At 65.8% G+C, this 111,617-nt stretch carries 109 protein-coding genes and 1 riboswitch (2 of these 110 cut by a window edge); of the genes, 35 read left to right on the top strand and 74 right to left on the bottom strand.

Annotated elements, in window-relative coordinates:
* On the top strand, nt 1–206 hold the final stretch of the coding sequence (locus tag KVT32_RS14310) for a tripartite tricarboxylate transporter substrate-binding protein (protein WP_175156933.1). 793 nt of this gene lie to the left of the window's left edge; 206 of the gene's 999 nt are visible here — the last part of the coding sequence; the start codon falls outside the window, past its left edge; the stop codon is at nt 204–206.
* A gap of 214 nt (nt 207–420) precedes the next feature.
* Here the strand turns inward: KVT32_RS14310 and KVT32_RS14305 are convergent, their stop codons facing one another.
* The 12 genes from KVT32_RS14305 to KVT32_RS14250 form a co-directional block, all read right to left on the bottom strand.
* Nucleotides 421–1,188: a DUF6708 domain-containing protein gene (locus tag KVT32_RS14305; protein WP_152382927.1), complete on the bottom strand. Its 768-nt coding sequence runs from the start codon at nt 1,186–1,188 to the stop codon at nt 421–423.
* A gap of 176 nt (nt 1,189–1,364) precedes the next feature.
* Nucleotides 1,365–4,202, bottom strand: a complete 2,838-nt coding sequence (locus KVT32_RS14300) for a toxin VasX (protein ID WP_217618399.1) — start codon at nt 4,200–4,202, stop codon at nt 1,365–1,367.
* A 14-nt stretch (nt 4,203–4,216) separates the two neighbouring features.
* Nucleotides 4,217–5,131: a DUF4123 domain-containing protein gene (locus KVT32_RS14295; RefSeq protein WP_217618398.1), complete on the bottom strand. Its 915-nt coding sequence runs from the start codon at nt 5,129–5,131 to the stop codon at nt 4,217–4,219.
* A gap of 260 nt (nt 5,132–5,391) precedes the next feature.
* A complete protein-coding gene (metF, locus tag KVT32_RS14290) occupies nt 5,392–6,234 on the bottom strand; it encodes a methylenetetrahydrofolate reductase [NAD(P)H] (protein ID WP_062838890.1) in 843 nt (280 codons plus the stop codon).
* Nucleotides 6,235–6,365: 131 nt separating this feature from the next.
* Nucleotides 6,366–6,701, bottom strand: coding sequence for a phage holin family protein (locus tag KVT32_RS14285; protein WP_056327402.1), 336 nt, complete (start codon nt 6,699–6,701; stop codon nt 6,366–6,368).
* A 123-nt stretch (nt 6,702–6,824) separates the two neighbouring features.
* The gene (gene ahcY, locus KVT32_RS14280) at nt 6,825–8,243 is read right to left on the bottom strand and encodes an adenosylhomocysteinase (protein ID WP_062838889.1); all 1,419 of its coding nucleotides are present in this window, start codon (nt 8,241–8,243) and stop codon (nt 6,825–6,827) included.
* Between the two features lie 100 nt (nt 8,244–8,343).
* Nucleotides 8,344–8,491, bottom strand: a riboswitch (S-adenosyl-L-homocysteine riboswitch).
* A gap of 61 nt (nt 8,492–8,552) precedes the next feature.
* Entirely contained in the window at nt 8,553–9,599 is a 1,047-nt protein-coding gene (locus KVT32_RS14275; RefSeq protein WP_152382931.1) for a glycosyltransferase family 1 protein, read from the bottom strand.
* 120 nt (nt 9,600–9,719) lie between these two features.
* A complete protein-coding gene (locus KVT32_RS14270) occupies nt 9,720–9,956 on the bottom strand; it encodes a DUF1289 domain-containing protein (RefSeq protein ID WP_217618397.1) in 237 nt (78 codons plus the stop codon).
* Nucleotides 9,957–10,048: 92 nt separating this feature from the next.
* Complete coding sequence (locus KVT32_RS14265; protein ID WP_063953738.1) at nt 10,049–10,936, bottom strand: alpha/beta fold hydrolase; 888 nt, start codon at nt 10,934–10,936, stop codon at nt 10,049–10,051.
* Between the two features lie 37 nt (nt 10,937–10,973).
* The gene (gene leuD / locus KVT32_RS14260; protein ID WP_217618396.1) at nt 10,974–11,624 is read right to left on the bottom strand and encodes a 3-isopropylmalate dehydratase small subunit; all 651 of its coding nucleotides are present in this window, start codon (nt 11,622–11,624) and stop codon (nt 10,974–10,976) included.
* Nucleotides 11,621–13,042 carry a 3-isopropylmalate dehydratase large subunit gene (leuC, locus tag KVT32_RS14255; protein WP_175211921.1) on the bottom strand — a complete coding sequence of 474 codons (1,422 nt, stop codon included), beginning with the start codon at nt 13,040–13,042 and terminating at the stop codon, nt 11,621–11,623. The genes leuD and leuC overlap by 4 nt, the downstream gene beginning before the upstream one ends.
* 76 nt (nt 13,043–13,118) lie before the next feature.
* Nucleotides 13,119–14,099, bottom strand: a complete 981-nt coding sequence (locus tag KVT32_RS14250) for a tripartite tricarboxylate transporter substrate binding protein (protein WP_056327290.1) — start codon at nt 14,097–14,099, stop codon at nt 13,119–13,121.
* Nucleotides 14,100–14,226: 127 nt separating this feature from the next.
* On the opposite strand from KVT32_RS14250, the gene KVT32_RS14245 reads away from it, so the two are divergent.
* Nucleotides 14,227–15,150 carry a LysR family transcriptional regulator gene (locus KVT32_RS14245; protein ID WP_056327288.1) on the top strand — a complete coding sequence of 308 codons (924 nt, stop codon included), beginning with the start codon at nt 14,227–14,229 and terminating at the stop codon, nt 15,148–15,150.
* Between the two features lie 4 nt (nt 15,151–15,154).
* Here the strand turns inward: KVT32_RS14245 and KVT32_RS14240 are convergent, their stop codons facing one another.
* Genes KVT32_RS14240 through KVT32_RS14230 form a run of 3 tightly spaced genes read right to left on the bottom strand, consistent with a single transcriptional unit; the run spans nt 15,155 to nt 17,562 of the window.
* Entirely contained in the window at nt 15,155–15,796 is a 642-nt protein-coding gene (locus KVT32_RS14240) for a flavin reductase family protein (RefSeq protein ID WP_056327286.1), read from the bottom strand.
* 1 nt (nt 15,797) lies between these two features.
* A complete protein-coding gene (locus tag KVT32_RS14235; RefSeq protein ID WP_152382937.1) occupies nt 15,798–16,556 on the bottom strand; it encodes a GntR family transcriptional regulator in 759 nt (252 codons plus the stop codon).
* Nucleotides 16,557–16,605: 49 nt separating this feature from the next.
* Entirely contained in the window at nt 16,606–17,562 is a 957-nt protein-coding gene (locus KVT32_RS14230) for a polysaccharide deacetylase family protein (protein ID WP_175156927.1), read from the bottom strand.
* A 230-nt stretch (nt 17,563–17,792) separates the two neighbouring features.
* Here KVT32_RS14230 and KVT32_RS14225 point away from each other — a divergent pair, with 230 nt between their 5' ends.
* Genes KVT32_RS14225 through KVT32_RS14215 form a run of 3 tightly spaced genes read left to right on the top strand, consistent with a single transcriptional unit; the run spans nt 17,793 to nt 22,378 of the window.
* A complete protein-coding gene (locus KVT32_RS14225) occupies nt 17,793–18,983 on the top strand; it encodes an ABC transporter substrate-binding protein (RefSeq protein ID WP_152382938.1) in 1,191 nt (396 codons plus the stop codon).
* A 27-nt stretch (nt 18,984–19,010) separates the two neighbouring features.
* Nucleotides 19,011–19,889, top strand: coding sequence for a branched-chain amino acid ABC transporter permease (locus tag KVT32_RS14220; protein ID WP_056327280.1), 879 nt, complete (start codon nt 19,011–19,013; stop codon nt 19,887–19,889).
* On the top strand, nt 19,889–22,378 hold the full coding sequence (locus KVT32_RS14215; RefSeq protein WP_152382939.1) for a branched-chain amino acid ABC transporter ATP-binding protein/permease: 2,490 nt from the start codon (nt 19,889–19,891) through the stop codon (nt 22,376–22,378). Before KVT32_RS14220 ends, KVT32_RS14215 begins: the two co-directional genes overlap by 1 nt.
* Before the next feature lie 49 nt (nt 22,379–22,427).
* On the opposite strand, the gene KVT32_RS14210 is transcribed toward KVT32_RS14215, so the two are convergent.
* A complete protein-coding gene (locus KVT32_RS14210) occupies nt 22,428–23,432 on the bottom strand; it encodes an Lrp/AsnC family transcriptional regulator (RefSeq protein WP_152382940.1) in 1,005 nt (334 codons plus the stop codon).
* 82 nt (nt 23,433–23,514) lie between these two features.
* On the opposite strand from KVT32_RS14210, the gene KVT32_RS14205 reads away from it, so the two are divergent.
* Nucleotides 23,515–24,819, top strand: coding sequence for an MFS transporter (locus tag KVT32_RS14205; RefSeq protein ID WP_142052337.1), 1,305 nt, complete (start codon nt 23,515–23,517; stop codon nt 24,817–24,819).
* A gap of 84 nt (nt 24,820–24,903) precedes the next feature.
* Entirely contained in the window at nt 24,904–26,331 is a 1,428-nt protein-coding gene (locus tag KVT32_RS14200; RefSeq protein WP_217618395.1) for an amidase, read from the top strand.
* 58 nt (nt 26,332–26,389) lie between these two features.
* On the opposite strand, the gene metK is transcribed toward KVT32_RS14200, so the two are convergent.
* Nucleotides 26,390–27,553, bottom strand: coding sequence for a methionine adenosyltransferase (gene metK, locus KVT32_RS14195; protein WP_056327270.1), 1,164 nt, complete (start codon nt 27,551–27,553; stop codon nt 26,390–26,392).
* Between the two features lie 275 nt (nt 27,554–27,828).
* On the opposite strand from metK, the gene KVT32_RS14190 reads away from it, so the two are divergent.
* Genes KVT32_RS14190 through xerC form a run of 5 tightly spaced genes read left to right on the top strand, consistent with a single transcriptional unit; the run spans nt 27,829 to nt 32,260 of the window.
* Nucleotides 27,829–28,695, top strand: coding sequence for a lysophospholipid acyltransferase family protein (locus tag KVT32_RS14190; RefSeq protein WP_152382942.1), 867 nt, complete (start codon nt 27,829–27,831; stop codon nt 28,693–28,695).
* A 41-nt stretch (nt 28,696–28,736) separates the two neighbouring features.
* Complete coding sequence (locus KVT32_RS14185) at nt 28,737–29,627, top strand: lysophospholipid acyltransferase family protein (protein ID WP_175156922.1); 891 nt, start codon at nt 28,737–28,739, stop codon at nt 29,625–29,627.
* A 26-nt stretch (nt 29,628–29,653) separates the two neighbouring features.
* Nucleotides 29,654–30,565 carry a diaminopimelate epimerase gene (gene dapF / locus KVT32_RS14180; RefSeq protein ID WP_056327263.1) on the top strand — a complete coding sequence of 304 codons (912 nt, stop codon included), beginning with the start codon at nt 29,654–29,656 and terminating at the stop codon, nt 30,563–30,565.
* Nucleotides 30,566–30,570: 5 nt separating this feature from the next.
* A complete protein-coding gene (locus KVT32_RS14175; RefSeq protein ID WP_152382944.1) occupies nt 30,571–31,248 on the top strand; it encodes a DUF484 family protein in 678 nt (225 codons plus the stop codon).
* 28 nt (nt 31,249–31,276) lie between these two features.
* Complete coding sequence (gene xerC, locus KVT32_RS14170; RefSeq protein ID WP_152382945.1) at nt 31,277–32,260, top strand: tyrosine recombinase XerC; 984 nt, start codon at nt 31,277–31,279, stop codon at nt 32,258–32,260.
* A gap of 39 nt (nt 32,261–32,299) precedes the next feature.
* Here the strand turns inward: xerC and KVT32_RS14165 are convergent, their stop codons facing one another.
* From KVT32_RS14165 to KVT32_RS14145, 5 genes are read right to left on the bottom strand one after another with little or no spacing between them, the layout of a single operon-like run.
* A complete protein-coding gene (locus KVT32_RS14165) occupies nt 32,300–33,385 on the bottom strand; it encodes a nickel/cobalt transporter (RefSeq protein WP_217618394.1) in 1,086 nt (361 codons plus the stop codon).
* Entirely contained in the window at nt 33,376–34,059 is a 684-nt protein-coding gene (locus KVT32_RS14160) for a DUF1007 family protein (RefSeq protein ID WP_128829606.1), read from the bottom strand. The genes KVT32_RS14165 and KVT32_RS14160 overlap by 10 nt, the downstream gene beginning before the upstream one ends.
* A complete protein-coding gene (locus tag KVT32_RS14155; RefSeq protein ID WP_217618393.1) occupies nt 34,020–35,018 on the bottom strand; it encodes a metal ABC transporter solute-binding protein, Zn/Mn family in 999 nt (332 codons plus the stop codon). The genes KVT32_RS14160 and KVT32_RS14155 overlap by 40 nt, the downstream gene beginning before the upstream one ends.
* 21 nt (nt 35,019–35,039) lie before the next feature.
* Entirely contained in the window at nt 35,040–35,906 is an 867-nt protein-coding gene (locus KVT32_RS14150; protein WP_142052320.1) for a metal ABC transporter permease, read from the bottom strand.
* Nucleotides 35,903–36,625, bottom strand: a complete 723-nt coding sequence (locus KVT32_RS14145) for a metal ABC transporter ATP-binding protein (RefSeq protein ID WP_152382949.1) — start codon at nt 36,623–36,625, stop codon at nt 35,903–35,905. Before KVT32_RS14145 ends, KVT32_RS14150 begins: the two co-directional genes overlap by 4 nt.
* 357 nt (nt 36,626–36,982) lie before the next feature.
* Between KVT32_RS14145 and KVT32_RS14140 the strand changes: the two genes are divergently transcribed.
* From KVT32_RS14140 to hslU, 5 genes are all read left to right on the top strand, one after another.
* A complete protein-coding gene (locus KVT32_RS14140) occupies nt 36,983–37,486 on the top strand; it encodes a Fur family transcriptional regulator (RefSeq protein WP_056327248.1) in 504 nt (167 codons plus the stop codon).
* Between the two features lie 338 nt (nt 37,487–37,824).
* Nucleotides 37,825–38,952, top strand: coding sequence for a GTP-binding protein (locus KVT32_RS14135; RefSeq protein WP_062838868.1), 1,128 nt, complete (start codon nt 37,825–37,827; stop codon nt 38,950–38,952).
* A 124-nt stretch (nt 38,953–39,076) separates the two neighbouring features.
* Nucleotides 39,077–39,541 carry an RNA polymerase-binding protein DksA gene (gene dksA / locus KVT32_RS14130; protein WP_152382951.1) on the top strand — a complete coding sequence of 155 codons (465 nt, stop codon included), beginning with the start codon at nt 39,077–39,079 and terminating at the stop codon, nt 39,539–39,541.
* 144 nt (nt 39,542–39,685) lie between these two features.
* Nucleotides 39,686–40,225 carry an ATP-dependent protease subunit HslV gene (hslV, locus tag KVT32_RS14125; RefSeq protein ID WP_056327243.1) on the top strand — a complete coding sequence of 180 codons (540 nt, stop codon included), beginning with the start codon at nt 39,686–39,688 and terminating at the stop codon, nt 40,223–40,225.
* Between the two features lie 70 nt (nt 40,226–40,295).
* Nucleotides 40,296–41,630, top strand: coding sequence for an ATP-dependent protease ATPase subunit HslU (gene hslU / locus KVT32_RS14120; RefSeq protein ID WP_056327241.1), 1,335 nt, complete (start codon nt 40,296–40,298; stop codon nt 41,628–41,630).
* Nucleotides 41,631–41,706: 76 nt separating this feature from the next.
* Here the strand turns inward: hslU and KVT32_RS14115 are convergent, their stop codons facing one another.
* Entirely contained in the window at nt 41,707–42,012 is a 306-nt protein-coding gene (locus KVT32_RS14115; protein WP_056327239.1) for a copper-binding protein, read from the bottom strand.
* 224 nt (nt 42,013–42,236) lie between these two features.
* Here KVT32_RS14115 and KVT32_RS14110 point away from each other — a divergent pair, with 224 nt between their 5' ends.
* Nucleotides 42,237–42,791: a cob(I)yrinic acid a,c-diamide adenosyltransferase gene (locus tag KVT32_RS14110; protein WP_217618392.1), complete on the top strand. Its 555-nt coding sequence runs from the start codon at nt 42,237–42,239 to the stop codon at nt 42,789–42,791.
* A gap of 31 nt (nt 42,792–42,822) precedes the next feature.
* Nucleotides 42,823–43,737, top strand: a complete 915-nt coding sequence (gene rfbD / locus KVT32_RS14105) for a dTDP-4-dehydrorhamnose reductase (RefSeq protein ID WP_217618391.1) — start codon at nt 42,823–42,825, stop codon at nt 43,735–43,737.
* 42 nt (nt 43,738–43,779) lie between these two features.
* On the opposite strand, the gene lipA is transcribed toward rfbD, so the two are convergent.
* Nucleotides 43,780–44,784 carry a lipoyl synthase gene (gene lipA / locus KVT32_RS14100; protein WP_056327233.1) on the bottom strand — a complete coding sequence of 335 codons (1,005 nt, stop codon included), beginning with the start codon at nt 44,782–44,784 and terminating at the stop codon, nt 43,780–43,782.
* Between the two features lie 157 nt (nt 44,785–44,941).
* On the opposite strand from lipA, the gene KVT32_RS14095 reads away from it, so the two are divergent.
* Complete coding sequence (locus tag KVT32_RS14095) at nt 44,942–45,754, top strand: LacI family DNA-binding transcriptional regulator (RefSeq protein ID WP_217618390.1); 813 nt, start codon at nt 44,942–44,944, stop codon at nt 45,752–45,754.
* A 6-nt stretch (nt 45,755–45,760) separates the two neighbouring features.
* Here KVT32_RS14095 and KVT32_RS14090 read toward each other — a convergent pair whose 3' ends face one another.
* The 10 genes from KVT32_RS14090 to KVT32_RS14045 all read right to left on the bottom strand — a co-directional run bounded on the left by KVT32_RS14090 (nt 45,761) and on the right by KVT32_RS14045 (nt 54,224).
* Nucleotides 45,761–46,489, bottom strand: coding sequence for a tetratricopeptide repeat protein (locus KVT32_RS14090; protein ID WP_152382954.1), 729 nt, complete (start codon nt 46,487–46,489; stop codon nt 45,761–45,763).
* Nucleotides 46,486–47,124, bottom strand: coding sequence for a lipoyl(octanoyl) transferase LipB (lipB, locus tag KVT32_RS14085; protein WP_152382955.1), 639 nt, complete (start codon nt 47,122–47,124; stop codon nt 46,486–46,488). Before lipB ends, KVT32_RS14090 begins: the two co-directional genes overlap by 4 nt.
* 12 nt (nt 47,125–47,136) lie before the next feature.
* Complete coding sequence (locus tag KVT32_RS14080) at nt 47,137–47,409, bottom strand: YbeD family protein (protein WP_056327226.1); 273 nt, start codon at nt 47,407–47,409, stop codon at nt 47,137–47,139.
* A 132-nt stretch (nt 47,410–47,541) separates the two neighbouring features.
* The gene (locus KVT32_RS14075) at nt 47,542–48,408 is read right to left on the bottom strand and encodes a D-amino acid aminotransferase (RefSeq protein ID WP_056327224.1); all 867 of its coding nucleotides are present in this window, start codon (nt 48,406–48,408) and stop codon (nt 47,542–47,544) included.
* 133 nt (nt 48,409–48,541) lie between these two features.
* A complete protein-coding gene (locus tag KVT32_RS14070; RefSeq protein ID WP_217618389.1) occupies nt 48,542–49,804 on the bottom strand; it encodes a D-alanyl-D-alanine carboxypeptidase family protein in 1,263 nt (420 codons plus the stop codon).
* Between the two features lie 152 nt (nt 49,805–49,956).
* Complete coding sequence (locus KVT32_RS14065; protein WP_152382956.1) at nt 49,957–50,610, bottom strand: alpha/beta hydrolase; 654 nt, start codon at nt 50,608–50,610, stop codon at nt 49,957–49,959.
* 102 nt (nt 50,611–50,712) lie between these two features.
* Nucleotides 50,713–51,315: an ABC-type transport auxiliary lipoprotein family protein gene (locus tag KVT32_RS14060; RefSeq protein ID WP_175156911.1), complete on the bottom strand. Its 603-nt coding sequence runs from the start codon at nt 51,313–51,315 to the stop codon at nt 50,713–50,715.
* A 5-nt stretch (nt 51,316–51,320) separates the two neighbouring features.
* Nucleotides 51,321–52,268 (bottom strand): MlaD family protein, encoded by a 948-nt coding sequence (locus KVT32_RS14055; protein WP_056327214.1) that lies wholly within the window; start codon nt 52,266–52,268, stop codon nt 51,321–51,323.
* The gene (locus KVT32_RS14050; RefSeq protein WP_056327212.1) at nt 52,255–53,094 is read right to left on the bottom strand and encodes an ABC transporter ATP-binding protein; all 840 of its coding nucleotides are present in this window, start codon (nt 53,092–53,094) and stop codon (nt 52,255–52,257) included. Before KVT32_RS14050 ends, KVT32_RS14055 begins: the two co-directional genes overlap by 14 nt.
* Nucleotides 53,094–54,224: an ABC transporter permease gene (locus KVT32_RS14045; RefSeq protein ID WP_217618388.1), complete on the bottom strand. Its 1,131-nt coding sequence runs from the start codon at nt 54,222–54,224 to the stop codon at nt 53,094–53,096. Before KVT32_RS14045 ends, KVT32_RS14050 begins: the two co-directional genes overlap by 1 nt.
* 93 nt (nt 54,225–54,317) lie before the next feature.
* On the opposite strand from KVT32_RS14045, the gene KVT32_RS14040 reads away from it, so the two are divergent.
* From KVT32_RS14040 to KVT32_RS14030, 3 genes are read left to right on the top strand one after another with little or no spacing between them, the layout of a single operon-like run.
* Complete coding sequence (locus tag KVT32_RS14040) at nt 54,318–55,169, top strand: biotin--[acetyl-CoA-carboxylase] ligase (RefSeq protein ID WP_217618387.1); 852 nt, start codon at nt 54,318–54,320, stop codon at nt 55,167–55,169.
* Complete coding sequence (locus KVT32_RS14035) at nt 55,166–55,972, top strand: type III pantothenate kinase (RefSeq protein WP_217618386.1); 807 nt, start codon at nt 55,166–55,168, stop codon at nt 55,970–55,972. The genes KVT32_RS14040 and KVT32_RS14035 overlap by 4 nt, the downstream gene beginning before the upstream one ends.
* 12 nt (nt 55,973–55,984) lie before the next feature.
* Entirely contained in the window at nt 55,985–56,149 is a 165-nt protein-coding gene (locus tag KVT32_RS14030; RefSeq protein WP_174245407.1) for a hypothetical protein, read from the top strand.
* Nucleotides 56,150–56,169: 20 nt separating this feature from the next.
* Here the strand turns inward: KVT32_RS14030 and KVT32_RS14025 are convergent, their stop codons facing one another.
* The 17 genes from KVT32_RS14025 to KVT32_RS13945 form a co-directional block, all read right to left on the bottom strand.
* On the bottom strand, nt 56,170–57,459 hold the full coding sequence (locus KVT32_RS14025; RefSeq protein ID WP_217618385.1) for a 3-deoxy-D-manno-octulosonic acid transferase: 1,290 nt from the start codon (nt 57,457–57,459) through the stop codon (nt 56,170–56,172).
* A gap of 1 nt (nt 57,460) precedes the next feature.
* Complete coding sequence (waaC, locus tag KVT32_RS14020; RefSeq protein WP_062838855.1) at nt 57,461–58,498, bottom strand: lipopolysaccharide heptosyltransferase I; 1,038 nt, start codon at nt 58,496–58,498, stop codon at nt 57,461–57,463.
* 137 nt (nt 58,499–58,635) lie between these two features.
* Nucleotides 58,636–59,508, bottom strand: a complete 873-nt coding sequence (locus KVT32_RS14015; protein ID WP_217618384.1) for an NAD-dependent epimerase/dehydratase family protein — start codon at nt 59,506–59,508, stop codon at nt 58,636–58,638.
* Nucleotides 59,505–61,364 (bottom strand): nucleoside-diphosphate sugar epimerase/dehydratase, encoded by a 1,860-nt coding sequence (locus KVT32_RS14010; RefSeq protein WP_217618412.1) that lies wholly within the window; start codon nt 61,362–61,364, stop codon nt 59,505–59,507. The genes KVT32_RS14015 and KVT32_RS14010 overlap by 4 nt, the downstream gene beginning before the upstream one ends.
* An 87-nt stretch (nt 61,365–61,451) precedes the next feature.
* On the bottom strand, nt 61,452–62,036 hold the full coding sequence (locus tag KVT32_RS14005; RefSeq protein WP_217618383.1) for an acetyltransferase: 585 nt from the start codon (nt 62,034–62,036) through the stop codon (nt 61,452–61,454).
* 185 nt (nt 62,037–62,221) lie between these two features.
* Nucleotides 62,222–63,271: a glycosyltransferase family 4 protein gene (locus KVT32_RS14000; protein ID WP_056327195.1), complete on the bottom strand. Its 1,050-nt coding sequence runs from the start codon at nt 63,269–63,271 to the stop codon at nt 62,222–62,224.
* Between the two features lie 22 nt (nt 63,272–63,293).
* Nucleotides 63,294–64,421: a non-hydrolyzing UDP-N-acetylglucosamine 2-epimerase gene (gene wecB, locus KVT32_RS13995; protein WP_056327194.1), complete on the bottom strand. Its 1,128-nt coding sequence runs from the start codon at nt 64,419–64,421 to the stop codon at nt 63,294–63,296.
* Nucleotides 64,414–65,424 carry a polysaccharide biosynthesis protein gene (locus KVT32_RS13990; RefSeq protein ID WP_056327192.1) on the bottom strand — a complete coding sequence of 337 codons (1,011 nt, stop codon included), beginning with the start codon at nt 65,422–65,424 and terminating at the stop codon, nt 64,414–64,416. The genes wecB and KVT32_RS13990 overlap by 8 nt, the downstream gene beginning before the upstream one ends.
* Nucleotides 65,425–65,443: 19 nt before the next feature.
* Nucleotides 65,444–66,310 carry an SDR family oxidoreductase gene (locus tag KVT32_RS13985; RefSeq protein WP_062838849.1) on the bottom strand — a complete coding sequence of 289 codons (867 nt, stop codon included), beginning with the start codon at nt 66,308–66,310 and terminating at the stop codon, nt 65,444–65,446.
* A 1-nt stretch (nt 66,311) separates the two neighbouring features.
* On the bottom strand, nt 66,312–67,553 hold the full coding sequence (locus KVT32_RS13980; protein WP_217618382.1) for a glycosyltransferase family 4 protein: 1,242 nt from the start codon (nt 67,551–67,553) through the stop codon (nt 66,312–66,314).
* On the bottom strand, nt 67,550–68,611 hold the full coding sequence (locus tag KVT32_RS13975) for a glycosyltransferase (protein WP_217618381.1): 1,062 nt from the start codon (nt 68,609–68,611) through the stop codon (nt 67,550–67,552). The genes KVT32_RS13980 and KVT32_RS13975 overlap by 4 nt, the downstream gene beginning before the upstream one ends.
* A gap of 63 nt (nt 68,612–68,674) precedes the next feature.
* Nucleotides 68,675–69,937, bottom strand: a complete 1,263-nt coding sequence (locus KVT32_RS13970) for a hypothetical protein (protein WP_217618380.1) — start codon at nt 69,935–69,937, stop codon at nt 68,675–68,677.
* Nucleotides 69,924–70,982 carry an acyltransferase gene (locus KVT32_RS13965; protein WP_175235771.1) on the bottom strand — a complete coding sequence of 353 codons (1,059 nt, stop codon included), beginning with the start codon at nt 70,980–70,982 and terminating at the stop codon, nt 69,924–69,926. The genes KVT32_RS13970 and KVT32_RS13965 overlap by 14 nt, the downstream gene beginning before the upstream one ends.
* A 14-nt stretch (nt 70,983–70,996) precedes the next feature.
* Nucleotides 70,997–71,641, bottom strand: a complete 645-nt coding sequence (locus tag KVT32_RS32615; RefSeq protein WP_371825586.1) for a glycosyltransferase — start codon at nt 71,639–71,641, stop codon at nt 70,997–70,999.
* 754 nt (nt 71,642–72,395) lie between these two features.
* The gene (locus tag KVT32_RS13955; protein ID WP_142052280.1) at nt 72,396–74,282 is read right to left on the bottom strand and encodes a bifunctional 2-polyprenyl-6-hydroxyphenol methylase/3-demethylubiquinol 3-O-methyltransferase UbiG; all 1,887 of its coding nucleotides are present in this window, start codon (nt 74,280–74,282) and stop codon (nt 72,396–72,398) included.
* A gap of 31 nt (nt 74,283–74,313) precedes the next feature.
* Entirely contained in the window at nt 74,314–75,702 is a 1,389-nt protein-coding gene (locus KVT32_RS13950) for an ABC transporter ATP-binding protein (protein WP_217618378.1), read from the bottom strand.
* Complete coding sequence (locus tag KVT32_RS13945) at nt 75,692–76,483, bottom strand: ABC transporter permease (protein WP_056327174.1); 792 nt, start codon at nt 76,481–76,483, stop codon at nt 75,692–75,694. Before KVT32_RS13945 ends, KVT32_RS13950 begins: the two co-directional genes overlap by 11 nt.
* Nucleotides 76,484–76,990: 507 nt before the next feature.
* On the opposite strand from KVT32_RS13945, the gene KVT32_RS13940 reads away from it, so the two are divergent.
* The 3 genes from KVT32_RS13940 to KVT32_RS13930 all read left to right on the top strand — a co-directional run bounded on the left by KVT32_RS13940 (nt 76,991) and on the right by KVT32_RS13930 (nt 79,907).
* Nucleotides 76,991–77,560 (top strand): carbon monoxide dehydrogenase subunit G, encoded by a 570-nt coding sequence (locus KVT32_RS13940; protein ID WP_152382967.1) that lies wholly within the window; start codon nt 76,991–76,993, stop codon nt 77,558–77,560.
* 99 nt (nt 77,561–77,659) lie between these two features.
* A complete protein-coding gene (locus KVT32_RS13935) occupies nt 77,660–79,018 on the top strand; it encodes an MFS transporter (RefSeq protein WP_193725339.1) in 1,359 nt (452 codons plus the stop codon).
* 13 nt (nt 79,019–79,031) lie between these two features.
* Entirely contained in the window at nt 79,032–79,907 is an 876-nt protein-coding gene (locus KVT32_RS13930) for a DMT family transporter (RefSeq protein ID WP_056327168.1), read from the top strand.
* Nucleotides 79,908–79,915: 8 nt separating this feature from the next.
* On the opposite strand, the gene rfbC is transcribed toward KVT32_RS13930, so the two are convergent.
* From rfbC to KVT32_RS13855, 15 genes are all read right to left on the bottom strand, one after another.
* Nucleotides 79,916–80,461, bottom strand: coding sequence for a dTDP-4-dehydrorhamnose 3,5-epimerase (rfbC, locus tag KVT32_RS13925; protein ID WP_338077656.1), 546 nt, complete (start codon nt 80,459–80,461; stop codon nt 79,916–79,918).
* 5 nt (nt 80,462–80,466) lie between these two features.
* On the bottom strand, nt 80,467–81,360 hold the full coding sequence (rfbA, locus tag KVT32_RS13920) for a glucose-1-phosphate thymidylyltransferase RfbA (protein ID WP_142052271.1): 894 nt from the start codon (nt 81,358–81,360) through the stop codon (nt 80,467–80,469).
* The gene (gene rfbB, locus KVT32_RS13915) at nt 81,357–82,409 is read right to left on the bottom strand and encodes a dTDP-glucose 4,6-dehydratase (RefSeq protein ID WP_152382971.1); all 1,053 of its coding nucleotides are present in this window, start codon (nt 82,407–82,409) and stop codon (nt 81,357–81,359) included. Before rfbB ends, rfbA begins: the two co-directional genes overlap by 4 nt.
* 71 nt (nt 82,410–82,480) lie before the next feature.
* The gene (gene clsB / locus KVT32_RS13910) at nt 82,481–83,743 is read right to left on the bottom strand and encodes a cardiolipin synthase ClsB (protein ID WP_254636879.1); all 1,263 of its coding nucleotides are present in this window, start codon (nt 83,741–83,743) and stop codon (nt 82,481–82,483) included.
* A complete protein-coding gene (locus KVT32_RS13905; protein ID WP_056327159.1) occupies nt 83,689–84,552 on the bottom strand; it encodes an endonuclease/exonuclease/phosphatase family protein in 864 nt (287 codons plus the stop codon). The genes clsB and KVT32_RS13905 overlap by 55 nt, the downstream gene beginning before the upstream one ends.
* Nucleotides 84,553–84,798: 246 nt before the next feature.
* Nucleotides 84,799–86,586, bottom strand: coding sequence for an aspartate--tRNA ligase (gene aspS / locus KVT32_RS13900; RefSeq protein ID WP_056327158.1), 1,788 nt, complete (start codon nt 86,584–86,586; stop codon nt 84,799–84,801).
* Nucleotides 86,587–86,622: 36 nt separating this feature from the next.
* Nucleotides 86,623–87,288 carry a DUF502 domain-containing protein gene (locus tag KVT32_RS13895; protein WP_370638990.1) on the bottom strand — a complete coding sequence of 222 codons (666 nt, stop codon included), beginning with the start codon at nt 87,286–87,288 and terminating at the stop codon, nt 86,623–86,625.
* A 16-nt stretch (nt 87,289–87,304) separates the two neighbouring features.
* Nucleotides 87,305–87,628, bottom strand: coding sequence for an FmdB family zinc ribbon protein (locus KVT32_RS13890; protein ID WP_056327154.1), 324 nt, complete (start codon nt 87,626–87,628; stop codon nt 87,305–87,307).
* 205 nt (nt 87,629–87,833) lie between these two features.
* Nucleotides 87,834–89,117 carry a putative Na+/H+ antiporter gene (locus KVT32_RS13885; protein ID WP_217618377.1) on the bottom strand — a complete coding sequence of 428 codons (1,284 nt, stop codon included), beginning with the start codon at nt 89,115–89,117 and terminating at the stop codon, nt 87,834–87,836.
* Between the two features lie 124 nt (nt 89,118–89,241).
* Complete coding sequence (locus KVT32_RS13880; RefSeq protein ID WP_056327150.1) at nt 89,242–90,138, bottom strand: hypothetical protein; 897 nt, start codon at nt 90,136–90,138, stop codon at nt 89,242–89,244.
* Nucleotides 90,135–92,060, bottom strand: coding sequence for an iron-containing redox enzyme family protein (locus KVT32_RS13875; RefSeq protein WP_217618376.1), 1,926 nt, complete (start codon nt 92,058–92,060; stop codon nt 90,135–90,137). The genes KVT32_RS13880 and KVT32_RS13875 overlap by 4 nt, the downstream gene beginning before the upstream one ends.
* 35 nt (nt 92,061–92,095) lie before the next feature.
* Nucleotides 92,096–93,004 carry a fatty acid desaturase gene (locus KVT32_RS13870; protein WP_152382976.1) on the bottom strand — a complete coding sequence of 303 codons (909 nt, stop codon included), beginning with the start codon at nt 93,002–93,004 and terminating at the stop codon, nt 92,096–92,098.
* Nucleotides 93,004–93,789: a sterol desaturase family protein gene (locus KVT32_RS13865; protein ID WP_056327145.1), complete on the bottom strand. Its 786-nt coding sequence runs from the start codon at nt 93,787–93,789 to the stop codon at nt 93,004–93,006. The genes KVT32_RS13870 and KVT32_RS13865 overlap by 1 nt, the downstream gene beginning before the upstream one ends.
* Before the next feature lie 101 nt (nt 93,790–93,890).
* Nucleotides 93,891–94,805, bottom strand: coding sequence for a 4-hydroxy-tetrahydrodipicolinate synthase (dapA, locus tag KVT32_RS13860; RefSeq protein ID WP_217618375.1), 915 nt, complete (start codon nt 94,803–94,805; stop codon nt 93,891–93,893).
* A gap of 344 nt (nt 94,806–95,149) precedes the next feature.
* Nucleotides 95,150–95,635 (bottom strand): GAF domain-containing protein, encoded by a 486-nt coding sequence (locus tag KVT32_RS13855; protein WP_142052253.1) that lies wholly within the window; start codon nt 95,633–95,635, stop codon nt 95,150–95,152.
* Between the two features lie 143 nt (nt 95,636–95,778).
* Between KVT32_RS13855 and KVT32_RS13850 the strand changes: the two genes are divergently transcribed.
* The 5 genes from KVT32_RS13850 (at nt 95,779) to KVT32_RS13830 (ending at nt 100,621) form a co-directional block, all read left to right on the top strand.
* Nucleotides 95,779–96,975 carry a PLP-dependent aminotransferase family protein gene (locus tag KVT32_RS13850; protein ID WP_152382979.1) on the top strand — a complete coding sequence of 399 codons (1,197 nt, stop codon included), beginning with the start codon at nt 95,779–95,781 and terminating at the stop codon, nt 96,973–96,975.
* A 119-nt stretch (nt 96,976–97,094) separates the two neighbouring features.
* Nucleotides 97,095–98,021, top strand: a complete 927-nt coding sequence (gene ubiA / locus KVT32_RS13845) for a 4-hydroxybenzoate octaprenyltransferase (RefSeq protein WP_152382980.1) — start codon at nt 97,095–97,097, stop codon at nt 98,019–98,021.
* Between the two features lie 116 nt (nt 98,022–98,137).
* Nucleotides 98,138–98,542: a DUF1090 domain-containing protein gene (locus tag KVT32_RS13840; RefSeq protein ID WP_152382981.1), complete on the top strand. Its 405-nt coding sequence runs from the start codon at nt 98,138–98,140 to the stop codon at nt 98,540–98,542.
* 360 nt (nt 98,543–98,902) lie between these two features.
* Nucleotides 98,903–99,298, top strand: coding sequence for a DUF4148 domain-containing protein (locus KVT32_RS13835; RefSeq protein WP_082586414.1), 396 nt, complete (start codon nt 98,903–98,905; stop codon nt 99,296–99,298).
* Between the two features lie 204 nt (nt 99,299–99,502).
* A complete protein-coding gene (locus tag KVT32_RS13830) occupies nt 99,503–100,621 on the top strand; it encodes a saccharopine dehydrogenase family protein (RefSeq protein ID WP_152382982.1) in 1,119 nt (372 codons plus the stop codon).
* A 46-nt stretch (nt 100,622–100,667) separates the two neighbouring features.
* On the opposite strand, the gene glcC is transcribed toward KVT32_RS13830, so the two are convergent.
* A complete protein-coding gene (gene glcC / locus KVT32_RS13825; RefSeq protein WP_056327127.1) occupies nt 100,668–101,432 on the bottom strand; it encodes a transcriptional regulator GlcC in 765 nt (254 codons plus the stop codon).
* Nucleotides 101,433–101,669: 237 nt separating this feature from the next.
* On the opposite strand from glcC, the gene KVT32_RS13820 reads away from it, so the two are divergent.
* From KVT32_RS13820 to KVT32_RS13810, 3 genes are all read left to right on the top strand, one after another.
* Complete coding sequence (locus tag KVT32_RS13820) at nt 101,670–103,844, top strand: malate synthase G (RefSeq protein WP_152382983.1); 2,175 nt, start codon at nt 101,670–101,672, stop codon at nt 103,842–103,844.
* Between the two features lie 163 nt (nt 103,845–104,007).
* Complete coding sequence (locus tag KVT32_RS13815; protein WP_056327123.1) at nt 104,008–104,625, top strand: TetR/AcrR family transcriptional regulator; 618 nt, start codon at nt 104,008–104,010, stop codon at nt 104,623–104,625.
* Nucleotides 104,626–104,867: 242 nt separating this feature from the next.
* The gene (locus tag KVT32_RS13810; RefSeq protein WP_108696302.1) at nt 104,868–105,722 is read left to right on the top strand and encodes a cysteine hydrolase; all 855 of its coding nucleotides are present in this window, start codon (nt 104,868–104,870) and stop codon (nt 105,720–105,722) included.
* A gap of 108 nt (nt 105,723–105,830) precedes the next feature.
* On the opposite strand, the gene KVT32_RS13805 is transcribed toward KVT32_RS13810, so the two are convergent.
* From KVT32_RS13805 to KVT32_RS13785, 5 genes are all read right to left on the bottom strand, one after another.
* Nucleotides 105,831–106,430 (bottom strand): TetR/AcrR family transcriptional regulator, encoded by a 600-nt coding sequence (locus KVT32_RS13805; protein WP_152382984.1) that lies wholly within the window; start codon nt 106,428–106,430, stop codon nt 105,831–105,833.
* Nucleotides 106,431–106,580: 150 nt separating this feature from the next.
* Nucleotides 106,581–106,886 (bottom strand): DUF4148 domain-containing protein, encoded by a 306-nt coding sequence (locus KVT32_RS13800; RefSeq protein WP_152382985.1) that lies wholly within the window; start codon nt 106,884–106,886, stop codon nt 106,581–106,583.
* A gap of 84 nt (nt 106,887–106,970) precedes the next feature.
* The gene (locus KVT32_RS13795; protein ID WP_152382986.1) at nt 106,971–107,276 is read right to left on the bottom strand and encodes a DUF4148 domain-containing protein; all 306 of its coding nucleotides are present in this window, start codon (nt 107,274–107,276) and stop codon (nt 106,971–106,973) included.
* Nucleotides 107,277–107,360: 84 nt separating this feature from the next.
* On the bottom strand, nt 107,361–107,666 hold the full coding sequence (locus KVT32_RS13790; RefSeq protein ID WP_056327114.1) for a DUF4148 domain-containing protein: 306 nt from the start codon (nt 107,664–107,666) through the stop codon (nt 107,361–107,363).
* Nucleotides 107,667–107,969: 303 nt separating this feature from the next.
* Nucleotides 107,970–109,136, bottom strand: a complete 1,167-nt coding sequence (locus KVT32_RS13785; protein ID WP_152382987.1) for a mandelate racemase/muconate lactonizing enzyme family protein — start codon at nt 109,134–109,136, stop codon at nt 107,970–107,972.
* Between the two features lie 95 nt (nt 109,137–109,231).
* Here KVT32_RS13785 and KVT32_RS13780 point away from each other — a divergent pair, with 95 nt between their 5' ends.
* Nucleotides 109,232–110,161, top strand: a complete 930-nt coding sequence (locus tag KVT32_RS13780) for a LysR substrate-binding domain-containing protein (protein ID WP_152382988.1) — start codon at nt 109,232–109,234, stop codon at nt 110,159–110,161.
* 27 nt (nt 110,162–110,188) lie between these two features.
* On the opposite strand, the gene KVT32_RS13775 is transcribed toward KVT32_RS13780, so the two are convergent.
* Together KVT32_RS13775 and KVT32_RS13770 are read right to left on the bottom strand one after the other, a co-directional pair.
* Nucleotides 110,189–111,370: a glycosyltransferase gene (locus tag KVT32_RS13775; RefSeq protein WP_193725340.1), complete on the bottom strand. Its 1,182-nt coding sequence runs from the start codon at nt 111,368–111,370 to the stop codon at nt 110,189–110,191.
* Nucleotides 111,276–111,617, bottom strand: partial view of an O-antigen ligase family protein gene (locus KVT32_RS13770; protein ID WP_217618374.1) — the 3' end only. The gene runs 981 nt beyond the window's last position; only the last 342 of its 1,323 coding nucleotides appear in the window; the start codon falls outside the window, past its right edge — the gene reads right to left on this strand; the stop codon is at nt 111,276–111,278. The genes KVT32_RS13775 and KVT32_RS13770 overlap by 95 nt, the downstream gene beginning before the upstream one ends.

Genomic DNA, 111,617 nt, shown 5'->3' with positions numbered 1-111,617 from the left:
GCACGCCGCCCGAGGCCATCAACAAGTTCAACGCCGCGCTGCGCGCCGCACTGAAGGACCCGGCTTTCACACAGAAGATGGCCGAGCTGGGCGCCGAAATCGTGCCCGAAGCCAAGCAGACGCCTGAGGGCCTGCAGACGTGGCTGAACTCTGAAGTCGACAAGTGGGGCGGGGTGATTCGCAAGGCGGGCGTGTACGCGGATTGAGCCATGTTGCGGCGCCCGCCTGGGCGCCGCGGCGGAACAGAACAAGGCCATCTCGGCTGCGCCCGTGTGAAAAGGTGCGCCTCCAAAGCGGTGGCCTTGTCGAAAACACTTGATGCAACAAGGGACGTTGGCATTCGGACGGCTTCGTTCTAGGCGGTAGACCCGCGCTGGTTCACGATGACGCAGGCTTATGACGTCATCGCTCGAGCCTGTTCTACGGGGGAATGCGGTCGCCGCTGATGCCGATGGCCCCCGGCTGGACATCATCGAATCCGCACAGCTGATCAATTTCCTTGGGAAACCGAGCGTAAGGCACGTTGTACTGAATGAAGGCCTCCACGCTGTCCGGAAAGGCATTGATCAAAAGCCACCCCAGCCACAGGGGAACTGTGAGCGGCGCTTTCCACATGCCATAGGGCTTGGCCAATCTTCGGCGCAAGCCGGCATACCAATCTCGATAGGGTTGAAGGGTTTCTTGTTTTCGGCTTAGTCGAACAGGCAGCGGTGCGGGTTCAGGTAAGCCTTCGGGACCGTGGGCCATAAAGGCCTGAAGGTAAGCCCACAGCGACTTGGCTGATCGGTCTCCGTCAAACAAACCGAGGTTGCCGCACGCAGCACAGATTTCGGTCGGTGGGCTCATCGCGTGGTCGATTCCGATCAAATAAAGCGGGTGCCTGCTGGCGTAGCCGCTTGCCGAAACAGTTGGGATGTAGCCGGCTAACGCCTCAAGTCGATCCCAGTCCAAGACGTGAAGACGCTTTTCCCTTGGATAAATGAAATAGAGTTTCCGAGTGGTGCGATGGATGCGAATGTACGCGCCGCGACTTTTGTGCGCACCCCCAGCCAAGTAAAAAATGAAGGCCAGAACGGTCAGGGCGGGAAGCCATGCAAATATGGCCACCAACGTTTCCCTGTCTAAGTTTTCAAAGCCGATTCCGAGCACTGCAGCAATGGAAGTGGTGACGCTGATTGTGATGGACATGCCTATAGCGCCTGCCGCACCGCGCTGGACATAATTTGCGTATGTTTCGAGCTCAACGCACGAGTTGCTGACGCGTCGAACTCCATCTGGCTCTGGCGTGTCGGTTGTCGAGAAACCTCTGCAGAGGGGGGTTCCACCGATCCGAACGCTCTTTGGGAGGAGCTTGATTGCGCGACTCATTTTGGCGCTCGCACAGGTTCGAGCTTGGCTGAGTCAATAGATTCAGTGAACCACCCGCTTGACGAAAAAATCATCGGCATTGGCGCGTCTGGCTGCTGCAACGCTGTTCCGGGTTGCCCGTCAGGATCAGGAAAGTACAGATATTCAAATAAAACTCGCGCGTCCTTATGCATCAGGATTGACCAACCGCATTCTCTTCCAGTGCTGCCCAAAGGCGTAACCAGGCATTCGCGTTGATAGTCGACAGGGTTCGTGCCAATGGAATGAATAACGGGTCCGACGATCTGAGACAGCTGTTTTCCACGCAACATGAAAGTCATCTTCGTTTGAAAGCTGTCCGTAGGAATGTCAGTTATTCCGGGTAATTCGCAACTAATGCGAAGGTTGCCAACGGGAAAGCTGGAGGCTCCATGCCACTCCGGGGTCAGGCGCGGGCGATAGTAAAAGCTGTGAACAGCGTCTAATTCCTCGCGATTGTCGTAATGTCGGCCACTGACGCCCCAGGCGCTGTGTTTTAGCCAAATCTCAGCCGGCTCGTGCTTACTCAAGTCGGCGCCTAAGGTAAATCCGACAATGAGCAATGCGGCAACACCTGCGACGATCACCCACCCGACTGGACTAAGCCCGAGCATGGCAACGGCAGCCCCGCTATTAAGCGTGGCCGCCGTTGCCGTTCCCCCTGCCCAAGTCGCGACTGTTAGAGCTCCGCCGGCTAGCGCGGAACCTACCAGCATCCGTCCTTGCTCAGGGTTATTGTCGTTAAAGGCGCTGAATGCTCTTACCGAATCAGTTGCAGCCACAAGTCCTGTGCCTAACGCGCCGAAGACTGCGACCCCTCGCTTCGCTGAAAGTGTTTTTAATCTAAGCGCCAATGCGGCATTACCTTGCCGTCCAGCCCGGACCGCAGTGATTGACATAGAGATTTCTATACCTGCGCCAATTACTGCGCTCGCAGCGCCCAGCAACCTGCCAATGGTCACAGCACGATCGTTGGCTCCTTGCAATTCGCTCCAAGCGTCTGCAAGACTCCTCAACGCGAGAAACCCACCCAGCCCGGAGAACAGATGTCCACCGGGACCGCGCAGGCGATTCAACATATTGATGAATGGATTGCCTTTCACATGAATAGGCCTGGGCGGCGGCAGTGCTGGCTTGTCCGTTGGCGCACCATCCAGTTCGCGGTACGTGGTTTCACCTACCTTCACCCAGTCATAGACTGATGTCCTCTTGCCCGAATCTGCCTGACTGATCTTCGGGGACGGCATCTTCCACCCACGCAACCCGTCTTCGCCAAGCGTTTGATACCCTTGGAATTCATAAGCGGCTCGCTGCAGGTCGTCGATGCCGACGTCGTATCGGACGATGGTGAAGCCCGCTCTAATCTCCATCACATGCCGCAGACGTGGAACCAGCACTTCCGCCACCTTGGTTTCCGGCAGCGCCTGCAACAACCCGATTAGCGCGTTGGACGCTGTGGTCAGCTGGTGCTGTTCCAACACCTTGTCCATGACGTTGAAAAGATTCTTGGCAATCTCGCCTGAGGTCGCCTTCAAACGAGCAAGAAGCAGTTCACTGCCATTGGCCAGTGCGAGCCAATAAGGGCTTTTGTCGACGGGCAGATTGATCAGGTCATTCAACACCTGTATGCCATCCTTCGCGTGCACTAGACCGCCAATGCACTGCAGAACGGCGTCCTCATAGTCATGGGCGTTGTGGATCACGCCGCGATCAAAGCAACGCAGCGCCTTGCCCAGCAACCGCGAGGGGTCGATAAGGCGAACCCACGCAACGGAATCCGCTACCGCAGCTGCGATAGTGCGGTCAAACGCCTCGATTTCCTTGGCGTAGACGCTGGGGAATGACATGGCGCCGCTGTAGTTCACCAAGTTTTGCTGCCGCGGGATCGTGTTGGCGACGTCTGGGTTTTTACCCGCCTCTTTCTTCATCGCCTCGAAGTAATTGCGGATGAGCGTTGCGCTCTGCAATTTGTGCGCATTGCGCCCGGCATATTCCGTCTTGCGTGTCACGGCACAGGTAATCCGGTAATGAAGCTCGCTGGCAATCCCGATCGGATCCTGCACCGCAACCACCAGGGGCGTGAAGTCCTTGCGTGGCAGCAACGCGAGGTACATGTTGGCCAGAACGTTGTGGTGGTTGGGCGCCATTTCCGAGAACTGGATTTCGCTCCATCCAAAAGGCCGGGGCGCGCCATGTCCGGATGGCGAGACGAGTTCCGGTGCGGCCTGGCCCAGCAGCGTCGCGTCGAAGATGTGTTCTTGATACGCATTGCCCGCCGGCCTGCATTGCGTGCTCAACGCATCGCGAAGGCTGCCATCATTGGTCTCGATGGCCCACAACGTGCGGTGGGACAGCAGCGTGTCGCTCACCAGGATGTGAACGGTTTCAGCAGTCTTTGCGTCCGGCGCGAAGAGATACGTCTGAGCACCCACCGTATCGGGCCGGCTGAGCCGGCCCGGCGTTGCATCGTCGTCGTCCGCATCACTCCACCAGATACGGGCGAATCGGACGTCTTCGGTGACTTGGTAATGCTGTGTCCACATACGCCCGTGCTCGAAGTAGAAGAGGTAGACGTAGGTGCCCGGTCGCAATGTGCGCAATCCGTACGCTTTGCCGGCCTTGAGCGTGGGATAGCCCTCAACGTTCAGGCGGGGAAACACCTCCCTGTCCCACGCGTAATCGGCAATGCCATAGCGCAGCGGATACAGGGGCACACCGCGTTCGCAGGGCGGTGGGGAGATGGCTTTGCCCAGGCGCTTTTCATTCGGGCGAATGGAGCCCAGTGCCTTTTTGTAGTTCACCGCTTTGTCGTCCACCTGATGAGGCCCCTTTACCGCGCCACAAGGGTCGAGAGCCGCGCTTCGGCGTCGACCAACCGCTGTTTTCCCGGAATGTGCCGGCTGGTCAGCATTTCGCGAAGCACGTTGTCTGTGGAGAAAGCCGCTTGCGGGTAGCGAAAGCGCAGATCGACGTAGCGGCGAACGTCGCGTTCCAGGGTGAATGCAAGTTGATCCGCCGCCTCGCGAACGAACAGGTCCGCGTGCCGCCACAAGGCCGGATCATTCTTGGGGTCGTTATACGCAGAGGTTTGTTGGCGGACACTACGCACGCAGTCGCGCATGAACCACGCGAGGCTGGCCTGGTCGAGTGAGATCTCGTCGGCTTTCGTCAAGGCGAGGGGCTCGTCCAGCGCAGGCATGGCTTGCCCCGATACCGGAGAGTCCGCAACCAGCCATTCGCCCTGATGCGGGTTGCCCGCATACCAGATGAAGCGTTGGAGGGGGCCGAACAGCCTGGCCAGGGCGTGCGCGTTCAAGCCTTCACAGAACTCTTCAAGCGCCCGCGCGCCGTTAAGGCTGAAGCTGATCGGAAGTCCGTCTGAACCCGTCAGTTGATGCAACTGTTGCAGATGGGCGACCAGGGTGTCGTGATCGTCAGAGGCGAGCAGGATGATCCCGGTTTGCTGACGGAACCAATGGTCAAGGGCGTGAGTGAACAAGGCCTCGTCCAGGGGCACGAGCAGGGGACCATGGCGATAGCCTGGGTTGCGGTACTCCCGAGGCGTGTCGCGCCAGACCCACCGGTGCTCGAATGCCCTTGTGATTCGCAGAACGTCGCTTTCGAGTGTGTCGCTGCGGGCGCCGTCCAGAAAAATCCAGGGGCTGATACCGTGTTCCAGCGAGGTCCAATCCGGACATGGCAATGTACTTACCACCCGACGCGTCCATCTGGACGCATCGGCCATCAAATCAGTCGCCGCTCCCGCCATGTGAGTTTCACTCGTTGATTGAACAAAAAGTCGTTCAATCTAAGGCGGAGCCGCGCCCTTGCACATATGAATACTTCGAAACTGCTGAGGCGCGGGTCTGAGTTACCAGAAAGAAAAATCCCCACGCAGCGTAACGCTTCGTGGGGATCGATCTGACCAACTTATTAAGACCGGGGAAGACGCCGGCCTTTCACGACGGCAGCCAGCGGTATGTCCGCCGCCGCGCCGCCGACCGCTTACACCGTCAGTTCCTTCCAGATCGCCAGCGGCGCTTCGGAATGGTTCAGCGTGTAGAAATGCAGGCCGGGCGCGCCGTTGTCCAGCAGCGTCTGGCACAGCTCGGTCACGACGTCCACGCCGAAGGCGCGGATGGAGGCCTTGTCGTCGCCGAATTCGGCCAGGCGCAGGCGGATCCAGCGCGGGACTTCCGCGCCGCACATCTCGGAGAACCGCAGCAGCTGCGTGTGGTTCGTGATGGGCATGATGCCCGGCACGATCGGCACGTTCACGCCCTTGGCGCGGGCCCGGTCGACGAAATCGAAATAGGCGTCGGCATTGAAGAAGTACTGCGTGATGGCGGCATCGGCGCCCGCCTTCACCTTGGTCACGAAATGATCCAGGTCGGCCGACGGATTGGCGGCCTGGGGGTGCATTTCGGGATAGGCGGCCACTTCGATGTGGAACCAGTCGCCGGTTTCCTCGCGGATGAACGACACCAGCTCGTTGGCGTAGCGCAGCTCGCCCGCGTCGCCGCCCATGCCCGACGGCAGGTCGCCGCGCAGGGCCACCACGCGCCGCACGCCTTCGCGCTTGTAGGCCTGCAGGATGTCCCGCAGGTCCTGGCGCGATGCGCCCACGCACGACAGGTGCGGCGCGGCGTCACAACCCAGGTTGCGCAGCGTGCGCACGGCGTCGGCCGTGCCGGCGCGCGTGGAGCCGCCCGCGCCGAACGTCACGCTGACGTACTTGGGCTGAATGGCCAGCATCTGCTTGGCCGCGCGCACCAGCCGCTCCTGGCCAGCCAGGTCGCGGGGAGGAAAGAATTCCAGACTGAAAGCAGGAGAAATCGATTCGGACATATCAATCTTTTTATGGCGCCATGCGCCGCTTAGGGCAGGTGCCCCCCTCGCGGGGTGCCGCGGATCCGGCTTCGCCGGTCCGCAGGCACGCCCCTGGGGGAAGCGCGCAGCGCTCGGGGGGGATTTCTACCCTACGGGATCAGCTTGGTCAGGAGACCGGAAATGATGCTGTACAGGATCGCGCCACCCACAGCCCACCAGAACCCGTTGACCTGGAATCCCTTGAGCACGGAGCCCACGAACCAGAACAGCAAGGCGTTGATGACGATGAGGAAAAGCCCGAGAGTAACGATCGTGATGGGCAGCGTCAGCAGCACCAGGACCGGCTTGACCAGCATGTTCACCAGGCCCAGCACCAGCGCGGCGATGAGCGCCGAACCGAAACTGGCCACGGTGATGCCGGGCAGCAGGTAGGCAACGGCCAGCAAGGCCACCGCGTTCAGGATCCAGACGAGTATCAGTGTCACCATGTTCGAACTCCTGTATTGACGCTCCGCGGACCCGTCGACGCCGGGCGAAGACGGGCGTGACCCGCAGATCGGAAAATCCGCGCCGACATGGCGCGGCATTTTCCTATTGTGCTACATCCATCAATAGCGGTAGTGATTGGGCTTGTAGGGGCCCTCGACCGGCACACTGATGTAGTCGGCCTGATCCTGGCGCAGCGTCGTGAGCTTGACGCCCAGCTTCTTCAGGTGCAGGCGGGCGACCTTCTCGTCCAGGTGCTTGGGCAGCACGTAGACTTCGCCGGACTTGTAGGCTTCGTTGCGCGTGAACAGTTCGATCTGGGCGATCGTCTGGTTGGCGAACGAGGACGACATCACGAACGAGGGGTGGCCGGTGGCGCAGCCCAGGTTCACGAGACGGCCCTGCGCCAGCAGGATGATGCGCTTGCCGTCCGGGAAGATGACGTGGTCGACTTGGGGCTTGATTTCTTCCCACTTGCAGTCGGCCAGGGCAGCGACGTCGATTTCGTTGTCGAAGTGGCCGATGTTGCAGACGATGGCCTGGTCCTTCATGGCGTTCATGTGCTCGCGCGTGATCACATGGTAGTTGCCGGTGGCGGTGACAAAGATGTCGCCGTGGGCGGCAGCTTCTTCCATCGTCACGACCTTGAAGCCTTCCATGGCGGCCTGCAGGGCGCAGATCGGGTCGATTTCGGTGACCCACACTTGCGCGCGCAGCGCGACCAGCGCCTGGGCGCAGCCCTTGCCCACGTCGCCGTAGCCGGCCACAACCGCGATCTTGCCGGCGACCATCACGTCGGTGGCGCGCTTGATGCCGTCAACCAGCGATTCGCGGCAGCCGTACAGGTTGTCGAACTTGGACTTGGTGACCGAGTCGTTGACGTTGATGGCAGCAAACGCCAGCTCGCCCTTTTGCGACATCTGGTACAGGCGATGCACGCCGGTGGTGGTTTCTTCGGTCACGCCCTTGATCAGCGCCAGGCGGGTCGAGTACCACTTCGGATCGCGCTTGAGCGTTTCCTTGATGGCGGCGAACAGGATGCGCTCTTCATCGCTGCCCGGGTTGGCCAGGACCGAGAGGTCCTTTTCGGCCTTGGTGCCCAGGTGCAGCATCAACGTGGCGTCGCCGCCGTCGTCCAGGATCATGTTGGCGTTCTGGCCGTTGGGCCATTCGAAGATCTTGTGCGTGTACTGCCAGTACTCTTCCAGCGTCTCGCCCTTGACGGCGAAGACCGGCGTGCCGGACGCGGCGATGGCGGCGGCGGCGTGGTCCTGCGTGGAGAAGATGTTGCACGAGGCCCAGCGCACTTCGGCGCCCAGCGCCACCAGCGTTTCGATCAGCACGCCGGTCTGGATGGTCATGTGCAGGCTGCCGGCGATGCGCGCGCCCTTGAGCGGCTGCGACGCGGCGAATTCCTCGCGGATGGCCATCAGGCCGGGCATTTCGGTTTCGGCGATGGCGAGTTCGCGGCGGCCCCAGCCGGCCAGCGACATGTCGGCGACGAGGTAGTCGGTAAAGGATTTATCAGTCACAGCGTTCATGGTGTGTAGGCTCCACGTAAATTACGAACGGCGCACGAGATGGCCGGACAACGCGAATACACCACGACAGTCGAGTGCTCGCCTTTCCCGCCATACGCGACAAAGGTGAGCGCCGTTGCTGTAGCGACGCGCAGGGCGCGGCGCTTGAACAAGGATTCCTGAGCCTGGCGAGCCGGGGTCCGCATGGGGTGGCCGCGCAAGGGGGCCACCTGGGGGACCGCAGGGTCGTCGCAACGCTCCTCAGGATTGCCGGGCATTGTACAAGGTTGGCGCCCGGAACGGCCAGCACATCCGGGCCGCGCGTCTGTATCAGGTTGTGGTGGCCCAGGCGTTGGCCGCCCCGCGCGAATCCCCCTGCGTCAGCGGCACCAGTGCATCCAGCAGATCCGCGGCGACCGAATCCCAGCTGCGGGTCAGCGCCTGCGCCCGCACGGCGTCGCGGTCCAGCGGCAGCGCGGCCAGGCAGGCGCGCTTCAGGTCGTCGTCCAGCCGGCCCGTGACGCCCTCCTGCACCACGGCAATGGGCGCCTCGCTGCGGAAGGCGGCAACCGGCGTGCCGCAGGCCATCGCCTCCAGCATGACGAGCCCGAAGGTATCGGTCAGGCTGGGAAACACGAAGACGTCGGCCGCCGCGTAATACCCCGGCAGCGCGCCGTCCTGCTGCATGCCCAGGAAGACGGCGTCCGGAAAGCGCTTTTTCAGGCGCGCCTCGTCGGGCCCCGCGCCCACCACCACCTTCGTGCCCGGCAGATCCAGGGACAGGAAGGCATCCAGGTTCTTTTCCTTGGCGACGCGGCCCACGCTCAGCCAGACGGGCCGGGGCAGATCCCGGAACGCCTGGCTGGACGCGGGCTGGAACTTGCGCGGATCCACCCCGCGCGACCAGACCCGCAGATTCGCCAGACCGCGCCGCACGAGGATGTCGCGCACCGTGGGCGTGGGCACCAGCACGCATTGCGACGGCCGGTGAAACCAGCGCAGGTAGCGCCACGGCAGCGCGGCGGGGATGCCCATGCGCGCCTCTAGGTAGTCCGGAAACATGGTGTGAAAGGACGTGGTGAAGCGCCAGCCGCGCCGCAGCGCCATGCGGCGGGCCGCCAGCCCCAGCGGGCCTTCCGTGGCGATGTGCAGCGCATCGGGAATGGTGTCGCCCAGCACGCGGCGCAATTGCCGGCCGGGCGTGAGGCATAGGCGCAGATCGGGTTCGGAAGGCGCGGGGATGGTTCGGCTGCCCTCGGGGCTCACCACGATCAGCTCGTGGCCCCATTCGCTGAGGATCTGCCGCATGGTCGTCCAGGTGCGGACGACGCCGTTGACTTGCGGATGCCAGGCATCCGTGACGAGAACGATGCGCATGATGGAGCCGGAAGTGGGCAATGGCGCTATTGAGCCTACGCCATATGACAAGCCCAAGACGGGGACAGGGTTCCCGCCCTCAACGCCACGAAAGCGGTGTGGCGCTCCCGGCGCGGCGCGTCAGTTGTTGCGCCGCGGATACCCTTGCGAGCGGATGCGGATCCAGACTTCGCGCTTTTCGGCTTCCGACATGAACACCCAGTTGGCGACTTCCATGGCGGTGCGGCCGCAGCCGCGGCAGACGTCGTCAAACAGCGTGGAGCAGACGGCCACGCAGGGCGAATCCGAGGCCTTGAAGGCGCGTTGCGCGTCCTCGGCGTCGGGCAATTCGGAAAGATCGGCGAAGTAACGATTCATGGGGCGAAGGTTAACACCAGGGGTGCGTCCCTTTTTGGATATCCCTATCGCCCGCCAAGGCTTGGTCGACACGCGGACCCGCCCCGCCTGCCTCAGCGCCAACCGAAGAAATCGCCTGCCTCGGCCAGCACCGCGTCCGGCGATTCCTCCGCGAGGTAATGCGCGCCCGGCAGCGGCCCGCCCGTCACGTCGTCGGCCACCGCGCGCCACAGCGCCAGCACATCGAAGTTGCGGCCGACGGCCCCGCGCTCGCCCCACATCGCGCGCACCGGCATGCGCAGGCGCTCGCCGGCCGCGCGGCCCGCTTCGTCTTGCGCAAGATCGATCGTGGCCGAGGCGCGGTAGTCCTCGCAGATGCCCGTGGCCCACCCGGGCTGACGCGCGGCGCGCTCGTATTCCGCCATGGCCTCGTTGGAAAAGTGCGCCAGCCCGCCCGGCCGGCCGCCCATCACGGACCGCAGGTAGAAGACCGGGTCGTGTTCGATCATCGTTTCGGGCACGGGGGCCGGCTGGATCAGCCAGAACCAATGGAAGTAGGCCTGCGCAAAGGCGCGCGTCGTGCCTTCGTACATATCCAGCGTGGGCGCGATGTCCAGCAGCATCATGCGGGCGACGGCCTCGGGATGGTCCAGCGCCAGCCGGTGCGCGACCCGCGCGCCGCGGTCATGGGCCAGGATCTCGAAGCGGTCGTGACCCAGCCCGCGCATCAGCGCCACCATGTCCGCCGCCATGACCCGCTTGGAATGCTTGGCGTGATCGGCGCTGGCGGCGGGCTTGTCACTGTCGCCATAGCCGCGCAGGTCCGCGGCCACGCAGGTGCGATGACGCGTCAGCTCGGGCCAGACGCGGTGCCAGATGGCGTGGGTCTGCGGATGCCCGTGCAAGAGCAGCAGCGGCGGACCCGAACCGTCGATGCGGGCGGCGATCTCCACACCGTTGGCGGCAAAGCGCCGCACCGGCAGGTCGAAAAAGGCGGTCATCTGCGTCATCTCCTATCGTCGTGGCGCGGCTGCCGCGTCAGGCGGCGTCCAGCCGGTCGCGCACCTGGCGCGCCACGTCCTTCATCCACGGAAAGCGCGCCCAATGGCGGGCTTCGAAACGCGCGACCTCTGGCAACTGCTGCAGCGTCGCGCCCACCATGTCCTGCCCCTGCGCGAACATGCTGCGATGCCGCACCGGCAGGTCAAAGCGGGCCTGCCAGCCATCGGCGGCGCGCACCTGGCCGGCCATCACGTCGATGCCGACGCGGTTGGATCCGGCCGCCGGGGTATTGGACACCTTCGAGAGCAGCGCGTCGACCTCGGCGGGCGGCAGCGTCACCAAGAGCAAGCCGTTGTTGAGCGCGTTGAAATAGAAGATCTCGCCAAAGCTGGACGCGATCACCGCCCGGATGCCGAACTGCTGCAGGCCCCAGACGGCGTGTTCACGGCTGGAGCCGCAGCCGAAGTTGGGGCCCGCCACAAGAATGCTGGCGCCCGCATAGGCCGGCTGATTCAGCACGCAGTCCGGCCGCGGCGCGCCCTGTTCGTCAAAGCGCAGGTCGTACAGCAGGCCCTTGTCCAGCCCGGCCTTGTCGATGATGCGCAGAAACTGCTTGGGCATGATCTGGTCGGTGTCCAGATTGGAATACGGCAGCGGCGCGGCCACGCCTTCGATCATTGCAGTCATTTGGCGTCTCCCCATGCGCGCACGTCGACGATACGGCCGGCCAGCGCGGCGGCGGCGGCCATGGCGGGACTCATCAGGTGCGTGCGCCCTGCCCGCCCCTGACGTCCCTCGAAATTCCGGTTGGTGGTGGATGCGCAGCGCTCACCCGGGCGCAGCACGTCGTCGTTCATCGCCAGGCACATCGAACAGCCGGGCTGGCGCCATTCGAAACCCGCCGCGATCAGGTCGGCCGCCAGCCCCTCGGCTTCGGCCTGGGCGCGCACGGCGCCGGACCCCGGCACCACCATCGCGCGCACCCCCGCGGCCACCTTCCTGCCGCGCGCCAGACCCGCCACGACGCGCAGGTCCTCGATTCGGCCATTGGTACAGGAGCCGATGAACACCCGGTCGATCGGCACGCCGGCGATCGGCTCGCCGGCGGCAAGCCCGATGTAGTCCATCGCCTTCTCCAGCGCCAGCCGGGCCAGCGTGTCCGGCTCGTCGCGCGGATCCGGCACCGCGCCGTCGACGGCAATCGCCTGGTCCGGGCTCGTGCCCCACGTCACGAAGGGCGCAATGCGGCTCGCGTCGAACACGTGTTCCACATCGAAGTGCGCGCCGTCGTCCGAGCGCAGCGTGGCCCACCAGGCGCGCGCCTCGTCCAGCAACGCGCCGCGCAGCTGCGGCGCGTGCGCCGTGACGTAGGCGTCGGTGACGGCGTCCGGCGCGATCAGCGCGGCGCGCGCGCCGGCCTCCACCGTCATGTTGCACAGGGTCATGCGCGCTTCGGCGGACAGCGCGGCCACGGCCTCGCCGCAGAACTCCACGGCATGGCCGCGCGCGCCCTGCGCGCCGATGCGGTGCACGATGTAGATGACCAGATCCTTGGCCGACACATGCGCCGGCAGCGTGCCGTCGATGCGGATCCGCATGTTGCGCGCCACGCGGTACACCAGCGTCTGCGTCGCGAGAATGTGCTCGACTTCGCTCGTCCCGATGCCAAAGCCCAGCGCGCCCAGCGCGCCATACGTGGTGGTGTGGCTGTCGCCGCACAGCACCACCATGCCGGGCAGGATCATGCCGTGTTCCGGCGCGATGACGTGCTCGATGCCCTGCAGCGGATCGGTGGTGTCAAAGAGCGCGATGCGCTGTTCGTCGCAATTGCGCTTCAGGTTCAGCGCCTGGCGCGACGAGGCGTCATCGGCGATCACGCGCAGCGCGGACGGCACGGGATGCGTGGGGATGATGTGGTCCACCACCGCCATCTGCTGACCCGGCCGCAACACGCCCCGGCCGCGCGCGGCCAGGCCGCTGAAGGCTTGCGGGCTGGTGTACTCATTCATGATGTGCAGGTCGACGTAGAGCAGCACGTGCTCGCCGTCGATCCGGGCCACCTCATGGCTGGCCACCAGTTTGTCGTATAGCGTCATGCCGGGCATGTCTGTGCTTCCTTGCTTGAAGAATGCGCCCGCGGCGCGCGCGGGCGGGTAGTGCGCGTTAAACCTTGGAAGGCGATCAATTCGCCTCGATCCCGGCTTCCTTGACGATGCCGGACCAGCGCGTCATCTCCGCGGCCACCATCGCATCGGTCTTGTCCGGCGACGTGATCAGGGGTTCGAAGCCCTCTTTCTGCATGCGCTGCGTCAGCGCGGCCGATTTCAGCGCCTGGCCAAGCTTGGCGTTCAGCGTGTCGATGACCGGCTGCGGCGTCCCGGCCGGCGCGCTGATGACGAACCAGGTGTTGAATTCGTAGCCGGGCAGGCCGGACTCGGCGATGGTCGGCACGTCGGGCAGCAGCGGCGAACGCGCCGTGCCCGTCACCCCGAGCGCGCGCAGCTTCTTGCCATCGACCTGCGGCTTGGCCGCGGACAGCACCGGAAAGCTCATCTGCACCTGTCCGCTGATCGTGTCCAGCATGGCCGGACCGCCGCCCTTGTATGGCACGTGCATGATCTGCGTCTTGGAAACGGACTTGAACAACTCGGCCGCCATGTGGAACGTGCTGCCGGTGCCGGCCGAACCAAAGCTCAGGTCGTTGGCGGGACGGGCGCGCACATAGGCCAGCAGTTCGCTCACCGACTGCACGGGCAACGCGTTGGTGACCGTCAGCACATGCTGCGACGTGCCCACCGTGCCCACGGACCGCAAGTCCTTCGCGGTATCGAACGGCATGGTCTTGAAGAGCGCCGGATTGATGGCCAGCGACATGGTGTTGATGCCCAGCGTGTAGCCGTTGGGCTCGGCGCGCGCCACGGCCGTCATGCCGATGTTGCCGGACGCGCCGGCGCGGTTCTCAACGATCACGCTCTGCCCCAGTTCCTTGGCCCACGCGTCGGAGATCAGGCGGGCCGCGATGTCCACGCTGCCGCCCGGCGCGAACGGCACGATCAGCGTCACCGCACGCTCGGGAAAGGCGTTGCTGGCGGCGGCGGAATGGGCCCAACAGGATGCGGCAAGGGCGGCGCACAATGCGCCGGCCAATCTGGCTGTCTTCATTTTTCGGGTCTCCTCGGTTGGCCGCGTGGGTGCGGCTCTGTATCGGTGAACCCAGTGTATAGACCTAGTCGGTTCTTATAATTCGGAGAAAAAATAAAGCTTTGTTAAATCGGATTTATAAATAGCCATGGATGCGCTCTCCGATCTCGCCTTTTTCTCGCTCGTGGTCAAGCACGGCAACCTGTCCGCCACCGCCCGCGAACTGGGGCTGACCCCGCCCGCGGTCAGCACGCGCCTGGCCAAGCTGGAGCAGCGCCTGGGAGTGCGCCTCTTGAACCGCACCACCCGCCGGGTCAGCGTGACGCAGGAAGGCGAGCTGTATCTTGCCGAGGGTTCCCGCATCCTGGCCGACCTGCAGGCGCTGGAGCGATCGGTGTCCAGTGCGCGCGCCCAGCCCCAGGGGCTGCTGCGGCTGAACGCCACGTTCGGCTTCGGACGGGCCCACATCGTGCCGGCCGTCTCGGACTTTTGCCGGCAGTACCCCGATGTGGAAGTGCAGATGCGGCTGACCGACAGGCCGCTGAACCTGATCGAGGAAGGCTTTGACGTGGCGGTGCGGTTCGGCGACCTGCCCGATGCGCGGCTGACCGCGCGCCGGATCGCGTCCAACCGGCGCCTGCTGTGCGCATCGCCCCGCTACCTGGAGACGCATGGCGAGCCGCGCACGCCCGGCGACCTGCAGCGCCACCGCTGCATCGTCGTGCGCGAGAACGACGTGGCCTACGGCACCTGGCGGCTGGAATCGGGCGCCCGCGCGGAAACCGTGAAGGTGCGCGGGCCGGTCAGTTCGAACGACGGCCAGAGCGCATTGGAATGGGCGCTGGACGGCCACGGCATCGTCATGCGCTCCGAATGGGAAACTGCGGCGCACCTGCGCGAAGGCCGGTTGCGCGAGGTCCTGACGGACTGGCGCACCCCGCCCGCCGACATCCACGCCCTGTATCCGGAACGGCTGAACCTGCCGGCCAAGACGCTGGCCTTCGTCGACTTCCTGTCGCGGCGCTTTGCGCGACGCGTGCGCGCGCCGGGCTCGGACGCCGCGGTGTGGTGAGCGCTCAGATCTCGTCGATGGGCGTGCGGGCGGCAGCGCCCGCGGGCGCGCTGTCCGCGTCGATGGCGTAGCGGTCGCGCGTGCGCACATAGAAGCTGGCGCCAAACCGCCCCACCGGAAAGTAGTCCTGCAGCCGCACGCGCCACGTTTCCGTGTCGATCAGCCCGTCGCGCGCATGCAGCCAGCGGACCTGGCCGATGAAGATCTGGCGGCTGGCCGTCTCCAGGGTTTCAAAGAGCGTGCACTCGAACGCAACAGGCGCCTCTACGATGCGCGGCGGCGCCACGCGGTGGCTGGGCGCGGCGTCCAGGCCCGCATGCGCCAGTTCGCTGACATCGGACGGCAGGCGGTCACCGCAGCGGTGCATCTTTTCCGCCATGGCCTCGTCGGTCAGGTGGACCACGAATTCCTTGTCCCGCGCGATGTTGACCGCCGTGTCCTTCAGGCCGCCGTCTTCCAGGCGGTTGATGCTGACCATCACGATGGGCGGATCCTCGCCCAGCATGTTGAACATGCTGAACGGCGCGGCGTTGACCACGCCTGTCTCGGACAGCGTGGTGATCAGCGCGATCGGCCGGGGCACGATCAGGCTGGCCATCAGCTTGTAGCGCTGGTATTCGGTGATAGCGTCGAAGTCGATTTCCATATCAGGCCAGTCCCAGCATCTGGGCAAGGGTTTGCGCGGGCTGCGGGCGCTCCAGGCTGATGCGCCGCTCCAGGTCCGCAAGGTGGTTGTCGTTGATCCGCACGGCTTCAGCCACGTCGCCGCGCTCCAGCATGTCCACGATCAGCACGTGTTCACCGTGTTCGCAGGCGGCATTGCCCGGCGGCTCGTACAGCGCCACGATGAGCGAACAGCGCGACACCAGCTCGGCCAGGTAGCCGTGCAGGATGGTGTTGCCGGACAGTTCGCCCAGGCGGACGTGAAAGGCGCTGGCCTGCCGCGCCCAGGCCGGTTGCCCGGCACGATGCAGCAGCGCGTGCTCGTCGCGCAGCTGCCGGCGCAGCGAGGCGTAGTCGGCGCGCGTGGCGCGGGCCGCGGCCAGCGGCAGCAGCGCGGCTTCCAGCGCGCGGCGCGCCTGGAAGATCTGGCGAGTGTCTTCAGGGGTGGGTTCAGCCACCACCGCGCCGCGGTTGTGATGCAGGTCCACCACATGCTCGTGCGCCAGCCGCTGCAACGCCTTGCGGGCCACCGACCGCGACACGCCGAACAGTTCGCAGATCGCGGCTTCGGGCAGCTTGGTGCCGGGCGTGAGCCGCTGGCTCATCACGCTTTCGTAGACCGCTTCGCAAATGCGGCGCTCCATGTCGGCGTCGGGCAGGACGTCATCGTCCGCGGCGGGCTTGGCGGACTTGGACCGCGCGGAGGCGGGACTGCGGGGTTTGGCGGCGCTTTTGGTGGACATGCGGGACTCGGTTCAACAAGGGAAACACATCAAGGTGGCGGGACAGCGCCTAGTCGATCACGCCCGGCGGCAGGCTGTCCACGTGCCGGCAGATCTCGCCCGGCGTGGTGAACCAGATCTCGCCCCGGTCGCGGGCGGCGGCCAGCGGCGCCAGCGCGCGCCGCAGGTGACGCAGCCGGTACGGCTGGCCGACGATGTACGGATGCAGCGCGATCCCCATGACCAGCGGCTGGCGGACCGCCTGCGCGCGCATTTCCTCGAACTGGTCAAGGATCATATCGGCAAAATCACGCGCGTCCATCTTGCGGCCCATGATCATCGGAATGTCGTTGAGCTCCTGCGGATAAGGAATCGCCCACAGGTCGCCCGCGCGGGTGCGCATGCGCATCGGCTGGTCGTCATGGCACCAGTTCAGCGTGTACCGGTAGCCCGCCTCGGCCAGCAGGTCGGGCGTCGCGTGGCTCTCGGAGATCCAGGGCGACAGCCAGCCGGCCGGCTCGCTGCCCGCATGCCGCAGGATGCGATCGCGGCAATGCGCAAGCAGCGCGCGTTCCTCGGCTTCGGGCAGCCCGCCCTGCCGGTGCGCGTTGCTGTACCCGTGGCCGATCAACTCATCGCCGCGCGCAAGAAAGGCATCCACCAGTTCCGGGCAGTGCTCGTACAGCGCGGTATTGATCAGCACGCCGGCTGGCAGGCGCAGTTCGTCGAACAGTTCCAGACAGCGCCAGGCCCCCACGCGGTTGCCGTATTCGCGCCAGGCGTAGTTCAGGACGTCCGGATGCGGAGACGGCGGGCCCAGCTCGGCGCCCAGCCCCTCTCCGAAGGCGAAGTGCTCGATGTTGAACCCCAGGTACACAGCCAGGCGCGCGCCGTTGGGCCACGAATAATCGGCGCGGCCGGCGATGCCGCGATACGGAAAGCGGCCGTGGCACGCCAGGGGTTGCGGCGTCCACGGCGACTGATCGTCGCGCCCCGGTTTAGTGCTTTGAAGCGAGGATGGATTCATTTTGGTGCAAATCCTGAAGCATGATTGTGAACAAAATTGCTGCGGTTTTGGCGACAAAATCCTGGCATCGGTGTGCACAAACCCCGTCTGCGCCACCCGCGCCCTGCGGCGGCGGGGCGCAGTCGGCATACGGCAGGCGGCGTGGAACAGGTGGCATGGATCTTGCATGAGGGAACGAAGCAGCACTTAACCCCATGCAAGATTCATTCCACTTTTTCAGGAGTGTCCCGATGACCTCGACCCGTCGTTCCTTCATGCGCCGCGCGACCGCCGCCGCCCTTTTCGCCGCGGGCCTGGCCACGCAGCCGGCGCTGGCCGCGGACCCGATCAAGATCGGCCTGATCACCGCGCTGTCCGGGGAGTCGGCGCGCGCGGGCGAAGCGCTCACGCGCGGCATGACGGTCGCCATCGACGAGATCAACGCGCGCGGCGGCCTTCTGGGCGGACGCCAGGTCGTGCTGGTGCGCCGCGACGACGAAGGCAATCCCGCCAAGGGCATGGCCGCCGCGCGCGAGCTGATCTACAAGGAAAAGGTTGCCGTGCTGTTTGGCGGCCTGGACACGCCAGTCTCCATGGCCATCGTGCCCATCGTGAACCAGGAAAAAGTGCCGTTCATGGGCCCGTGGGCCGCCGGCACGGCCATCACGCAGAACAAGGGCAACCCCAACTTCGTGTTCCGCGTGTCCGCGATGGACGAGATCGTCGACAGCGCGATGGTGCAGTACGCGCAAAAGACGTTCCAGAGCGCCAAGCCCGGCATGATCCTGGTGAACAACCCGTGGGGCGAGTCCAACGAAAAAGGCCTGAATGCCGCGCTGGCCGCGGCCAAGGTCACGCCCGCCGGCGTCGAGAAATTCCAGCCCAATGACCTGGACATCGTGCCGCAACTGAGCCGCCTGAAGGCCGCGGGCGCCGACACGCTGTTCCTCGTGGGCAACGTAGGCCCGTCGGCGCAGGTGGTGAAGTCGCTGGACCGCATGGGCTGGAAGGTGCCGGTCGTCTCGCACTGGGGCCCTGCCGGCGGCCGCTTCACGGAACTGGCCGGTCCCAATGCCAAGAACGTGCACTTCGTGCAGACCTACAGCTTCTTCGGCAAGCAAGGACCGGTGGGCGAGAAGGTGATGCAGGCGCTCAAGGCCAAGTACTCCGACATCAAGGGACCGCAGGACATCACGCCCGCCGTGGGCGTGGCCAACGCCTACGACGGCATGCAGCTGGCCGCGCTGGCTATCGCGCAGGCCGGTTCCACCGACGGCGACGCGGTGCGCCAGGGCTTCTACAAGATCGGCAAGTACGAAGGCCTGATCAAGACGTACGAGCAGCCCTTCACGCCGGCCACGCACGACGCGCTGCGCCAGGAGGACTACGTCTGGACGCACTTCATCGACAACCGCATCCTGCCCGTCAAGGGCACGCAGTAACGCGGCCGGACCACGCGGGAGACGCGCATGTTGTTGATGTCCGCCATCGTCAGCGGCCTGGGCCTGGGAAGCATGTACGGCCTGATGGCCCTGGGCTTTTACCTGACCTACGCCGTGTCCGGCACGGTGAATTTCGCCCAGGGCAGCTCCATGATGCTGGGCGCCGTGCTGACCTACACGTTCGCCCAGACGCTGGGCTGGCCGCTGGCCATTGCGCTGGTGTTCGCCCTGGCGCTGTGCGCGCTCTACGGCTTGGTCGTGGAACGGCTGGCGGTCAGGCCGTTTGCCAGCCGCGGCTCGAACGCGTGGCTCATGTCCACCGTGGCGCTGGGCATCGTGCTGGACAACGTGGTCATGTTCACGTTCGGCAAGGAGCCGCGCAGCCTGCCGTCGCCGCTTGCGCAAGCGCCGCTTGAAATCGGCGGACTGGGGCTGGGCATCTACCCGCTGCAACTGCTGATTCCGGTGGTCGGACTGGCGTTGGCGGCGGCGCTGCACACCTTGTCGCGCCGCACCCGCTGGGGCGTGGCGCTGCTTGCCGTGGTGCAGAACCCGAACGCCGCGCGGCTCATGGGCATCCCCGTGCGCCACGCCATCATGGCCGCCTTCGCGGTATCCACGCTGTTCGCGGGCGTGGCCGGCGCGCTGGTCGCGCCGCTCTTTAACGTGACGGCGGACATGGGCACGCTGTTCGGGCTGAAGGCCTACGTGGTCGCCATCCTGGGCGGCATCACCAGCGCGTGGGGCGTGATGATCGCGGGCCTCCTGTTCGGCGTGGTCGAAGCGCTGATCACCGTGGCGCTGGGGTCGGGGTACACGCAGATCATCAGCTTCACGCTGGTGATCGTCATGTTGGCCGTGCTGCCCAATGGCCTGTTCGGGCGCGCCGATGTGAGGAAGGTCTGATGAACACGCAATCCGCAATGCGCTGGCTGCCGCCGGCGCTGTACGCCCTGCTGGCCGCGGTGGCCCTGATGCTGGCGGCCACCGTGAACGGCTATTACGTCTTCGTGCTGGGCAACGTGGCGCTGCTGGCGCTGGCCGGCATCGGCCTGAACGTGCTGTTGGGCCTGACCGGCCAGATGTCGTTCGGCCACGCGGGCTTTTACGCCATCGGCGCCTACACGGTCGCCATCCTGACCGGCCAGGCCGGGTGGAGCTTCTGGCTGGCGTGGCCGGCCGCCGCGCTGGTGTGCGCCGCGTTCGGCCTGCTGCTCGCGGTGCCGGCGCTGCGCGTGAAAGGCCCCTACCTGGCGATGATCACGATTGCCTTCGGCTTCATCGTGGAGCACGCGCTGATCGAGGGCGGCGCCCTCACCGGCGGCCAGAACGGCCTGATGGGCATCGTGCAGCCCGCCATCGGCAGCCTGGGCGGCGACCGCGGCGTGGCCATGCTGGCCATCGTGGCGGTGTTTGCCGCGCTGATCGGCTACGCGCTGCTGTCGCGCGGCACATGGGGCGCGGCCATGCGCGCGGTCAAGGACAGCGAGACGGCCAGCGAATCGATCGGCATCAATCCGCTGGCGGTCAAGGCGGTGGCCTTCATGGTGTCGGCCGCCGTGGTCGGGTTGGCGGGCGGCCTGTATGCGCCGCTGACCGGCATGATCACGCCGCACAACTTCAACTTCATGCAGTCCATCCTGTTCGTGCTGGCGGTGACGATCGGCGGCGCGGGCTCGCTGGCCGGACCGCTGCTGGGCGCGGTGGTGGTGGGCCTGCTGCCGGAAATGCTCTCCAGCCTGGAGGAATACCGCCTGCTGTTCTTCGGCGCCTTCCTGCTGGTGGTGCTGTGGGCCGCGCCGGAAGGCGCCGCCGGACTGCTGGCACGCTGGCGCCGGCGCGCGCAGACGCAGGGTCTGGCGCCCCGCCACGGCGCCATGCCCACGTCCGTGCGGGCCCGCCGCACACTGCATGCCGACGCGCTCACCATGACCTTCGGCGGCGTGCGCGCCGTGCAGGCGGTGTCGTTCACCGTGCCGCCCGGCGCCGTGACCGCGCTGATCGGCCCCAACGGCGCGGGCAAGTCCACCGTCATCAACATGCTGAGCGGCTACTACCAGCCGACCAGCGGCAACGTGAAGCTGGGCGATGCGCCGCTGGCCGCGCTGGCGGCCCACCGCGTGGCGCGCAGCGGCATCGCCCGCACCTACCAGACCTCGCAGCTCTTTGACACGTTGAGCGTCGAGGACAACGTCGCGCTGGGCATGTTGCGAGGCCGCCTGGGCGGGCTGCTGGCCTCGCACCGATACCTGGCGGCCGACGTGCGCGAACGTGCGCGCGCCCTGCTCGCGTTCTGCGGCTACGAAGGCGCGCTGGACATCGCCGCCGCCGACCTGCCGCACGTGGACCGGCGGCTGGTGGAAATTGCGCGGGCGCTGGCCACCGACGCCGACGTGCTGCTGATGGACGAGCCCGCGGCGGGCCTCTCGCGCGAGGACAAGACGCGGCTGGCCGGACTGCTGCGGCGCATCGCCGACGCGGGCGCGGGCGTGCTGCTGGTCGAGCACGACATGACGCTGGTGATGGGCGTGTCCGATCACATCGTGGCAATCGATGCCGGACGCGAACTGGCGCAGGGCAGCGTCGCCGAGATCCAGCAATCCCCCGAGGTGCGGCAAGCCTACCTGGGCGACGAGGCCGCGCGCCGTGCGCCGGCCGCTCGGCACAGGCCGGCGGGCGAGGCGCTGCCGCCCGAGGTGCTGGGCGTGGGCAACCTGACAACCGGCTACGGCGCCAACCCCGTGCTGCACGGCATCGATCTGCAGGTCAGGCAGGGCGAGATGGTGGCGCTGTTGGGCGCGAACGGCGCGGGCAAATCCACGCTGATGCGCACGCTGGCGGGGCTGCACCGGCCGGCGCAGGGCGGCATGCACCTGCAGGGCCAGGAACTGCACGGCCTGGCCGCGGACCGCATCGTCGCGCGCGGCCTGGTGCTGGTGCCCGAAGGCCGCCAGGTGTTTCCGGGGCTGAGCGTGCTGGACAACATCCGGCTGGGCGCCTTCCTGCATCCGGAGGACCGCGAGGCGCGCGTCGAGGAAATGCTGACGCGCTTTCCGCGCCTGCGCGAACGGCTGCACCAGCGCGCGGGACTGCTTTCCGGCGGCGAGCAGCAGATGCTGGCGATTGCGCGCGGCCTGATGGCCAAGCCCGTGATCCTGCTGCTGGACGAGCCGTCGCTGGGCTTGGCGCCCAAGATCATCGACGAGCTGTTCGAGGCGCTGGACCGGCTGCGCAAGGAATCGATGACGATCCTGCTGGTGGATCAGATGGCCGCGCTGGCGCTGTCGCTGGCCGACCGCGCGTACGTGCTGGAATCTGGCCGGGTTGCAGCGCACGGCGCTGCGGCCGACATCGCGCAGGACGGCGCGCTGGCCCGCGCGTACCTCGGCGCCTGACCGGCGGGGCGGCGGCAAGGCGGCTGCCCCGCCGGCCGCCGTCTCCCCGTCACGCCGCGTCCGGATCCAGCCGCGCCCCCGCGCGCACAATGCCGCAACGCTTGTGCGCGCGCATCACCACGCCCACCTCGCTGTTCAGCACACCGTCCAGCTCGCCCAGCCGGCGCGTCACCACGTCCCACAGATGCAGGCTGTCGCGGCACAGCACATGCCAGAAGAGCTGCGAGGCGCCACTGGTGCCGAACAGGCAGCGCGTGTTGGGGTCCAGCGCCAGATGCGCGGCCAGCGCGTCGACCGCCTGCGGCCGCACCTGCACGGAAATCACCGCCTCTACCGGAAAGCCCACCAACGCCGGCTCGACTTCGACGCGAAAGCTCAGCGCGCGGCGCTCCACCAGGTTCTGCAGCAGGCGATGCGCGGTCGGTTCGCTGACGCCGGAACGCTCGGCCAATTCGGCCAGGCTGGCGCGCCCGTCGCGCATCAGGTGCGTCACCATGCGCTGTTCGGGATCCGTCAACGCCGCGGGCGGCGACAGCCGCGGCGCGTCCGCATCGCCGCCGGCCTGCGGCTGGATGCGCCACTGGCCCGCGCGCCGGAATGGCCGCAGCACCAGTCGCGCCTCCACGTGTTCGACCCCGTCGATGCACGGCAGCACGCGGGTCACCACATCCGGCATGTCAGCCGCGTCGGCAAGCGTCAGCTCGGCCATCAGGTCGGCCGATCCGGCCAGCGTCACGACGAGCTGGCTGATGTCCAGCCGCGCCAGACGCTCGGCCACGTCCGGCACGCGGCCCGAGCGGCAACGCACCCACGCGTGCAGCACCACGCCACGCCCGGTGGCCAGCGGATCCGGTTCCGCGATGACGCGCAGCGCGTCCGCGTCCATCAGGCGCTTGATGCGCCGCGCCACGGTTCGCTCTGCGATGCCGGTTGCCGCGCCCAGCTCCCGCCAGGAGGCACGAGGCTGCGCCTGCAAAGCGACGAGGCACGCGAGATCCGTCTCGTCCAACGCGCCGATTAGGGAATTACCCTTACTTGACGTGACCATATTCATTAATCTAACGTTCGCGCATTGATAAAAACACAAATTTTATTGGTCTATTTGACCAAAAAACAAAACCTACTTTGAGGACGTCATGAGCAGCACATCCGCAACCTTGCGTCAGGCGCAAGGGGCAAGCGCCCCGCCCGTTTCGCGCGGCCGCACGATTCTGGCCGGTAGTGTAGGCAATGCGGTGGAATGGTTCGATTGGACCATCTACGCGTCGTTCGCCATCTTCTTTTCCAGCCAGTTCTTTCCGCCGGGCAACGAAACCACCGCCCTGCTCGCGACGTTCGGCATCTTTGCGGTGGGCTTTTTCATGCGTCCCGTCGGCGGCTGGGTGCTGGGCATCTTCTCGGACCGCTATGGCCGGAAGGCCGCGCTGGGCCTGACGATCCTCATGATGGCGGGCGGCTCGCTCATCATCGCCATCACGCCCACCTACGCCACCATCGGCATCGCTGCTCCCCTGCTGCTGACCGCCGCACGCCTGCTGCAAGGCCTGTCGCTGGGCGGAGAGTATGCCTCGGCCACGACCTTTCTGGCGGAAATGGCGCCGCCCAACAAGCGCGGCTTCTACTCCAGCTTCGTGTTCTTCAGCGCCGCGGTCGGCATCCTGGCCGCCTCGGCCGTGGGCTGGATCCTCACCACCGTTCTCACCAAGGCCGACATGGCCGAGTGGGGCTGGCGCATCCCGTTCATGCTGGGCGCGCTGGGCGGCCTGGCCGGCATGTGGATCCGCCGCGCCATCCCGGAAACCGAAGCGTTCTCGCACGCCAAGAAGGCCGGCGTTGAAAAGCAGCCGCTGCGCACGCTGCTGCGCGACCACCCGCGCGAAGTGCTGCGCATCGTCGGCTTCTCGGTCCTGACCACGTTTGCGTTCTACATCTTCGTGGCCTACGTGCCCACCTATGCCATCCGGCAGGTTGGCGCCGATCCCAAGACCGCGTTTGCGGCCAACACCGTCGCGCTGATCGTGTTCATGCTGGTGCAGCCGCTGTTCGGCATGCTGTCCGACCGCATCGGCCGCAAGCCGCAGCTCATCTTCTTTGCCGCAGGCTACCTGATCTTCTTCTACCCGGTCATGACCACGCTCGGGCCGTCGTTCGGTTCGATCCTGGCGGTCGAGCTGTTCGGGCTGGTGCTGTACGCGATGTACACCGCGATTGCGCCCGCCATCATGTCCGAACAGTTCCCCACGAGCGTGCGCGCCGTCGGCATCGGCACGCCGTACAACCTGGTCGTCGCGCTGCTGGGCGGCACCACGCCCTACCTGCTGACCTGGCTGCAAAGCAAGGGCATGGAGCGCTGGTTCTTCTATTACGTGCTGGCCGGCGCCGTGATCACGCTGATCACCTTCATCCGCATGCCCGAGACGAAGGGCCAGGTCCTGAAATAGGCCGTCCTCTTCTCGCGCCCTTCCCACACATCGCTTTCCGGTCCCGCCGCGGACCGGAAGGCTTTTTCCTTTTCGATGAGACTTATGCCCGTCCAAGACATCGACCTGCATTTCCAGGATGCGCGCCAGCTTGCCCGCGCCATCCGCGAGCGCAAATTGCGCTCGCGCGATCTCACCCTGCATTTCCTTGACCGGATCGAACGCGGCGGGGCGCTGGCGGCCTATAGCGTGGTCACGGCCGAGCGCGCGCTGGCGCAGGCCGAGGCGGCGGACCGGCTGCTGGACGCCGGTGTCTGCGCCGGTCCGCTGCATGGCGTGCCCGTCGCGGTCAAGGACAGCGTGCAGTGGGAAGGCACCGTCGTCAGCGGCGGCTCCCAGGCGCGCGCCGGCGTCGTCAGCACCGAGACCGCCGCCGCGGCTCGCGGACTGGCGGCAGCGGGCATGGTGATCCTGGGCAAGACGCGCATGACGGAATTCGCGTTCGGGCTGTCGGGTCAAAACCCGACGCAGGGCACCGCCCGCAATCCGTGGGACGCCAACATGGCGCGCGCGCCTGGCGGTTCGTCCAGCGGCGCGGGCGTGGCTGTGGCCGCGGGCCTGGCCCCGATCGCACTGGGCGGCGACACGGGCGGCTCCGTGCGCGCGCCGGCGGCGCTGAACGGCGTGGTGGGCTACAAGCCGTCCTCCGGTCTCATCAGCCGGGCCGGCTGCCTGCCGCTGTCCGAAACGCTGGATGTACTGGGTCCGATCGCGCGCACCGTCGCCGACGCACGTCTGCTTACGCAACTGCTGGCCGCGCCGGACGTCGATGACGCCGCCACGCTTGCGCTGCCCGCCACCTGCTTCACCAGCCTGCGGCACAGCGCCCCCCGAAAGCCGGGCGCCGTCGCCGTGCTGGCGCCGCAGTCCTGGCCCGCCCCGCTCACCGACGAGGCGTTGCAGGTCTGGCATGCGGCGCAGGAACGTCTGTCTCAGGCCGGCTACACGCCCACCGCCTGGCATCCGCCCGCGTCGCTGTCCTTTGCCCGCATGGCCGACGACAACTCGCTGGTGCTGGCCTACGAGGCCTATCGGCATTTCGGCGCGCTGGCCGAAGACCCTTCGCAGCCGTTGTGGGACGTGGTGCGCGCGCGCATCGCCGCTGGCGGCCGGATCACACAGGCCAGCTACGAGACCGCGCTGTCGCGCCGCCAGGCCGACATGGCGGCCTTCGGGCAGGCCATGCAGGGCATCGACGCCTTGCTCATGCCCGCGATCGATCAGGCCGCTCAGGCGCTGGACGCGCAGGACACGCGCCACGCCGGCCTGGGCAAGCTGCTGCGCCCGGCCAACTTCCTGGGTGCGGCGGCGATCGCACTGCCGTCAGGCCTGGACGCGCAGGGCTTGCCGAGCGCCGTGCAATTGCTGGCGCCGGCGGGTGCCGATGCCGCGCTGCTCGATTGCGCGGCGGCGCTGGAAGCGGTGCTGTCGCCCGTGCCGCGGCATCCGGACCTGTCGGCCTGGGGACTCTGAAAAAGAAAAAGCGCCCGATCGGATCGGGCGCTTTTTTCAACCGGGGTAGCGGTTGGCGTCAGGCGGACTTCTTCAGTTCCTGGACCTTGTCCGTGGCTTCCCACGAGAACTCGGGCTCGGAGCGGCCGAAGTGGCCGTAGGCGGCGGTCTTGGTGTAGATCGGGCGGAGCAGGTCCAGCATGTTCACGATGCCCTTCGGACGCAGGTCGAAGTGCTCGCGCACCAGCTTGGCGATCTGGTCGTCGGGGATGACGCCCGTGCCTTCCGTGTAGACGGTGATGTTGATGGGTTCGGCCACGCCGATGGCGTAGCTGACCTGCACCTGGCACTGGCGCGCCAGACCGGCGGCCACGATGTTCTTGGCCACGTAGCGGGCGGCGTAGGCGGCCGAACGGTCGACCTTGGACGGATCCTTGCCCGAGAACGCGCCGCCGCCGTGCGGGCAAGCGCCGCCGTACGTGTCGACGATGATCTTGCGGCCGGTCAGGCCGCAATCGCCTTGCGGGCCGCCAATGACGAAGCGGCCGGTCGGGTTGACCAGGAACTTGGTCTTGGGCGTGATCAGGCCTTCGGGGAAGCTGGGCTTGATGATGTCTTCGATGACCGCTTCGCGGATGGTCTCTTGCGAGACTTCCGGTGCATGCTGGGTCGACAGCACGACGGTGTCGACTTCGGCGGGACGGCCGTCGACGTAGCGGAACGTGACCTGCGACTTGGCGTCCGGGCGCAGCCAGCCAAGGCGGCCGTCCTTGCGCAGTTCGCTCTGGCGCTGCACCAGGCGGTGCGCGTACCAGATCGGGGCGGGCATCAGGTCGGGGGTTTCGTCGCAGGCGTAGCCGAACATCAGGCCTTGGTCGCCCGCGCCCTGGTTCAGGTAGTCTTCCGAGCTGCGGTCCACGCCCTGCGCGATGTCGGGCGACTGCTTGTCGTAGGCGACCAGCACCGCGCAACCCTTGTAGTCGATGCCGTACTCGGTGTTGTCGTAGCCGATGCGGCGGATCGTGTCGCGCGCGACCTGGATGTAGTCGACGTTGGCGGTGGTGGTGATTTCGCCAGCCAGCACGACCAGGCCGGTGTTGCACAGCGTTTCGGCTGCGACACGCGCGTTCGGGTCTTGCGTGAAGATGGCGTCGAGGATCGAATCGGAGATCTGATCGGCAACCTTGTCGGGGTGCCCTTCGGAGACGGATTCGGAAGTAAAGAGAAAATCGTTGTTGGCCACAGATGCGTCCTTAGTGTCCGGTCTTGCCGGCGCATAGGTTCTCGAGGCGCGTTGCACCCCGGTCTGCATGACAATGCCAACTGGGCGCGACGCTTTAGCGGATTTGGCGCGGGCCGCGCTAAGCGCTTTGCCCTTGCCGTCGCCCCGCAAGTTGTCGGTTAACTCGGCGACTGGGCGCATTTTAAGCGAAAATGCCGTTCTTATGCTTGCGGCCGGGGTGTATCCATATGCCTCGATCAGCGGTATTACCCTGCCCGATTTCAACCTTTTGAAGCATGTTGCTGCCCCTGTTCCGACTTTTTGCCGCCCTGCCGCTCCCCGTCGCGCATGCGATCGGGCGGTTCGCGGGACGCGCCATCTACGCCTTGCCGGGCAAGTACCGGCGGCGCCTGCAGGCCAATGCGGCGCAGGCCGGCTACCCCGGCGCGGCATTCGCCCGGCGCGCAGCGGCCGAAGCCGGCGCGATGATCCTCGAAAATCCCCGCGTCTGGTTCCGCAACCAGGAAAGCCTGGCGCAGGTGGTCTCGGACGATGACGACGTCGTCGCCGCCGCCCGCGCCGAAAACCGGGGCATTCTCTTTCTGACCCCCCACCTGGGCTGCTTCGAGATCACCGCCCGCTATCTGGCCCGCCAGATGCCCATGACGGTGATGTTCCGCCCCCCGCGCAAGCAAGCGCTGGCGCCGCTGCTGGAAACGGCGCGCAACAGCTCGGCCGTCAATGCGGTGCCCGCCAACATGCAGGGCGTGCGCGAATTCGTGCGCGCGTTGCGCCGCGGCGAATCCGTCGGCATGCTGCCCGATCAGGCCCCCAGCGTGGGCGACGGCGTGTGGGTGCCCTTCTTCGGACGCCTGGCCTACACCATGACACTGCCCGGCAAGCTCGCGTCGCAGACCAATGTCCCCATCATCCTCACCGCCGGCGAACGCCTGCCCAAGGGCCGCGGCTGGCGCATCCACTACGTCCGGGTGCCCGAGCCGCTGCCGGCCGAGCCCGAGGCCCAGGCCGCGCTCATCAACGCCGCAATGGAAACACTGATCCGCCGCTGCCCCGACCAGTACCTCTGGAGCTACAACCGCTACAAGACCCCGCGCGGCGCCAGCCCGGCGCCCGGCGCCGAACCGCCGCCCCCGGCCGCCTGAGCCTTTCCGCCGATCCCGCCGCCCGGTCTCATTCCGCATCCATGAACGATAAAAAAACGCGCACGCTGGTCTCCCTGCTGAAATGGTTCGGCCGTATCAAGCCGTCGACGCGCCTGCGCATCGGCGCCGTGCTGGGCTGGCTGGCGCCCCGGCTGGCCAAGTCGCGCGCGCGCATCGTGCGCCGCAACCTGGAACTGTGCTTTCCCGACCAGCCCGAGGCCGTGCGCGAACAATGGGTGGCCGACCACTTCCGGGCGCTGGCGCAGTCCATCGTCGACCGCGGCGTGCTCTGGTACGGCACGCCCGACGCCATCAAGGACATGGTCACGCAGACGGGCGCCGACCGCATCAATGCGCTGACCGCCGAAGGCCGCGCCGTCATCCTGCTTGCGCCGCACTTCATTGCGCTGGACGCGGCCGCCACCCGCCTCACCATGGAAGTGCCCAGCGCGGCCACCATGTACACGCCGCAAAGCGATCCGCACATCGACGCCGTCGTGGCCGCCGGGCGGGCGCGCTTCAATGAAGTGTTCCTCGTCAGCCGCAAGGACGGCGTGCGCGACCTCATCCGGCATCTGCGCGCGCCCCGCCCCGTCTACTACCTGCCGGACATGGACTTCGGCCGGCAGGGCTCGGTCTTCGTGCCGTTCTTCGGCGTGCCCGCCGCCACGCTGCTCGCCACGGCCCAACTTGCCCAGAAATGGAACGCCGCGGTCCTGCCGATCGTTGGATTCTGGAATCCGGACACCGGCAAGTACCACGTCGACGTGCTGCCGCCGCTTGAAGACTTCCCCGGCAGCGACAGCCTGGAAGCGGCCACCGCCCGCCTGAACCGCGAACTCGAAAGCTGGGTGCGCCGCTGCCCCAGCCAGTATTACTGGGTCCACCGCCGCTTCAAGACGCGCCCCGAAGGCGAGCCCAAGCTGTACTGACCGCCGTCGCTCGCCGCGCCGCGAGAATGGGCGATAATCCGGTGATGAACTGGAACTTCACCAAAATGCACGGCGCGGGCAACGATTTCGTTGTGCTCGATGGCGTTCGCCAAACCATCGAGATGACGCCCGAGCGCGCGCGCGCGCTCGGCGACCGCCACTTCGGCATCGGCGCCGACCAGATCCTGCTGGTCGAACGCGCCACGCGGCCGGACGCCGACTTCCGCTATCGCATTTTCAATTCCGACGGCAGCGAGGTCGAACACTGCGGCAACGGCGCCCGTTGCTTCGTGCGCTTCGTGCACGAGCAAGGCCTGTCCGACCGCAACCCGCTGCGCGCGGAAATCGCCACGGGCATCCTGGTCCTGGACGAAGGCGACGACGAGCAGGTCACCGTCGAAATGGGCAGCACGCGCTTCGACCCGGCCGCGCTGCCTTTTGACACCGCCGGCCTGCCTTCGGCCACGCAGGGCCAGGACACCGTCTGGGAACTGGATCTGGACGCGCCCGCCGGCCTGCCACGCGTGGTCGCCGTGTCGGCGGTTGCCATCTCCAATCCGCACGCCGTGCAGGTGGTCGAGAACGTCGACACCGCACCCGTCGCCGTGCTGGGTCCGCTGATCGAAACCCATCCGCGCTTTGCCCGCCGCGTCAACGCCGGCTTCATGCAGGTTGTTGACCGCCACAACATCCGCCTGCGCGTCTTCGAACGCGGCGCCGGCGAAACGCTGGCCTGCGGCACGGGCGCCTGCGCCGCGGTCGCGGCCGGCATCCGCCGCGGCCTGCTCGATTCGCCCGTGCGCGTGCAAACGCGCGGCGGTGTGCTGACCGTCGCCTGGAATGGCGAACAACTGCGCATGACCGGCCCGGCCGAATCCGTCTTCACGGGCCAGGTCGACATCGACAAGCTCGTTTTCTCCATGGCGCTGAACCGATAACCCCTATGACCGATACCGCTTTCACCGCCCAGGACATCGCAGCCTTTCTGCAAGAAAACCCCGGTTTCTTCGACGAACACGCCGACGTCTTCGCCACCCTGCAGGTGCCGCACCCGCACGGCTCGCGCGCCATCTCGCTGGGCGAACGCCAGATCCTCACGCTGCGCGAGCGCACCCGCGAACTGGAATGGCGCCTGAATGAACTGGTGCGCAATGCCTCCGCCAACGAGACCATCGGTTCGCACGTGGCCAAGTGGTGCTGCCGCCTGTTGTCCGAATGCGATCCGCAACTGGTGCCCGGCGAGATTGCGCTGGGCCTGGCCGAGCAATTCGAACTGAATCACGTGGCACTGCGCCTGTGGAACCTGTCCGAATTGCCCGATCAAGGCTATGGCGAGCCCGTCTCCGAAGACGTGCGCACCTTCACCGACAGCCTGAAGACGCCTTATGTCGGCACCGACACTGCCTTCGAAGCGGTGGCCTGGCTGGACGCCAAGCCCAAGTCGCTGGCGCTGGTGCCGCTGCGCCTGGAAGCAGACGGCGCGGCCGTGGGCCTCTTGGTGCTGGGCTCCGACGACCCCGAACGATTCACGCCCGAAATGGGCACGACGTTCCTGGAGTCGATCGCCCAGCTCGCGTCGGCCGCGCTGCATCGGCTGAATCCGGCCTCGCCCAAGGCGTAAGGCTGCAGGGGCGGACAAGGACAACGCGATGCACGACGCCGAGCCGAATGCCAATCCGCCCGCCCTGCCCGATCCGATGAGCGCCTGGCTGCGCCATCTGGAGACCAACCGCCGGTACTCGCCCCATACCTTGGATGGCTACCGGCGCGAACTGCACTTTTTGCGCGAACTTGCCGACAAGGCTGGCCTGCCGCTGGACAAGCTGGGCAATGGGCACATCCGCCAATTCGTGGCGCGCCTGCATGCGCAGGGCCGCGGCCCGCGCAGTCTGGCGCGCACGCTGGCGGCCTGGCGCGGCTTTTACCAATGGTGGGCGCCGGCCGCCGATTTGGCCGGCAACCCCGTGGCAGGCGTGCGCGCGCCCAAGGCGCCCCGCGGCCTGCCCAAGGCGCTGTCGGTCGAGCAGACCCAGGCCCTCCTGGACAACGCGCCGGCCCAGGTCGCCACCGAACCGGCCGCCCTGCGCGACCAGGCCATGTTCGAACTCCTGTATTCCAGCGGATTGCGCCTGTCGGAGCTGGTGGGATTGGACCTGCGCTACACGCGTACGGCCGACTACGAGTCGCGCGGCTGGCTGAATCCGGACGAGGCCGAGGTCGTGGTGCTGGGCAAGGGCGGCAAGCGCCGCTCGGTGCCGGTAGGCCAGCAGGCCATGGCCGCGCTGCGCAAGTGGATCGAGGTGCGTCCGCAGCTCGCGCCGCCCTCGCCGCTGCCCGAAGACGCTGCCGCGCTGTTTCTGGGCGCACGCGGACGCCGCATTTCGCCGCGCGTGGTGCAGTTGCAGCTCGCACGCATCGCGCAGACGGCCGGGGTGCCCACGCATGTGCATCCTCACGTCTTGCGCCACAGTTTTGCCAGCCACGTGTTGCAGTCCGCGCAGGACCTGCGCGCCGTGCAAGAGATGCTGGGACACGCCAACATCTCGACCACGCAAATCTACACGCGGCTCGATTTCCAGCATCTGGCCAAGGCCTACGACCAGGCGCATCCACGCGCCGGGCGCAAGTCCTGACACCCGCGGCCCGCGCCGCGAGCTGCCCGTCATCGACCGCTAGCCGCCCGCGGCGACCATGCCACCCAGCAGCATCACCCCCAGCAACAGCACGGCAATCGCCGCCAGCGCCTCGATGCCGTAACGCAGCCATGCCGCGCCCGCGCTGGACATGCGGCCGCCCAGGCGCGTGGCGGCGCCCCCGGCGGCGACGGCCAGGCAGGCCAGCGCCGCCACGGTCAGCCCCGTGCCCAGGCCCATCGCCAGCGCCGACGCCACGCCCGCCATGAAAAAGCCCTGGGACAGCGCGAACACCAGCACGATCAACGCCCCGCTGCACGGTCGCAGGCCCACCGCCAGGATGGCAGACCACGCGCGCCGCCAGTTCAGCGGACCGGCGACCTGCTCGGGCGCGGGCACATGTGCGTGACCGCAACCGCAGTCGTGATCGTGGTGATGGTCGTTGTGATCGTAGCCGTGATGATGCGCGTGGGCCTCCGCGTTTGCATGTGCATGCGCATGTGCGTGTGCCTGTGCGTGTCCGGGATCATGCGCATGTGCGTGATCATGCGCGTGCCCACGCGCGCCGGCCCGCCGCAGCAGCGGTCTCACGGCCTTGATCCACACCAGCCACACGCCCAACAGCGTCACCAGCGCATACGAAGCCAGCTCCAGCCAGCGCGTGGCTTCGTTCATGGTGGCCGCGGTGGCGTTGAACACGACCGCCAGCACCGCCACCATCACGATCGCCACCAGCGCCTGGATCAGTGACGACGCCAAGGCGAGCAGCGCCCCGTTGCGCGCCGTCTGGCGGTTGGCCAGCACATAGGATGAGATCACCGCCTTGCCGTGGCCCGGTCCCAGCGCATGAAAGACGCCATAGGCAAAGGACAGGCCCATAAGGGCCCACGCCGCGCCGCCGTCCGCCTGCCAGGCGCGCACGGCGCCCGTCAGTTGCCGGTAGAAGTGCGACTGCCAGAGGGACACGCTGCCAAAGAAGCTGGACAGCCAGCCGGGCCCTGCCAGCCCGCCCCCGCTTTCGGGCACGCCGAACGGATGCGCGCCTTGCGCGGCGGCGGCCGATATGCCGCCCAGCATCAGCAGCAGAACGACCGCCAGCGCGCGTTGCGGCCGGGTTACGGGCATCGCACCTCGATGCGGTGCGTGAGCCCCTTGGTGATGGCAAAAAGCTCGTCCGGCAAGGCGTCCGGGTCGGCCGGGATCGCGGCCAGTTCCTGCATGGTTTTCCAATCCAGTTCCTTGGGCTTGCGATAGTCGGCCGTGCAGGCCGCGCCCTGCGGTCCGCCCAGCGACACCGCGCCCTTCTCGTCAAATGCGTAGGCCACGAAATAGGTAGGGTCGTAGATGTCCACTTGCGCGCCGCCCGCGCCCGGCGCGACGGGCTCGGCCAGTGGCAACGTGAAGGACAGCGTGAGCCGCGTGGTCTTGGGGTTCCAGTCGACGCGGGCGTCGCGCGGCGCGGCGAATGCCGCGCTCTTGCCGTTGACCGTGACCCGGGTGAAGTAGTGGGAGATCGGTTCGCCCAGCGCCTTCATCCAGTCCTGCGCCATGCCTTGCAGCGTCGCCGCGGGCAGGGATCCGTCCTTGCCCTTTTTCAGGCCCTGCGTCGCATAGGCGCCGAACATTTCGTCGAACCGCCACACCTGCCGCACGGCGGTGATGCGCTGCTCGGCATCGACATCGATCTGCGCGCGCGCATCGATCCACATATGCGGGTGCGCGTTGGCAGCGCCCGCCGTCAGCAGCGCCGCCACGGCGCTCAGGGTTGCAAGGCCGCGGCAAGCTGGCGTGCGTTCCATTCAAACATTTCCAGATAGGTGGCGCCCGGCTGTCCGGGCTTGGACAGGGCATCGGAGTAGAGCGTACCACCCACCTTGGCGCTGGTCTCGCGGGCAATCTGCTGGACCAGTTTGGGACTGCTGATGTTCTCGACGAACACCGCCGGCACCTTGTCGCGCCGCACCTGCTCGATGATCGCGGCCACCTCGCGCGCCGACGGCTCGGCGTCCGTCGACACGCCCATCGCGGGGATGAACGTCACGCCATAGGCATCGCCGAAATAACCGAACGCGTCGTGCGAGGTCACAACCTTGCGCCGGTCGGTGCCAATGGCGTCGAAGCTTTTGCGCACGCTGGCGTCCAGCGCCTGCAGCTTGGCGATATACGTGTCGGCGCGTTGGCGGTAGGCCTGCGCGTGCGCGGGGTCCGCGGCCGCCAGGCCGTTGGCCACATTGCGCGCGTAGATCACGCCGTTGGCCAGGCTCTGCCACGCGTGCGGATCGGCGTCGCCGTGGTGATGATGATGGCCCGGCTCGTGATCGTGATCGTGGTCGTCCTTGTGATCGCCCTTGTGGTCGTCCTTATGCCCATGGTCATGCTCTTCGCCATGCCCCGCGAACTTGCGCGGCGCGACGCCCTGAGACGCCGTCACCGTCTGTCCCGCGAAGCCGGACGCCTTTGTCAGCTTGGGCAGCCAGGTCTCGAAATCCAGCCCGTTCACCACCAGCACGCGCGCCTCGGCCAGCTTTCTTGCATCACCCGGCGTGGGCTCGTAGCCGTGCGCGTCGCCGTCGGGGCCGACCAGCGTGGTCAGGCTGATCTCGGCGCCGCCCACTTCCCGCACGATGTCGCCCAGGATGGAAAAGCTGGCCACCACCTTCAACGGCTCAGCCGCCTGTGCAGTGCCCAGGACGGCCGTCAGGCAGGCGCCCGCCAGGGCCAGCAGTGCGCGGCGGCGGGCCGGCAGAATCGAACGCATGGTCAATCTCCTCAGGAAGTCTCAGGCAGGTCGCGCGCGGCGCGTTGCCCGCAGCAGCCCGCCCTGCGGGCCGCCCACGATGGAAAACAGATAGCAGGCGCCGGCCGCCAGGATGATCGCGGGCGAGGCCGGCACGTCGAAGTGATAGGAGACCAGCAGCCCGGCCACGGAAGACGCCACGCCGATCGCCGCCGACAGCGGAATCTGCCGGGCCGCGCTGCGCACCCAGAACCGCGCCGCGGCGGCCGGCAGCATCATGATTCCCACCACCATCAGCGTGCCCAGCACCTGAAAGCCCGCCACCAGGTTCACGACCACCAGCACCAGAAAGCCCATGTGCACAAGGCCGCCCATGCCGCCGCTGGCGCGCAGGAACCCCGGGTCCAGGCATTCGGCCACCAGCAGCCGGTAGATTGCCGCCAGGACGAGCAAGGTCACGCTGGCCGTGGCCGTCACGAGCAGCAGCGCAGCGTCGTCCAGCCCCAGCACCGTGCCGAACAGCACGTGCAGCAGGTCCATGTTGGAGCCGCGCAGCGACACCAGCAGCACGCCCAGCCCGAGCGAGATCAGGTAGAAGGCGGCAAAGCTGGCGTCTTCGCGCAGCGGCGTCAGCCGGGCCACCAGCCCGGCCAGCAATGCCACGGCCAAACCGGTGGCGATGCCGCCCAGCATCATCGCGCCCAGCGACAGGCCCGCCATCAGAAAGCCCGCGGCCACGCCTGGCAGGATGGCGTGCGACATCGCGTCGCCCATCAGGCTCATGCGCCGCAATACGAGAAAAACGCCCAAGGGCGCCGCGCCCAGCGACAACGCGCAGGCGCCGGCCAACGCGCGCCGCATGAAGCCGTAGTCCAGGAACGGCGACACCAGCCACTGTGCAAGCGTCATGACCAGGCTCCCGCCTGCCGCTGCCGGGCCGCCTTCAGGTGGGCCTCGCTCAACGTCGCGGCAGTGTCGCCCCACGCCACCACCGAGCCCGACAGCAGCAGGCATTGCGGAAAGTGATCGCGCACCAGGTCCAGATCGTGCAGCACCGCGATCACGGTGCGGCCCTGTCCATGCAGGCCGCACAGCAGGGCCATCAGGTCCTCGGCCGTGTGACTGTCCACGGCCGCGAAGGGCTCATCCAATAGCAGCACTGGCGCGTCCTGCACCAGCATCCGCGCAAACAGGGCGCGCTGCATCTGCCCGCCCGACAGCGTGTCCACGCCCCGGTCCGCGGCATCGGCCAGGCCGACGGTTTCCAGCGCCTGCATGCAGCAATCCAGTTCCTCGCCACCGAACCCGCGCCATCCGCCCACGCGTCGCCAGGCGCCCATGGCCGCCAGGTCCAGGACCGTGGTGGGAAACGACCGATCCAGTTCCGCCGCCTGCGGCAGCCACGCCAGCGCCGGCCGCCCGGCGCCCTGGATGCGCACGCTGCCCGTCATCGGGCGCAGCACGCCCATGATTCCCTTGATGAGCGTGGACTTGCCCGCGCCGTTGGGGCCGACCACAGCCGTCATGACGCCCGGCGCGAAACTGCCCGAGACCGAGCGCAGCGCGGGCCGCCCGTGCCAGCCGAACGAGGCGTCGGCCAGCTCGACGGTGATGGGCGCCGCCATCATCGCAACCACCCCGCAAGCGTCCACCAGTCCAGCGCCCAGCCCGTCAACGCCCAAAGCACGGCGGCGGCCACCGCGGCATACGCCATGCGGCGCCATGCGGAAACAAGAAATGCGGATCGGGCGGGCGCGCGCCGGCCGGGCGCGGCGCCGGACCGCGGGGGCAGGAGCGTGAAGTGGGACATGGCAGGCAACAGCGGAAAACGGAAGCGTAAAGGAACAGCGATGGTTTTATTATGTTATATCATAACCAAATCGGACTAGCCTGCCGGCAGTTCCCGGACCCAGGGGTTTTCTGCTACCTTCCAGGCATCTCGCGCGCGCATCGCGCGCGCGCTTTCCATTCAGATAAAGCCCGCCATGTCCGCACCGTCCCGTCCACCCCGCAACGACAGCGTAGGCGCTCAGCTCAGCGTCGCCGAAACGCTGTGCGCGCAGCGCGGACGCCGCCTGACCCCCATCCGCCGCAAGGTCCTTGAACTCCTGCTGCGCCATGGCCGTAGCCTGAAGGCCTACGAGCTGCTGGACGCGATGCGCGCCGTTCACCCCGGCGCCGCGCCACCCACGGTGTACCGTGCGCTGGACTTCCTGATGGACGAAGGCCTGATACACCGCCTGGATGCCGTAAACGCCTGGAGCGCCTGCCACGACGCCGGCGGCGCGCCTCACGACCTGCTCGTCGTCTGTACCGGTTGCGGCGCCGTTGCCGAAGTCTCCGACCCGGCCATGAGCCGGCAGCTGGCCGAACGCGTCGCCCAGACGGGTTATGCGCTGGCCACGCACGAAACCGAGATCCGCGCCCTGTGCCCGCAGTGCCAAAAGACGCAGCCGGCCGACGCGGGTCACCACCACCATCACCACTGAACGGGGATCTTCCCCCTTTCGTTTCATCCGTTGGATGCGCCCGCCTGACCTGAACGTTTCAGCGCGGTTACCGCTTGCGCGCCCATGCGCTCTTGAAACCCCGCAAACCGCCCCAAAATAGGGGTATCGCCCCATACTTGACGGCGTTCGGCTGCCATCTGGCGGCCACGCCCCCCGGGTTGGCCCGGGGTTTGCCCCCTGCCCCCGACTGTGCTGTAATCCTGCGTCCGGCCGCTATCGGCGGCTGTCGCAGCCTGTGGCAGACATCTCCGGCAGGGACTGAAAACCCCGTCAGGCGCCGTGTTTCACGCCCCTGACATCACGCTAGCAGCTTCGCCATGAATACCCCGCGCAGTTTGGACAAAATGGTTCCCGTCACCATCCTCACCGGCTTCCTCGGTGCGGGCAAGACCACCCTGCTCAAACGCATCCTGACCGAATTCCATGGCCGCCGCGTCGCGGTCATCGAAAACGAATTCGGGCCGGAAAGCATCGACAACGACCTGCTCGTGCAGGACAGCGACGAAGAAATCATCGAACTGTCCAACGGGTGCGTCTGCTGCACGGTGCGCGGCGACTTGATGCGCACGCTGTCCGACCTTCGCGCCAAGCGCGAAGCCGGCGACCTGAATTTCGAACGCGTCATCCTCGAAACCACCGGCATGGCCAACCCCGGCCCCGTATGCCAGACGTTCTTCATGGATGACGACATCGCCGAGTACTACCGCCTGGACGCGGTGGTCACGGTGGTCGATGCCAAGCACGGCATGGCCACGCTCGACGCACAACCCGAAGCCCAGAAGCAGGTCGGTTTCGCCGACCGCATCCTGATCTCGAAGAAAGACCTGGTCAACGAAGTCGACTACGAAGCGCTGCGCCACCGCCTGGTTCACATGAACCCGCGCGCGCCGATCACCGCCGTCAACTTCGGCGACGTCGACCTCAAGTCCATCATCGACATCAGCGGCTTCAACCTGAATTCCATTCTGGACATCGACCCGGAGTTTCTGGCCGATGAGCATCCGGACGCCGCGCACGACCACGCCCACGGGCACGATCACGACCATGATCACGGCCACGGCCATGACCACGATCACGATCATGACCACGACGGCGAATGCGGCGCGCACTGCAATCATGCCCATCATCACCATCCCAAGCACGACGACGAAATCGGCGCGTTCGTGTTCCGTTCCAACAAGCCGTTCGATCCCGCGCGCCTTGAGGAATTCCTGGGCGGCGTCGTGCAGGTCTATGGCCCCGACCTGATGCGCTACAAGGGCATCCTGTACATGAAGGGCATCAACCGCCGCATGTTGTTCCAGGGTGTGCACATGATGATGGGCGCCGAACCCGGCAAGCCGTGGACCGCGGCCGAAAAACCGTCCACCAAGATGGTGTTCATCGGACGTAAGCTGCCCCAGGAGATTTTTACCCGGGGCTTGGAGCAGTGCCTGGCGGGGTAATCCCCATTCCTGCGTGACGCGATGCGACGAAGGCAGTACTGTGAGGTACGGATAGCGTAGGCAACAAGTAACACGGACCGGGACGGACGCCCGCGCCAGGATCGATTCATAGTGGAGTGTTTACATGGCTACCAAGGCAGCAACCAAAAAATCAAGCAAGTCGACGAGCGATACGGCGATTGATCTGCCCAGCGAGAAGGAAATGCTGGCCATGCCCGAGTCCGACTATATGAACGACCGCCAATTGGCGTTCTTCAAGGAACGGCTCAAACAACTCGAGCAGGACATTCTGGCCAACGCCGGCGAGACCACCGAGCACCTGCGTGAAACGCAATTCGTGCCCGATCCCGCCGACCGCGCCACCATCGAGGAAGAGCACGCCCTGGAACTGCGCACCCGCGACCGCGAGCGCAAGCTGCTCAAGAAGGTGCAGCAATCCATCGCCCGCATCGACAGCGGCGAATACGGCTGGTGCGAAGAAACGGGCGAGCCCATCGGCATCCCGCGCCTGCTCGCCCGCCCCACGGCCACCCTGTCGCTCGAAGCGCAGGAACGCCGCGAGATGCGTCAAAAGCTGTACGGCGACTGACCCGTCCCGCATTCGCTCCGTCCCCTGAAAGGCCATGCCGGTTTCCGCGCATGGCCTTTTTTATCGTCCCCGGGGCGCATGAAGTCCCCAGACCTTGATATCCCCGCGACCGCCCCCAGCTAACTTTTTCATAGGAAGGAACGCATGGAACAATTTCACGCCACCACCATCGTGTGTGTGCGCCGCGGCAACCGCGTCGCGCTGGGCGGCGATGGCCAGGTCACCCTGGGCAACATCGTCATCAAGGGCACTGCCCGCAAGATCCGCCGCCTCTATCACGACAAGATCCTCGCTGGCTTTGCCGGCGCCACCGCCGATGCGTTCACGCTGCAGGAACGCTTCGAGGCCAAGCTTGAAAAGCACCAGGGCAACCTGATGCGCGCCGCGGTCGAACTGACCCGCGACTGGCGCACCGACCGCGTCCTGCGCCGTCTGGAAGCCATGCTGATCGTGGCTGACGCCGAGCACACGCTGGTGCTCACCGGCAATGGCGACGTCCTGGAACCCGAGCACGGCCTGGCCGCCATCGGCTCCGGCGGCGCGTACGCCCAGTCGGCCGCCCTCGCGCTGCTGCGCAACACCGACCTGCCGCCCGAGACGATCATCAAGCAATCGCTCGAGATCGCCGGCGACCTGTGCATCTACACCAACCAGAACCACGTCATCGAAACGCTGGGCGACTGACGCCCGCCACGCGGCGCAGCCTGCGCCGCGGCGCCCTCCCAGCCCGCCCTAGCATCAAGGATCCGCCCTCATGTCCGCATCCAACATGACGCCCGGAGAGATCGTCTCCGAACTCGACAAGTACATCGTCGGCCAGAACCGCGCCAAGCGCGCCGTCGCCGTGGCGCTGCGCAACCGCTGGCGCCGCCAGCAGGTCGCCGAGCCCCTGCGCCACGAGATCCATCCCAAGAACATCCTGATGATCGGCCCGACCGGCGTCGGCAAGACCGAGATCGCGCGCCGCCTGGCCAAGCTGGCCAACGCGCCGTTCATCAAGATCGAAGCCACCAAATTCACCGAGGTCGGCTACGTGGGCCGCGACGTGGACACCATCATCCGCGACCTGACCGAATACTCCATCAAGCAGACCCGCGAGCTGGAAATGCGCCGCGTGCGCACCCAGGCCGAGGACGCCGCCGAAGACCGCATCCTGGACGCGCTGGTGCCTCCGCCCCGCGGCGCCTCGGGCGAACCGCAGCGCGGCGAAGACAACAGCGCCCGCCAGACCTTCAGGAAGCGCCTGCGCGAAGGGCTGATCGACGATCTGGAGATCGAGATCGAAGTCGCCCAGACCGTGCCGCAAATGGACGTCATGACGCCCCCGGGCATGGAAGAAATGGCCGAGCAGCTGCGCGGCATGTTCGCGGGCATGGCGCGCGACAAGAAAAAGCCCAAGAAGATGAAGGTGCGCGAAGCCTTCAAGCTCATCGTCGACGAAGAAGCCGCCAAGCGCGTCAACGAAGAAGACCTGCGCAGCGTGGCGATCACCAACGTCGAGCAGAACGGCATCGTCTTCCTGGACGAGATCGACAAGATTGCCGCCCGCCAGGAATCCGGCGGCGCCGATGTCTCGCGCCAGGGCGTGCAGCGCGACCTGCTGCCGCTGGTTGAAGGCACCACCGTCAACACGCGCTATGGCATGGTCCGCACCGATCACATCCTGTTCATCGCGTCGGGCGCCTTTCACCTGTCGCGCCCGTCGGACCTGATCCCCGAGCTGCAAGGCCGGTTCCCGATCCGCGTCGAACTCGAATCGCTCACCGCCGAAGACTTCGTGCGCATCCTGTCCGACACGGATGCGTCGCTGACCAAGCAGTACACGGCGCTGATGGCCACCGAGGACGTCGAGCTCGAATTCACCGACGAAGGCGTGCGCCGCCTGGCGGAGCTGGCCTTCGAGGTCAACGAAACCACCGAAAACATCGGCGCCCGCCGTCTGTACACGGTGATGGAAAAGCTGCTCGACGAGCTGTCCTTCGATGCGACCTCCAGCCAGGACAGGCACGTCAGGATCGACGCCGCCTACGTCAACGCGCAGCTGGCCGAAGCCGCCAGCAGCCAGGACCTGGCGCGTTACGTGCTCTGATCCCGCCCCCGGCGCAACCGGACGCAAAAAAACCCCGCCGCAAGCGATTGCGGCGGGGTTTTTCATTAGGCCGGCATCAGTTCGAGATCGCCGTCACCACGTACTTGCCGTCCTTGCGCGTGGCGGTGAAGCGCACCTTGTCGCCCGCCTTGATATTGGCCAGCAACGCCGGATCGGCCTGATAGACCAGCGACATCGCCGGCAGGTCCAGCGCCTTGATGGCATCGTGCTTGATCGTGACCTTGCCCGCAGCGGCGTCCACGCGCCGCACCTCGCCCGTGGCGTCGGCCTGCTGCGCGAACGCCAGGGGCGTGGCCAGCGAGACGACGGCCATTGCGGTGGCAACGGCCATGGGCGTTGTGTATTTGCGGTTAAAACCCATATGAAACCTCCCTATGCGGTCCGAGCGGGCAAGATGCCGAGGCGGTCTTGCCGCTTTTTACAGTGCTAGGATACTGCGCGAATGCAACAGTTCCGCTGCCAGTGCGCAACAATCCTGACGGTTGTTTGCTGACAGCCCCTCTTCGCGGCGGGCGCGCTTACCGTCGGACGCAAGCCGCTTACCTCTTTCACCACCCGCTTCTCACCACACCGAATCACATCACCATGGCCAACCGCTTATCCGTCATTGCCACCCGCACCGGTGACGATGGCACCACTGGACTGGGGGACGGATCCCGGATCCCCAAGGACGCCCCCCGCATCGCCGCCCTGGGCGACGTGGACGAGCTGAACAGCGTCATCGGCCTGCTGCTGACCGAAACCCTGCCCGAGGACGTGGCCGCCGACCTGCTCACCATCCAGCACGACCTGCTCGACATGGGCGCGGAGCTGTGCATCCCCGGCCATGTGGCGGTCAAGGACGAACAGGTGGCCCACCTGGATGCGCGCCTGGCGCATTACAACGCGGCGCTGCCGCCGCTGCGTGAATTCATCCTGCCTGGCGGTTCCCGGCCCGCGGCGCTGGCGCACATGGCCCGCACGGTGGCCCGGCGCGCCGAACGCGCCGTGGTGGCGCTGGCGGGCGTCGAGGCCGTCAACGCGCCGGTCAGGCAATACCTGAACCGGCTCTCGGACCTGATGTTCGTGCTGGCTCGCTACGTCAACCGGCATCTTGGTCAGCAGGACACCTTCTGGGCCGGCGCGCAGGCGCGCCGCTGACCTGTCCTCGCGCCTTCCGGAGCCCGCCCTCATGCCAAGCATCCTGTTATTGGGCAAGGACGGCCAGCTGGGCCGTGCGCTGCAGGCCGTCCTGCCGGCGGCGGGCGATCTGACGACGCTGGGCCGGGATGCCCTGGACCTGCGCGACCAGGGGGCCATTACCGCGGTGCTGCACGCGCATCGCCCGGACATCATCGTCAACGCGGTCGCATGGACCGCGGTCGACCAGGCCGAGCGCGAACCCGAAGCAGCCGCCCAGGTGAACGCGGTGGCGGTGTCCACGCTGGCACGGCACGCCGCGGCCAGCGGCGCGCTGCTGGTTCACTACTCCACGGATTACGTCTTTGACGGCGCGCTTGCGCGGCCCTACACCGAAGCCGACGCGCCCAATCCCATCAATGTGTATGGCGCCACCAAACTGGCCGGAGAACGCGCCATTGCGGCGAGCGGTTGCCAGGCGCTGGTGCTGCGCTGCAGCTGGATCCATTCGCTGCACGGGCGCAATTTCTTTCGCACGATCCTGAACCTGGCCCGCACGCGTGCCTCGCTACATGTCGTGGCGGACCAGCACGGCACGCCGACGCCCGCTTCGCTGATCGCGCAAACCACGGTGCGCTGCATCGCCCTGCATCAGGCTCGGACGCTGCCGTCGGGGCTTTATCACGTCGCGGCTGCAGGCGCCACAAGCTGGCATGCGTACGCGCAGTACCTTGTCGCGGGCGCCCGCAAGCGGGGCGTCAATCTAATGCTGAAACCTGAGCAGATTGCCGCCGTGGCGTCGGCGGACTATGCGGCAGACGCCGCGCGGCCGCGCAACTCACGGCTGGACACGACGGCCTTGATGTTGGCAACCGGCTTTGCGCCAGCCGACTGGACCGCGTATGTAGATGAGAGCCTGGATGCGCTCGTGGCCTGCGGCGTGGAGAAGTTTTTTTCGCAGGCGTAGCGGGCGCGGCCACGCAAGGCCACGCCCAGACCGATCCGGCGATCAGTTCACGCCAGCCGCGTGCGCCTGCTCGTCGGCGTGGTACGAAGACCGCACCATCGCGCCAACCGCCGCATGCGAGAACCCCATCGCGTACGCTTCGCGCTCGAACATCGCGAACGTATCGGGGTGCACATAGCGCAGCACCGGCAGGTGGTGTTCGGACGGCTGCAGGTACTGGCCGATCGTGATCATGTCCACGTTGTGCTCGCGCATGTCGCGCATCACCTGCAGGATTTCCTCGTCGGTCTCGCCCAGGCCCAGCATCAGGCCCGATTTGGTGGGCACTTCCGGATGCAGCTTCTTGAACTCGGCCAGCAACTTCAGCGAGTGCATGTAGTCCGAGCCCGGACGCGCCTGCTTGTACAGACGCGGCACGGTTTCCAGGTTGTGGTTCATGACGTCCGGGGGACCGGCGTTCAGGATGGTCAGCGCGCGGTCCAGGCGGCCGCGGAAGTCGGGCACCAGCACCTCGATGCGGGTGGTGGGCGACAGTTCGCGGATATGCGTGATGCAGTCCACGAAGTGGCCCGCGCCCCCATCGCGCAGGTCGTCGCGGTCGACCGAGGTGATCACCACGTACGACAGCTTCATGGCGGCGATGGTGCGCGCCAGGTTTTCGGGTTCCTTGGTGTCCAGCGGATCGGGCCGGCCGTGGCCCACATCACAGAACGGGCAGCGGCGCGTGCACTTGTCGCCCATGATCATGAAGGTGGCGGTGCCCTTGCCGAAGCATTCGCCGATGTTCGGGCACGAGGCCTCTTCACAGACCGTGTGCAGGTTGTGCTCGCGCAGGATGCGCTTGATGTCGTAGAAGCGCGAACCGGGCGCGGCGGCCTTCACGCGGATCCATTCGGGCTTCTTCAGGCGCTCGGCCGGAATGATCTTGATGGGAATGCGCGCCGTCTTGGCCTGCGATTTCTGCTTTTGCGTCGGATCGTAGACCGCCTCGGCAGGCGCGGCGGCGGATTCGTTCGAGGGCACAGGAGACTCGGCGAGCGTGGACATGGGACACCTTCGTGACCGGCGCGCAAAAGCGGCCGGGTCTGGGAGAAAACAGGCATTTTACCCCTCACGGCCCAATCCGCCGCGGGAACGTCCCGCGCCCCCGGGGACCGCCGGCCCTGGGTTATCGTCTGGCCTGACGCATTTCCTGCCTTTTGCCATGCCCAGCCTGCCCTCGCCCGCCCCGATTGCCGTGATTGCCGCCCGTCTGGATGCCGGCCCGACCGCCCGTGCCCTCCAGGCGTGCAGCGAGCGGCTGGCCCCCGCCGGCTACTACCTGGCGGCGGCGCCCTGGCACGACGCCGCGGCGCTGCCGCTGCTGGAGGCGCTGCAGCCAGCGGCCGCCCTCGTCGTCGGTCCCCTGGACAACGCCGCACTGCGCGCCACGCTCGCCGCGCTGGAGATTCCGGTCGTCGAGACCTGGAGCCTTTCGCCCCAGATGCTGGACAGCGCGGTGGCGATCGACAACGCCGAGGCCGGCCGCATGGCGGCGCGGCACCTGGCCGAAAAGCGCCATTTGCGCGTTGCCTGCATCAGCGCCGACACGCCCTGGGAGCGCGCCCGGCGCGAGGGCTTCGTCGGCAGCGCCGCCGCGCTGGGCCTGGAACGGGTCGCCGACATCGTGCAGCCCGAGGTCCAGCACATGAACGACGGCCGCATGGCTTTTCTGCGCTTGCTGGCCACCAACACGATCTTCGATGCGGTGTTCTGCACGTCCGACCTGCTGGCGGCCGCCGCCGTGTCGGAAGCGCACAACCGCGACCTGCAGGTGCCGCAGGATCTGGCCGTGCTGGGGTTTTCGGATGACGGCAGCGCCGTGCAGTGGGTGCAGGGCCTGACCACGCTGGGCGTGGACGCCGCCGAATTGGGCCGGCGGGCCGGTCAGTTGCTGTTGGACCGGCTGGAGGGCGAGCGCGGCGCGGGCCAGCGCGACATGATCGATGTGGTGCTGGACCTGCGGCTCAGCACCTGATCCGCGTCAGTCCGCGACCTCGTACAGGGCGGGAAAGCCGCAGTCCTGCAGCATGCCGTTGGCTTCCTTCAGGAACGCCTGCGTGGCGGTTTCGGGAACGCGCACAAGCCACGCCACGGCGTCTTCCTTGCGGCCCTGCAACAGCAGCATGCGGCCCAGGTGGAACATGCCCCGGAAATCGCCGCCCTCGGCGCAGCGCCGATAGCAATCGAACGCGCGTTCCAGGTCTTGCGGGACTACGTCGCCCGCTTCGTGATAGCGGCCCACCACGCCAATCGACTTCACGTGACCGGCCTGCGCGGCCTGCTGGTAAAGCGCCAGCGCCGCCGCCTGATTCTGCGTGACGCCGCCGCGGCCCGTGCGCAGCATGTGCGCGTAGTTGTACATGCCCCAATCCAGGCCCGCGTCCGCCGCACGCCGGAACCAGTACGCCGCGACCGTATCGTCGGCCGCGACGCCCCAGCCGTTTTCATAGCAGCGCCCCACCATGTTGATGGCCATGGGGTGATCGGCGTGCGCCGCGCGCTTGAACCACGACAGTCCCTCGGCGGGTTGGCGTTCGACGCCCACGCCGTCCAGCAGCATCTGCCCGTAGATCGTCTGCGCCTCGGTCAGCCCCAGGTCGGCGGCGGCGCGGATCCATGCGGCATATTCCTCGGGCGGCCCGGATTCGCGCAGCCGGGCAAGCTGTTCGGGCGTGGTGGCAGCGACCTCGGCCGCGGTGTAGGTCTTCAATTCGTGTTCCTTCGGCGATGCCAGGCGAGCGCCAGGTTCTGCGCCAGCGCGTCGCCCGTCTCGGTGGGCGTGCGCCGCACGCCACAGGCCGCCATGTCGACGGTGCGCAAGCCTTCGTAGCCACAGGGGTTGATGCCCAGGAACGGCGCCAGATCCATCTCGACGTTCAGCGACACGCCATGGTAGGCGCGGCCGTTGCGGATCTTGATGCCCAGCGCCGCGATCTTGGCCAGCTCACCGCCTTCGGGATGCGGCACATAGACGCCCGGCGCACCGGGCTTGCGACAGGCCCCGCCCACGCCCAACTGCGCGAGCGTGTCGATGACGGCCGATTCCAGCAGCGCCACGTATTCCTTGACGTACATGTCGGCGCGGCGCAGGTCAAAGAGCGCGTAGGCCATGACCTGCCCGGGGCCGTGATAGGTCACCTGACCGCCGCGGTCGCAATGCACGATGGGAATGTTGCCGGGGTTGAGCACGTGCTCCGGCCGGCCCGCCTGGCCCAGCGTGTAGACCGGCGTGTGCTCGCACAGCCAGATTTCATCTGGCGTGCCGGCGTCGCGCTGACTGGTGTACGCCTGCATGTCCTGCCAGACCGGCAGGTAATCCACCGGCCGCGCGAGCCACTTGATCACAGCGGTCTTGCCTTACAGGACGATGGACACCATGGGATGGCCATGCAGCGCCCGGTACAGCGCGTCGAGCTGCTCGCGCGAGGTCGCGCGCACGGTGAAGGTCAGGCCAAGATAGTTGCCGCCCTTGCTGGGCCGCATTTCGACGGTCGCGGCGTCGAATGCCGGATCGAACTGCAATACGACCTCGGTCAGCGTCTGCGCAAAGTCGGGATGGTGCTTGCCCATGACCTTGATGGGAAAGTCGCTGGGATATTCGATCAACGAATCTTCGGGCGGAATGTGCATGATGTGCCTAAAAAGAGTTGCCCCTGAATGTTCTTATATGGGGGCAAGCGGCGCGCCGGCAAGTGCCGGCGGGCGCCGCCGGGGCGGGCGGCCGACCCGCAGGTATCGCAAGCGGGCCGCCCCGCGCCGGGACTACAGCGCGGCGATGCGGGCATCATAACCCGCACGCAATTGCTCAAAAACAGGGCCGGGCTTGCCCGATCCGACCGGTTTGCCGTCCAGCGAAACGATGGCCAGCACTTCCTTGGTGGCGGACGACAGCATCAGCTCGTCGGCCTGCTCCACCTCGGCTTGCGAGATCCGGCGGGACTCGAACGGGATGCCGGCCTCGGCGGCCAGTTCACCCATCAGGCCGTAGCGGATGCCTTCGAGGATCAGGTTGTTCTTGGGCGGGGCCAGCAGCTTTCCGCCGGACACGACCCAGATATTGGTGGACGCGCCTTCGGTCAGGTAGCCGTCGCGGAACTGCAGGACTTCGTCCACCTGCGCATCCACGGCCTGCTGCTTGGCCAGCACGTTGCCCAACAGGGACACGGACTTGATCTCGCAGTGCAGCCAGCGTTCGTCGGGGATGCTGATGGCGGACAGGCCCTGTGCGCGTTGCGCGGCCGTCGGGGGCGACCAGGCCGCGATCATGCCGAACACCGTGGGGGTGACGGCCGGCGACGGGAACGGATGGTCGCGCTTGGCCACGCCACGCGTCACCTGCAGATAGACGATGCAGGTGTCCAGATTGGAGCGGTCCAGCAACTGCTCGATCAGGTTGATCCACCCGCTGCGGTCGAACGGCTGCGCGATGCGCAAGGCGGCCAGGCTGCGGTCAAGACGGTCAAGGTGTTCGGCCATGCGAAACGCATTGCCCTGGTACACGGGGACGACTTCGTAAATGCCGTCGCCGAAAATGAAGCCGCGGTCCAGGACGGAGACCTTGGCCTCGTCCATGCGCAGGAATTCACCGTTGAGATACACCTGGCTTTCGCCCGGCACGCCCGGAATCATGAGGCACTCCTGAATTTGAAATGGAACAGGGACGAGCCGCGCGGCCCGCCCCCGAAGAATGCAAAACGGGCGTTTCGCGCACGAAACGCCCGCTGCTAGCTTACACCCGCGGCCCTGGCCGCGGTGCGCCGATTTACTGGAACCAGCGCTTGACGGTGTCGACCATGCGGCCGAAGAAGCCGGCGCGCTCGACGGCGTCCTGCACCACCAGCGGTTCGGTGCGCAGCACCTTGCCGTCCAGCGTGAACTGCAGCGTGCCGACCTGCTGACCCTTGGCCAGCGGCGCGATCAGCGGATCGGTGCGCTGGGCAACCGGCTTCAAGTCGCCGGCCTTGCCGCGCGGCACGGCGATGGACACCGGATTGGGCGGACCCAGCTTGACGTTTTCGGCGGTGCCTTCCCAGACACGGGCGTCGATGCCGGGCTGGCTCTTGTCGAACAGCTTGACCGTGTCGAAGTTCTGGAAGCTCCAGTTCAGGAGCTTCAGGCTTTCTTCGGCGCGGGTCGCTTCGCTGTCGGTGCCCACCACGACCACCAGGATGCGGCGGTCGCCGCGCATGGCCGTGGAGACCAGGCAGTAGCCGGCCGAGTCGGTATGGCCGGTCTTCATGCCATCGACCGAGGGGTCGGCCCACAACAGGCGATTGCGGTTGGGCTGCGTGATCTTGTTGTAGGTGTAGCTCTTCTGCTTGTAGTAGTGGAAGAAGTCCGGGTGATCCGTGATGAGGTGCGCGGACAGCGTGGCCAGATCGCGCGTGGACGTCACGTGCTGGGGATTGGGCAGGCCCGTGGCGTTCATGAAGTGCGTGTTCTTCATGCCCAGGCGCTCGGCCTCCTGGTTCATCAGCGCGGCAAAGGCGGATTCGCTGCCGCCCACGGCTTCGGCCAGCGCCACGGAGGCGTCGTTGCCCGATTGCACGATCATGCCCTGGTTCAGTTCGTCCACCGTGACCGGCTTGCGCGGCTCGATGAACATGCGCGAGCCGCCCGTGCGCCACGCGTGCTCGGACACCGGCACGGTCTGCTCCAGCGTCAGGCGCTTTTCGTCCAGCGCGTTGAACACGACGTAGGCCGTCATGATCTTGGTGAGCGAGGCCGGCTCGACCTTCATGTCGGGGTTGGATGCGGCCAGCGTCTGGCCGCTGTTCACATCGATGACGATCCAGGCCTTGGCCGCGATGGTGGGAGCCGGGACGGCCGACACGTCGCCAACAGGCACTGCACCCGAGGGCGACGGCGCCGGGGCCGTCGCGGCCGGCGCGGCGGCGGGTGCGGCTGGCGCCTGCTGCGCCCACGCCGGCAGTGAGGCCGCCAGCATCGCTGACAACACGGCGCCCGAGATCAGGCGGCGGGTAAAGACAACGGGGGATTGAGCGGAGTGAGGCAATTTCTTCATCGGCAACGTGGGTCCAGGAATGACGCCCGCCGGCGCGGGGCAAGTGGCTGACAATTATAGGCAGTCGATCAGACCCATCCCGGCCGCGCAGGGTTCCCTGCGCGCCTAAAACATGCAACCTGATGCAACCTGCCGCGGCGGCAAGGCCCGTTTCAGTCCAGCGCGACCTTCAGGCGGGCCTGCACCAGCTGACGCAGCACGAGCAGCTTGCCATGGAAGAAATGCGAGGCGCCCGGCACCACCACGACCGGAATCGAGCGCGGCCGCGCCCAGTCCATGGCTTCGGACAACGGCACCACCTCGTCTTCTTCGCCATGCACCAACAGCGTGTCGTCGGGCACCTGCACTTCGTGCGATTGGAAGCGGTTGACCGCCGGCCCCATCAGCATCAGCGCCGACGGCAGAACGGCGTCGCCCTGCTCGGCCAGCGCGGCGTAGGTCTGCGCGGCGACCGCCGTGCCAAACGAGAATCCCGCCAGCACCCACGGCGCCTGCGCCAGCTCGGGGTGCAGCTCGCGCATCTGCGCCACGACGGCCAGCATGTCTTCGGTTTCGCCGACGGATTTGTCGAACACGCCTTCGGAGTGGCCGACACCGCGGAAGTTGGGACGCACCGCCACCAGGCCGTGCTGCACGCAGGCGCGCGACAGGGTCGTGACCACCTTGTTCTCGCGTGCGCCGCCCTGCAGCGGATGCGGATGCAGCACCAGCGCCCAGCCGCGCGGCGCGTCGGCGGGCCAGTCGATGGCGCAATCGATACGGCCGGCGGCGCCGACGAAAGCGTGGGTTTCAGTGCGTGCGGACATGGCGGGACTCAACGTGCGGAAAAAGGAACGATGTTAACCGCCCGGCCCGCGCGGCGAAATCCGGGTCAACCGTCAACGGCGCGCGCAAGCGCGAGCCCGAGCTCACTTTCCGCGGGCGGCGGCAGGCGGTCGCAGCGTCGCCGCCAGCCATTGCGCCAGCTGGTCGCTGGCCTCGTCGGTGGCCTGGCGCAGCGCGGCCACGCCGCCTGCGGCATCCTGCGTGGGCGCGGGCGCGGCCACCATGATGCGCTTCTGGCCCACGACCTCGCGCCCGTTCAGCAACACGGCTTGCAGCAGCAGGCGTCCCTGGCTCGACTGGCCGTCTTCAGTGAACACCTGCTCGAACTGCGCCAGCGACACCTGCAATTGCGGCGTCTGCAAGGTGACGCGGTCGCCCAGCACCGCGCCCTGGCGTGACAGGCGATCGGTGATGCGCTGGCGCACCAGCTCGGCGGGCGACGCCGCCCAGCGATAGGTGGCGTACGACCGGGGCGCGGCGCTGTCGCCCACGCGCCAGATCATGCCGGTGTCGGACAGCCCCGGCGCGGCCTGGAACGACAGCGCGATCGGATCGCGCGCCGGCAACGCAGGCACCGGCCGCGCGTCCAGCCCCAGGTCGAACAACTGGGGCGGCGCGTCCACGCGGCCGATGCCGCAACCGGCCAGGGCCAGGGTCAGGATCAGAATGGCGCTGCGCATCTTCATGGGATCTATCTCCGGAATCCGGCAAAGCCGGGCTCGCCGGGTCCCGGCGCAATGGGCGCGGGACCGAACAGGAACGATTGCGGCGTGCTGTCCACACGGCGCAAGGTGGTGGTGGCGCCCCGTGCGGCCGTGCTGACATCGTTGGCCATGGTGGTGAAGGCCGGCAAGGTCTCGCCATCGAGCCGCGCGGCGGCCAGCGCGATGTCGTTCAGGCTGCGGGTCGCGACGGCCAGCGGGCCGTCGGGCGCGTTCAATCGCGCGAGCGACTGGCGGGCCTGCTGGGCCAGGTCGCCGATCTCGCGCGCGGCGCGGTCGGCCTGGCGCGAGGTGGTGTTCAAGGAATCCATCAGCGGACCAAGCTTGGCCAGTGTGGGCGCCAGATCACGGGTGGCGTCCTTGAGGGACTGCGAGATGTCGGTGGCGTTCTGCAGGCTGGCCGTGAGGGCCTGCACGTTCTGTTCGCTCAGCACGCGCTTCAATTGCTCCGTCGCCACCTCGACGTTGGAAATCAGCTTGTCGCCGCGCTTTTCGATACGGTCCAGAAAGCCCGGACGCAGCGGAATGGCGGCCGGATGCTCGGCGGTGGACGTCAGGCGCTTGAGCGACGAGCCGTCATCGCGCAGGTCCACGTTGGCCATGCCGGTCACGCCCTGCACGCCCAGTTCGGCCCAGGTCGATTCGGTGATCGGCGTGTTGGGGGCCACGCCAATCCGGATGCGCACCTGCCCCGGCTTGTCGGGATTGAGCGCCAGCGACTGCACGCGGCCCACGGGCACGCCCTGATAGCGCACGGCCGATTGCGGATTCAGGCCGGTGACGGCCGTGGCCGAAATGATTTCGTATGGCTGCAATTGCGTCCGGTCGCGGCCGATCCAGATGGCCGTCAGCGTCGCGGCAGCCAGCAGGACCAGCGTGAAGATACCGGCCATGAGCGCATGACTACGGTTTTCCATGGTGCATTCCCTTCGGTGCCAAATCTCCCAGCGCGCGCAAGCCGCGCTCGCCCAGGAAGAATGTATGAATGAACGGGTGATCGAACTTCAGGACTTCAGGCACCGTGTCGCAAATGATCACCCGTTTCTCGGCCAGCACGGCCACGCGCGTGGCCAGCGCCAGCAGCGTGTCCAGGTCGTGCGTCACCATGACGACGGTAAAGCCAAGCTGCCGGTGCAAACTGCGCACCAGGTCGACGAATTCGTCGGACCGCAGCGGATCGAGCCCCGCCGTGGGTTCGTCCAGGAACAGCAATTCCGGGTCCAGCGACAGCGCGCGCGCCAGCGCCACGCGCTTGACCATGCCGCCGGACAGGTCCGAGGGGCGCTTGTCCGCATCGCGCGACGACAGGCCCACCATCGCAAGCCGGCACATGACCACGTCGCGCACCAGGTCTTCGGGCACCGTGCGCAGTTCGCGCAGCGGCAGCGCCACGTTGTCGAACACCGACAGCGCCGAGAAAAGCGCGCCCGCCTGGAACAGCATGCCCCAGCGGTATGACAGGCGCCGGCGTTCGCCCGGAGACAGTTCCGAAAGCGTATGCCCCAGCACCTTCACGGTGCCCGCTGCCGGCACGTCCAGCCCGATGATCTGCCGCAGCAGCACCGTCTTGCCCGTGCCCGAGCCGCCCACCAGCACCAGGATTTCTCCCGGAAACACCGTCAGGTCCAGGTTCTCGTGCACCACGTGATCGCCGAAGGCCGTGCGAAGGCCGCGCACGGTGATGACCGGCTCGACGGTGACGCCCTCTTCGGTAAACAGCCGGTGTTGCGCAGCGCTATTCATCAGATGCCCACCCTGCTGAAGATGACCGCGTACACCGCATCCAGCAAAATCACGCCCGTGATCGACGTAACCACGGATGTCGTGGTACCGCGTCCCAGGCTTTCGGTGTTGGGCTGGATGCGCAGGCCGAAGTGGCAGGCAATGAGCGCGATCAGGATGCCGAAGGTCACGCCCTTGAGCATGCCGATCCAGTAATTGGTCAGCGAGATTGCATCGGGCAGCGATTGCAAAAACCACTGCGCGGACACGCCCAGCTGCGCCATCGCCGCCAGCATGCCGCCCAGGAGCGCCATGGCGCTGGTCCACAGCACCAGCAGCGGCATCGTGACCGCCAGCGCCACCACGCGCGGCAGGATGAGGCGCTGGCCGTGCGAAATGCCCATCACCAGCATCGCGTCCAGTTCCTGCGTCACGCGCATCACCCCGATCTGCGCCGTAATCGCGGATCCCGACCGGCCGGCCACGAGGATCGCCGCAAGCACCGGTCCCAGCTCTCGCACGATGGAGACCCCCAGGAGGCGCACGATGAAGCGGTCGGCGCCGAACATCTGTAGCTGCTGGGCCGACAGGTAAGACAGCACCACGCCGATCAGAAAGCCCACCAGCGCGGTGATGCCCAGCGCCTGCGCGCCTGTCCGGTACACCTGCGCGGAGATCTCGCGCCACGGGCCCAGCCAGGGCCGGCGCAGCATCGCGCCGACATCCAGCACGAGCTGGCCCAGCATGATGAGCAGCGCCTTGCCGTTTTCGGCGGCCTGCAGGACCGCGCCGCCGGTGGCGCGTACCCACGACCATGTCTCGGGCTTGGGCGCCGCCGCGGGCGTCTCGCCCTTGTTCATCGCCAGCGTGTTGAAGACATCCTGCTGCCCGGCGCCCCAGCGCACGCGCTCGGGCAGCTTCTCGCCCCAGGCCTGCCAGATGATCAGCGCGCCGATGGTGTCCAGCCGATGGATGCTGTGCATGTCCCAACGGGCGCCGTCCTTGGCCGCCTGCGCGAGGGCCGCGCGCCTGCGTTCGACCTCGCCCGACTCGGCCAGCGCCAGGACGCTCCAGTCGCCGCCCACGTGGCAAACCCCGCCTTCGTAGCGAAAAGGCGCGGCGGCGGTCGCAAGCAATGCGGAATGCGGCATGTCGTCGGGGTACCGATGCAAAATGTATCGCCAATCATAAACGCTGGGGCCCCGCAGCCGCGAGCGCGGCCCGCGTGCCCTACAATCGCGGCCATGCCCGCCCCCGTTTGCCCCATCGACCTGCCCGCCCCGGAATCGCTTGCCCGGACGCTCGCGGACCGCCTGCCCGCCTTCCAGGACATTGCCTGGACCCGCAGCACCGGATCGACCAATGCCGACCTGCTTGCGCGCGCGCGCACGGGCGCCGGCGCGGGCAAGCCCTGGCTGCTGGGCACGCATCTGCAGGAGACCGGCCGGGGCCGAGCCGGCCGCCCGTGGCAGAACCGCTCGGGCTCCACGCTGATGTTCTCGTGCGCATTCGACGTGCACCTGCCGGCCACGCAACTGGCCGCGTTATCGCCGCTGGCCGGCGTGGCCGCCTGCGAGGCGCTGCGCACCGTCGCCGGGCCCGAGCCGCGCGGCCTGTGCATGAAATGGCCCAACGACGTCCAATGGCACGACGCCAAGCTGGCCGGCATCCTGGTGGAAACCACCCGCAATCCGGGCGGCCGCGACGCCGGATACACCGTGGTGATCGGCATGGGCGTGAACCTTATCGATGCGGCCGAGCTGTCGCTTGCCCTGGGCCGCGAGGTCGCGGACTGGACCCAAGTGCAGGCCGGCGCCGCGCACGCGGCTGCGGCCGCCGACCTGGTCTGCGCCAGCGCCACGGCCTGGCACGAGGCGGTCCGCACGCTCGAACGCGAAGGCTTCGGCGTATTCCGGCAGCGTTTCGACCAGGTGGACGCCCTGGCGGGCCGCAAGGTGAACGTGCTGGACAAGGGCGCTATTCTTCTAAGCGGCACCGCCTGTGGCGTGGACGATCAAGGCCGCCTGCTGGTGCAAACGCCCGAGGGCGCCACACCGATCTCGGTCGGTGAAATTTCGATTCGACGCCAAGCATGATTATTCTCATCGACTCCGGCAACAGCCGACTCAAAGTGGGTTGGCTGGACGCCAGCAATCCGGACATGCCGCGCGAGCCCGCGGCCGTCGCCTTCGACGGCCTGGACCTGAACGCGCTGGATGACTGGCTGGCCGCCCTGCCGCGGCCGCCGCTGCGCGCGTTGGGCGTGAACGTGGCCGGCGCGGCCCGCGGCGACGCCATCGCGGACATCCTGAACAAACACGGCTGCGTGGTCACATGGTCGCTGTCGCAAGCGACGACGCTGGGTCTGGTCAACAGTTATCGCACCCCCACCCAGCTGGGCGCCGACCGCTGGGCGTCGCTGCTCGGCGTGCTCTCGCGCCTGCCGGGCACGCATCCGCCTTTCGTGCTGGCCAGCTTCGGCACCGCCACCACCATCGACACCGTCGGACCGGACAACGTCTTCGCGGGCGGCCTGATCCTGCCGGGCCCGGCCATGATGCGCACCTCGCTTGCACACGGCACGGCCAACCTGCCCATCGCCAACGGCCAGGTCGTGCCCTACCCCACGGACACGCACGAGGCCATCGCCTCGGGCATTGCCGCTGCCCAGGCCGGCGCCGTCGTGCGCCAATGGCTGGCGGGCCGCCAGCGATACGGCCAGACGCCGCAGATCTACGCGGCCGGCGGCGGCTGGCCCGAAGTGCATCAAGAAATCGAACGCCTGCTGGCCGATGCGGGCGGCGCGTTTGGCGCGACGCCCGTTCCCGTCTACCTGGACCATCCCGTCCTGGACGGGCTGGCCGCCGTGGCGCGCGCCACGTTGAACACCTCTTTCTGACGAAGGTCCGGCATGCGCGTGCTCTTCATCCTGATCCTGCTTGCGAACCTGGGCGTCTTTGCGCTGGGACAGGGCTGGCTGGGCGCCCGGCCCGAGGACGAGGGCCGGGATGCGCGGCGGTTCAGCCAGGAATTGAACCCCGGCGCCGTGACGCTGACGCCGCGCAAAACGCCTTAACTAGTGCCTTGACGAGCGCCTTACCGGCGCGCGGCCGGCTCGCCCAGCCAGGGCGCCAGCGCGGCCATCGTGCGCGCCGTCGCGCCGGCGTGCTGGTCGAACCAGGCCCTGGCCGCCTTGCTCGCCTGCCGCCTGCCGGCCGTATCGCTTAGCAGCGCCATCGCGGCGTCCACCGCTTGCGTCGGATCCGCCGCGCGGCGCGCCGCGCCGGCCTCGATGGCATCCTCGGCCGCCTGCTTGAAATTGAACGTATGCGGCCCGACGATCACCGGCACGCCCGCCGCGCAGGCTTCGATCAGGTTCTGGCCGCCCAGCGGCGCAAAGCTGCCCGCCACGATCGCCACATCCGACGCCGCGTAATAAAAAGCCATTTCGCCCAGCGTGTCGCCCAGCAGCACGGCCGTATCCGGCGACGCGGTCCCGCCCGCCGAGCGCCGTTCGAACGTCACTTTCGCGTTCGACAGCAGCCCCGCCGCTTCGTCAAACCGCTGCGGATGCCGCGGAATCAACAGAAAGAGCGGCGCGCCGGGCGCGGCCGCGTGGCGCTTGATTGCCGCGATGAACGGGGCGTCTTCGCCCTCGCGCGTGCTGGCCACGGCCACCACGGAACGTCCCAGTTGCGCGCGCCAGGCGTGTCCTGCCTCGACCTGCGCGGCAGGCAGCACAAGGTCAAACTTGAGATTGCCGGTGATCTCGGCCGCAGGCGCCCCAGCCTGCGCCAGCCGGCCGGCATCTTCCGCCGTCTGCGCCAGTACTTTATCCAGACCGGCCAGCGCCTCGCGCATCACGCTGCCCATCCGGCGCGCCTGCCGTAGCGACGACGCGGAATAGCGCGCGCTGACGAGCGCCATGGGCACCTTGGCCTGCCGGGCCGCTGCCAGCAGATTCGGCCAGATCTCGCGCTCCATCAGCAGACCGCAGCGCGGACGGTGCGCCGCCATGAAGCGGCGGGTCGCGCCGGGAAAATCGTAGGGAAGCCAGGCTTGGCGCAGCTGTCCCTGGGCGATTGCGTCCTTGAAGAGGCGCTCGCCCTCGGCGCGGCCCGTCGCCGTCGTGTGCGTCAGCAACACAGGCAGGCCTTGCGCCAGCAACGCGTTCAAGAGCGGCAGCGCGGCCCGTGTCTCGCCCAGGCTGACGGCATGCACCCAGACGGGGTTGTCCGGTGACTGCGAGGCGGGCTCGAGGCGGCCGAAACGCTCGGGTGAAAAGATTTCCCAGCGCCCGCCTGCGCGTTTGGCCCGGCGGGCCATCCACAGCCAGATCAGCGGCGCCAGGGTCCGCAGCGCGAGCGTGTAAACGCCGCGGTTCATGTCACTGCGCGGCGAGCGCCTGCTCGACCGAGGCCATGACGGCCTCACGCGACGGCGAGGCGCCGCGGTCGCCCAGGCTGGCGGTGTAGTTGGATCCGACCAGCGGGGTGCGCACCGGCGTGGATGCGCGGTAGATGCCGATCGTGGGACGGCCCAGCGCGGCCGACAGATGCGTGAGGCCGCTGTCCAGCCCCACCATCAGGCGCGCGCCGGCAAGCAGCTTGGCCACCGCGGTCAGGTCCATGCGGGGCATCACCTCGGCCCCTTCCATGCCGGCCACCAGCAGCTGGGCGCGTTCGGCTTCCTGTTCGTTGCCCGCCAGCAGCTTGAGCGTGCAGCCGGCCTCGCGCAGGCGGCGAAACACCACGCGCCAGTCCTCTTCGGGCCACAGCTTGTCGTCGCGGCTGGCCGACGGCATGATCACCGCATAGCCGCGGTCCGTGTCCAGGTGATGCAGCCGGGGCAGCTCGGCGGCGTTCAGGCCGCCGCTGCCCACTTCCACGACCGGCTCGGGTGCCTGCGTGGCCTGGCGCGCAAAGGATTGCAGCCCAAAATCCGGCAGGCCGGCGTGCTGGTAGCCGAACGTCAGGCCTGCCAGCTTGCGCTGCCGGATCACGGCGGGCTGCCAGAACTCGACGCGATGACGCACGTTGTAGAACAGCGAGGCCAGTGGTTCGCGCGCCGACCGCCAGTCCAGCCCGTGCTTGACGCCCTGCGTCTGGCGCACCAGCCAGGCCGATTTCAAGAGGGCTTGCATGTCCAGGACGATGTCGTAGCGCACTGCGCGCAGGCGCTCGCGCAGCGCGCGGCGCTCGGCCCGCACCTGGGCGGACCACCACGACTTACGCCAGCGCCGGTGCGCGACCTTGATGACTTCGTTGACGGCGGGATGCCACGTCGGGATCTCGGCAAACGCTTCCTCGACGACCCAGTCGATCTGCGCGTCCGGCACATGCCGGGCGATATCCGTGATCGCCGGCAGCATGTGGACGAGGTCGCCCAGGGAAGACGTGCGGACAATGAGAATGCGAGTGGGCATCAAGAAGAATGCAATGGTTCAGGCCGTGTGCAAGCGTCGATCACGGTTGCTTGGACCAATTGAAAGGCAATGGAAAATCCCGAGAATTCCGGCAATTTACAACAAACCGCCGGATCCATGCGCGCCCGGTGCCTTGCCTAGGGTTCGAACTTTGACGGCCGATAGCCCAGGTCGCGCTGAGCGTCGTCATGCGCGAACACGAGGTCTTCGTTCATGCGTTCGGCCATGCCGACCGACCAGTGCCTATAGCGCGGCACGAGGCGCACGCCGGCCAGCGCAAGCTTGAAGATGCCCAGCGGCACGGTCAGGATGCGCGGGCGCTTGCCCATCGCCGCGAACACCCGGGCCACCATCTGCCGGTATTGCAGGGTTTCGCCGCCCGACAGGTTGTACGCCTGATTGGCCGCCGCCGGCGCGGTGACGGCCGCAACGCTTGCCGCCGCGATATCGGCGGCCTTGACGGGCTGCCTCAGCCCGCGCGCGGCGCCAAACACCGGGAACATGCCGAACCGGCGGATGAAACGGGCAATTTCGGAAATATTGCCGTCGTGCTCGCCCCCGTAGATCAGGGTCGGACGCAGGATCACGTACTCGACGCCGGCCGCTTCGGCCCAGGCGATCAGCGCGGCCTCGGCGTCGATCAGCTTGCGCGCCAGGGCCTGTTCGGATTCCACCGAAGACGACGTCTTCGTAAACCGGCTGGTCGAGGACAGGGCGACAATTCGCTTGGCCCCGCTGGCGCGCAGCGCGTCGAAATACTGCGGCAGGATCCAGATGGGCGCCAGCGACACCCATACCGCAATGTCTTGTTCTCCAAACACCGATTCCGGCTTGCCGCCGGCCTCGGGAAGCGCGCGCCACTGGACGCCATCGTCCGCGGACGCGGCGCGCCGGCGGGAATAGGCGATGGGCGCGAATGATTGGGCCTTCAGTTCGCTCAGCAGCGCGGCGCCCACCAGGCTGGTCGCGCCCAGCACGCCCACGCGACGCGTATCGGTGACGGCCATCATGACGATGCCTCCGTGCGCGCGGAAACGTCCGCCATCGCTCCGGACCCGGCCTCATGCGCCTTGGGCGTGTACTCCGGCACCCATCGCAACAACCCGGCGCGCACGACTTCGTCGCTGTAGGTTTTGCTGCTTTCGAGCCATTCGGTCAATTCACGCAGGAACGCCGGCGGCACGGGCCGCGAGCGGGCGATGCGCAACTTGGTATGCGGCGTCGGCCGCGTCTGTTCGCAATCGGCCAGCAATTCTTCATAGAGCTTTTCGCCCGGCCGCAACCCGGTGAACTCGATCCGGATCTGCTCTTCGTCGTACCCCGACAGGCGAATCATGTTGCGTGCCAAATCCACGATCTTGACCGGATACCCCATGTCCAGCACGTGGATCTCGCCCCCGTCGCCCATGGCGGCCGCCTGCAACACCAGCTGCGCGGCTTCGGGAATGGACATGAAATAGCGGGTGATGTCCGGATGCGTGACCGTGACCGGCCCGCCGTGCTGGATCTGCTGATGGAATTTCGGGATGACGCTGCCGGTGCTGCCCAGCACGTTGCCGAATCGGACGATGCCAAAGCGCGTCCCGCCCTTTTCGGCCTGGAAGGCCTCGCAAACCATCTCGGCCAGGCGCTTGGTCGCGCCCATGACATTGGTGGGGTTGACCGCCTTGTCGGTGGAAATCAGGACGAAGCGTTCAGCCTTGTGCCGCTGCGCGCACTGGGCCACGACCAGCGTGCCGCCCACGTTGTTGCGCACCGCCTGCCACGCGTTGTCGACCTCCATCAGGGGGACATGCTTGTACGCGGCGGCGTGGAAGATCACCTGCGGCCGGTAGCGCGCAAAGATCTCGTCCATGCGGTCGGCGTCCTTCACGTCGCCCGCCAGCGTGACCAGGCTGACGCCCGGCCAATGCGTGGAAAACCATTGTTCGATCTTGTAGAGCGCGTATTCGCTCGTTTCGACCAGCACGACGCGCGCCGGCGCAAAGCGCACGAGCTGATGGCAAAGCTCGCTGCCGATCGACCCGCCGGCCCCGGTCACGAGCACGGTGGTGCCCCGCAACAGGGTGCTGACGTGGGCCGAGTCGATCTGCACCGGGTCGCGGCCCAGCAGATCCTCGATCTCGACAGGCCGCATCTGGCTGATGGCGACGCGTCCGCTCATCAGGTCGTCCACCTCGGGCAGCACGAAGACCTGCGCGCCCGAATGCACGGCCAACTCCGTCACGCGGCGCTTGACGTCGGCCGACGCGCCCGGCATGGCCAGGATGATGTGCCGCGCCTTGAATTCCTGCAACACGCTGGGCAGGCGATCCAGCGATCCCACGACGGGATAGCCGCCCAGTTCCCGGCCCCACTTCTTGGGGTTGTCGTCGACCAGCGCGACGACCTGCCAGTCCGGGCTGCGTTCAAGCTCGCGCACCAGCGAAGCGGCGCGCATGCCCGCCCCCACCAGCACCACGGGTTTGCCTTGGGCGATCAGGCCGCCGTACAGCCGGTGCTCCTTCCACATCCGCCACGCCGCCCGGCCGCCGCCCATGAACAGGAGCAGCAGCAGCGGGTACAGCAGGAACAGCGAGCGGGGAATCGAAAACGAGGGGGGAACCAGGTTGGCGACGATCAGCAGCGCGATCGCCGAGACCGCCACGGCCTTCAGGACGCGCTTCAGGTCGGGCAGGCTGGCGAAGAGCCATATGCCGCGATAAAGACCGGCCCAACGGCAAGCGATCGCGTGCACGATCAGCAGCAGCGGCAGGCCGAACAGCATCTGGTTGCCGTAACCCACCGGCCATTCGAAGTTGAAGCGCAGTAGAAAGCCCCCCACCCAGGCGACGAGGGCCGCCAACAGGTCGAACAGAAACACCATGAGCGAACGAAAAGCGATGGGTAATGGCACGGTTTACGTCCAGCGACGTCCAGTTAAAGGATTGACGACAAATTCGGTCAAAACGAATCAATGGCTCAGAGCGGTTCCCGGGGGATACACCGTGTCCGGGGGAACGACCACGCCATAGCCCGCGCAGCAGCCCGCCTGAAGCCAGGCGCCGGCGCCGACTTTCACGCCGCCGGCCAGATGCACGCCGGTGCCCAGGTGCGCATAGTTTTCCAGATGGGTATCGTGATCCGCGGTGCTGTGCGCGTTCAGGATGGACCCCGTGCCAATATGGGCGCTCGCCCCCACCATCGCCATCGCCAGAATGGCAGTGCCTGCCTCGATGGTGGCGCTGGGACTGACGCAGGCCGCCGGATGAATCACCGTCGCCAGGGGCAAGCCCGCGGCTTCGATGGCCTTGACCCAGCCGGCGCGCAACGCGTTATTGCCAACTGCCGCAATCGCTTGGGCTTGATCGGCCGCCAAGCCGCTCAAGCCGCTCAGGCCCGCCAGATTGGACACGACCTTGCGGCCAGCGGTCTCCTGCAAGGCGGGCCAGCGGTCGTCCACAAACAGGATTTCCTGCCAATGGCCGCTGAGCTCGGCGGCCTCGGCCACCGCGCGTCCGTGCATGCCCGCCCCGATAATCACTAGCGATCTCGCCATCGTCTCTTGTTGTCCCTTTTTGTCACCCCAAACGAGCGGCATCTGCCGGAAACTCATGCCGCTCGTCATTGTGGGCGTTTGGTCTTCGTGGTCTCAATCCAAGACTCGAAATGAAAGTGTAGCAATACGGCCGCCACGCAAGCGGACCGGGAAAAACACATAACTGAGGTTGCCTCAGTGCCGTCTTATGACGCCTGCGGATGGTGACCGGGGTTCTCGGGCACGCCCGCCTTGCAGCCTATCGCAAGCGCCAGCAAAGGGCCATACGCCAAAGGCACGCCTGCCAGCGGCGACAGCCAGCCGCGCGCCACGCAAAGCGCGATGGGGAACAGCCAGAACACATTCAACGCAATTACCGTCAGCAGAACCGGCTTGTGCGCGCCGAAGCGTCGCGTGGCGTGCTGGTACGCGTGCATGCGATGCGCCAAGTAAACGCGCTCGCCGCGTCCAAGCCGTCGCAAGAGCGTCCAGGTTGCATCCACGGCAAAGACGCCCAGCAGGATCAGCCAGGCCCACAGCAAGGCCGGTTGCTGCCACGCGCCGTGCAGCGCCAGGCCACCCAGGACGATTCCCAGAAAGCTGCTGCCGGCATCGCCCATGAAAATGCGCGCCGGCGGGAAATTCCACAACAGAAAACCCGCCACGGCCGCAGCCAGCAGCAGGGGCGCCACAATGGCGCCTTCATGGCCGGTCAGAACGTAGATCACGCTTGCCCCGACCGCCGCGCAGATCGCCTCCGAGGCAGCCAGGCCGTCGATGCCATCCATGAAGTTGTACAGGTTGAGCAGCCAGACCAGTGCAAAAACACCCAGCACGCTTGCCACGGCCGCCCAGAACGCGGACGCCTGGCCCAGCGCTTCCGCGGGCAGCCCGCCAAACCAGGCCATCAGCCAGGCCGCGCTGCCGAAATGCACCAGCAGCCGCCAGCGGACCGCGACATGGCCGCGGTCGTCCAGAAATCCGATGATGGCCACGGCCGTGCCCGCTCCGCCCAACGCCACCGCGGTCACCGCGGGCAGCAGGCCCAGCCAGACGAGCACCGGCAGGCCGAGCAGAAAGCTCAGCACAAAGGCCACGCCGCCGCCACGCGGGGTGGTGACCACATGCGAACTACGGCTGTTCGGGACGTCAAGCAGCCTGCGGCTGGCCAGGGCATACCGGCGCAGCGCGCCGGTAAGTACCCAGGCCAGACCCAGGGCCGCCGCCAGAATGCACCAGAAAATCACTGTAGGCATGATTCAGCAGTCAGGTGACGGTTCAGGATTTCGACCACACAGTCCGGTTCACATAGTCCGTATAGCTCAATACCACGCGCACGACCTGCTTGGAGACCGGGCCGCCTTCGTAGTCCTTGACCACGGGAATCACGCGCTCGCCGCGGCGATGCTGGCTGGTGACCACGCGAACCGCGTCGGCCACCCGCTCGGCCTTCAGGCCGCTCATGATCAACGTGCCCTCGTCCATGCCTTCGGGACGCTCGTGCGCATTGCGCACGGTGATGGCCGGCAGGTTCAGCAGCGACGCTTCTTCCGTGATCGTGCCGCTATCGGACAGCACGCAGAATGCGCCCATCTGCAGCTTGATGTAGTCAAGCAGACCAAACGGCTTGACGAAGCGAATCAGCGGATGGTCCAGCGCGTCGCCCAACGCCTCCAGGCGCTTGCGGGTGCGCGGGTGCGTCGACACGATGATCGGGTATTCGTACGTGTCGGCCAGGTGGCGCAGCGTGTCGAGCAGATCGCGCAGGTTCTGCGGCGTGTCCACGTTTTCTTCGCGGTGCACGCTGACCAGGAAGAACTTGTCTTCAGTCAGGCCTTCGCGCGCCAGCACGTCCGACTTCTGGATGTCGTCCATGTAGTACGCCAGCACTTCCTGCATGTGCGAACCGGTCTTGATGATCGTCTCGGGACGGATGCCTTCGGCGATCAGGTAGCGGCGCGCATGCTCGGTCAGGACCATGTTGATGTCGCTCAGGTGGTCGAGCACCTTGCGGTTCAGCTCTTCGGGCACGCGCTGATCGAAACAGCGATTGCCCGCCTCCATGTGGAACACCGGAATCTTGCGGCGCTTGGCGGCGATCACCGCCAGGCAGGTGTTGGTGTCGCCGTACAGCAGCAGCGCGTCCGGCTTTTCCTGTTCGAAGATCTCGTCGGACTTGATGATGACGTCGCCGATCGTCTTGGCCGCGGTATCGCCCGCTGCGCCCAGAAAATAATCCGGCTTGCGAATCTGCAGGTCGTCGAAAAACACCTGGTTCAGTTCGTAGTCGTAATTCTGGCCGGAATGCACCAGTACATGATCGACCTGCGCATCCAGTTCCGCGATGACGCGGCTCATCTTGATGAGTTCCGGACGCGTGCCGACCAGCGTCATGACCTTAAGCATCGATCTGCCCCCGGATGTATTCCAGATTCAACAGCAACTTCTTCACACCTTCCACATCCAGCCGCTCCGTGTTGTGCGACGTGTAATCGTCCAACTCGGAAATCTCGGTTTCGCCTTCGACGAAATACTTCTTGTAGTTCAGATCCCGGTTATCGGCGGGAATCCGGTAATAGCGGCCCATGTCTTCGGCCTTTGCCATTTCCTCGCGCGAGATCAGCGACTCGTACAGCTTTTCACCGTGCCGCGTGCCGATCACCTTGAGCGGGCTGTCACCGCCAATCAGTTCCTTGAGCGCAACCGCCAGGTCGGCGACGGTGGAAGCCGGCGCCTTCTGGACAAAGATGTCGCCTTGCTTGGCGTGCTCGAACGCATGCAGCACCAGGTCCACCGAATCCTCGAGCGACATCAGGAAGCGCGTCATGTTGGGATCGGTGACGGTAAGCGGTTCGCCCGTCTTCAGCTGGCTGATGAACAGCGGAATCACCGACCCGCGCGAGGCCATCACGTTGCCGTAGCGCGTCGCGCAGATCACCGGACCGTTATTGACGGCGACGCGGGACTTGGCCACCACCAGCTTCTCGGCCATTGCCTTGGAGATGCCCATGGCGTTGATCGGGTACACCGCCTTGTCCGTGCTCAGCACGACCACGCGTTGCACGCCGGCTGCAATCGCCGCGTTCAGGACGTTTTCCGTGCCGAGCACGTTGGTCTTGACCGCTTCCATGGGATAGAACTCGCAGGACGGCACCTGCTTGAGCGCGGCCGCGTGAAACACATAGTCCACGCCGATCATCGCCTGGGCGATGCTGTCGTAATCGCGCACGTCACCGATGTGGAACTTGACCTTGTCGTCGGCCAAGGCAATGCGCATGTCCTCTTGTTTTTTTTCGTCGCGGCTGAAGACGCGGATCTCTCGCACATCCGTGGAAAGGAAACGCTTGAGCACCGTATGTCCAAAGGACCCGGTGCCGCCGGTAATCATGAGAACTTTATTGTCGAACATAAATTAACCATTCAATCCGTTAGGGAACCAGGCGATGCGCGTGCATTTCACGAATCAATTCCGGCCACGAGGGAGGCACATAACCCGTCGCCTGCAAGAGGCGCGTGGCATCCAGCGACCGGTCGATCTTCAATTGATCGTCTGCAATGATGTCGATGTCCTTGCCATACACCTGCGCCACGAGCTTCAGAAGCGAATACTTGTCGATCGGCGCAACGGCGCAGTGATACAGGCCGTGCAGCTCGGGGTGGGGAATCACGAAGTCCTTCATCACCCGCGCCAGCTCGGTGGTCGGCAGGCCGGAAAACACGGCGCGCGTGAATCCCTTGACGGGGCCCGGTTGCGACAGGAACCAGTCCACCAGAGCCACATTGCTGCCCAATTCGTGACCGATGATCGACGTGCGCAGGGTGATGGCGTTGACGTCGGACGTCACCTCGCCAATGTACTTCGACTTGCCGTAAAGGTCCTCGGCATCGGAGGGATCCGATTCCAGGTACATCCCTTTGCGGCCATCGAACACGCAGTCGGTGCTGACGTGGATCAGGCGGGCCGACGCCAGCGCGCACAGGCGCGACAGCCGGTGCGGCAGCATGGCGTTCACCGGCAGCGCCGCCAAGGGATCCTTGGCATCGGCAAGCTGCTTGATCAAACCGACACAGTTGATGACCACGTCCGGCTTGACCCGGGCCATTACCGTCACGAGGGAATCATTATCCAGCACGTCGACGCCGGTCAGCAGATTATTGCGATGGCGCTCATCGAAATGGCGCAGGCCAGCCGCACCGCGCAGCGTCCCGTACGTCTCGAATGCCGGATCGTCGCTGAAGCGCGAAAAAACCGCGCTACCCAGCATGCCCGTTACCCCTAGAACCAAAATTTTCATGCTAAGCCTTCTCTTTCAATTCGAGTTTCTCAGAAAGAATACTCACTAATCGGTCGACCTGACGGGTTATCTCATAATGCTCAAGGTAGAACCGGCGGCCGGAGGCGGCAAGCGCCTCGCGCTCGCCCTCATTCATTGCGCGCAGGCGTTCTATGCAATCGGCCAGACCATCCGAGTCCTCGGCGGCGCATACCAGTCCGGCGCCCGCATCACGAATGACCTCGGCGCCCGCCCCGTCCAGCGCGCCGATGATCGGTCGGCCCGCGGCCAAGTACGCCTGCACCTTGCTGGGAATCGTCTGCGCCAGGATCGCGTCCCTATTTAAAGTGACCAGCAACCCCGCCGCCCTGTCAAAGATATGCGGCATCTGATCATTGGGAAAGCGCCCGGCAAGCACGACATTGGATAAGCCTTCTCGCTCCACCTCGTCTCGGATTCGCCCCAGCATGCTGCCGCTGCCCACCAGCACGATTCTGGAATCGTTGCGCCCTTTGAGCTTGCGCGCGGCGGCAAGGATTGTATGCAGCGATTGGGCAGTCCCAAGGTTACCTGCAAAGACGACGCAAAAATTATTCTCCAGCGTTGCCAGCAGGGAGGCCGGCAACGTGCAAGGCTTCAGTGGCGTTGCGCGCGGATCGGGACTTGAATTGGGGTAGTAGACGATCTTGCGGTCAGAAGCCAGGCGTGCAACGGGCTCGCGGAATGCCTTGGACTGCACGAGCAGCAGCGATGCGGCCCCATATATCGCGCGCACCATCATGCCCACGCCGGCAAGAATCGTGCGGTTTCGCACGAAGCCGGTCGCGCTCAGGCTTTCCGGCCAGAGATCCTGAACCCAGATCGCCAGCGGCAGCCTCTTGCGCCATTTGAGGTAAATAGCGGGGATTACCGACGTGATCGGCGAAAATGCCACCGCCAGGACGACATCGAAATCCTTGTGCCCGACAGCCCGGTAACCATGGCGCAGCCCGTTTACGACAAACGACAGGTAATTGAGGACCAGATTCTTGCCACCGCCCGCGCGCCGCGTGCGCAGCGGCACCCGATGAATCACGGTGCCGTCATCCCACTGCTCGCTCGTGCAACCCGCTTCGGTATAGCCGTCGAAGATCTTGCCGTCCGGATAGTTGGGCTTGCCGGTCAGCACCTCGACCACATGCCCCTGCGCCGTCAATGCGCGCACGAAGTCGTTGATGAAGAACTGCTCCGGCCAGAAATACTGGCTGACGATCAGGATTCTCACGAGGCGCTCGCTGCTGAGGAGTCGCGGAGCCGGGCCCAGAACTGGGCAGGCGTGTCGGGCGCCACAATTGGGCTAGGCACGGCGAGCTGGCGGCGCACCGCCCTTGCAATCGACGTGGCCGAGCCCGGATCGAACGTCTGGACGGGCACGCACACGTCGCGCACATAATCGAGCTCGGACGCCACGATCGGCAGGCCGGCATTGGCGGCCTCGATCAACGGCAGGCCAAACGATTCGCCGAACGACGGGAACACCAGCGCGCCCGCCTGCGCATACAGCGCCGCCACGCCTTCACGCGTCAGCTCGCCCCGATTCTCGACCCGCAGCCCGTGGCGGTCCGCCACGGCCAGAAGTTCCTGCGCCAAGACCTTGTCCCGAGGGCCCAGGGTCAAAACAAGCGACGGACGCAAACCGTCCTCGGCCAGCAGCCGCCAAGCTTCGAGGAGGCGCCGATGATTCTTGTGCGCCACGCCGTCGGCCACATAGACAAAATCCCACTGGCGGGTCCGCTCTGCCTGCACTGCGGGATCGCCCACGGTGATGTCGGCCACGAAAGGCGCGATCCTGACGGGCGGCACCCGCTCGGCGGCACCAAGCCAATCCAGCACCTCGCGGCGCATGGTCGGCGTCTGAACCACGTATTCCGAAACCCGATGGCGGAAACACCGCCCGATTGTCCGCTCGAAGATCAGGCGCAGCCGCGTGGGCAGCGGAAACTGCGACAGCCGTACGCCGCGCAGATAATTCCGGTTCTGCAGGAACACGACGACGCGAGCGCGTGAAGGCAGCACCGGCGGCAGGCCATGAAAGCAGAAAAGGATGTCGTCGGGTCCCGCGGCCCGGCGCGCCGCGAATTCTCCCTTCAGGCGGGCAAGCGCCGTCGGCGCTACCCAATGCACGGCAGCGCCCTCAGGGATCTGCACCCGCGGTTCGTTGCGGGCGTCCAGAAAAAGACGCAGCGGCGAACCGGCCGGCCAGGCGCCCAAAAGCGCCTGCAGCAGCACAAGGCCGCCGCCGGTATGCACGTTGGGTGCGTATAAGACGACTTCTACAGCCATTTTGATTAGTAGCTTATGGGCATGGGTATGCGGGAACTGGCGTTGCCTGCGGGCAAGCCAGCGTCAGAGCCCCTCCAGGATCTTGCCAAAGCGCTGCGCGATCCGATTGCCGCTGAATGTATCGCGGTAGGCCTGATTGCACCAATCGGACCCGTCCTTGCGCAGCACGTGGTCCACGGCGCCTTCAACCGCCTTCTCGATATCCTCGACCTCGGACGGGCGGGCGTGCCAGCAGCCAAGGTGCTTCATTGCGTCCTCGGAACCGCCCGGCGGCGTCAGGCCCACGATGGGCGTATCCGCGCCGATGTAGTCGGACAGCTTGCTGGGCAGGAACAGGTTCTGGCGCACATTGGCTTCGATCAGCAGCAGAATGTCCGCGTCGTACATCTGCTCCAGCGATTCGACGAACGATACGTTGCCGACGGCGCGCACGGTGCCCTCCGGCAGACTCATGGCGGCCTCGGTGGCAAGCATCTCGGGCGGCACCAGGCCGATCAGCTCGAGGCAGAGCACGCCGCGCAGGTCCGGCCGCCGCTGAAACAGGCGCCCCAGTGCCTGGAACAACGGTTCGGGCGAGCGGCGGCCGTACAGCACGCCTACATAACGCATGACGATGCGATCGTTCCTTGCTTTCGGCCGCTGCGGAAAGAGGGCTTCATCGAAGGCATGGGGAATCACATCGGTGCGGCGGCGCACGGATTCGGGCTGCCCCTGCATCATCAGATCCAGGGAATACCGCGAGCTGTGCACGATGAAATCGGCCGCCGCCACCGCGCGCGGCTCGTGCCGGGCGTTCCACAGCTTGGTCAGCCGGCTGACCTCAAGCGGATTGCCCGCCCAGGGGTCGCTGAACTGTGCCAGCCACTTCACGTTGCGCCGCGCCTTCTTCACGCGCGTCATCACGGCGTTGACCGAATGAAACGGCGACCAGGTCATCACGGCGTCGTACTGGCTGAGATCCATGTCCATGAGCTTGCTGTACGCGGATTCGCGCAGCACGGTCATCAGGTCCGGCACGCGATCAAGCTTGCGGATGGAGGACCGCACGAGGCTCATCAGGTTCTTCGCGGGCCGCAGCCGGTCGATCCGGCCGAACGTCTTCTCGGCGAACGGCAGCAGGCTGTGGTCCAGCGGCAATTCCGCGCAGAAGGAGTCCGCGCACACGACGTCGACGTCGTATCCGGACCGGGCAAGCGCGGCCATGGGCTTGTAGACCGCTGCCGTCATCTGCACCTGCATGGGCGGGAAGGCGTAGCTGAACAGCAGAATCCTGCCCTTGCGCGCGTTCGGATGGTCCATGGTGGTCGAATCGTTATCCGGCAACACGGCTGGCTCCCGGAATCAGGCGAATCGCGGCCGCGATAACGCCGCAGATCAAAAACGTGCTGAGGGAAATCAACAGGATCACGAGCCCGGCAGGCAGGTGCTCCGTCGCAATGCGGATCGCGCTGCTGAAGCGAACATGCTCCAGCACCACCACATGCACGAAAAAGATGATGAAGGCGCGGTCGCTCAGCCATTTCGCAATCGCCGCGGACCGGGCCGACAGATCTACCGTCACGAACGCCAGAAACGCCGCGATCGACGCAATGACCACGTTAGGCGTGAAATAGACGTAGGCGCGTTCGACCGGCACGCCGGCCTTTTCGCTGAAGCGCCACGTCAAATAGAACGTGATCGCCGAGCAGATGGCATAGACGGCAATGCACGCCCACCGCGGGATGGCCTTGCGGTCAACGCCGGCCAAGAGGCCGCCCAGGATGAACAAGCCGCCATACCCAAGAAAGCTGGTGAGCTGCATGATCCGCAGGACCGGCAGCGGCCAATACTGCGGCACGCTGGTGACAGCAAACCAGATCACGAAGAAATAGACGCTCAGCGCCGGCCGGCTGCGCAGCACTTCGTAGATCGCCTGCAGGAAAGGCAGCAGGACATACAGCCCGACGATCATGTAGACGAACCACAGGTGGTACATCACCGGCTCGGAAAACATCGCGAGCAGGCCCGCGCCGTAACTGCCCAGCGCACCGTTGCGGTACAGGAACGCGGCGCTCCAGAAGACCAGCGGGATGAACACCTTCAGCACCCGGCGCAGGATGTTGCCGGTCGAGACCACCTGCATTCCCGGGCGCAGCAGCATCGCGCCCGAAATCATCACGAACAGCGGCACCGCCACGCGCACGGCGGAATCCAGCGCGTTGGCCGACAGCCAGTCGGGCAACGGACTCTTGCCGAAGGCGTAGAACGCCGCGCCGCAGGAGTGAATCAGGATCACGCCATAGATGGCCACCACCCGGCACAGGTCCGCCCAGGCCGCTCTCTGTTTGCCAGGCACCGCCTCGGACTTCGGATCCGCAATCCTGGTGGTCAACGTATCCGCCGTTGTCATTTTCCCGACTGCCTTCCGTGGATCACACGTTCGTAAACGTCCACCATACGCTCGGCCTGCAAGCGTATGTCATAGTGCTGCTCGGCCAGCTGGCGCGATCTTGCGCCTCGTGCCAGCCGCTCCTGCGGATCGCCGATCAGCCGCTCCATCGCCGCCGCCAGCGCGGCCGAATCGCGGGACGGCACCGCCAGCCCCGCCTCCGGCGTGAACACGACCTCGGGCAAGGCGGTCCCTTCGAAGCAGATGGTGGGCTTGCCGCAAGCCATCGCCTCGACCGCCATCAACCCAAACGAATCGGCCAGCGACGGCATGAGGAACAGGTCAGTCGCACTGTAGACGTCCTGCATCACGCTATCGTCATTCGTCCAGCCTAGTTCGACGACCTGAAACCTGTCCTTGAACTTCTCGATCCGACCCTTGTCGTTGAGCGTCAAGAGGCAGATGGGCACCTGCGTCTGCAAGCGGTCCAGCGCCTCGATCACATACTGCAGGCCCTTGAAGTCGTTGACCACGGACCGGAAGCACAGCACCAGCCGATGCGGCTCGATGCCCAGGCGGGCCTTGGCCGCTGCCTGGTCACCGGGTCTGAAGAAATCCAGGTCCAGGCCAAACGGCACCTTATGAACGGGCACGCCGTCCATCAGGGGCGACTGCCGGACCATGTTCTCCATCCAGCTCGAGGCCACCAGGATCTCGAAGTTCGAGCGCCGGTAGGCCATCCGCTTGAGCCGGAAGTTCAGCGCTGTCGTGTCGCGCTGGATCGCAAAATCGGTCTTCAGATCGGGGCATTGGCCGCAGCCCGTCTTCCATCGCTGGCACGAAAAAGGGTGAATGCAATGGCCGGTCATCGCCCACGGATCGTGCAGCGTCCACAGCGAGGGCTTCTCGGCGGTCATCGCCGGCAGCGACTGCATGCTCAGAAAACCCGAATGGATGATGTGATAGTGAACCAGGTCCGCTTCGCGGAACGCCTCCATGCGGCGCATGTGCATGCCGTTCGAATACAGCTGCGATTGCAGCGACAGCACTTTCTCGACGCCTCGCGTGAACCGGTTGACCTTGCGCAGCAGCTTGCCGTGCAGGCTCACGACGCCCTCTTCCTGCCGGTCCTGCTCCCACACGAAATGCTTGGAGGAAACACCAAGCGCCTCGAGATGAGGCTTCAGGGACAGCCCATTGAAGCGGCGTCCCGGCGACTGGTATCCGTTAACTTGCAAAACTCTCATCGTGTGCCCGCCAATCCTCTTATGTCGAACCAGGCCTGTTGCGAACGCTGACCATGCACGTTTTTCATGGTTTCCCCTCCGCCTGGCGCTACATGGGATTTCATTCACTCTTGTAATAGCGACAACGCAACCATGCGCTACTGTCGTCGCCCCAAAAACCGCGTAAGGCTCAGGCGGACCGTCCAAACAACGCCCGGAACGCACGCCGCCACCGGGAGCCGGCTTCCGCAAGCGCCCTGCTTTGATACTGTTCCAGCGTCGTGCGCATGGCAGCGATCTCCGCGGCCTGCGTCTGGATCACCGCCTGCTGGTTCGCGTCATGCGCCTTGGCGTCCTCGAGCAGCGCGCGCATGTGCCGGCCGTCGATGCGCACCACCAGCTTGGCGGACTTGACGTAGGTAACCCAAGGCGCGCCGATGCGGCCTTCAACGCCGCCGTTGATCCAGTGCTGCACGCTGGATTCTTGTGCGATGTACTTCTCGACGTGATCATCGGTGATGCCGATGCTCTGCATCCGCAGCGATTCACGCAACAGCTCCAGGATTTCCAGCGGCGTGCCTTCGGCGGGCTGGGCGCAGCTGGAAACGCTGGCCAGACTGCCGAACAGGCCACGCAGGATCACGTAGGACAGCGTCAGGTCCGATTCGAGCTTCCATTCCTTGTCGAAGAAGGCCAGCTCGCCGGGCGCGACTTCCATGCAGTTCAAGGGGGTCCAGTCGAACAGAGCGCCGGGCACCGACTTGTCCAGCGACAGCGACACCGCCGGGCCCAGATCCGCCTCGCGGCAGATCGCGTCGATCCAGGGCCGCGCCCAGTTGCACACGTCCATCGCCGACCAGCCCGGCGTGTTCAGCACCTTTACCAGGCCCAGCCACCAGAGATTGCCCTTCAGATACGGGCCATCGTCGATCGAATGGCTGACCGGCAACGCCGGCGCGGCTTCCTGCGTCACGCGGTCCCGCGCCGTGCGGACTTCGCCGCCGTCCAGGTAGAAGCGCTTCGCGGTGGCAAACGCCGGGTGGCGCTCGACGCTATAGTGCCAGGCAAGATCCTGCGCTTCGCGCAGCGCGGCCACGGCCCGCTCCGACTTGCCGGCAATGATCAGAAACGAGTTCGCCAGGTCTTCAGCCAGGCCGTTTTCGTGGATCGAGGCCCAGGCCTGCTCCAGCGAGAAAGCCGGCACGATCCAGTCGGGCCGGGCGCGGTCGCGGCCGACCGTGCCGGTCAACAGCGGACGGGCGGCAAACTGGCCCTTCGGATCCAGCCCCTTCGAGGTCAGGAGCGACACCGGCATGTGATAGTCCGGCAGCGGGAAATACACTTCCTGCGCGCTCAGTCCGACGGAACCCAGGATGCCCTTGAGCTCATCCAGCCCGAAACGGATGATGGTCTCGGGCCCGTATTGCCCCTCCACGCCGTAGTAGGGCACGTCCACGTTCGGCTCGGGAAAGCCCGAGAAATACTTCAGACCCAGCTTGTTCTGGATGGCGATGACCAGAACGCCGTCGTCATTGAGCTGGCGCGCAGCATTGGCCAGCAGGTCCAGTTCGGCGCGGTCGCCGCAATGGGAAAAAAGCCGGGCGTACTGCAATACGCCGATCATCGTCACGACGTCGAATTTCTTTTCGGCGTTGAAATCTTCGATGCGGTCGCAGACGACGGTGACATTGTTCAAGTCGGCCGTGCGCTGGCGCGTGATCGAGGCGCGGTGAGCCGAGGCCTCCAGGGCCACGACATCGCCGCCCAGCTCGCCCAGATACCGCGTGATGATGCCGCACCCGGATCCCAGTTCCAGCACGCGGCCCCGGCACAACTTCTCGAGCGGGCGCAGGATGTTGGCGCGCACGGGCGACAGGTGGCAGGCGGACCGCCAGTCCCAGATGGCGCCCACCAATTCGCGGGAAAACAGCGAGCGATCCTTGGCGTCGGCGATGATGCGCTCGATCTGCTGTTCGAAGTCGGCGCCATCGGTGTACGTGAATTCGGGAATACTGCCGTCCGTCTCCGGAAACAGCATTCCTTTGTGTTCTTTGTAATCCGTCGGAAGATTGTGCATTTCAGTTCTCTATCCTGCCAGGCGTCGCCGATTACTCGGAAACGGCATCCAGCAAGATCCTGGGTTGAAATCCGATGTCGAAAAGGCCAGTGGCTGGACGCGGCTCGTCAGCCATCACGCGAAACACAATCGCGTCGACAATACGATGATGCAATGAACCGTCCTCGCCCTGAGCGGCGAAGGTGCAAAAATACGTTGCCGGGTTCAGCGAGCATTCAAACTCGAATTCCAGGTCCAACGAGGTGCCGGCGGTGAAGTCGATGCCGTGTTCGTCCAGGATGGGGTGGGCGCAGCCCGCCAAATCGATACCCGACGTGGTGCGGATCAGCGCGTAGAACCGGACCGCGGGGCAATCCTCGGTGAACTGCACGCTGCACTTGAGCTTGTAACGATGGCCGCGAAGAATGTGATTGACCTGCGCACCGCCCAATGTCTGAAGCATGGGCGCGGACAGCTTGGCGCCCACTTCGTCGTAGGACAGCGTATCCGGCACGAAGCTCGCATCGAAGAACGGCTCCAGGCCGCCCGACGGGACCGAATCGGCGGCAGCGGCCGGCTTGGCTTCGCCGGCCGCCGGCTCGGCCAGACTGGCCGCGCTCTCGTCCTCGGCGTCGATCCGGCGGATTTCCGCGATCAGCTCGACGGCTTTATCGCTGGTGGTGTTGCCGAGCTTCTGGCCAAAATAAACGGCCCGCTTCGGAATACCGGTGAACAGGCGTTCGCCTGCATTGAGCAGCACCGCGCGGTCGCACAGATTGATAATGGCCGCGCCCGAATGCGAAACGAACAGGATCGTAGCGCCGCGATTCTTGATCGCGTCGATTCGCGCAAAACATTTGCGCTGGAAGGGTTCGTCACCAACGGCCAGTGCCTCGTCAACGACGAGGATATCCGGGTCCACGTTGATCGCCACAGCGAAAGCCAGGCGGGCGTACATGCCGCTGGAATAATGTTTGACCGGCTGCTCGATAAACTGGCCAATATCGGCAAATGCCGCAATCTCATCAAAACGCGCCTCGATTTCGGGCTGACTCAACCCCAAAACCATCGCATTCAGAAACACATTTTCGCGCCCGGTGAACTCGGGGTTGAATCCCGCGCCCAGTTCCAGCAGAGCGGCGACGCGGCCTTGCGTCTCCACGGTGCCCGAGGTCGGCATCAGCGTGCCGCAGATCATCTGCAGCAGGGTGGACTTGCCCGAGCCATTGCGGCCAATGATGCCCACGGTCTCGCCGCGGCCCACATTGAAGGACACGTCGCGCAACGCCCAGAATTCGCGGAAATAGTTGACCGGCGGCCGGCCAAGCATGCTGCGCAGACGGGGCGCGACAAACTGCTTCAGCCGGTCATGCGGCCGATCGTAGATCTGATAACACTTGCTCAGGCGATCTACGCGAATGACATTGCCATCAGAGGACATCAGCAAACCCCTTGCGCGCCTTCTGGAACCACCAAAAACCTGCCCATGCAATCACCATGCTGATGGCTGCGTAAATACCAAGCGCGCCCCAATTCGGCAATTCGCCGTAAAGCAGCACCTTGCGGGATTCTTCAATAATCAAGGTAAGGGGATTGAGCATCACAACCATCTGCACCTTGGGCGGCAGATTTGAAATCGGATAGAAAACGGGAGAGACGAACAGCAGCACCGACATCAACAGGCCGATCGTCTGGCCGATGTCGCGAACATAAACGCCCGTTGCCGACAGGAACCAGGCAAATCCCATGGTCACCATCAGCAGCGGCATCAGCACGACCGGGAAAAATATCGCCGTCCAGCTGATGGAGCCGCTGAGCACCAATTGAGCAATCAAGAGCACGCACACGCTGATCGCCGCATGAAAGAGCGCGGCGCCCATCGCCACCCACGGAAAGATCTCCAAGGGGAAGACGACCTTTTTCACGTAGGTCACGTTGCTGTGGATGAGGCCTGGCGCGCGGCTGATGCACTCGGAAAACAGCCCGTGAACGATCAACCCGACGAACAGCACGACCGCGAAATTCGCGTGGCTGGCGTCCTGGCTGACGCCCCAGCGCGCCTTAAACACTACGGTAAAGAAAAACGTGTATACCGTCAGCATGAGCAGCGGCGTGAAAAAAGACCACGCCAGCCCGAAGATCGAGCCGCGATAGCGGCCCAGGACTTCCCGCTTGCACATTTGAACCGCGAGCTTTCGATTGCTCCAGATGCTGTCGAACATCGCAGCCGGAGATACACGCTGTGCCTGATGAGGATTCACACTACCTATCCCACTTGACCGTCCCGCTTCTTACGAAATCCGAGGCGGACATAAAGTTATTGGAAATAATTGCATTACTGACGCCGCCAAAACCCGGGAGCGGCCATTCAGAGGCTGATTCATCAGGAAAAAAGCGCCGTAATATGCTGCCGACCTATCGCTTTAAAGCCCGGGCGTCCAAATTACAACCAGCAAATTATTCGCAACATTGGTTTTGCAAATTATTCAAAATGAACGGACGAAACCTCAGGGCGCAAGGTGCGCATACTAAGTTTTAGTGCAACTGAACATCATAACATGCTGAAAACGCAGGCCGAAGCGGATTTTCCGACGGTATTACTCATTCAGATCTACAAACAATAGTACGTCTCACTATTACTAAGACCTGGCGGTGCCGCCGTCTCGTGGCTATTTTCTCCAGACCGGTCCACAATGGATTCACAACACTGTTGGAACAGGGAGACAGCCATGCGCATTGCCGATGCCCAATGGATTCCTTCGACGCAGCACCAGACCTGGGATGCGCTGACCGACCCGCGAGTGTTACAGAAGTGCATTCCGGGGTGTGTGGAAGTCGCGATGCGCAGCCCGACCGAGTACGCGGTCACGCTGCGCGCCAAGATCGCCGGTATCGACACCGACTACGACGGTGAGATCCTGCTCTCCGATGTCAACGCCCCGAACAGCTGCACGCTGGTGTTCGAAGGCAAGGGGCGAGCCGCCTGCCTGGCGATCGGCACGGCGCAGGTCAACCTGACCGCCAAGGACGAGGGCACCCGCGTGGCCTACACCGTTGCCGGCATGGCAGGCGGCAAGCTGGGCGAGTGCGGGGAAGGCGTGCTCCTGAAGGCCGCCGAGAAAATCGTCGACAAGTTCTTCACTGCCTTCATCGACCACATGGCGGCCCAGCCGCGTCTGGCGCCCCCGCCACCGCCGCCCGAACCCGAACCGCGGGGCCTGTCCAATTCCCGCTGGTCCTGGATGCTGGTCGTATTGGTGATCGCCGTATTCTGGGGATACCACGCTTTTTACAAGTGATAACCCTAGGGTGCCGGTGATATCCTAGGCGGCATGACTCCGCCGCCGCCACCCGCTCAGCCAGCCACTGATCCCGCACGTTCAAGACGGGACTTGCTGATGGCGATGGCGGGGGTGTCGGCCACCGTTGTGCTTGCCGCCCTGGATTCCACCATCATCAGCACCACGCTGCCGCGCGTGGCCGAGGCCCTGAACGGCATGGCGCTGTACGCCTGGGTCGGCACGGGCTATCTGCTTGCCACGGCGGCTTCCATCCTGATCTTCGGCCGGCTTGGCGACATGTTTGGCCGCAAGCCCCTGATGCTGGTGTCGGTGCTCATCATCGCGCTTGGCTCCATTGCCTGTGGCCTGGCGCAGTCCATGACGCAGCTGATCGTGTTCCGCACCCTGCAGGGGGTGGGCGGCGGCATGATGATCGCCACCGCCTTTGCCGCGCCGGCGGACCTGTTTCCCGACGCCAAGCAGCGGGTCAGATGGATGGCGCTGGTGTCCGCCGCTTTCGCCATGGCCAGCGGCATCGGTCCAGTGCTGGGCGGCGCGGCCACGCAGGCCCTGGGATGGCGCGCCGCGTTCTTCATCTCGCCCATCGCGGCCGCGGGCGCCTTTTTCCTCCTGGCGCGTTATTTCCCGCGCATCCGGCCCATCCATGACGGCAGCCGCAAGATCGACTGGCTTGGCGCCATCCTGCTCGTGCTGGCCGTGGGCGCGCCGCTGGCCGCGCTGGAGCTAGCCTTTGCCAGCGGCGAACACGCGCACCCGATCCTTGGGCTGACGCTGGCGCTGGTCGGCGCCGCCGCCATCGCCATCCTGATTCCCACCGAGCGCCGCGTGAAGTCACCCATCTTCCCGCTGCGCGTGCTCTCGGGTCGCGAACCGCGCCTGCTGAACGTGGCGGCGATGATGGTCGGCGCGGTGATGTTCATCCTGATCTTCTACAGCCCGCTGCTGCTGCAACAGGTGCTGGGCTACACGCCCAGCCAGGCGGGACTGCTGCTGACGCCGCTGGTGGCCGCGATCTCGGTGGGCAGCATCATCAACGGCCGGATGTTTCCCAAGCAGACCGAACCGCAGCGCCTGATGGTGTTCGGCGGCGTCCTGCTGGCGGCCGGATCGCTGATGGTGCTGCTGATTTCGCCAGGCACGTCGGCGTGGTGGATTCTTGGCGCATTCTTCGTCAACGGCTGTGCACTGGGCTTTCTGCTGCCCAACCTGACGCTTTTCATGCAGATGCTCAGCGAACGGCGCGACGTGGGCGTCGCCTCGGCGCTGGTGCAGACGACGCGCGCCATCGGCAGCGCGCTGGGCACCGCCGTGGTCGGCATCCTGATTTCCCACAGCACGGTGCTCTCGGGCGTGCGCACCGGCCTGATCCTGTGTATTTTCCTCTCCCTCACGTGCGCGGTGCTGGCGCACCGGGTGAAGATGAGAAACCTGGTCACGAGCCGCAGCCACGGTTGATTCAGAGCTGAACATGCAACGCCGCGATCTGCAGGACCTGTTGATTCTAGCCGCCGTCTGGGGCGGCTCTTTTCTTTTCATGCGTGTCGCCGTGCCGGAGTTCGGGCCGGTGGCGCTCATCGAACTGCGCGTGGGACTGGCCGCGCTCTTTCTCCTGCCCGCCGCGATCTGGCGCAACAAGCTGCCCTTGATCGCGCGCCGCTGGAAAGCCATTCTCGTGGTCGGCACCTTGAATGCCGCGCTGCCCTTCCTGCTTTACGCGTACGCCGCCCAGTCGTTGGGCGCGGGCTTTTTGTCCGTCGCCAACGCCGTGACGCCAGTGTGGGGCGCCGTGATCGGCTGGCTGTGGCTGAAAGACCGGTTGCCGTGGACGCGCTCGCTGGGACTGCTGATCGGTCTGTCCGGCATCGTGGTGCTGGTCTGGGACAAGCTCGACTTCCAATCCGGCGGCACGGGCTTTGCCGTGCTCGCCGCCGTCTCCGCGCCCGTCTTCTACGGCGTTGCCGCAAACTGGACGAAGCGGTTCCTGACAGGAGTGGACCCCTTGACCAGCGCAACGGGCAGCATGGTGTCGGCGGCATTGGTCCTGCTGCCCGCGGCCGTGGCCACCTGGCCGCAACAGCCGGTGTCCTGGGAGGCCTGGGGCGCGACGGTCCTGCTTGCCGTCGTGTGCACCGGCGCCGCGTACATCGTGTTCTTCCGGCTGATCGCCAACGTGGGCCCGACCGGCGCGGTCAGTGTCACGTTCCTGGTTCCCATCTTCGGGGTGGTCTGGGGCGCGTGGTTCCTGGACGAAGCCATCACCGCGCCCATCCTCGCGGGCGCGGGCATCATTCTTGTCGGCACCGCGCTGGCGTTGGGACTGGTCGGAATGAAGCGTCCCCGCTGAACGCCCGGTCAGGCCGGCGCCATCCGCGGCGCTTGCGCCAGGGCAAGACCTCGCCGGTCGTTGTCGGACAATATCGGCTCGGCCTGCACCGGCCAGGCAATCGCAATCGCCGGGTCATTCCACATCACGCATTGCTGATGCGCCGGCAGGTACGGCGCGGTCGTCTTGTAGACCACATTGGCGTATTCGGACAGCACCAGGAATCCGTGCGCAAAGCCTTCGGGCACCCAGAGCTGGCGCAGGTTCTCCGACGACAGGATCTCGCTCGTCCATTGGCCGAACGTGGGCGATCCTTCCCGCATATCGACCGCGACATCGAAGATCTCGCCTTCCGTGACGCGCACCAGCTTGCCCTGCGGTTGCAGCGTCTGATAATGCAGGCCGCGCAGGACATGGCGCCGCGAGTGCGACTGGTTATCCTGCAGAAAGCGGACCGGCCGGCCGGCTACCGCGTCAAAGACCGATTGCACATAGGTCTCGACGAAATAGCCGCGGTCGTCCTGGTGCATCACGGGATCGATGCGCAGGACCTCGGGTATGGACAAGGGCGTCACGCGCATCAATGAGGCAGCCGGGTAAGCAGGTTCATCAGGTACTGGCCATAGCCGCTTTTGACCAGCGGACGGGCCAGCGTTTCCAGTTGCGCCGCGTCGATCCAGCGCTTACGGAATGCGATCTCTTCAGGGCATGCCACCTTCAAGCCTTGCCGGCGTTCAAGCGTCGCGATGAACTGCGATGCATCGAGCAGGCTATCGTGCGTGCCCGTATCCAGCCACGCATGCCCTCGTCCCATGATTTCGACGTTGAGCGCCCCGAGTTCCAGGTACGCCTGATTCACGTCGGTGATTTCCAGCTCGTTGCGCGCGGACGGACGGATCTGGCGCGCCAGGTCGATCACCCGATTGTCGTAGAAATACAGTCCAGTCACTGCGTAGTTCGATTTGGGCGACGCGGGCTTTTCCTCGATACGCAGCGCGTTGCCGTGCGCGTCGAACTCGACCACGCCGTAGCGTTGCGGATCCTGGACATGATAGGCAAAGATGGTGGCGCCCGCCTGACGCGCCATGGCGCCGGCAAGCAGCTGGTGAAAATCGTGCCCGTAGAAAAGGTTGTCGCCCAGCACCAGCGCGCAGGGCGCCTGCCCGATGAAGTCCGCCCCGATCAGAAACGCCTGCGCCAGGCCTTCGGGCGCCGGCTGCACCGCGTATTCCAGCGACAGGCCCCATTGCCCGCCGTCGCCCAGCAACTGCCGGAACCGCGGCAGGTCGTCGGGGGTGGAGATGATCAGGATCTCGCGTATGCCGGCCAGCATCAGCGTGGTGAGCGGGTAATAGATCATGGGTTTGTCGTAGACGGGCATGAGCTGCTTGCTGACCGCCAGCGTCGCGGGATGCAGCCGCGTGCCCGACCCGCCCGCCAGGATGATCCCCTTGCGCGCGCCCGTTGCCGTCATGGCGCATCTCCTTCGGCCGGGCGCGCGTGCCCTGCCCCATCACGCAGCCACTGCGGATGATCCAGATACCACCGGACGGTCTTTTCCAGGCCCGAGGCAAACGTTTCGGCGGGCTGCCAACCCAACGCCTGCCGCGCCTTGTGCGCATCGATGGCGTAGCGGCGATCGTGGCCGGGCCGGTCGGCGACCAGCGCGATCAGGCCGCGGTACGGCCTGCCATCGGGCCGCGGCCGCAAGACATCCAGCAAGGCGCACACCGCCTCGACGACCTGCAGCGTGGTGCGCTCGTTACCCGCGCCCAGGTTGTAGGTTTCGCCGGGCCGGCCGCGTTCCAGCACCTTGCGCAAGCCGTCGCAATGGTCGGCGACATACAGCCAGTCGCGCGCGTGCAGGCCATCTCCGTAAACGGGCAGTGGCTTGCCCGCCAGCGCGTGATGGATCATCAGGGGAATCAGCTTTTCGGGAAACTGCCGGGGGCCGAAATTGTTCGAACAGTGCGTCATGAGCACCGGCAGTCCGTAGGTCTGCGCCCACGCGCGCACCAGATGGTCCCCGCCCGCCTTGCTGGCGGCGTAGGGATTGTTGGGCTGGTAGGGGCTGGTTTCGGTAAAGCCCGGATCGGATGGCGCCAGCGAGCCGTAGACCTCGTCCGTCGACACATGCAGGAACCGGAATGCATCGCGCGCGGCGCCGTCCAGTTCACTCCAGAACGTGCGGGCGGCTTCCAGCAAACCGAACGTGCCGCCGACGTTGGTCCTGACGAAATTGCCAGCGCCCGCGATCGAACGGTCGACATGGGTTTCGGCGGCAAAATTGATGATGGCGCGCGGACGATGCTGGCGCAGCACCTCGGTCACCCGATGCGTGTCGGCGATGTCCGCCACGACCAGCACATGGCGCGCGTCGTGCGCCAGGCTACCCAGATTGGCGCGGTTGCCGGCGTAGGTCAGCTTGTCCAGATTGACGACCGTCTCATCGCCAAGCGCCAGCCAATCCAGCACGAAGTTGGATCCGATGAACCCGGCGCCTCCGGTGACGAGAATGCTCATTGCGTTGTGCCTGATCGGAGGGCAGGCCTCCAAAGCGGGTAGTTTACTGCCGCGACGGGGTGCGCCCGTGCTCAGTATTTGTCCGACGTTCCCGTGAACGCCACGCCGATCCGCAAGAGCGCGTAGGACGCCGCGTCGATCCAACGCCGCACGAATCCCCGGCGCTGATAGTCCAGCGGCCGGATGAAGCGCCCGCCCTCGCGGATGGCGGTTTCCAGGCGTTCTTGCAGGTCCCACGCGAACGGCTGGCTGTCGACCACGACGTTGGCCTCGCGCGCCAGCAGCAGGCTGAAGGGGTCCAGGTTGGACGAGCCCACGGTGGCCACGTTGTCGATCACCGCGACCTTGGCGTGCAGGTAACCCGGCATGTACTCGTAGATCTCGATGCCGTCGCGCAAAAGCTTGTCGTACAGCGAACGCGTGGCGTGGTACTGCATCCGGTACTCGACCTTGCCCTGCAAGAGCAGGCGCACCCGCACGCCGCGGGCCGCGGCCTTGGCCAGCGCGCGGCGAAAGCGCACGCCGGGAAAGAAATAGGCATTGGCGATCAGGATGTCGCGGCGCGCGCGCGAAATGCCGAACAGATAGGCGCGCTCGAACGTGCGCCGAAAGCGCAGGTTGTCGCGCAGCACCAGCGCGGCACGCAGCATGCCGCCTGGCGGCGCGGGAACGTCGCGCGGCTTGAGCAGCTGCAGGCGATGCCAGTCGCGCGGATGGCGCCGCAGACGCGCCCAGTTCAGGCGCACCCACAACAGTTCCTGCGCGTGGGCCGCCTGCGTGACCAGCGGGCCTTCGACCTGCACGGCGAAATCGAACCGCGGTCCCGTCAGGCCGTCGGTCGGATCCAGATCGTCGTAGTCGTCGATGACGTTGATGCCGCCGATGAACGCCATGCGGCCATCGATGATCGTGACCTTGCGATGCAGGCGCCGCAGGCGGCTGCGCGACGGCACGTACCGCGCAAACCAGCGCGGCTCAGGCCGGAAGATGCGGCACTGCGCGCCTGCATTGGTCAGCGCGACCCGCACGCGCTCGCCATGCAAGGCGCTGCCAAACCCATCCAGCACCACGCGCACCTTCACGCCACGGCGCGCGGCCGCCGCCAGGCACTCCAGCACCTTCGCGCCGGTGCGGTCGATCATGAAGATGTAGGTTTCCAGATGCACGCTCACGGTGGCGGCATCGATCGCCGCGCACAGCGCGGGAAAGAAGTCGGCGCCATTCTGGAGCAGACGGATATCGTTGCCCGGCACCCATTCCAGCCTGTCCTGCTCGTCCTTCACGGGAGTTCCAGCTCCGCGAGCAAGGGGGAGTGATCGGACAGCTTGGCCCATTCGCGGCCGCGCAGCACGCGGGCGCTGCGCACCGCGAAGCCGCGCTGGTAGATGCGGTCCAGGCGGAACCAGGGAAACACCGCCGGGAACGTTCGCGGCGGCGGAGCGAGCAACGAACTTCCCCCCATGCCAAGCTGGTTAGTCCGCTCCATGACCGAGACGCCGCTATTGGGCAATCCGCGCAAGGCGTTGGACAACCGCTTGACCGAGTCGCGCAGGCGCGGCAAATCGCCGCCATGGCTGCGCGGGGCATGCGAGAACACTTCGTACAACCCGAGCTGCTGCACGAACATCGGCGCCAGCCTGTCGTTCCAGTCGTTGAAATCGCCGGCGATCAGGATGGGCTCGCCATCGGGCACCATGCGCTTGATGCGCTCGGTCAGCGCCAGGATCTGGCGGCTGCGGCTGCCGGCGAACAGGCCCAGATGCACCACGAAGCAATGCACGGCACGATCCCCGACCTCGACGCGCGCGTGCAGAAGTCCACGCTGCTCGAGACGGTGATCGGAAATGTCGAGATTTTCGTGGTCGATGATGGGATAGCGCGAGAGCAGCGCGTTGCCATGATCGGTGGCATGGCGCACGGCGTTGCGGCCGTAGGCCACATCCAGCCGCAAGGCCGCGGCAAGGGATTCGTGCTGCGCGTCGAGCAGCGACTTATGCTCGTTGCGGCCCTGGACTTCCTGCAGGAAGACCAGATCTGGGCGCAGGCCATACAGGCCCAGGCGAAGTTCATTCAGGGAGTCGCGCCGGCCTAGTGCCGAACGGCCCTTGTGTATGTTGTAGCTGACGACTCGGATGAGCGACATGGAAGCAATGGCGCCTTTCAAATCTTGGGAACTGCCGGCCGGGTCCCGGAAGGTCCTCTGGCCAGCCGCCGCCGTGGTTGGCGGCGTTAGCCAGATTACTCCATTTCAGCCGGCCGTCCCATCTTTGAGACAGCGTGAGCTCGGCACCGGTGTCTGACACCCGCGCGAGAGGCCCTTCAATCCGAGAGCCCCGCACCTGGGTGTCAGACACCCGCTTCCGAAGCGCCAAGGACGCTTCGGAAGTGATTACGCCTTTTCGACGTTGCGCAGGCGGATGTGCAGCTCGCGCAGTTGCTTCTCGTCGACTTCCGAGGGCGCTTGCGTCAGCAGATCCTGGGCGCGCTGCGTCTTCGGGAAGGCGATCACGTCGCGGATCGACTCGGCGCCGGTCATCATGGTGACGATGCGGTCCAGGCCGAAGGCGATGCCGCCGTGCGGAGGCGCGCCATACTGCAGCGCGTCCAGCAGGTAGCCGAACTTCTCGCGGGCTTCCTCGGCGCCGATCTTCAGCGCGCGGAACACCTTGCTCTGCACTTCCTCGCGGTGGATACGGACCGAGCCGCCACCGATTTCCCAGCCGTTCAGCACCATGTCGTAGGCCTTGGCGAACGCCTTGCTGGGATCGGATTCCAGGAAGTCTTCGTGGCCGTCCTTGGGGCTGGTGAACGGGTGGTGGGCGGCGGTGTAGCGGCCGTCTTCCTCGTCGTATTCGAACATCGGGAAGTCGACCACCCACAGCGGCTTCCAGCCGGCCGTGAACAGACCCGTCTTCTTGCCGAATTCGCTGTGGCCGATCTTCACGCGCAGCGCGCCGATGGCGTCGTTGACGACCTTCTCGCGGTCCGCGCCAAAGAAGATGATGTCGCCGTCCTGGGCGCCGGTGCGCTTGACCAGTTCAGCCAGCGCGGCGTCGTGCAGGTTCTTGACGATGGGCGATTGCAGGCCATCACGGCCCTTGGCCACTTCGTTGACCTTGATGTAGGCCAGGCCCTTGGCGCCGTAGATGCCGACGAACTGCGTGTAGGCGTCGATCTCGCTGCGCGACATCTCGGCGCCGCCCGGCACGCGCAGGGCGACCACACGGCTGCCGGGCGCCGTGGCGGCGGCGGCAAACACCTTGAAGTCCACGTCGCGCATCACGTCGGTGATGTCGGTGAACTCGAGTTGGACGCGCAGGTCCGGCTTGTCCGAGCCGTAGCGGCGCATCGCTTCGGTCCAGGGCATGATCGGGAACGGCGACGGCAGGTCGACGCCCTGCACCACCTTGAACACGTGGCGGATCAGGTTCTCGAAGATCTCGCGGATTTCGATCTCGTTCAGGAACGAGGTTTCGCAATCGATCTGGGTGAATTCCGGCTGACGGTCGGCACGCAGGTCTTCGTCGCGGAAGCACTTGGTGATCTGGTAGTAACGGTCAAAGCCCGACACCATCAGCATCTGCTTGAACAGCTGGGGCGACTGCGGCAGCGCGAAGAAGTGGCCGGCGTTCACGCGCGAGGGCACCAGGTAGTCGCGCGCGCCTTCCGGCGTGCTCTTGGCCAGCATCGGGGTTTCGATGTCGATGAAGCCCAGCTCGTCCAGGAACTTGCGGGTTTCGATGGACACGCGGTAGCGCAGCATCAGGTTGCGCTGCATCTGCGGGCGGCGCAAGTCCAGCACGCGGTGCGTGAGGCGGGTGGTTTCCGACAGGTTGTCGTCGTCCAGCTGGAACGGCGGGGTGACCGACGCGTTCAGGATCTCGACTTCCTTGCAGAGCACTTCGACTTCGCCGGAGGCCAGTTCGGCGTTGGCCGTGCCCGCCGGACGCTCGCGCACCAGGCCGGTGACGCGGATGCAGAATTCATTGCGCAGGCGCTCGGCGGTGGCGAAAGCGGCGTTGTCCGGATCGAACACGATCTGCGCCAGGCCCGCGCGGTCGCGCAGGTCGATGAAGATGACCCCGCCGTGGTCGCGGCGGCGGTTCACCCAGCCGTACAGGGTGACGGTCTGGCCGAGATGGTCACGGCAAACCTGGCCGGTGTAGCAGGTACGCATGCGGGATGACTCCGTTGTGTGCTTGGTGTTTAAGGGTTACGAATCGGCGCGGGGTGCGTCCTGCACGCCCGGCGCCGGAGAGAGCGCAGCCGGCCGGACCACGGGCGTTGCCGCCGGGGCCGGGGCGACTACGCCCATGGAAACGATGTACTTCAGGGCCGCGTCCACGCTCATCTGAAGGTCGATCACCTCGGCGCGAGGCACCATCAGGAAAAAGCCGGACGTGGGGTTGGGCGTCGTCGGCACGTACACGCTGATGTGGTCGCCAGGCAGGCTGTCGGCCACTTCACCGCTGGGCGTGCCGGTGACGAAAGCGATGGTCCAGGCCCCCGCGCGCGGATACTGCACCAGCACCGCGCGGCGAAACGCCTGTCCGTTGGGGGCAAGCACGGTATCGCTGACCTGCTTGACCGAGTTGTAGATGGAGCGCACGAGCGGGATGCGGCCCAGCAGGCTTTCCCACTGGTCGACCATCGTGCGGCCGATCAGGTTGGCGGCGAACACGCCCGTCAGAAGCACCACCGCGATCACCAGGACGAAGCGGAAACCGGGAATGTCCAGGCCGAACAGCGATTCGGAGGACAGAAAGCCAGGCACGAACCCTTCCAGGGTGGCGACCAGCAGCCCCAGTACCCACACCGTGATGACCAGGGGAACCCAGATCAACAGCCCGGTGATGAAGTACTTCTTGATGACGCGCATTCGCATCGCGAGCGCTCTAGGAGGCGGCGCTGCCGGCAGCAGGCGCCGCCGGGGCGGGCGTGGCTGCCGGCGCCGCGGCAGGCGCGGCGGCGGATGCGGCGCTTTCAGCCGGGGCTGACGCGCCCGCGGGCGCTGCGCCCTGGCTGCCGCCGCTGCCGTTGCCACGGAAGTCCGTGACATACCAGCCAGAGCCCTTGAGCTGGAATCCAGCCGCGGTCACCTGCTTGGAGAACGTGCTTTGACCGCATTCGGGGCATTCCGAAAGCGGCGCGTCAGAGATCTTCTGCAAGACGTCTTTGGCATGGCCGCAGGCGCTGCACTTGTAGGCATAGATGGGCATCGAGGACTCCCAGGCGAAAAGCCGGGCATATCAAAATCGGCCTGCCGCCGCGCGCGGGCGCGGGGCGCGGCCGCTGGGCCAGGCTAGAAAAATACGGGAAAGTCTTGAATTTTAGCGGTTTTTCATAAAGCGTCGGAGTCCGGCCCGGCCTGCAGGCCCCGGGCCGCGCCCGGGGGGCAGACCGCCCGGGCAGGCGGGCGGCTCGCTACACGGGCAGCAGGAACATCACGGCCGCCACCAGGGTCGGTCCCAGGGCGCACAGGAACAGGCGCCCGGACGAGATGCTGCCGTCCGGGAAATGGTTCTTCAGGATCGCGAAGCCGGCCGGGTTCGGCGCATTGGCGATCACCGTCAGCCCGCCGCCCGTGACGGCGCCGGCAACCAGCATGTAACGCCAGGCCTCGCTGGTGCCCTCCACGAGCGAACCCAGGTAGGTGAGCGCCGCGTTGTCGGTAATGGCCGTGAGCGCGGTCGCGCCCCAGAACAGGACGAAAGGCTCCAGCCCTCCCAAGAGGTCCTGCAGCCACCATTTCTGCAGTCCGCCCAGCACCACGAGTCCGGCCAGGAAGAAGCCCACCATCAGGCCCTCCTTGATCATCAGGCGGTCCTGGTGGCGCTTGTAGGCCTCGGAGAACCCGATGAACATCATCAACAGGCCCAGGAAAATGGCCGGATGATGCGCAGTCAGCACGATGGCGATGAGGAACACCAGGTGCACCGCGATCACGATGGCCGGCACCGGCGCGCGCTTGCCCGCGCCATCCGGCGCATCGACGCCGCCACGCGTGCCCACCGCGCCTTCCAGCAGCGCCTTGCGGCAGATGAACGTCAGCAGCCCCGCATTGAGGCAGACCGCCAGCGCCGCGCGCCAGCCGAAGTGCTGGAGCATGAACGCCGAATCCCAGCCGAACGTGCCCGCCACCATCAGGACGGGCGGCGCCGCGTAGGACGTCAGCACGCCGCCGATGGACACGTTCACGAACAGCACGCCAAGCGTCAGGTACTTGAAACCGGCCCGGCCGCTGCTGCGGAAGTAGGCGTCGCGCAGCAGGATCGCGGCCAGCGTCATCGCGGCCGGTTCGGTGATGAACGAGCCGCCCAGCGGCACCATGGCCATCACGACGAAGAAGGTGGACAGCTCGCGCGGCATGGGCAGGGCTCGCGCAACGATGCGCACCAGCAGCCCCACCAGCTCAAGAATCGGCCGGCTGGCCGCCACGACCATGATGACGAAGACGAACAGCGGCTCCGTGAAGTTGCGCGTGTCCATGTAGTCGATGGCGGTCGCCGGCCCGGCCAGCGCGGCCATGGTCACGATCAGCGCGAACGCCCAGACGCCGAAGACGGCCTCGACCTCGGAGAACAGATGCCAGAAGCCCGCGTGCGGCCCCCCTCGATGCGCAAGCCGCGCGAAGAAGGGAACCGAGAAAGTATGGAGGACCGCCACGGCGAACAGGATGGTGGCGATGACCTCTAGCGTCTGAGGCATTTGCGGCATTTCCTAGGGTGCCGGGCGGCTACGGGCGCCGCCGGGCTTGTCGGACAAGCGTCGCAATATAGCCCAGCGCCCGGCCGGTGTAACGCAGGGTCAACACTGATCCCTGCCGCCTTTTCTACGCGATCGGGGCCGGCGGCTCGGCGCCCGCCTGCGCCGCCTTCATCTCCATCAGCAGGCTGTGCAGCATTTCCGTCGAAAGCCCGTGCAGCACCAGCCGGTAGCCCGCGCGCAGCGTGGACATCGGCACCAGCGGATGGTTGTTGTTGACCAGGATGAGGTGCTGCGGGGCCCCCAGCAGCTTGGCCGCATAGATGCCCACGGTCTCGTCAAGCTGAAGCGAATTGGCCGCGCGCCAGAAATCGTTGTCGGTCAGCAAAAGCTGGTAAAGCGGCGTGAACAGCTCGATGGCGCTTTGCAGGTCCAGGAAGTTCAGCTTGCCCTGCGGCATGTCCTCCAGCCGGATCGGCGGATCGCGCAGCATCGAATAGTCCACCGTCTGCGGGGCATGCATCTCCACGCCCGCGTCGCGCAGCGCCTGGTTCAGCCGGATGACGAAGTTAAAGAGGTTCAGGTCGTGCTTGACGAACAGGTCGTCCTTCAGATCGTCGATCGTCATCGGCTCAAGCGGCGTCGTGCTGATGGGCACCGGCGAGTTCGCGGCGATGAACGACAGCGCCTGCGCCCCCAGATGGAAGTGCCGCAAAATCAGCCAGTTCGCCTCGGGCGACACGAACCGCTTCAAGCCCCAGGCCAGGATGCGGTGCAGCAGCCGCGAATGCGACCAGCGGCGCGGCAGGAACGTCTTGACGATCTGGATCAGGATGATGAAGGCGCGCGCGATCGGCCGCAGGAACGGCAGCAGGTATTGCCGCGACGCGCAGCTGGAATCCGTCAGCCACGCTTTCTTGACCTTGTCCGGCAGCGGCGTGCTGCGATCCAGGTAAAGGGCCAGCCAGGGGCTGGGGTCTGCCGGATCGTGTTCCCGGGCAAGGAATTCGGGTTCCTTCTTCATGCCGCGTCCGCCTCCATCACATGATGAAACTGCATCAGGTAAAGCGCCGCCGTACGGCGCGCGGTGTCGACAATGCGCTGTTCGGCGCGCCCATCCTCGTCGCAATCGAGCGCCAGTTCCACCGCCGACAGCCACCGCGCCAGATGGTGCTCATCGTTGTGGCCGTGGTATTCCAGGAAGCGGAAGGCGTCGGGCGGCAGTTTCAGGCTGGCCTTGAGCAGCGGCAAGAGCGCAGGCACGATGCGTTGCCCCGTGCCTTCGATGATGTAGATCGCGCCCAACAGACCGATGGGGTCGCGCGTGGCGGCCAGGCTGTGCAGATAGGCGTTCAGCGCTTCGCCGCCCGGATTGCGGCGCAAGGCGTCGATGCTGTCCACCGCGCCGCCGGCGTTGCGATAGTCCTGGAACAGGATCTGGAAGTCGTTCTGCTCCTCGCCCGCGTGCATGTCGATCAGCGCGGCCAGCGGCGCGTATTGCTCGGACAGCGACGCGGCGCCCTCGCGCATCCACTTACTGCCTTCGCGCACCTGCGGAATCCAGTTCTCCATCCACGCCAGGTAGTCCGCGGTCTGGAACTGCCGGTTGCGCAGACGCCGGATCACCGGCGTGCGCCATACGCGCGAGCGGTAGTCGTGCCAGATCGCCGCCAGCTCGGTCAACAGTTGTCCCAGGCCCTGCGGCGCCATGTCGGGATCATGCGGCGGCGCGATCGCGTCGGCATCGGCGGACCCCGCATCCTCGCGCGCGGCCGCGACGGGTGCACCGGCAGCCACTGCGGGCGTTGCGTGCACCGCTTCGGCTTCCAGCAGCATGTAGGCCGCCATGAAACGTCCGGATTCGGGGATGTAGCAGAAGATCTGCTCGCCCGGCTTGACCTCCCGCGTTTCCAGGAACTCGGCCAGCATGATCATGATGGATGCCGCGCCCGTGTTGCCGCGCCACGCCAGGTTGCTGAACCAGCGCTCGCGCGGGATAACCAGCCCGGCCTTCTCCATCAGGTCTTCCACAACGGGAATGAATTTCTCGGACGAGTAATGGCACAGGAAATGATCGACCTGGTCCGGATCCACCCATCCGTCGCGCACCAGCTTGGCGTACTCGTGGATGCCGATGTCGAACAGATGCGGCAAAAGGCGGATGTCCTGGCGCAGCGACAGCGCACCGTCGGTTTCAGCCTCGTTCCACGAGGGGTAGTCCAGATGCCCCTTGCTCCGGTCGGCGGACAGCCCGAGCTGCATGCAGACGGGATAGTCGCCCGAGAACGAGCGCTGATGCACCCACTTCAGGCGCAGCCGCACGCCCTGCGAGGCGCCGGGCAGCGGCCGTCCGCTGTTGCCCAGCAACACCGCGCCGGCCCCGTCCGACAGCATCCAGCGCAGGAAGTGCGCGTCGAAGTCCGCGTCGTAGCCGCGCGCGGCAAAGCGCGAGCGCTTGAACAGGCGCGACGGCAATTCGCTGGCGACCGCCAGCGCGCTGGCATGCGCGCCCAGTTCCACGCCTTGCGCGGCCGCCTGGATCGCCGACACACCCGCGGCGCAGATGCCATGCACCGACAGCGTTTCCATGGGCGGCGCGGCCAGCTCGCCCTGGATCATGTTGGAAAACCCCGGCATCAGCGCATCGCCCCCGGACGAACCGCTGGCCAGCATCGATATGGCCGACAGGTCGGAGTCGTGGCGCCGCAGGCAATCGCGGATGGCGTTGGCCGCCAGCTGCGCATTGGAAAACACGGTCGTGCCCTCGGGGTCGATGGCGTAATGGCGCTGCTTGATGCCGTTCTCGGCCAGGATGCGGGTCTTGATCCGGCTGGACATGCGGTTCAGCGGGGCGATGTAGTCATCCATGGCCTCGTTGGACACGGGCTCGCCAGGCATGAAATAACCGGCGCTCTCCAGGTAGACACGATGAAACGCAATGGGCATGACGGATCTCTGGTTGAAAAAGGGGGAGTGCGGCGCTAGCGGACGTGCTCGGGCGCCATGCAGGAACGGCTGCGAAACCTGGGGACGAAGGCGCCCAGCACGAACACGCGGAACATGTAGGGCGCGAGGCCGCGCTCATTCAATTCGGCGCGCACGCGGCCGCGGTAGTGGTCGCGATGCAGGCGGGTCAGTTCGGACCAGTGCGCGCGCGGGTGCTCGTGGTGCGCAGTGTGCAGGCCGATGTTAAAGAGCAGCGGATTGACCAGCCCCTCGAAATTGCGCGCATAGTTCAGGCCCGCCACCTGCCGCGGCCCGCCGTCCGCGTGCGCGTGCTGCAGATAGTTGGTGGCCAGCAGCCAATGCAGGCCGTGAAGCTGCGGCACGATCACGAACACCAGCGCCTTGGCAGGATTCACGGCGATGAGACCGGCCCACAGGCCCAGCCACGCGCCGTACTGCGCCATGCAATAGCGCCAGGCGCCTGGCCAGTGCCGGCGCAACCGGCCCAGCCACGCAAAGAACAACGGATACAGCACCCAGGCCGCCTGCACCGGATGGATGAGGTAGCCCCACAGATGGTTGGTATCGCCGCCAAACCGATAGGTGCGCGCCACATCGCGCGCGCCGTGCTTGAAGCGGTGGTGATTGGCGACGTGGGCCGGGTAGAACACGAACGTCGGATGGCCCTGCAGCAATGTGATCCAGAAATCGGTGACGCGGTTGGCGCGGCGGCCGCGCCACATCCTCAAGTGCGTGTGATTGTGATGGATGACGCCGATGCCCAGCGTCAGGAACAGCATCAGCGCGTAGGCCGGCCACCAGAACCCGTGGAACCACTGCCAGCCGGCAAGCAGGGGCAGCGCGGCCAGGTAGGCCAGGCTCTGCCAATCGCGCCGATTGCGCAGCGCGGGGAGCGTGCGCCGCGGGCCCAAGCTTGGCGCCACTATGCGGAGCCTCGCAGGCCCGCGCCGGACTCGCGCTGGCGGTGCGCCTGCAACTGGCGTTCGGCGGCGTCCGCCCCCAGCCGCGTGCGGAACAGGCGATCCATGAAGGTGAACTGGAAGCCGTAGTTGCCGTTGTAGCAGGCATGGTGCAGATGGTGCCGGCGGCTGGCGGCAAACCAGTGCGCGTACGACACCTTGGGAAAGAAATCGTAGTTGGCGTGACCGATGCAATTGAAGAACAGGCTGAACAGCGGCACCGACAGCAGCGACCAGAAGCTGAAATCATGCACCACCATCGGCAAGAGGATCACGTTGCCCAGCATCAGCGCCTCGATGGGATGAAAGCTGTAGGTCGAGAACGGCGTGGTCACGACCGAACGGTGGTGCGGCAGGTGAAAGCGGCGCAGCAGCCGCGTATGCAGCAGCCGGTGGTTGATCCAGAAATGCACGTCGTTCCAGGCCACGAGCGCCAGGATTTCCAGCACGATCTGCTGCCAGCTCGCGTCCGGGTCAAGGCGCGCCCAACCCAGTTGCAAGAGGCCCCACGGGAAGATCATGCCGGTGCCGAACAGCAGGATCGACAGACCCGACTGCGCCAGCTCGCGCCGCAGCTGTCCCGGCGCCAGGGGCCGCGGATCGAGCGGCCGGCCCAGGCCAAGGGCCGGCAGGATGTGCCGCGTCAGCAGCCAAGTGGCCGCGCCAAAGACCAGGTAGATGCCGCCGAAAAAGAGCAGCCCCGCCAGCATGACCTGCCAGGCGGACAAGGCTTCAAAAGCTTGGCCCATGAAGGTTTTGTTTCACCCCGAAGAATGGCCGCATCATAAGCAATCCGTCAGCTTCCCGGTAGGGCAAGTATTACCAATTGAATCCGGACGCCACAAAGCGCTCATGCCGCGCGCAGCGCCGGTCCACCCGCCGGAAACCGACGATCCAGCGCATCCACCGCGGCATCCAGCTGCGCCGCGAGCGCCGCGCTGGCCGGCAACATGGGCAGACGCAATTCGTTCGACAGCAGCCCCTGGCGGGCAAGTTGCGCCTTCAGCGGCCCCGGATTCGGCTCGCCGAACGTCAGCCGGATCACCGGCGCCAACGCATGAAACAGGGTCCTGGCTTCGTCAAGCCGCTGCGCCCGCACCGCGCGGTGCATGCCCACGAAAAGATCGGGACGCACGTGCGCGGCGGCAGCGATCATGCCTGTGGCCCCCAGGCACATTGCGGACAGCGACTGCAGGTCTTCGCCCGCCAGCACGTTCATCTGACCATCGGCAATCAGCGCCACCGTCTTTTCCAGGGATCCGCCGCAGTCCTTGATGGCGGCGATATTCGGGTGCGCCGCCAGCGTCAGCAGCGTGGACGTGTCCAGCGTGGTGCCGGTCCGGTACGGAATGTCGTAGAGCACCAGCGGAAACCGCGAGGCATCGGCCAGGCAGCGGAAGTAGGCGGCGGCGCCTTCCTGGCCCGCGCGCACGTAATACGGCGCGGGCGCCAGGATGCCGGCCAGCGGCCGCGTGCCGAAGGCCGACAGCCGCTGCAGCACATGGCCCTGGTGATTGCCGGCCAGTCCCATCACGATGGGCAGCGGGCCGGCTTCGGCCAGCACCGCGTCCAGCACGGCGAGCTGCTCGGCATCGTCCAGGGCCGCCGCCTCGCCGGTGCTGCCACACACGACCAGGCCGTCCACGCCCGCCGCCAGATAGTGACGCACGAGGCGGCGCAGGGCTCCGCCGTCGACATGGCCGCCCGAAAACGGCGTGACCAGGGGCACCCAGACACCCTGGAACAGAGATTGATTCGATTGCATGAGAACACTCCTTCGTATGGACCGTTGGGGGACCGTACAGAAGTGCTCGGGATATCAGTGGGGGTGCGCGCGGGTGCGCCAAAGCGCTGCCGGCAGGCCGCTGTTCCGTCGCCCATCTGACGGAACAGCATGCTCCGGTCAGATGAGCGGCTGTTTTTTGGATTTCAGGCCGGCGGCAGCCAGCACCACGCCAAGGGCGCGGAGGTGGCTAGCAGTCTGGTGGGCCTGATGAATCATGAATGAGCGGGGACGCGATAGGCGGCGGATGCAGCAATCTACCGGGCGGGCGCGGCGGTGTCAACGACAGGCATTTCCGGCCGAATCCGGTGGCCGCGGGAGGGCAATCAGCCGAGCGTCGCGAGGAACACCTGGCACAGCGCTTCCATGCCCTTGCGGTCGTCTTCGTCGAAGCGGTCCGGCACGGGGCTGTCCACGTCCCACACGCCAATCAGTTCGCCCCGGTGCACCAGCGGCACCACGATTTCCGAACGCGAAGCCGCGTCGCAGGCGATGTGGCCGGGGAAGGCATGCACGTCCGGCACGAGCTGCGTCTGGCGCTGGCTGGCCGCCGCGCCGCAGACGCCGCGATCAAGCGGAATGCGCACGCAGGCGGGCTTGCCCTGGAAGGGGCCCAGCACCAGTTCCGTGCCGTCGAAGAAATAAAACCCCACCCAGTTCAGTTCGGGCAGGGCCTGGAACGCCAGCGCGCTCAGGTTCGCGGCGTTGGCGATGCGGTCGGGCTCGCCTTGCAGCAGCGCACGCGCCTGGACGGCCAGTTCGGCATACAGGGCGGCTTTGGACTCGGCGACGATGGGAGCGGCTTCGAACATGGAATGTAACTGTACAGGCGGTTATCGATGCAGGTGATTTTAGGGGTTCCCCCCGATAAAGGGGCCGGGCTGTTACCGTATGGGACAATACTTTGTTGTCAACCGTATCACCCGACCCACCCTTCTTGATCAAGAAGCACTCCATGGACAAGCCTATCGAACCTGCGTTTTCCTTTTCGGAACGCGCCCTGCAACTCACCAGCTCCGCCATCCGCGAGATTCTCAAGGTCACCGAGCGCCCCGAAGTCATTTCGTTCGCAGGCGGTCTGCCCGCGCCCGGCGGCTTTCCGGTAGAAGTGGTGCGTGCGGCATTCGACAAGGTCCTGTCCACCAACGGCCGCGCGGCCCTGCAATACGGCCCCACCGAAGGTTATGCGCCCCTGCGCAAGTGGGTCGCCGATGAACTGACCGCGTCCGGCGCCGACGTCGCCCCCGACCAGGTCCTCATCGTCTCCGGCTCGCAGCAGGCGCTGGATCTGCTGGGCAAGGTGCTCATCGACAAGGACAGCAAGGTGCTGGTCGAAGACCCGAGCTATCTGGGCGCGCTGCAATCGTTCAGCCTGTACCAGCCGAACTTCGTGCCGGTGCCCACCGACGAAGGCGGCCTGATCCCCGAAGCGATCACGCCCGAACTGGCCGAAGGCGCCCGCTTCCTGTACGCCCTGCCCAACTTCCAGAACCCGACGGGCCGCACGCTCAACCTGGAACGCCGCATCGCGCTGGTCAAGCGCGCCGCCGAACTGGGCCTGACCATCGTCGAGGACGATCCCTACGGCGAACTGCGTTACGCCGGCGAGCCGCAGCCCGGCCTGATCGCGCTTGCCAAGGAATACGGCGCGAACGTCGTCCGCCTGGGCACGTTCTCCAAGGTGCTGGCGCCGGGCCTGCGCCTGGGCTACATCGTTGGCGGCCGCGCCCTGATCAACAAGCTGGTGCAGGCCAAGCAGGCCACGGACCTGCACACGCCCACGCTGACCCAGATGGCCGTGTACGAAATCGTCAAGGACGGCTTCCTGGCCGAACATCTGCCGAACGTGCGCGAGATCTACCGCGCGCAGGGCAGCTGCATGCTGGACGCCATCCAGAAGGAATTCCCGTCCACCGTCACCTGGACCAAGCCGGAAGGCGGCATGTTCATCTGGCTGACGCTGCCCGAGCACATCGACAGCACCAAGCTGCTCGAAAAAGCCATCGCGCAGAACGTGGCCTTCGTGCCCGGCGCGCCGTTCTACAGCGGCGAAGGCAAGCGCAACACGCTGCGCCTCAGTTTCGCGACCGTGCCGGAAGACAAGATCCGCACCGGCATCGCCATCCTGGGCAAGCTGCTGAAGGCGGAATGACAACGTCCGCGGCCGTCCCCGAAGGGGCGGCGCGGATGCGTTGATCACCGATCGGCCGGGCGCAGCGCCCGGCCGTTGTTTTATGCTGTCGGCTTTCCCGACCTCTTTTGACCGAGACAGTGAGCGCTTCGCAACCTTCCCCCGCCGACCTCAGTGACATCGTCTTCACCGACTGGGTCGAACGCTGGCTTCCGAAGTCATGGCGTCCCTATGCCCGCCTGTGCCGCCTGGACCGCCCCATCGGCACCTGGCTGACCCTGCTGCCGGCGATCGCCGCGCTGGTCCAGGCCGCGGGCGGCCTGCCCGACTTCAAACGCCTCATCGTGTTCTCGCTGGGCGCGTTGCTCATGCGCGGCATCGGCTGCACCGTCAACGACATGTGCGACCGCAACTTCGACAAGCACGTCGAACGCACGCGCTTCCGTCCGCTGACCAGCGGCCAGCTGACGATGAAGAACGCCATCTGGTTCCTGCTCGGCCAGCTGCTGGTCTGCGGCTCGCTGCTCTTTTTCCTGAACGACATGAGCCGCTGGCTGGCCGTGGCGGTCCTGCCCTTCGTCTTCATCTATCCGCTGTGCAAGCGCGTCACGTACTGGCCGCAGGTCGTGCTGGGCATCTGCTTTAACTGGGGCATGCTCATGGCCTGGTCGGACACGCAGAACCATGTGCCGCTTGCCGCCATCGCCATGTGGATGGGCGCCGTGCTGTGGCAGGTAGGCTACGACAGCATCTACGCCTACGTGGACGTGCGCGACGATCGCAGCCTGGGCCTGCACTCGACCGCCATGCGCTTTGGCGACCAGGGCAAGCTCTGGATCGGCGGTTTCTACGTGGGCACGGTGCTGTTGTGGGCCTGGGGCGGGCATGCGATGGGCCTGTCGTGGGCCTATCAGGTGGGCATGATCGCCGTGGCGGCGCACCTCGCGTGGCAATTGAAAGTCTTCGACATTCAGCGCCCCGATCGTAACTTCATGCTCTTTCGCGCCAACCTGTGGCTGGGCGCGCTGCTTGTCGTGGCCGCGCTGGCGGGTGCGCTGATCCGCTGATCCCCAGCAAACGCCACGGCGCCCGGCCGTGGCGTTTGCCGCTTCGGCCCGCCTGTTTGCGGGATTGCCGCGCGCGGGCGATGATGGCCTTTCCGCCCACGTCACGGAGTCACCGCATGCCCGCATCGTTCAAATCCCTGACTGTCGCCGCCGCCGCGTGCGCCCTCTTTGCCGCATTGCCGGCGCAGGCCGCCACCGACTGCGCACCGCTGCGCGGTTGCGCGGCCAAGTTCTGCCACATCGAAAACGACATCGCCGCCGCGCAGGCGCAGAACAACACACGCCGCGAGGCGGGTCTGCGCAAGGCGCTGTCCGAGGCCAAGGCAAGCTGCACCGACAGCCGCCTGCAATCGCAGCGCGAGGCCGACGTGCGCGAGAAGCAATCCAAGGTCACTGAGCGCGAGCAGGAGCTGAAAGAGGCCAAGGCCAAGGGCAAACAGGACAAGATCGACAAGGCCCAGCGCAAACTCGAAGAAGCGCAGGCCGAATACAACGACGCACTGGCCGATCTGAACCGCTGATCCGCCGCAGTCTGCTGGCCAGGGCGGCTCGCCGCGCTGGCCACCTCCTTCCGGCCGACTTCCGGCCATCTCCTTCTGGCCGACTTCTGGCCCCCCTCCCCCTGTCTTCGCTGCACCCGCCAGCCCCCGGCGCGCTGCCGGAAATCTGACACGTCATCCCATGGAAATATCGCCACCCATGGCGCCAACATGGACAATCCATGTCGATTAGCCATGATTATGGAAAGATGTTTTCAAGGAATAAGGGTTTATCCCAGGGTTGTTTAGGCACAGAATGCCTCTCATCGGGACACAGCAAGCGAGCCCAGGCAATCAGGTCTGAGGCTCGAATCCCAAGCTCACAAGACTCGGAGGTCTGCCATGAAAACCCTTGCTACCGCATTGATGTTGTCCATGTCCGTTCTGGCCGCCGGCGCCCAAGCCGCCGAAGCCGACCAAGCCACCACCCGCGCTCAGGTTCAAGCCGAGCTGCAACAAGCCAAGGTTTCGGGCCAATACACCTTTGGCGAAGAAGGCTACCCCGCCCCCATCGCCCAGCGCAGCAGCCTGACCTCGCAGCAAGTGCAAGCTGAACTGGCCCAGGCCAAGAACGCCGGCCAGGTCACCTTCGGCAACATGGACTACCCGCCCGTCGCGGCTTCGGCTTCCGCCTCGACGCTGACCCGCGCCCAAGTTGAATCGCAACTGGCGCAAGCCAAGACCGAAGGCCTGGTGACCTTCGGCAACATGGACTATCCCCCCCACCTGGGCAGCTGATCCACGGGCCGCGCCGGCCGTGAATCACAACCAGGCAGCCCTCTGGCCACAAGCCAGAGGGCTTTTTGTTTGACGTTTCGACAGATAAATAAGTCATAACGACGTTACTTAAAACCGATTCGACATTTTTGCTGCTACAAATCGACAGCACTCCCGCATAGGATTGAGGCCACTTCCCTTCCCTCTCATTGCAGGAGCAGCATCATGTCCACGCACACCAAACCCATCGTTCTGCTGGGCGCCGGAAAAATCGGTTTCGCGATCGCGCTGATGCTGGAACGCAGCGGCGATTATTCGGTTCTGGTCGCGGACCAGGACGCTGGCCGCCTTGCCGTGCTGGCTGAACTGGGCTGCGAAACGCGACAGGTAAGCGACGACGCCGGCGTGGCCCGCTGCATTGAAGGCGCTTACGCCGTGGTCAATGCGCTGCCCTTTCATCGCGCAGTCGCGGTGGCGGGCCTATGTGCCAAGGCCGGCGTGCATTACTTCGACCTCACCGAAGACGTCGCCAGCACGCATGCGATCCAGGCGCTGGCCAGCGAAGCGCGCAGCGTGCTCATGCCGCAATGCGGCCTGGCGCCCGGCTTCATCGGCATCGTCGGCAATGCGCTGGCGCGCCGCTTCGACACCCTGCTGGACCTGCGGATGCGGGTCGGCGCACTGCCGCGCTATCCCTCCAACAGCCTGCGCTACAACCTGACGTGGAGCACCGAAGGGCTCATCAACGAATACTGCAATCCGTGCGAGGCCATCGTCGACGGACAATTGACCAGCGTGTCCGCATTGGAAGGCTACGAAACCTTTGCGCTGGACGGCGTCGAATACGAGGCCTTCAACACCTCGGGCGGCCTGGGCACCCTGCCCGCCACGCTGCTGGGCCGCGCCCGCAACGTCGACTACAAGTCGGTGCGCTATCCCGGTCATTGCAGCATCATGAAGCTGCTGCTCAATGACCTGCGCCTGCGCGATCGCCGCGATCTGCTCAAGGACATCTTCGAGTCGGCCATCCCCACCACCGAGCAGGACGTGATCGTCATCCAGGCATCGGCCTCCGGCTATCGGCATGGCCGCCTGGAAGAAGAGTCGTATCCGATCCGCGTGTTCGGCGCCGAGGTGGACGGCCATCGGCTCAGCGCGATCCAGCTGTCCACCGCTGCCGGCATCTGCGCCGCGCTCGATCTGGTGGCGCACGGGGTGCTGGCGCAGCAGGGCTTTGTGGGACAAGAGGCCATTGGTCTGGACGCGCTGCTCACCAACCGCTTCGGCCGCATCTATGCGGGCAAGCCCCTGGCGCTGGCCGGCTGCGCGGTAGCCGACCGCTAGCGGTTCCGGGGCCGCACGCGCGCCCCCCGCTTTCGTGCGTGCGGCGTTACGTCCAGCCTTCCAGGCGCAGCGTCGCACGCACCAAGCGCTGTTCTTCCTGCTCGATGTCCGCCAGGCTCTGGCGCACGCTATCCACATGGTCCGCCGCCGCCTTGCGGGCCTGCTCGGGCTGGCGCCCGATCACGGCATTGAAAAGCCGCGTGTGCTGCCGGTCGATCTGCCGCTTTTCCGGTTCGCGGTGATACAGGTTGTTCACGCAGGCGAACACCGACCCCAGCAGCAGATCCGTCAGCGATTGCAGCGTATGCACCAGCACGGGATTGTGCGAGGCCTCGCAGATCGCCAGATGAAAGGCGTGATCCAGATGCGCGTGCGTGGCAGTGTCGGTCGCGGCGCCCTGCGCGGACACCATCTCGTCATATCGGCGCCGGATCATGATGAAATCCGCCTCGGTTCCGCGAATGGCCGCCAGCCGCGCCGATTCGGCCTCCAGCAACGACCGCACTTCCAGCAGGTCATACAGCGTGCGCGGCTGCGAATTGAACAGATGCATCAGCGGGCCGGCGTCCACCTTCGAGATTTGCGCCACGAACGAGCCCTTGCCTTGCGCGGTGTGGATGATCTCGCGCGCGCGCAGTAGCTTCAGGCCCTCGCGCAGCGCCGTGCGCGACACGCCCAGCTTTTCGGTCAGGCGCCGCTCGGACGGCAGGGCCTGTCCCGCCTTGAGCACGCCATCCAGGATCAGGCGCTCTATCCGTTCGGCGACTTCATCGGCCACCTGACGGGGCTTTTCTTCGATTTCCGCGTGCATGCAATCTCCGCACCAGTGGTATGACCATGCGCGGTCGACGCTTGCGCGGCTCGGCCTTGCCTCGGTAAGTGGCTGATATCAAACCACAAAAATCGGTGCTTCGCCTGACGCTTACGTCACAAACTGGTATGACCAGCTGGTTTTCGTATGGACATCGGGGCGGGCGCGGACGATGATGTCAGCACCCCTCACCCGGCGCGGCGCGCCGGTCTGCCTTACTTATCGCCAGAGATCCGCATGACTCAACGCATCCAGCACCACGGCCTGCAAGTGGCGGCCAATCTCAGTCAATTCATTGAACAGGAAGCGCTGCCCGGCTCCGGCCTGGATGCCGACGGCTTCTGGCAAGGCTTTGCAGCCCTGGTGCACGATCTGGCGCCGAAGAACCGGGCCTTGCTCGCCGAGCGCGACCGCCTGCAGGCCGAGCTCGACGCCTGGCACCGCGCCCATCCTGGTCCCATCACGGATCCGGCCGCCTACCGCAAGTTCCTTGAAGGCATCGGTTATCTGCTGCCGCAACCGGCCACCGTGCGCGCCACCACCGACAACGTGGATACCGAAATCTCGCAGCAGGCCGGCCCGCAGCTCGTCGTGCCGATGTCCAATCCTCGTTATGCGCTGAACGCCGCCAACGCGCGTTGGGGCAGCCTGTACGACGCCCTGTACGGCACCGACGCCATCCCCGCCACGCCCGGCGACACGGGCCGCGGCTACAACCCGGAACGCGGCGCGGCCGTCATCGCGCGCGCACGCAGCTTCCTGGACACGGCCGCGCCGCTGGCGCAGGGCTCGCACGCCGATGCCAAGGGCTACACGGTCGAGGGCGGAGAGCTGCGCGTGGCGCTTGCCACCGGCGCAACCGGCCTCAAGTCCGGCGCGCAATTCGTCGGCTACCAGGGCGATGCGTCCGCCCCCACGGCCATCCTGCTCAAGAACAACGGCCTGCATTTCGAGATCCAGATCGACCGCGCCAGCACGATCGGCGGCACCGATGCGGCGGGCGTCAAGGACGTGGTGGTCGAAGCGGCGCTGACCACCATCATGGACTGCGAAGATTCGGTCGCGGCGGTCGACGCCGACGACAAGGTCCAGATCTATCGCAACTGGCTCGGCCTGATGAAGGGCGACCTGACCGAGGACGTCACCAAGGGCGGCAAGACCTTCACCCGCAAGCTCAACGCGGACCGCAACTACACGCGGCCGGACGGTTCGGCGCTGACGCTGCATGGCCGCTCGCTCATGTTCGTGCGCAACGTGGGCCATCTGATGACCAACCCGGCCGTGCTGGACCGCGACGGCCAGGAGATCCCCGAAGGCATTCTGGACGCCGTCGTCACCAGCCTGGCCGCGCTTCAGGACCGCCAGAAGAAGCTCAATTCGCGCACGGGCTCGGTCTACATCGTCAAACCCAAGATGCACGGCCCCGCCGAAGCCGCGTTCGCCAGCGAGCTCTTCGACCGCGTCGAAGACTTGATCCGCGTGCCGCGCAACACCCTGAAAATGGGCATCATGGACGAAGAGCGCCGCACCAGTGTCAACCTGAAGGCCTGCATCGAAGCCGCCGCCTCGCGCGTCGCCTTCATCAACACGGGCTTTCTGGACCGCACCGGCGACGAGATGCACTCGGGCATGGAAGCCGGCCCCATGATGCGCAAGGGCGACATGAAGTCCAGCGCATGGATCGCCGCCTACGAACGCAACAACGTGCTGGTCGGGCTGGACGCCGGCCTGCGCGGCCGCGCCCAAATCGGCAAGGGCATGTGGGCCATGCCCGACCTGATGGCCGCCATGCTCGAACAGAAGATCGCGCATCCCAAGGCGGGCGCCAACACCGCCTGGGTGCCCTCGCCCACGGCCGCCACGCTGCACGCGCTGCATTACCACCAGATCGACGTGCAGGCGGTCCAGCAGGAACTCGAACGCACCCGGCTGGACAGCGTGCGCGACGAGCTTCTGAATGGCCTGCTCACCGTGCCGGTCGGCGATCCTTCCAAATGGTCCGCCGCCGACATCCAGCAGGAACTGGACAACAACGTGCAAGGCATTCTCGGCTATGTGGTGCGCTGGATCGACCAGGGCGTGGGCTGCTCGAAGGTGCCCGACATCCACAACGTGGGGCTGATGGAAGACCGCGCCACGTTGCGCATCTCCAGCCAGCACATCGCCAACTGGCTGCACCACGGCATCACGAACCGCGATCAGGTCATGGAGACCTTCAAGCGCATGGCCAAGATCGTCGACGGGCAGAATGCGGGCGATCCGCTCTACCAGCCGATGGCAGGCAACTTTGACACCTCGCTGGCGTTCAAGGCCGCGTGCGCGCTGGTGTTCGAAGGGCTGACGCAGCCCAACGGCTACACCGAGCCGCTGCTGCACAAGTACCGCCTGGAGTACAAGGCCGCGCGCGCCTGATCCAGGCTGTGCAAGCGTGACCACGCCGGACGGCATTGCCGTCCGGCTTTTTTTTTCGGCTGACACTGCCCGCCAAGGCGATCGCGCAAGCCGGATCTCACGCCAGCATCCGCCCCGAATTAAAGGCAGCGACCTTTTCGCACGATCGTGCTAAATTCCCACCATGACAGCAAAGACCGAGAAAAGCGAACTCACCTTCGCGGCGATCGTGAACACGGCGCTCGACATGGCCGCCGCGCAAGGCATGGAAAGCCTTTCGCTGGGCCAGGTCGCCAAACGGCTCGGCATCAGCAAGAGCGGCGTGTTCTCGCGCGTCGGCTCGCTGGAAGCCCTGCAGCAGGCGGTGCTCGATGAATACGACCGGCGCTTCGTCGAAGCCGTCTTCACGCCGGCCATGGCGTATCCGCGCGGTCTGCCGCGCCTGAATGCCCTGGTTTCGCTGTGGATCGACCGCGCCAGCAATGTCGAGACGCTTACCGGCTGCATCTACGTGGCCGGCGCATTTGAATACGACGACGTCGACTCCCCGCTACGCTCGGTGCTGGAACACAACCTGAAACGCTGGCGCGCCGCCATGGTGCGCACGGTGAACCAGGCGTTGGAGGCCGGGCATCTGCGTCCCGACACCGATCCGCAGCAGCTGGTGTTCGAGGTCTACAGCCTGATGATCGGCTTGATGCACGACGCCCGGTTCCTTCGCGATCCCAAGGCGCACGAGCGCGTGAAGGCAGGTTACGAACGCCTCATCTCCACATATCGCAGCTTCAAGTACATCGAGTAGTCCCACCTTGCCGGCTCCGTCCCGGCATTTACTTTCGCTAAATTTCGCACGACCGTGCGAATATTGACAGGAGCAGGCCATGTGGATTCTCATTCCGATAGGCGCATTAGGCGTATCCTCCGTCCTTTGGCGCCAGTGGCGCGCGCTGCTGCGCCAGTTGCCCGACCGCGCCGACCATCTCGTGCTGTTCTGAGTCCGGGCGCCCGGGAATACCGTCCGGTTTCCACTCCGCCCCACACACCATGACGCGCTCCATTCATCTGCTGATCGTCGACCCGCAAAACGATTTTTGCGACCTGCCCGACGCTTATCGGCCCACCGATCCCCTGACCGGATCGCCGGTCGAGCCCGCCCTGCCCATCGCAGGCGCGCACGCGGACATGCAGCGGCTGGCGCGCTTCATCGACGCCACCGCTCACGCGCTCTCGTCGATCACGGTCACGCTCGATTCGCACCACCGGCTGGATATCGCGCACCCCACCTTCTGGCGCATGGGCAACGGCGACCCGGTGCCGCCCTTCACGCCGATCACGGCCGCTCAGTTGCGCGCGGGCGAATTCGTGCCACGGCATGATGACGACGTGCCCCGCACCCTGAACTACCTGGACGAACTGGAAGCCCGCGGCCGTTACACCCTGATGGCCTGGCCGGTGCATTGCGAAATCGGCACCTGGGGCCACAACGTGCATGCCGACGTGCGCGCCGCCTACGGCCGCTGGGAGGAAGACCGCCAGTTCATCGTGCGCAAGGTGCCCAAGGGCGCCAACCCCTGGACGGAACACTACAGCGCACTGATGGCCGAAGTGCCAGACGCCGACGATCCGCGCAGCCAGCTCAACCGCGGCTTGCTGGACTCGCTGGACCGCGCGGATCTGATTCTTGTGGCGGGCGAAGCGGGCAGCCACTGCGTGAAGGCCACCGTCGAGCACCTGGCCGAGCATCTGCCCGGCGGCAATCTGTCGCGCATCGTGCTGCTGACCGACTGCATGAGTCCTGTCGCGGGCTTTGCCAACGCGCAGGCCGGTTTTCTGCATCGCATGCGGGATCTTGGCGTGCAGCAACGCACCAGTACCGACATGGCCCGCGCGTTGGCATAGGCCGGCCGCCGTGCTGCCCCAGTGGTGCCCCTGGGCCCAATGACAACGGCCGCCTGCAAACGCAAGGCGGCCGTGAATCCGTGAAAGGCGGGTGCCGAAGCACAACGTTCAGGCTGCGTGTCCCGTCGTCTTGCCTTCGCATTCGACGTAAAGCGCGCTGATTGCTTCGCACAGCGCCGGCGGCTGCTGAAACAGTCGCGACACCAGCAGGCAGCCCTGGATCGTCGCGAACACGGCGCGCCCCGCGGCTTCGGGCGTTCCGGAAAACTTCAGCGTGCCCTGCGCCGCGCCTTCGGCCAGCACGCGGGCCAACCACGCTTCGTGCGCGCGGAAAAATCCCTGCAACGCGCCGCGGACCCGCTCGGACAGGCTCATCACGTCGGCGGCCAGCATGCCGCCCAGACAGAGTTCACCGGAACCGCACGCGGCCGATTCCATCATCGAGAGGTATTTTTCAAGCTGCGCCTGCGCCGGCAGCGTGGCATCGATTCCGCGCACCGCGCCAAGAGCGCGCGTGCTGTAGGCTTCGACGGCTTCGTAAAGCAGGTCGTCCTTGCCCGGAAAGTAGTAGTGGATGCTGGACGTCTTCACGCCCACATGCTCAGCCAGGTCGCGGTAGCTGAAGCCGTTGCATCCGCGCATGCGGATCAGCTTCTCGGCATGCGCCAGAAGCAATTCGCGAGTGGTGTTGGAAGTCGGGGTATCCATGGCTGCATATTACCTACTAATAGGTCGGCTCGTCATTGGGACGGTCCCTGATCGGTATTGCCGAGAGGGCCGCTCAAGCCGCCGACAGTGCCAGCGAACCCCGGCCGGGAATGATCCCGTTCCCGGGGTCCGCTTCGATTGCCATCTGCTTCAGCCTTGCACGGGCGGGTAGTCCAGTTCGCCGCCGTCGGTCAGGCCTTGGGCGCGGGCGGCGGCCAGTTCCTGCTTCACTTCGGCACGCGTCTTGTCGCCGGCGTGGGCATACGCGGTGGCGGCGTAGCCTTCTTCGCCCGACACCAGTTCACCGTTGGCGCGTGCGGCGGCCAGTTCTTGCTGCACCTGAGCGCGGGTCACCGTACTTTGCGTGTTCAAGGCGGGCGGGTAGTCCAGTTCGCCAGCTTGAGCGGCGCCGATGAAGGAGGCGGACAGGATCAGGGCGGATACGAGGGTCTTCATGAGAATGCTCCAGTCAATGTGAGTTGCTATATCGAAGTTGCGTTGGTGCTATCTAGTTGTAGATAGATAAGAGGCTGGAAAAAATCAGCCTTGAACGGGCGGGTAGTCCAGTTCGCCGCTTTCGGTCAGGCCTTGAGCCCGGGCGGCAGCCAGTTCCTGCTTCACTTGGGCGCGGGTCTTGTCACCGGCAAAAGCGATCGGGGCGGCGGCGTAGCCTTCTTCGCCGAACACCAGTTCGCCGTTGGCACGGGCGGCTGCCAGTTCTTGCTGCACTTGAGCGCGGGTCACGGTGCTTTGGGTGTTCAGTTCGGGCGGGTAGTCCAGTTCGCCGGCTTGGGCGGCGCCGATGAAGGAAGCGGACAGGATCAGGGCGGATACGAGGGTCTTCATGAGAATGCTCCAGTCAATGTGAGTTGCTGCGTCGAAGTTGGGTTACAGCTATCTAGTTATAGATAGATAAGCGGTCGAAAAAAATCAGCCTTGAACGGGCGGGTAGTCCAGTTCGCCGCTGTCGGTCAGGCCTTGGGCGCGGGCGGCAGCCAGTTCTTGCTTCACTTGGGCGCGGGTCTTGTCACCGGCGAAAGCGATCGGGGCGGCGGCGTAGCCTTCTTCACCAAACGCCAGTGCGCCGTTGGCACGGGCAGCGGCCAGTTCTTGCTGGACTTGAGCGCGGGTCACCGTGCTGTGCGTGTCCAGGGCAGGCGGGTAGTCCAGTTCGCCGGCTTGGGCGGCGCCGATGAACGAAGCGGAAAGAATCAGGGCGGATACGAGGGTCTTCATGGTCAATCTCCGAGATAAGTTAAAGTGTGCGTTTCAGTTAGCTATCTACTTGTAGGTAGATGTCGAGCGAAATAAAAAAGCGGTCCTACTGTATTTCTGGGTTCGGCGCCGGGCGGTTTTGTTGGGTGCGCTGCGTCGATGGATGAATCTTACCTACTACTAGATAGACAGCGCAAGCGGTTTAAGTGAAACAATTTATTTCGTGGGGCGAATTGGCAACACAGCCTGTAGGGGCCCGGCGGCACGCGCAACGCTGCGTCGGGCGGTCCGGCGACTCAGCCAACGGAGCCGCCCCACCCTGCGTCACGCCGACAGTGCGCGCATGACGGCATACAGATCGGACTTGCCCTCGAAGCCGATGCCAGGCAGATCGGGCATCGTCACATGGCCAGCTTCCACCTTCACGCCATCTGGAAACCCGCCGAACGGCTGGAACAGATCCGGATAACTTTCGTTGCCGCCAAGCCCCAGGCCCGCCGCGATGTTCAACGACATCTGGTGCCCGCCATGCGGCACGCACCGGCTGGCAGACCAGCCGTGCTGATGAAGCATCGCCAATGTGCGCAGATACTCCACCAGCCCGTAACTGAGCGCGCAATCGAACTGTAGATAGTCGCGGTCCGCGCGCATGCCGCCGTAGCGGATCAGGTTGCGGGCATCCTGCATCGAAAAGAGGTTTTCGCCCGTCGCCATGGGCTTGTCGTAGTAGTTGCGCAACGTCGCCTGAAGCTCGAAGTCCAGCGGGTCGCCGGCCTCCTCGTACCAGAAGAGATCGTACTGGGACAGCGCCTTGGCGTATGCAATCGCCGTGTCCAGATCGAACCGCCCGTTCGCGTCGACAGCCAGCTTCTGGCCGTCCTGCAGCACGCTGAGCACCGAGTCGATCCGGCGCAGGTCTTCGTCCAGCGATGCACCGCCGATCTTCTTTTTCACGACCGTATAGCCGCGGTCCAGATAGCTGCGCATCTCGTCCTTGAGCTTGGCGTGGTCCTGTCCCGGATGGTAGTACCCGCCTGCGGCGTAGACGAACACGCGCCGATCCGGCTGGCCATTGCCGTAGCGTTCGGCCAGCAATTGGAAAAGCGGCTTGCCTTCAATCTTCGCCACCGCATCCCACACGGCCATGTCGATCGTGCCGATCGCCACCGATCGCTCGCCGTGGCCGCCGGGCTTCTCGTTCCTGAACATCGCATCCCAGACCTTGTGCGGGTCCAGGTTGCGCCCCGTGGCATCCGCGAGCGAATCCGGGTCCGCCTCCAGCACGCGCGGGATGAAGCGCTCGCGCATCAGCTTGCCCTGGCCATAGCGGCCGTTGGAGTTGAACCCGTAACCGACCACCGGCTTGCCGTCGCGGATCACGTCGGTGATCACCGCGACCAGGCTCAGCGTCATCTTGCTGAAATCGATGTAGGCGTTGCGGATAGGTGAACTGATGGGCAGGGTCTGCTCGCGGATATCGACGATTCTCATGGCTTGTCTCCAGTTGGGGCGCATCGTGAATCGATAGATTAGTGGCGCATCCCTGCCCTAGAATTCACCCAAGTTCATTTGATTATTAACTTCCAGTGAAAGCGGACCTTGCCTCGGAGCTGCAATTCTTTGTGCTGATCGCGCGGCTGGGCAGCCTGTCCGCAGCGGCGCGGCAACTGGACCTGACGCCTCCCGCGGCCACCAAGCGGCTCGCGCTGATGGAAAAGCGCCTCGGGGTGCGGCTGGTCAACCGCACGACGCGCAGCATCAGTCTGACCAATGAAGGTGAAACCTATCTGACCTACGCGGCCCGGATCCTTGCCGACCTGCGGGAAATGGAGGACGTGGTGTCGAGCAGCAGCGTGCAACCGCGCGGCCTTATCCGCGTCAATGCCACGCTGGGTTTCGGCCGCACGACCATCGCGCCGCTGGTCTCGGACTTTGCAAGGCGCTATCCGCAGGTCCAGGTCGAACTGGAGGTGACCGACCGTCCCATCGACCTGGTGGAAGGCGGCTTCGACCTGGCCATCCGCTTCGGCGAACTCCCCGACAAACGTCTTGCCGCGCGGCGCATCATGACCAATCGCCGCTTTCTTTGCGCCTCGCCTCACTACCTGAAGGCGCACGGCACGCCCGCCACCCTTGCCGACCTCGCCCATCACCAATGCATTCTTCACCGGCAAAACGACGAAGCGCACGGCGTCTGGCGCTTCACGCATCAAGGCAATGTAGAGGTGGTGAAGGTCGAAGGCGGGCTTTCCAGCAACGACGGTGACATCGTTCTGGGCTGGGCCCTGGACGGCCACGGCATCTTGATCCGGTCGGAATGGGATCTGGCCAAATACCTGGAAAGCGGCCGGCTGCGGGTGGTGTTGCCCGATTTCACGCTGCCGTCGGCCGACCTGTTCGTCTACTATCCGCAGCGCCGCAATCAGACCGCCCGCGCGCGCGCCTTCATTGATTTTCTGGTGCAGGCCTTTCTCCCGGCCGGCGCCCCACCGACGCCGGCCCCCGGAAAAAAGTAGCCGCCGCCACTGGCAGCGTCCGGTGCGTCAGCGCTTGACCGCCTTGTCCCAGCTCCAATGACGGCCCGCCATGTGCGCCTTGAGCACCGCCGGCGTCTGAGCCACCGTATCGATGGCACCGGTATATTCCCGCCCGCCGGCAACCGTGGGACGCAATGCCCGGCGCAGGAGCCTGACGAGCCGCTGGCGGCGATAACGCCTTTTCTCGAATGCCACTTTCTTAAGGAAATCAGAGCGCGGCATGCCGACGATACCCGCGGCCAGCGGAATCGCCTGCTCAATCTCAGAAGCGTACTCGCCGTGCAACGTCTGGCACACGGCGATCAACCGCGCGAAATTGAATCGCGACACCTCGGCCGGGGATATTTTTGCAATGGTCTCCAGCGCCGCATGCGCCCATACGGTTTCAACGGAAAAAAAGCGCGGCACCCCTTCCGTCCAACCGGCGCTTACGAACGCCTTGGTTTGCGATTCGACTCCCAGCTTTCCCTTGTGCTGGTTCATGGCGCTGCGGCCTGTATTGCTGCCGCCCGACGCGCCAGGAATGGTCAGAGGATAGTCGATCTCTACGAACCGGCCACCGCACAGCGCCAAGCCGATCGCGCCGGACACATCGGGGCTGGATCCATGGAAAAACGCGCCAGACAGCGTTTTCATTTTTTCGAGCAGGCTGCGCCGCACGATCCCGTGGTAGATCTTTGGAAGGCCATCCGTTCCCTGGGCGGCATTCAACAAGGCTGCGGACAGGCTGTCGGAAGACTCGCGAACAACCACGGGTCCGATCCGGCTCGGCAGATACAACCTGCCGGCGTGCCCCGCGCCAAAAATCTTGGACCTGAAATCCGGCCATACATAATTCGACATGACCTTCGGCGCGATAACGTCGATCTGATTTTCCTTGGCCCACCGCGCCGCCAGCAACGCGTCTTCCGTGATGGTGTCGTCGTCGCCGATCAGGCAGACAAACTCTCCGGAGGCGGCGCCGATCACATTATTGTGATTCCCGGTCATATCCAGCTTTTCTGCGGGCCGCAAATATTTGAACCGGGGGTCATCGCAGGGCGGATTATCACCCTGGCGAACCAACTCTTCGAGCAGTCCGTCTGTACTGGTGTCACTGACAACCAGTTCCAGGCTGCGATCCCCGATGGCCAGTATGGAGCGAACCGCATGAATCGCATACTTGGAGCGATTGTGCGTGGGAATCACAACGGATAGCAATATTTCCATTTTCTGAATAACTTATCGCAATTATCATCAGTCTTCCCGAGCCGGCGGGGAGGGCGTGTGTCAGTGCCAGAATCAACATGAATACAAGCAACACTTCGAATGCTGCCGAACCCACCAGGGGCTCGAACAGGGAAAACACCAGCAGTACAACAAAAACCACGCGCAGATAGCGGAACCACGGCGACGTCTGCTCTGCCCGGACCAGGTGCCTATAGATTAGCCGCAA

It is taken from the genome of Achromobacter sp. GbtcB20 (assembly GCF_019091095.1).
In the GTDB taxonomy this organism is placed as follows: domain Bacteria; phylum Pseudomonadota; class Gammaproteobacteria; order Burkholderiales; family Burkholderiaceae_B; genus Achromobacter; species Achromobacter mucicolens.
This window is presented reverse-complemented; position numbering and strand designations above follow the sequence as displayed.

What these genes read in the sequence shown, in the direction of transcription:
- KVT32_RS14200 (WP_217618395.1), top strand. Translation starts at nt 24,904, where the DNA reads ATGCCCGTCCAAGACATCGACCTGCATTTCCAGGATGCGCGCCAGCTT.
- KVT32_RS14240 (WP_056327286.1), bottom strand. Translation starts at nt 15,796, where the DNA reads ATGGAAATCGACTTCGACGCTATCACCGAATACCAGCGCTACAAGCTG.
- KVT32_RS13850 (WP_152382979.1), top strand. Translation starts at nt 95,779, where the DNA reads ATGGACAAGCCTATCGAACCTGCGTTTTCCTTTTCGGAACGCGCCCTG.
- xerC (WP_152382945.1), top strand. Translation starts at nt 31,277, where the DNA reads ATGCACGACGCCGAGCCGAATGCCAATCCGCCCGCCCTGCCCGATCCG.
- KVT32_RS13880 (WP_056327150.1), bottom strand. Translation starts at nt 90,138, where the DNA reads ATGAAGAAGGAACCCGAATTCCTTGCCCGGGAACACGATCCGGCAGAC.
- KVT32_RS14000 (WP_056327195.1), bottom strand. Translation starts at nt 63,271, where the DNA reads ATGCCTACAGTGATTTTCTGGTGCATTCTGGCGGCGGCCCTGGGTCTG.
- KVT32_RS14025 (WP_217618385.1), bottom strand. Translation starts at nt 57,459, where the DNA reads ATGAACCGCGGCGTTTACACGCTCGCGCTGCGGACCCTGGCGCCGCTG.
- KVT32_RS14265 (WP_063953738.1), bottom strand. Translation starts at nt 10,936, where the DNA reads ATGACCGCCTTTTTCGACCTGCCGGTGCGGCGCTTTGCCGCCAACGGT.
- KVT32_RS14205 (WP_142052337.1), top strand. Translation starts at nt 23,515, where the DNA reads ATGAGCAGCACATCCGCAACCTTGCGTCAGGCGCAAGGGGCAAGCGCC.
- hslU (WP_056327241.1), top strand. Translation starts at nt 40,296, where the DNA reads ATGTCCGCATCCAACATGACGCCCGGAGAGATCGTCTCCGAACTCGAC.
- KVT32_RS14295 (WP_217618398.1), bottom strand. Translation starts at nt 5,131, where the DNA reads ATGGCCGATGCGTCCAGATGGACGCGTCGGGTGGTAAGTACATTGCCA.
- KVT32_RS13985 (WP_062838849.1), bottom strand. Translation starts at nt 66,310, where the DNA reads ATGAAAATTTTGGTTCTAGGGGTAACGGGCATGCTGGGTAGCGCGGTT.
- KVT32_RS14140 (WP_056327248.1), top strand. Translation starts at nt 36,983, where the DNA reads ATGTCCGCACCGTCCCGTCCACCCCGCAACGACAGCGTAGGCGCTCAG.
- KVT32_RS14060 (WP_175156911.1), bottom strand. Translation starts at nt 51,315, where the DNA reads ATGAAGATGCGCAGCGCCATTCTGATCCTGACCCTGGCCCTGGCCGGT.
- KVT32_RS14270 (WP_217618397.1), bottom strand. Translation starts at nt 9,956, where the DNA reads ATGAATCGTTACTTCGCCGATCTTTCCGAATTGCCCGACGCCGAGGAC.
- KVT32_RS14160 (WP_128829606.1), bottom strand. Translation starts at nt 34,059, where the DNA reads ATGGAACGCACGCCAGCTTGCCGCGGCCTTGCAACCCTGAGCGCCGTG.
- KVT32_RS13955 (WP_142052280.1), bottom strand. Translation starts at nt 74,282, where the DNA reads ATGCACAATCTTCCGACGGATTACAAAGAACACAAAGGAATGCTGTTT.
- KVT32_RS13975 (WP_217618381.1), bottom strand. Translation starts at nt 68,611, where the DNA reads ATGGCTGTAGAAGTCGTCTTATACGCACCCAACGTGCATACCGGCGGC.
- dapF (WP_056327263.1), top strand. Translation starts at nt 29,654, where the DNA reads ATGGGCGATAATCCGGTGATGAACTGGAACTTCACCAAAATGCACGGC.
- KVT32_RS14015 (WP_217618384.1), bottom strand. Translation starts at nt 59,508, where the DNA reads ATGATGGCCGTCACCGATACGCGTCGCGTGGGCGTGCTGGGCGCGACC.
- KVT32_RS13940 (WP_152382967.1), top strand. Translation starts at nt 76,991, where the DNA reads ATGCGCATTGCCGATGCCCAATGGATTCCTTCGACGCAGCACCAGACC.
- KVT32_RS13890 (WP_056327154.1), bottom strand. Translation starts at nt 87,628, where the DNA reads ATGCCCATCTATGCCTACAAGTGCAGCGCCTGCGGCCATGCCAAAGAC.
- clsB (WP_254636879.1), bottom strand. Translation starts at nt 83,743, where the DNA reads ATGGGCCAAGCTGTCCGATCACTCCCCCTTGCTCGCGGAGCTGGAACT.
- KVT32_RS13935 (WP_193725339.1), top strand. Translation starts at nt 77,660, where the DNA reads ATGGCGATGGCGGGGGTGTCGGCCACCGTTGTGCTTGCCGCCCTGGAT.
- KVT32_RS14080 (WP_056327226.1), bottom strand. Translation starts at nt 47,409, where the DNA reads ATGCACATTCCGCCCGAAGATTCGTTGATCGAATATCCCAGCGACTTT.
- KVT32_RS14075 (WP_056327224.1), bottom strand. Translation starts at nt 48,408, where the DNA reads ATGATTCCGGGCGTGCCGGGCGAAAGCCAGGTGTATCTCAACGGTGAA.
- KVT32_RS14175 (WP_152382944.1), top strand. Translation starts at nt 30,571, where the DNA reads ATGACCGATACCGCTTTCACCGCCCAGGACATCGCAGCCTTTCTGCAA.
- KVT32_RS13895 (WP_370638990.1), bottom strand. Translation starts at nt 87,288, where the DNA reads ATGCGCGTCATCAAGAAGTACTTCATCACCGGGCTGTTGATCTGGGTT.
- KVT32_RS14305 (WP_152382927.1), bottom strand. Translation starts at nt 1,188, where the DNA reads ATGTCCATCACAATCAGCGTCACCACTTCCATTGCTGCAGTGCTCGGA.
- KVT32_RS14230 (WP_175156927.1), bottom strand. Translation starts at nt 17,562, where the DNA reads ATGAATCCATCCTCGCTTCAAAGCACTAAACCGGGGCGCGACGATCAG.
- KVT32_RS14215 (WP_152382939.1), top strand. Translation starts at nt 19,889, where the DNA reads ATGAACACGCAATCCGCAATGCGCTGGCTGCCGCCGGCGCTGTACGCC.
- KVT32_RS13855 (WP_142052253.1), bottom strand. Translation starts at nt 95,635, where the DNA reads ATGTTCGAAGCCGCTCCCATCGTCGCCGAGTCCAAAGCCGCCCTGTAT.
- dapA (WP_217618375.1), bottom strand. Translation starts at nt 94,805, where the DNA reads ATGCAATCGAATCAATCTCTGTTCCAGGGTGTCTGGGTGCCCCTGGTC.
- KVT32_RS14055 (WP_056327214.1), bottom strand. Translation starts at nt 52,268, where the DNA reads ATGGAAAACCGTAGTCATGCGCTCATGGCCGGTATCTTCACGCTGGTC.
- KVT32_RS13840 (WP_152382981.1), top strand. Translation starts at nt 98,138, where the DNA reads ATGCCCGCATCGTTCAAATCCCTGACTGTCGCCGCCGCCGCGTGCGCC.
- dksA (WP_152382951.1), top strand. Translation starts at nt 39,077, where the DNA reads ATGGCTACCAAGGCAGCAACCAAAAAATCAAGCAAGTCGACGAGCGAT.
- KVT32_RS13820 (WP_152382983.1), top strand. Translation starts at nt 101,670, where the DNA reads ATGACTCAACGCATCCAGCACCACGGCCTGCAAGTGGCGGCCAATCTC.
- KVT32_RS13905 (WP_056327159.1), bottom strand. Translation starts at nt 84,552, where the DNA reads ATGTCGCTCATCCGAGTCGTCAGCTACAACATACACAAGGGCCGTTCG.
- KVT32_RS13930 (WP_056327168.1), top strand. Translation starts at nt 79,032, where the DNA reads ATGCAACGCCGCGATCTGCAGGACCTGTTGATTCTAGCCGCCGTCTGG.
- lipA (WP_056327233.1), bottom strand. Translation starts at nt 44,784, where the DNA reads ATGTCCACGCTCGCCGAGTCTCCTGTGCCCTCGAACGAATCCGCCGCC.
- KVT32_RS14065 (WP_152382956.1), bottom strand. Translation starts at nt 50,610, where the DNA reads ATGTCCGCACGCACTGAAACCCACGCTTTCGTCGGCGCCGCCGGCCGT.
- KVT32_RS14190 (WP_152382942.1), top strand. Translation starts at nt 27,829, where the DNA reads ATGTTGCTGCCCCTGTTCCGACTTTTTGCCGCCCTGCCGCTCCCCGTC.
- KVT32_RS14050 (WP_056327212.1), bottom strand. Translation starts at nt 53,094, where the DNA reads ATGAATAGCGCTGCGCAACACCGGCTGTTTACCGAAGAGGGCGTCACC.
- KVT32_RS14250 (WP_056327290.1), bottom strand. Translation starts at nt 14,099, where the DNA reads ATGAAGACAGCCAGATTGGCCGGCGCATTGTGCGCCGCCCTTGCCGCA.
- KVT32_RS14005 (WP_217618383.1), bottom strand. Translation starts at nt 62,036, where the DNA reads ATGGCGAGATCGCTAGTGATTATCGGGGCGGGCATGCACGGACGCGCG.
- leuC (WP_175211921.1), bottom strand. Translation starts at nt 13,042, where the DNA reads ATGCCCGGCATGACGCTATACGACAAACTGGTGGCCAGCCATGAGGTG.
- KVT32_RS13990 (WP_056327192.1), bottom strand. Translation starts at nt 65,424, where the DNA reads ATGTTCGACAATAAAGTTCTCATGATTACCGGCGGCACCGGGTCCTTT.
- KVT32_RS14045 (WP_217618388.1), bottom strand. Translation starts at nt 54,224, where the DNA reads ATGCCGCATTCCGCATTGCTTGCGACCGCCGCCGCGCCTTTTCGCTAC.
- hslV (WP_056327243.1), top strand. Translation starts at nt 39,686, where the DNA reads ATGGAACAATTTCACGCCACCACCATCGTGTGTGTGCGCCGCGGCAAC.
- KVT32_RS13885 (WP_217618377.1), bottom strand. Translation starts at nt 89,117, where the DNA reads ATGCCTCAGACGCTAGAGGTCATCGCCACCATCCTGTTCGCCGTGGCG.
- KVT32_RS14165 (WP_217618394.1), bottom strand. Translation starts at nt 33,385, where the DNA reads ATGCCCGTAACCCGGCCGCAACGCGCGCTGGCGGTCGTTCTGCTGCTG.
- KVT32_RS14030 (WP_174245407.1), top strand. Translation starts at nt 55,985, where the DNA reads ATGCGCGTGCTCTTCATCCTGATCCTGCTTGCGAACCTGGGCGTCTTT.
- waaC (WP_062838855.1), bottom strand. Translation starts at nt 58,498, where the DNA reads ATGCCCACTCGCATTCTCATTGTCCGCACGTCTTCCCTGGGCGACCTC.
- KVT32_RS14115 (WP_056327239.1), bottom strand. Translation starts at nt 42,012, where the DNA reads ATGGGTTTTAACCGCAAATACACAACGCCCATGGCCGTTGCCACCGCA.
- KVT32_RS13875 (WP_217618376.1), bottom strand. Translation starts at nt 92,060, where the DNA reads ATGCCCATTGCGTTTCATCGTGTCTACCTGGAGAGCGCCGGTTATTTC.
- KVT32_RS13810 (WP_108696302.1), top strand. Translation starts at nt 104,868, where the DNA reads ATGACGCGCTCCATTCATCTGCTGATCGTCGACCCGCAAAACGATTTT.
- KVT32_RS13805 (WP_152382984.1), bottom strand. Translation starts at nt 106,430, where the DNA reads ATGGATACCCCGACTTCCAACACCACTCGCGAATTGCTTCTGGCGCAT.
- glcC (WP_056327127.1), bottom strand. Translation starts at nt 101,432, where the DNA reads ATGCACGCGGAAATCGAAGAAAAGCCCCGTCAGGTGGCCGATGAAGTC.
- KVT32_RS13835 (WP_082586414.1), top strand. Translation starts at nt 98,903, where the DNA reads ATGAAAACCCTTGCTACCGCATTGATGTTGTCCATGTCCGTTCTGGCC.
- KVT32_RS14150 (WP_142052320.1), bottom strand. Translation starts at nt 35,906, where the DNA reads ATGACGCTTGCACAGTGGCTGGTGTCGCCGTTCCTGGACTACGGCTTC.
- KVT32_RS14135 (WP_062838868.1), top strand. Translation starts at nt 37,825, where the DNA reads ATGAATACCCCGCGCAGTTTGGACAAAATGGTTCCCGTCACCATCCTC.
- KVT32_RS14040 (WP_217618387.1), top strand. Translation starts at nt 54,318, where the DNA reads ATGCCCGCCCCCGTTTGCCCCATCGACCTGCCCGCCCCGGAATCGCTT.
- KVT32_RS14070 (WP_217618389.1), bottom strand. Translation starts at nt 49,804, where the DNA reads ATGAAGAAATTGCCTCACTCCGCTCAATCCCCCGTTGTCTTTACCCGC.
- rfbA (WP_142052271.1), bottom strand. Translation starts at nt 81,360, where the DNA reads ATGACGGCAACGGGCGCGCGCAAGGGGATCATCCTGGCGGGCGGGTCG.
- KVT32_RS14220 (WP_056327280.1), top strand. Translation starts at nt 19,011, where the DNA reads ATGTTGTTGATGTCCGCCATCGTCAGCGGCCTGGGCCTGGGAAGCATG.
- KVT32_RS13800 (WP_152382985.1), bottom strand. Translation starts at nt 106,886, where the DNA reads ATGAAGACCCTCGTATCCGCCCTGATCCTGTCCGCCTCCTTCATCGGC.
- KVT32_RS13865 (WP_056327145.1), bottom strand. Translation starts at nt 93,789, where the DNA reads ATGGGCCAAGCTTTTGAAGCCTTGTCCGCCTGGCAGGTCATGCTGGCG.
- metF (WP_062838890.1), bottom strand. Translation starts at nt 6,234, where the DNA reads ATGTCCGAATCGATTTCTCCTGCTTTCAGTCTGGAATTCTTTCCTCCC.
- aspS (WP_056327158.1), bottom strand. Translation starts at nt 86,586, where the DNA reads ATGCGTACCTGCTACACCGGCCAGGTTTGCCGTGACCATCTCGGCCAG.
- KVT32_RS13790 (WP_056327114.1), bottom strand. Translation starts at nt 107,666, where the DNA reads ATGAAGACCCTCGTATCCGCCCTGATTCTTTCCGCTTCGTTCATCGGC.
- KVT32_RS14035 (WP_217618386.1), top strand. Translation starts at nt 55,166, where the DNA reads ATGATTATTCTCATCGACTCCGGCAACAGCCGACTCAAAGTGGGTTGG.
- KVT32_RS14275 (WP_152382931.1), bottom strand. Translation starts at nt 9,599, where the DNA reads ATGCGCATCGTTCTCGTCACGGATGCCTGGCATCCGCAAGTCAACGGC.
- KVT32_RS14110 (WP_217618392.1), top strand. Translation starts at nt 42,237, where the DNA reads ATGGCCAACCGCTTATCCGTCATTGCCACCCGCACCGGTGACGATGGC.
- KVT32_RS13795 (WP_152382986.1), bottom strand. Translation starts at nt 107,276, where the DNA reads ATGAAGACCCTCGTATCCGCCCTGATCCTGTCCGCTTCCTTCATCGGC.
- KVT32_RS14155 (WP_217618393.1), bottom strand. Translation starts at nt 35,018, where the DNA reads ATGCGTTCGATTCTGCCGGCCCGCCGCCGCGCACTGCTGGCCCTGGCG.
- KVT32_RS14225 (WP_152382938.1), top strand. Translation starts at nt 17,793, where the DNA reads ATGACCTCGACCCGTCGTTCCTTCATGCGCCGCGCGACCGCCGCCGCC.
- ahcY (WP_062838889.1), bottom strand. Translation starts at nt 8,243, where the DNA reads ATGAACGCTGTGACTGATAAATCCTTTACCGACTACCTCGTCGCCGAC.
- wecB (WP_056327194.1), bottom strand. Translation starts at nt 64,421, where the DNA reads ATGCTTAAGGTCATGACGCTGGTCGGCACGCGTCCGGAACTCATCAAG.
- KVT32_RS14235 (WP_152382937.1), bottom strand. Translation starts at nt 16,556, where the DNA reads ATGTCCACCAAAAGCGCCGCCAAACCCCGCAGTCCCGCCTCCGCGCGG.
- KVT32_RS13815 (WP_056327123.1), top strand. Translation starts at nt 104,008, where the DNA reads ATGACAGCAAAGACCGAGAAAAGCGAACTCACCTTCGCGGCGATCGTG.
- KVT32_RS14185 (WP_175156922.1), top strand. Translation starts at nt 28,737, where the DNA reads ATGAACGATAAAAAAACGCGCACGCTGGTCTCCCTGCTGAAATGGTTC.
- KVT32_RS14095 (WP_217618390.1), top strand. Translation starts at nt 44,942, where the DNA reads ATGCCCAGCCTGCCCTCGCCCGCCCCGATTGCCGTGATTGCCGCCCGT.
- KVT32_RS14010 (WP_217618412.1), bottom strand. Translation starts at nt 61,364, where the DNA reads ATGGTGTTTCTGTTCGACCTGTTGGCGGCCCTCGTCGCCTGGGTGGGG.
- leuD (WP_217618396.1), bottom strand. Translation starts at nt 11,624, where the DNA reads ATGACTGCAATGATCGAAGGCGTGGCCGCGCCGCTGCCGTATTCCAAT.
- KVT32_RS13830 (WP_152382982.1), top strand. Translation starts at nt 99,503, where the DNA reads ATGTCCACGCACACCAAACCCATCGTTCTGCTGGGCGCCGGAAAAATC.
- KVT32_RS14145 (WP_152382949.1), bottom strand. Translation starts at nt 36,625, where the DNA reads ATGATGGCGGCGCCCATCACCGTCGAGCTGGCCGACGCCTCGTTCGGC.
- KVT32_RS13785 (WP_152382987.1), bottom strand. Translation starts at nt 109,136, where the DNA reads ATGAGAATCGTCGATATCCGCGAGCAGACCCTGCCCATCAGTTCACCT.
- KVT32_RS32615 (WP_371825586.1), bottom strand. Translation starts at nt 71,641, where the DNA reads ATGGACGGCGTGCCCGTTCATAAGGTGCCGTTTGGCCTGGACCTGGAT.
- KVT32_RS14245 (WP_056327288.1), top strand. Translation starts at nt 14,227, where the DNA reads ATGGATGCGCTCTCCGATCTCGCCTTTTTCTCGCTCGTGGTCAAGCAC.
- KVT32_RS13950 (WP_217618378.1), bottom strand. Translation starts at nt 75,702, where the DNA reads ATGTCCTCTGATGGCAATGTCATTCGCGTAGATCGCCTGAGCAAGTGT.
- rfbD (WP_217618391.1), top strand. Translation starts at nt 42,823, where the DNA reads ATGCCAAGCATCCTGTTATTGGGCAAGGACGGCCAGCTGGGCCGTGCG.
- KVT32_RS13945 (WP_056327174.1), bottom strand. Translation starts at nt 76,483, where the DNA reads ATGTTCGACAGCATCTGGAGCAATCGAAAGCTCGCGGTTCAAATGTGC.
- rfbB (WP_152382971.1), bottom strand. Translation starts at nt 82,409, where the DNA reads ATGAGCATTCTCGTCACCGGAGGCGCCGGGTTCATCGGATCCAACTTC.
- KVT32_RS14210 (WP_152382940.1), bottom strand. Translation starts at nt 23,432, where the DNA reads ATGAATATGGTCACGTCAAGTAAGGGTAATTCCCTAATCGGCGCGTTG.